Here is a 115343-nt window from a genome sequence, read left to right as displayed (position 1 = left end):
GAAAAAGCCCGCCGGAGCACCGGCACCATCGAATTTATGTCGCGCACCCGCAGCCACCCGGAGCTGCGCCACGAAGAAAAGTAACCGCATGACTCTTTCCGAACTCAATTCCCTGCCCGCGCCCACCCGGGCCGAAGCCCTGGCCAAGTGCTGCGGGGCCACGGCCTGGGTAGCGCAGCTGAACGCCGCCTTTCCCGTTGCCGACGCCGCCGCACTTTTCGCCCAAGCCCACGACATCTGGTACCGTTTATCGGAAGCCGACTGGCGCGAGGCCTTCACCCACCACCCCAAAATCGGGGACGTAAATTCACTTAAGGAGAAGTTTGCCAGCACCAGCCAGTGGGCCGAGGGGGAACAGGGCGCCGTGAAGCAAGCCTCTCAGGACACGCTCGAAGCCCTGGCCGCCGGCAATGAAACCTACGAGCGGAAGTTCGGCTACATCTTCATCGTGTGCGCCACGGGTAAGTCGGCCGACGAAATGCTGGCCTTGCTGCAAGCCCGGCTGCCCAACCCGCCCGAAGCGGAAATCCATATTGCCATGGCCGAGCAGGACAAAATTACCCGCATCCGCCTCGAAAAACTCTTAGCCGCATGAGCCAGATTACCACCCACATCCTGGACACTACGTTGGGCCGCCCGGCCCAAGGCGTCACCATTGCCCTTTCGGGTTTGCTGGAAAACGACACCTGGCAGGAGTTGGCCCGGGGCCAAACTAATAAGGACGGCCGCATCCCCGACTTGCTGCCCAAAGACCAGCCGCTGCCGCTGGGCACCTACAAAATGAAGTTTTTCACCCAGGACTACTTTGAGCAGCAGGGCACCACGGTTTTCTACCCCTTCGTGGAAATCGTCTTCAACGTGCTGGCCGCCGAGCACTACCACATTCCCCTGCTGCTCAACCCCTTCGGCTACAGCACCTACCGCGGCAGCTGAAACCACAAAACCAGGGATAAAAAGCTAGTTCCCCTCCTTATTTTCAAGGAGGGGTTAGGGGTGGTTACTCTTTGAACGACATAACAGAACGTCATGCTGAGCTTGCCGAAGCATCTCTACCGCAATAGTAATATTGAGTGCTTCGGCAACGAAGCGGTAGAGATGCTTCGGCAAGCTCAGCATGACAGCCTGAGTAAACAACGATTATCAACCACCCCTAACCCCTCCTCAGCTGAGGAGGGGAACTAGCTTTTAGCTCCGATTCTCACTTTAAAATTCCCGCCTTTTTCTCCCATATGAAACTCAGCTTACAAGACACCGACAAAAGCCAGCTGCTCGAGCAGCTCGGCGTGGCCAACCGCCAGTTCCAGCAAACCTACCCCGGCGACAAACCCGACCGGCAGCCGGTGCACACCGTCTACGGCGGGGCCAACCTGTTTAAGTCGGACACCTGCGTGCGCATGGGCGAAATTGCCCTGAACAACCTCAAAACCTACGCCCCCAACTTCACCGAGCTGGCCCGCGTGCTCCAGCTCAAGGGCCACGAGCATTTGCCCACGCTGGAAAAAGACATTCAGGCCCTGACCGAGCGCCTCGACGCCATGAGTGAGGCTGAGCGCAAGCAGGAGCACGCCTGGCTGGCGTATTCGGTCTACAACAAGATCATCAAGAAGCTGCAGCGCGAAGCCGTGGAGGATTTCCGGGTCGACTTCGAAGACGGCTTCGGCAACCGCCCCGACGCGGAAGAAGACGAAACAGCCGTGCGCGCCGCTCAGGAAGTGGCCAAAGGCATGCAGAACGGCACTTTGTCGCCCTTCATCGGCATCCGCATCAAGCCTTTCACCGAGGATCTGAAGGCCCGGGGCGTCCGCACGCTCGACATTTTCCTGACCACGCTGCTCGAAGCCACCGGCGGTAAGCTGCCCGACAACTTCGTGGTGATGCTACCCAAAGTGACCATTCCGGAGCAGATGACCACGATGGTGCGCCTGTTTGAGCTCATCGAGAAGGCCAACAACCTCGCGCCCGGCACCCTGAAGATGGAAACCATGGTGGAGGCCACCCAAATCATCATGGATGAGGAAGGCCGCAACCCACTCATGCGCATCATCCGGGCCAGTGAGGGCCGCTGCGTGGCCGCCCACTTCGGCACCTACGACTACACGGCCTCGGCCGGCATTACGGCCAAGTACCAGACCATGGCCCACCCCGTCTGCGACTTTGCCCACCACATGACCAAGGTGGCCCTGGGCGGCACCGGTATCTTCCTCTCCGACGGGGCTACCAACGTGATGCCCATCGGGCCCCACCGCGGCGACAACCTTAGCTTCGAGCAGCTCAAGGAAAACCGCGACTCGGTGCACAACGCCTGGCGCCAGGGCTTCCATCACACCACCCACTCGCTCATCAACGGCCTCTACCAGGGCTGGGATTTGAATCCGGCCCAGCTGCCGATGCGCTATGCGGCCACCTACAACTTCTTTCTCAGCAGCTACGACGACGCCCTGAACCGCCTGAAAACCTTCGTCGAGCGGGCCGCCATTTCCACCCTCACCGGCGACATCTTCGACGATGCCGCCACCGGTCAGGGCCTGCTCAACTTCTTCCTCAAGGCCATGAACTGCGGCGCCATCACCGAGGAAGAAGTGCTGGCCACCGGCCTGACGCTGGACGAAATTCACACCCGCTCTTTCTTCCGCATCCTGGAAGGCCGCCGGCAGCAGAAGGCGTAACCCCTACTCTCCGCTGCCTATAAAGCACCCCGCCAATCGTTTACAAACGGTTGGTAGGGTGCTTTTTTTATGGCAAAAGCAGAGTCACTGATAACTAAAACCCCTGCAGTGTTTCGGCAGAAATTACCGCTTGAACAAATAGTCTGCAAAAAGGCAGTTGCAGCTAATTAAAGGCTACTAATTCCAAATTAAAAGCCTTTCATACTGGAATATAAAAACAATTTAACAACCGTATTAGCTACTCATTCATAACACTCATTAAACCACATACCCCTTGTACACAATACAATAACTCTTGAATTTAATTCAAGTTAAAGGTTCGTTAAATTTGATTTTTGCCGCTATTTACCAAGTTGTTATAACAATTTTCTTTCATCAGTTTCTAATATATTTTTAACCAGAATCTAATAACCTTATAATATTCCTTTAATTCTGGCCCCGTACTAAGCCTATACCTTTGCAAGAGAAATTCTAACCACCTGGATTTGAAGTTCTTTTTATCGGCGCCGCTGATTAGAAACTCTAACTAGCCCTGTACCATCCGCAACCGGCGCCTCGTAGTCGGCTCTGCCTTCCGCTTTCTGCCTATTTCTTCCACTTCGCGGCTTTTGGGCCGCGCCGGAACTCTCATGTCTTTACCCAAGCCTATGTCTAGTGTAGCTGCCACGCCCAAAACCTGGGACTTTTCCTACTTCAGAAGTGACCTGCAAGGCGGCCTGGTGTCGTTTTTGGTGGCCGTGCCGCTGTGTCTGGGCATAGCCCTGGCCTCGGGGGCACCGCTGTTTTCGGGTATTATTGCCGGTATCGTCGGGGGCCTGGTGGTGGGGACGCTAAGCCGCTCGGCGGTGAGCATTTCGGGGCCCGAGGCCGGCCTGATTCTGGTCGTGGTTAGCAGTCTGGAAAGCCTGGGCTCGTTTCGGGCGTTGCAGCTGGCCTTGTGCGTGGCCGGCGGCCTGCAGCTGCTCATGGGCGTGCTGCGGGCGGGCATTATCAGCAACTTCTTTCCCTCCTCCGTTATCAAGGGCATGCTGGCGGCCATCGGCATCATCCTGATTCTAAAGCAGCTGCCCCACATTTTGGGCTACGACGCCGACGCGGTAGAGTCGCTGGCCCTGTTTTCCTGGAACGGCGGCAATTTGGAAGGCCTGCTCGAACACGCCCTGCGCGAATTCAACGCCACGGCCCTGGTTATTGCCCTGGTGAGCCTGGCCGTGCTCATTGCCTGGGAACAGCCTTTTTTTAAGCAGAACAAGGTCCTGTCGGCGGTGCCGGCGGCCCTGGTCGTCATCATCCTCGGCATCACGCTCAACACCCTGGCCGGCCTGCTCAGCCCGGCCTACTTGCTGGGCGGCACCCACCTGGTGCAGCTGCCCGTGCCCAAAAGCGCCGGGGAATTCCTTAACCTGTTTACCCTGCCCGACTTCTCCCAGCTTACCAACCCCAAAATCTACTCCGCGGCCTTCTCCATTGCCCTGGTGGCCAGTCTGGAGGCGTTGCTGGCCGTGGAAGCCACCGACGAGCTGGACCCGCTCAAGCGCAAAACGCCCACCAACCACGAGCTGAAGGCCCAGGGTGTGGGCAACTTCGTCAGCGGCCTGATGGGCGGCCTGCCCCTGACGTCGGTGATTGTGCGCAGCTCGGTGAGCATCAACGCCGGGGGGCGCACCAAGCTGGCGGCCCTGGTGCACGGCAGCCTGCTGGTGGTGAGCGTGGTGCTGTTTCCGGGCCTGTTGAACCTGATTCCCTGGGCCGCGCTGGCCGCTATTCTGCTCGTGACGGGCTACAAGCTGGCCCGCATCAGCATCTTCCGCCAGCATTTTCAGGCTGGCCTCACCGAGTTTTTGCCCTTCATCGTGACCATTGGGGCCATCCTGATGACCGACCTGCTCATTGGTATCGGCGTGGGCGCGGCGGTGGGCTTGTTCTTTGTGCTGCGCGAAACGTATAAGAATGCCCACTTCTTCCAGAGCTACACGGTGCAGGGCGAGGAGCATCTGCGCATCAGCCTGGGCGAGCATGTCTCGTTCCTGAACAAGGCCAGCATCATGACCGTGCTCAAGGACATTCCAGTGAATACCACCGTGGAAATCGATGGCACCAACTCGGCTTACATCGACCGGGACGTGCTCAGCGCCATCGAAAACTTCCGCGAAACGGCCCGGCAGCGCAACATTCAGCTCATTTTTCTGCGCAAAGGCGAGGACTACGCCCAAAACCTGGCCGGGCAGCCCCACGTGAGCAGCAAGGAAGCCGACTTCGAGGCCTACTACAAGCTCTTTGACAACAACCGCAACTGGGTGGCCGAAAAGCTGCGCCGCAACCCCCGCTTTTTCGAAGCCGCCGCCCAACAGACGCCCAAGTTCCTCTTCATCGGCTGCTCCGACAACCACGTGTCGGTGAGTGAGATGACCGGCACGGCGCCCGGGGAGGTCTTCGTGCACCGCAACGTGGCCAACCTGGTCGTCAGCACCGACTTAAACCTGGCCGCGGTGCTGGATTACGCGGTAAATCAGCTCCAGATTCAGCACATCATCGTGTGCGGGCACTACGGCTGCCGGGGCGTGCAAACGGCCATGCAGAATGAGGACGCCGGCGTGGTAACCAGCTGGCTCAGCACCGTGCGCGAGGTAATGCACCAGCACAACCACGAGCTGGGCGCCCTCGAAACCGAGGAGGAGCGCTACCGCCGCCTAGTGGAGCTCAACGTTATTGAGCAGGTGTATAATCTGCAGCAAAGCCCGACGGTACAGAACGCCACCAAGCCCCTGCACCTGCACGGCTGGGTGTACGACATTCATGGCGGCGTTATCCGCGACCTGGAAGTCGACGTGCGCCGCGACTTTGCCGAGTACGACACCATTTTCCGCTACCAAGTGGCCCCCGACGGGCTGCGCCGCCTGGCCGGCAACCTGCACCAGGCTCCGTCTATCTACTCGGTCAGCACCGGCGCGGGGCCCATCATTGCCATTCCCCCCTTCGACGCCGACGCGGCCCTGGGCGTGCCGTAGCCGCCAATCAGTTGCGCCGCCCACTTTCTGCCCCACCCGCTTTCCATCCCACCCGAAGTACCTTTTTTCAACCCGGTCAGGACTGCCGGCCGCCTTTCCTGGCGGCCGGTAGCCTAAGCTGACCACTGCTTACGCGCGGATGAATATTTTGCTGGTCGAAGACGACTTACTGGCCGCCGCTGGACTCAAGCACAGCCTGGAGCAGCAGGGCTTAGCGGTGGCCGTGGCCCTCAGCGCCCCTTCGGCCCAACAGATGCTGACCACGGCTTCTTACACGGCGGTGCTGCTCAAGGCCGACCTGCCCAACCAGAGCGGCTTTGGGCTCTGCCGCTTTATTCGCCAGCACCACGATAAGCTGTCGGTACTGATGTTTACGGCCAACCCGTCGACCGACTATAAGCTGCAGGGCTTCGAGGCGGGCACCGACGACTACCTGGTCCGGCCCTTCGAGTTTGGGGAGCTGCTGGCCCGGCTGCGGGCCCTGCACCGCCGCTACCCGGCCGCGGGCCCGGCGGAAAACGTGCTGAAAGTGGCCGACCTGGAGCTCTACGGTCGCAGCCGCATCGTGAAGCGCGGCGACAAGCGCATTGACCTCACGGGTCGGGAGCTGGCCCTGCTGGAGTACTTTATGCACAACCAGGGCCGGGCCGTAACCCGCCAGGAAATCGTGCAGCAGGTCTGGGATTTGGCCTTCGACACCGGTACCAACGTGGTGGACGTGTACGTGAACTACCTGCGCAAAAAGGTGGACAAGAACTTCACCCCCAAGTTGATTCACACCCTCAACGGCATCGGCTACATTCTCGAAGACCGCGCCGCCTGAGCTTAGATTAGCTTTATCAGACGTATAGTTAGTGACTTGTGACGCGGATTTTCAGCCCGTAGCTCACGCCGGGGTGCACTGCGGGGCTGCAAACCCGCTGGCGCCCACGCCGGGGCTACGGGCTGAGCTCGTTTGCGGCCCGCTTAGGGCCGTAAGCCAACTCACGACGAACCCCGATTAAGCCGCAAATACGCGGGGCCAGGCTCTTGGCTGAAGTATCGGCCGTTGTAGAAAGCCGCAGTTGTAAAATCAGCTTATCGGGGCCGTCATGGGCTGTTTTTGAGGCAAGAAGCGGCGGTTTGGCGCAGTTGGAAATCGTAGGGGCCGCCAAGTCCGGCGTGCCGGCTTCGGGTGGGGGAATATCTTGCCATTTCGGCCTGCCTCCACCGGCCGACGGACTCCCCACGACACCGATTTCCGATGAAACCCGATACCAGCGCGCAGGGTCTGTACCGCCCCGAATTTGAGCACGATGCCTGCGGCACCGGCTTTATTACCTTTCTCAACGGGCAGAAGTCGCACCAGATTATCGACGATGCCCTGACCATGCTGGAAAACATGGAGCACCGCGGGGCCTGCGGCTGCGACTCTGATTCCGGCGACGGGGCCGGCATCTTGCTGCAGCTCCCCCACTGGTTTTTCCTGGAAGAATGCACGGCCCTAAGCATTCGGCTGCCCGAGCCCGGCAGCTACGGCGTGGGCATGCTGTTTCTGCCCAAAAAGCACTCCACCAAGGAAGCCTGCCGTCAACTGATTCACGAGGCCGCCGCCCGGCTGGGCATGCCCGTGCTGGGCTTCCGGCCGGTGCCGGTGAATCCCGCCGGCATTGGGCCCACGGCCCTGGCCGCCGAGCCCGACATGGAGCAGGTGTTCTTTGGCCGGCCCGCCGGCATTGCTACCGCCGATGATTTTGAGCGGAAGCTCTACGTGCTGCGGCGCTACATCAGCAAGCTGGTGCTGGAAGCCAACCTCAAGGCCGGCGGCGACTTTTACTTCACGTCCCTGTCGTGTAAAACCATCGTGTACAAGGGCCAGCTCACGACCTACCAGGTGCGCGGCTACTTCCCCGACTTGACCGATGCGCGGGTCACTTCGGCCTTTGGCATGGTCCATTCGCGCTTTTCGACCAACACGTTTCCCTCGTGGAAGCTGGCCCAGCCCTTCCGGTTGCTGGCTCATAATGGCGAAATCAACACGCTGCGGGGCAATCTGAACTGGTTTTACGCCGGCATGCGCAGCTACGTGTCGCCGTACTTCTCCAGTGAGGAAATGGACATGCTGCTGCCCGTTATCGACGAAGGGCAGTCGGACTCGGCCTGCCTGGATAATATCGTGGAAATCCTGCTGCACTCGGGCCGCTCCTTGCCCCACGTGATGATGATGCTGGTGCCCGAAGCCTGGGATGGCAACACCCAGATGGACCCGTGGAAAAAGGCCTTTTATGAGTTTCACGCCACGTTTATGGCTCCCTGGGACGGTCCGGCGGCGCTGATTTTCACCGACGGGCAGAAAATCGGGGCCATGCTGGACCGGAACGGACTGCGGCCGTTGCGCTACGTGGTAACGGACGACGGCCGGGTGATGGTGGCTTCCGAAGCTGGTGTGCTGGGCATTCCCGAGTCGACCGTCATTCAGAAAGGCCGGTTGCAGCCGGGCAAGATGCTGCTCATCGACACCGTGGCCGGCCAGATTATCACCGACCAGGGCATCAAGGCCCAGGCGGCGGCCCAGCAGCCCTACGGCCAGTGGCTCACCGACTACCAGATTCGGCTGGAAGAGCTGCCTGAGCCCCGGCAGGTGTTTACCGACTTGGCCGCTGACTCGGTGTTCAAATACCACCAGGTATTCGGCTACACCCGGGAGGACATCGACACGATTATCACGCCCATGGCCCTGGAGGGCAAGGAACCCATCGGCTCGATGGGCGTGGACGTGCCCCTGGCTATCCTCTCCGACCAACCCCAGCATTTGAGCAGCTATTTCAAGCAGTTCTTTGCCCAGGTCACCAACCCGCCGATTGACCCGATTCGGGAGCGGCTGGTGATGAGTCTGGCCACGTTTATTGGCAACAACGGCAACATCCTCGACGAGGATAAGATGCACTGCCACTGCGTGGCGCTGCGCCAGCCCATTCTGACCAACCACGAGCTGGAAAAGCTGCGCAGCATCGATACGGGCATGTTCAATGCCAAAACGCTGCTTTCCTACTTCAAGGCCGACGGTAAGCCTGGCTCCTTGCAGGACGGCCTCTCGCGGCTGTGCCGCTACGCCGAGGACGCGGTGAAGGACGGCTTCGAGGTGCTGATTCTCTCGGACCGCGGCCTGGATTCCAAGCACGCCCCGATTCCGTCGCTCTTGGCCGTGTCGGCGGTGCACCACCATTTGATTCGCAAGGGCCACCGGGGCTCGGTGGGCTTGGTGGTCGAGGCCGGGGATATTTGGGAAGTGCACCACTTTGCCTGCCTGCTCTCTTTCGGGGCCACGGCCATCAACCCGTACTTGGCCCTGGCCACGATTCAGACCACGCAGCAGGGCGGCGGCTTCAACACCAGTCAGGACGCCGGGCAACTGGTGAAAAACTACGTGAAGGCCGTGTGCGACGGGCTGCTGAAGATCTTTTCCAAGATGGGCATCAGCACGCTGCAGAGCTACCACGGGGCCCAGGTATTCGAGATTCTGGGGCTGAATCAGGCAGTGGTGGACCACTACTTCACCGGCGCCGTGACCCGCATCGGCGGGCTGGGGCTGGATGAAATTGCCCGTGAAACCCTCTACAAGCACTTTCAGGGCTTCAAGAGCAGCACGCCCGAGGAGCAGCAGCTCTTGCCCGACGGCGGCGTGTACCAGTGGCGGCGCCGGGGTGAGGCTCACATGTTCAACCCCGAAACGGTGCATTTGCTGCAGCTGGCGACGCGCACCGGCAACTACGAAACCTACCAGCGCTACGCCAAGCTGGTCAATGAGCAGCCGGAGCGGATGTTTACGCTGCGCGGCCTGCTGGATTTCGCCCGCCACCGGCCTTCTATTTCGATTGACGAAGTGGAGCCGGCCGAAAGCATCATGAAGCGGTTTGCCACTGGGGCTATGTCGTTTGGTTCGATTTCGCACGAAGCCCACAGCACCCTGGCCATTGCCATGAACCGCATCGGCGGCAAAAGCAACACCGGCGAAGGCGGCGAGGACCCGATGCGCTACGAAAAGCTGCCCAACGGCGACTCTATGCGCTCGGCCATCAAGCAGATTGCTTCGGCCCGCTTCGGCGTCACGGCTCACTATCTGACCAACGCCGACGAGCTGCAGATCAAGATGGCCCAGGGCGCCAAACCGGGGGAAGGCGGGCAGCTGCCGGGCCACAAGGTGGACGCCTGGATTGCCAAAACCCGGCACGCCACGCCCGGCGTGGGCCTTATTTCGCCCCCACCCCACCACGACATCTACTCCATTGAGGACCTGGCCCAGCTTATCTTCGATTTGAAAAACGCCAACCGCGCGGCCCGCATCAACGTGAAGCTGGTGAGCAAGGCCGGCGTGGGCACCATTGCGGCGGGCGTGGCCAAGGCTCATGCCGACGTAATTCTGATTGCCGGCTACGACGGCGGCACCGGCGCTTCGCCCATCAGTTCCATCAAGCACGCTGGTCTGCCCTGGGAGCTGGGTTTGGCCGAAGCCCACCAGACCTTGCTGCGCAATCAGCTCCGCAGCCGGGTGGTGCTGCAAGCCGACGGGCAGATGAAAACCGGCCGGGACCTGGCCGTGGCGGCCTTGCTGGGCGCCGAGGAATGGGGCGTGGCCACGGCCGCGCTGGTAGCCGGCGGCTGCGTGATGATGCGCAAGTGCCACCTCAACACCTGCCCTGTGGGCGTGGCTACCCAAGACCCGGAGCTGCGCAAGCTTTTCAGCGGGCAGCCCGAGCACATTGTGAATCTGTTCCGCTTCCTGGCCGAGGAGTTGCGCGAAATCATGGCTGAGCTGGGCTTCCGCACCATCCACGAAATGGTGGGCCGCACCCAGTTTCTGAAAGTGCGCGAGGGAATTTCGCACTGGAAAGCCCGCCACCTCGATTTATCGGGCGTGCTCCAACCGGCTGCTAACCCCTCGGGCGGCACGCTCTACCACAGTGAAGCCCAGGACCACGGCCTGGACAATATTCTCGACTGGCAGCTGCTGCACCACGCCGCCCCGGCCCTGGAGGAGCGGATTCCGGTGTTTGCCGAGTTTCCGGTCCGCAACACCGACCGGACCATCGGCACGCTGCTTTCCAACGAAATTGCCAAGCGCTACCACGCCGCCGGCCTGCCCGAGAATACCGTCAACTACCGGTTCCAGGGCTCGGCGGGGCAAAGCTTCGGGGCCTTCAGCGTCAAGGGCTTGTCGTTTGCGCTGGAAGGCGAGGCCAATGACTACGTGGGCAAGGGCCTTTCCGGGGCCCAGCTGGCCATTTTCCCGGCCGCCGACGGCAAGTTTGTGCCCGAGCACAACATCATCATCGGCAACGTGGCCCTCTACGGCGCTACTTCCGGCGAGCTGTTCGTGCGCGGACAGGCCGGGGAGCGGTTTGCGGTGCGCAATTCCGGGGCCACGGCCGTGGTGGAGGGCGTCGGGGACCATGGCTGCGAGTACATGACCGGCGGCCGGGCCCTGATTCTGGGCCGCACGGGCCGCAACTTCGCCGCCGGCATGAGCGGGGGCATTGCCTGGGTCTACGACCCCGACGGCACGTTTCCCGACAACTGCAACCAGGAAATGGTGGAACTCGACCCGCTCGACGCCGACGACGAAGCCCAGATTCAGGCCCTGCTGCGCAAGCACCAGCAGCTCACCGGCAGTCAGCTGGCGGGCTACCTGCTGGGCAACTGGGGCGAGGAAGCCGGCCGCTTCGTGAAAGTTTTTCCTTCCGAATACAAAAAAGTACTGCAGCAGGCCCAGTACGCCACGGCCCGCTAGGCCATTTTATCATCAACACGAACGTCATGTGCAGGGCAGCGGAAACCTCCTTCGGGCGAAACTGAAGTTCTGGGCGCTGCTACGGCCAGAAAAGGCGGCGGTTTCCCTGCCCTCACATGACTACCACCGATAAGCAACATGGGACACGTTACCGGTTTCAAGGAATTTAGTCGGGAGCTGCCGCCCAAGGCCGCCCCCCAGGAGCGGGTGCAGCACAACAATGAGTTTGTGGGGCTCTACTCCGAGCCCCAGCTGCACCAGCAGGCCGCCCGCTGCATGGACTGCGGCATTCCGTTTTGCCACGCCGGCTGCCCGCTGGGCAATATCATCCCCGAATTCAACGACGCAGTGCATCAGCAGGACTGGCACGCGGCCTACCAGATTCTGTCCTCAACCAATAATTTCCCCGAATTCACCGGCCGCATCTGCCCCGCGCCCTGCGAGTCGGCCTGCGTGCTGAGCATTCATTCGGCCCCGGTGGCCATCGAGGAAATTGAGAAGCACATCATCGAAATTGCCTTCAGCAAGGGCTACGTGCAGCCCACGGCCCCGGTACTGAAGTCGGGCAAAACGGTGGCCGTGGTGGGCTCGGGCCCAGCCGGGCTGGCCGCGGCGGCCCAGCTCACCAAGGCCGGCCACAGCGTCACGGTCTTTGAGCGCGACGACCGGCCCGGCGGGCTGCTGCGCTACGGTATTCCCGATTTCAAGCTCGACAAATGGGTAATTGACCGCCGGATTCAGCTCTTGCAAGACGACGGCGTGGTGTTTCGCTGCAATACCGAAATCGGCAAAGACTTGCCCGCCGAGGAGCTGACCCGCAACTTCGACGCGGTGGTACTGGCCGGCGGGGCCACCGTCCCGCGCGACCTGACGATTCCGGGCCGGGAGTTACCGGGCATTCACTTCGCTATGGACTACCTCACCCAGCACAACCGCCGGGTGAGCAACCTGGAAGTAAGCGGCGAAGCCCTCTGGGCCGAGGGGCAGGACGTGGTGGTCATCGGCAGCGGCGACACGGGCTCCGACTGCGTGGGCACGGCCAACCGGCAGCGGGCCCGCTCCGTCACCCAGTTTGCCCTCATGCACCAACCCGGCACCGAGCGGCCCGCCCACACGCCCTGGCCCCAGGAGCCGGCCATTTTCCGGACCAGTACTTCCCACGAGGAAGGCTGCCAGCGCTACTGGGGCGTCAATACCAAGGCCTTTCTGGCCGACGAAAACGGGCAGCTGCGGGCTTTATTAGTCACCGACGTCACCTGGGAAACCGACGTGCTGGGTCGCCGCATCCGCTTCACCGAAATTGAGGGCTCGGCGCGGGAAATTCCCTGCACGCTGGTGCTGCTGGCCCTGGGCTTTGCCGCTCCGCAGTACGAAGGCCTGCTTCAGCAGCTAGGCGTGGCCCTCGACGACCGGGGCAACGTGCGGGCGGCCGAGGGCGACTTTTCAACCAGCCGGGCCGGGGTGTTCGTGGCCGGCGACATGCGCCGGGGCCAGTCGTTGGTGGTGTGGGCCATATCCGAAGGCCGGGAAGTGGCCCGCCGGGTGGATGCGCTGCTGAGTGGCAAAACGGCGCTGCCGAGCAAGGACGCAGTAGGAATGTTTGCCTAAACGGCGCGTTGGTCCCTACTATATAGCGCTTTGGTAACATTCCGTGCGGCATGTTCACCAAAGCGCTTTTCTTTGTAGCATGTTATTGCCCACTTCCGTTTCGTCCATTTATTTTCACAATGCCCTGTGCACCATTTCCTACGACAGCCAGGGCTACATTCTGCTGGTGTGGGCCAATGTGGCCTGCCAGGAGCAGGAACTGCAGGCCATCTATGAGCACACGCTGCAGGCCCTCAAGCACCACCGCACCGGCAAGCTGCTCACCGACCACCGCCTGCGCCAGCCTCTGCCGCTTTCGGCCCAGCACTGGATAGCCCAGCAGTGGATTCCGCGGGCCATGCAGGAAGCAGGGTACAGCCACTGCGCCATCGTAGAAAACCAGACGCCGCTGGGCCGACTGGCCGCCCGGGCCGTGGGCGACGCGCTGACTCAGCCCCTGGATTTTCGCTATTTCAATACCCTGGAAGCAGCCAGTGCCTGGCTGAGCAAAGCCTGAAGCAAGCTGCGAAAACGCCCCGCTTGTTTGTATCTTTGCGCCCCGTCAGGCTTTTCTTCCCAGGAATAAAGTTGCCACGCGTTGTGGTGTTTTGCGTGGTTTTACTGCGCCAAATCGACGTCTCAGCCAACGTTTCCGGCGGCTTAGTTGTTAAGCTTCTGGCCGCGCCGGCTGCTCATCTTATTGCTTAGTTCATGACCAATTCCATTTCTACCGATATCTGCATTATCGGGGCGGGCCCAGTGGGCTTATTTGCGGTGTTCGAAGCGGGCTTGCTCAAGCTACGCTGCCACGTGGTAGATGCCCTGCCCCAGGTGGGTGGGCAGCTTTCCGAAATTTACCCCAAGAAGCCGATTTACGACATTCCCGGCTTCCCCGACATCCTGGCCGGGGACTTGGTCCAGAACCTGATGCGGCAGATTGAGCCCTTCCACCCCACCTTCACGCTCGGCGAGCGGGTGGAGCGCCTGGCCAAGCTCGAAGACGGCACGTTCCAGCTCTTCACCACCGACGGTACCGAAATCTTCTGCAAAGCCATTGCCATTGCCGGTGGCCTGGGTTCGTTTGAGCCCCGCAAGCCCGCCGTGGAAAGCCTGGAAACCTACGAAGGCGGCCGCGGCGTGTACTACATGGTGCGCGACCCGGAAACCTTCCGCGACCGGCGCATCGTCATTGCCGGCGGCGGCGACTCGGCCCTCGACTGGACCATCTTCCTGGCCGACGTGGCCAAGGAAGTAACCCTGGTGCACCGCGGTACCACTTTCCGCGGCGCCGCCGACTCGGCCGAGAAGGTGCAGAAGCTGCACGAAGCCGGCCGGGCCCGCCTGGTCTTGTCGTCGAACGTGACCCACGTGCACGGGCAGGACAGCCTGGAAGCCGTGACCATCACGGCCAACGACGGCACCGCCGAAACGCTGCCCGTGGATGCCTTTATCCCGCTCTTCGGCCTCACGCCCAAGCTCGGCCCGATTGGCGACTGGGGCCTGGAGCTCGAAGACGACGCGGTGAAAGTCAACACCCTGGACTACTCGACCTCGGTGCCCGGCATCTTCGCCATCGGCGACATCAACACCTACCCCGGCAAGCTCAAGCTCATTCTCTGCGGCTTCCACGAGGCGGCCCTCATGGCCCAGGGTGCCTACAAGTACATGTTCCCCGACAAGCGCTACGTCCTCAAATACACCACCGTAAACGGGGTGCCCACGCTGTAGTTTTTGGTTGTTAGTTGTTGGTTGTCAGTTGTTAGGTTTTGGTTCTTAACTGCCGACACTAACAACTGACAACCAACAACTAACAATTAACCACCAAGAAGATGACCGACGAAGTACGCATATATGTAGAGGAAGCGCCCGGGCAGCGGCGCGAAGTAGTGGCCCCCACCGACATGGCCCTGAGCGTGATGGAAGTGCTCAAGGCCAGCGGCTACGATATTCAGGCCACTTGCGGCGGCATGGCCCTGTGCGGCACCTGCCACGTAGAAGTGCTGGCCGGTCCCGCCCTCGATGAGCCCGGCGACGACGAGCTGGCCATGCTCGAAAGCCTGCCCGTGATGACCCAGGGCAGCCGCCTTTCCTGCCAGATTCGCATCACCAACCGCCTCGACGGCCTGGTAGTGCGCCTTATGCCCCAGGGCACCTAGGCAGCGCCGCTTTTGACAACAAAAAAGGAGAACCACACTGGTTCTCCTTTTTTGTTGCCTTTCGGGGCGAAGTACGATTAGCGCCGCCGCTTTTTGGAGCTGCTGCTTTTCTTCTTGGTCGAGCTCTTTTTCTTGGTGGAGCTGGTCTTCTTTTTCGAGCCGCTTTTCTTGCGGCTGGCGCTGCTCTTCTTTTTCGAGGATGAGCGGCGGGCCGAGGAGCTGGACGAATGGTGCGTAGAGCGGCGCCGGTGGGTGGTGTGGGGCCGGGCAGCGGGCTTGGCGGCCGGGGCCGCGGCTTCCTCGGGCTTAGCTTCTTCCGGCCCAATAAAGTTACGGGCCGTCATTTCGGCGCTGGCGGCAGCCTGCTGGCTGGTGGCCTCTTCCTGAGCCGCCGCTTTGAGGGCCGCGGCCTGCTTGCGCCGCACGGGCATCAGGAAGTCGCGCTCGGCGCGCTCCTGGGCCGAGAGCTTTTCCTCGCCGGGCAGCGTGGCCGTCACGGGCAGCGCTACCTGGCCTTTATGGTCGGTCGAAACCGTTTTTTTTCCTCCTTGTGCAAAGGCTGGCGCGCTGAAAAACAGCAGGCCCGCCACAACATATAGTATCCGCATTGCTAACAGGTCAAAGGGCTTGGAAATGGCAAAATTACTATTGCCATTTTTTACTACCAAACCCTGTGCTCATTTAAACTCTGCCAAAGGCCTTTACACCTACCTGGAGCGACATTTCATCCTAAAAAATCCAATTTGTTCTACTTATCGCCAAGTGGCTCGACCCGCACCCGGGTGCCGGCCGAGTGCGCCGCAAACTCCGGCGCGTACAGGCACTGGAGCTGACTCAGCCCGCCCGAGAAATTGCCGCTCTGGGCCGCCCGCAGCCGGTATTCGAAGGTGTGGGTGCCCTTGGGAAAGTAGCTGATGAAAAAGTTGGTGGCCGCATCCCGCGGGCTCTCGTAGTAGCCCAGCCCGCCCTGGTAGCGGTAGCCCGAGGTTTGGGCCACGAGCTCCAGGCCCGCGGCGCGCTGGTCCTTCAGGTGCACATACTCCAGGTCCCGGTCGGCGCGTAGCACCAGGCGCACTACCAGCACGTCGCCCACCCGCAGGGGCGAGGCGGCCGTGAGGGGCTCCAGCACGGGGCCGCCGGCGGTGCGCTGCTCCCGGTAGAACTGGCGCTCCAGCTGCAGGCCAGCCGTGGCGGCCGTTACCTGGTCAATCTGCTCGAAATACTGCCAGTAGAGCGCCCCCCAGGCCACGCCCGCGTCGGTTTTACGCACAGTCACTTTGCCTTGCTCGGGCCGGATGCTGGCCGCGTCGAAGGTAGTGTTGAAGTAGCCGGTGCCGGCCTGCTGGGTTTTGGGCGCGGGAGCCGCTACGCCGCCGAGCGTGATTTGCAGGGGCTGAACGGGCTGGAGCCAGTCGGAGCCACGCAAGAGCAGGGCGTAGCAGGCGTCGGCGGTGGCGCGGGTGCTGGGCCAGTTCTGGGTTTGCTTCTGCTTGAGCAGCCAGAGCTTCATTTCATCCACGGCCCGCTGGTCGTTCTGCACCTCGTCGAAGGCTTCGATGAGCGTGGCCTGGGTTTCGGTCGGGGCCTCGCGCCAGTAGTAGCCGCCGCGCACTTCCTTCCAGTACATGCCCAGCTCGTCGGAGTGCAGGGCGTTTTGGGCCAGGGCCGTCAGAATGTCTTTTACGGCGGCGGGCTGCGCTTTCTGGCGGTGCAAAGCCAGGGCAATCTGGGCCTGGAGGTAGCGCGTCTGGTCGGGCCAGAACGCGGCGGCCTGCTGCTGGTAGTAAGCGTAGGCGGGCTGGTCGGCGCGGGCCAGGGCCGGCGCGGGCCAGAAGCTGCGGGCGTACAGGGCCTGAATCTGCAGGTCGTGGAGGTGATTCTGCTTCAAATCCACGCCTTTCTGGCGGCGCAGCTCGGCGTAGTCGTGCTGTAGCTGCTTGTCGAGGTAGCTCAACGCCCGGCTCAGAATCGGGCCGGCTTGGGCGTCCTGAGTGGCCGAGAAGGCGCCCAGGCGCTGCAATTTGCCGAAGCCGGCCACGATGAGCTGGGTGATGTAGCGGTCATCGGGCATCCGCTCAAACCAAGGGAAGGCCCCATTCGGACTCTGCATCTTGGCCAGCTTGGTCAAGGCCCGGCTGGTTTCGGTTTTGAGGCGGGTTTCGTCGAAGAGCTCCGTGAGGCGGCGCATCCGCTCGGTTTCCGATTGGGCGTCGCGCACCCAGGGCGTTTCCTGGAGCAGCAGGCTTTTCAGCTCCTGGTTTTGCTCCAGCTTGCTGGTCAGGGCAGCCTTGTCGCCGCTTTGAGCAGCCCGCTTCCACTCGTCCAGCACTGGCCGGATGCGGGGGTTGCTCTGCAGAATTTTGGCCGCCAGCAAGTTGGCATACAAACGACTAAAGACCTGCTCCGAGCATTCGTAGGGATACTCGGTCAGGTACGGCAGGGCCTGCACCGCGTACCAGGCCGGGTTCTGGGTCATTTCCAGCGTCAGGGAGTAGTTGCGGCGGGTGGCCGAAGTGGTGCTGGTCAGCTTTTTAAGCTCAAACTCCCGGGTGGCCGGCCCCACGATGGGCAAGGGCAGACTTTCGGTGATGAGAATCCGGTTGGGCAGCACCGGCAGGGTATTTTCCTCCCCGTCGGAGAAGACTGGCTGTTGGGTATTGGTTGTTGGTTTCTGGTTTTTGGTGCGCTTGGGCTTCTTCCCGATGGCAGTAGCTGTAGCCTGGCCCTGGGCCACGACGCGGTAGGTCAGGGCCTCCAGGGGCAGCTGGCCCTCGGCGGTTTCGGGAATAGTCAGCTCCCAACTGACGGAGGCACTTTGGTTGGCGGGCAGGGAAAACGGCAGTTGGGGGGCACTTTTCAGCACCCGGGCTTCCACTGGCTGCTGGGTGCGGGCATCGAAGAGAAAGAGCTGGGCCGTGCCGCTCAGGGGCTGGTCGGTGAGGTTGCTGAGCTTGGCCGAGAAGCGCAGCTGGTCGCCTTCCCGGAAAAAGCGCGGGGCGTTGGGCGTTACCTGCAGCTGTTTTTGCGTCACTAATTCCCGCTGTAGCAAGCCGCTGTGCAGCTGCTGGTCGTGGGCCAGGGCCAGCAGCTGCCAGCGGGTCACGGCTTCGGGCATCTGGAATTCGAGCACGGTTTCGCCCTGGGCGTTGGTGCGCAGGTCGGGCAGCCAGAAGGCCGTTTCGCGAAAGTCCTTGCGGGCCTGTACGGCCGATAGGTCAGGCTGAGGTGCAGCGCCAGCAGCAGGTGGTGAAGCTGGTGCCGGGGCACTGTTGCCGGCCATGGCCTGGGAGTCGGCCATCCGCATTACTTCGGCTTTCGCCGCCATCGGCGCAGCCCGTCGAGCACTACCAAACCGGTCTGGGGCATCTGTGTTACCTTTTACTGTTTGCGTGGCCACCACCTTATCCTCCAGTTCTTCCTGGTCGGGAATTTCCTCGTTTACCCCATTTTCCGTTTCAGCCAAGTAGCCCCACCAGTTGATACCCGGATACAGCCGCCAGAAGCCCGACCCATAGCCGGGGCTGCCGCCGAACAGGGTCGTCGATTCCTCCGTTCCAAAGCGCCCGTTCCAAGCCAAGGAGGCGGGATGATAAGTACCCGGAAACGCCAGCGGCAGCAAGGAATGAGGCCGGAAAACGTCCAGCGACTTGTCGTAGAGCGTGGCCAGCAGCTCGGCCGCGGCGGGCTTGCCGTCGGCTTGGTGAATGGTCACCCGCCAGGTTTCCTTCTGGCCCGGCTGGAGTTTGTCGCGAAACGTGGCTACGCTCAGCACCAGCGGGGCGGGCGGCGTGGCCACCTGCACCTGGGCCGTGTGCAGGTACAGGCGGTTGTCGCGCACCTGAGTGATATGCACATACAGCTGCTCCCCGTCTAGGGCCAGGGCCACTGGAATTTCGATTACGCGCTGCTCATTGGCAGCCAGCGTCAGCCACTCGCGGCGCAGGGTTTCGCCCTGGGCTTCAGCCTCCAGCAGGATGCGGGCCCCAGCCTCGGAGCTGCCCACCAGGAAGCGGGCAGGCTGGCCCGGCGCCACGCTGTCTTGCAGGGCCACAAACCAGTTGGGCGCCGGCAGCGGCAGCGTGGCCACCGTAGCCGAGTACAGCGTAAAGTAGTGCTCGGCTTTCACCGGCTCCTTGCCCGGGCTAGCCGTGGCTTCGAGTAGGTAGCGGCCCGGCGCTTGCTGGGCCAGTGCGGCGGGCAGCGTGGTCAGCAAGGGGCTTTTCTCAGTGTCAAATTCCTGGGACAGCACCAGCGTGCGGGCCCAGGTGCTGTCGTTGTCTTCCCGGCCGTAGGCGTCGAGCGAAAACTGGCGCTTAAACTCCTCCCGGCTCAGGGCTTCGCGCTCGGGCCGCGGCCAGGGGCGGGGGCGCCAGCCGGCGGCGGGCGGCGTGAGGCGGTAGAGGCGCAGCTGCCCGCGGGTCGGCTGCGGGGTGCCGGCCGCGTTGGTGCTGAGCAGGCGCAGGAGCGGCAGCTTTTCGCGGTTTATCAGCTCGGGCATTTCCAAGCGCAAACTCAGCGCGTCGGCCCCAATACTCACGCTCTGCTCCCCGGTGCGGGTTTCGCCAGCCGCGTCGGTTACGTCGGCCGTAATTTCGAAGCCGTAGCCGGGCTGCCAGGGGCCGCGCTTACCGGCGGGTAAGGCCTCGCCTTTGGCCACAAACTGCACCGTGAAGCCGCCCGCCGAATCGGTCTGGGTGGTTCCGCTCAGGATTTCCACTTGTCCCGGCCCGCGGGGGCCACCAAAGCCGCGGCCAAACAGGGGCCACAGCGTGCGGCGCACCACCCGGTACTGCACCGTAGCCCCGTCGATGGGCTGGCCGGCGTAGGCCGTGGCTTTGCCGCGCACGGTTACGGTCTGGCCCAGCACGGGCGTACCCGGCACGGGCTCGAAGGTGACCTGGAACGTGGGGCGCTTGTAGTCTTCCACGGCGAAGCTGGCGTTGCCCAAGTCGGTTTGCAGGCTCATTTCGCCGTTGAGCAAGCCCGTGGGCAGTACCAAAGAGCCGTGGAAGGAGCCGAAGTCAGAGCTGACAAAGGACAGGGTCTGGACGGCCTGCCCGTTCACGTCCCGCAGGTGCACCGTCACGGGCAGCTTGGTGAGCAAAACGGATTTGCCGGCCCGGGTTTCGGTAGCAATGCCCTTGAAGTAAAGCGTCTGTCCGGGCCGGTAGATGGCGCGGTCGGTGTAGAGGAAAACCTGGCGCTGTACCGTCTCGCCCAGCTGCTGGCGGTTGTAGCGCGGACTATAGCCGCCGTCTTCCCCGGTCAGCAGGGAGTCGGTGCCTTGGGTGAGCAGCACCGCCTGCAGCAGTAGGTTGTCACCCGTGGCCGGGCCCAGCCGGACCTGGCTCAGGCCGTCGGCGGTAGTCGTCTGGGCCGGGCCGCGGCGCCGCTTGTACTGGCGGGCTTTCTGGTCGTAGTACTGAAAGAAAGGCAACACCGTAACCCCGCTTCGGGGCTGGCCATTTTGCCGGTCCAGCACCAGCACTTCGGGCCCTTCCTGGGCGGAGCTCCGGCGGACCTGGCTCAGGGAGCTGGCCGTCAGCTCGGCGTAGGCGGTGCTGATGCCAGCCTGCTCTTTGGTAGCATTTTCCGCCGTGGTGCTGATTACTATTACGTAATGCCCAACCGGCAGCGCCGGGCCGGCGTGCTGCACCGAGTGGCGGCGGTAATCCGTGGGGCCGGCCAGGTCCAGGGGCCAGGCGGCGGCGGGTTTGGCCGCCAGGGCTCGGGCGTAGGTTTTGCGGAAGTCCAGGGCTTCCCCGTCGGTATCGTCGAAGCGGGTGCGCACCGCCTGGGCCGTGCTTACCCGGTAGGCTTTGGCATACAGCTGCGGGGCATTGCGCACGTCGAGCTTCAGCAGCCAGGGCTGGCCGGGCAACACCACTTCCTCGGTGGTAAAGTCTAGCTCCACGGCTTCCAGGCGCTGGCGCAGCGAAGCCGCCCGCCGCCCACCCACCGATTTGGGGAAGCGGTTTTCGGCCAGCAAAGCCAACTCGTGGGCTTTGGCCGGCTCGGTTTCTTCCAGGCTCAGGGCCTGCTCGGCCATAAACTCCGTCGAAATCGGCAGGCTCTGGTAGACCTCCGCCTCCCGGGCCAGGGCCGCGCGGTAGAGGGCGTCTTTGTCGGCCATTTGCGCGTGCTGGTGCACGAAGCGCAGCCGCTTCAGCGTCACGTCGGCCAGGGCGGCGGGGTTGGCCGCCTCGGTGAGGCGGAAAGCGGTAAGCTGCTGCAAGGCCTGCAGGGCGTGAAACTGGCCGTTGAGCGAGTCGGCGGCCGGCGCCGTCAAGGGCAGGCGGGCAAAGTCGGCGGCGGGCCCGAACAAGGCCGGGTCCTGAAGCTCAAACTGCGCGGCGGGCGTGGTAATATAGAACTCGTCGTTGCCCAGGCCCTCGATGGCGCGGTGGGCCAGCAGGTCGTAGAGCGTGGGGCGCAGTTGCCGGCTTTCAGTGGTGCCGCCCCGCACTGCGTAGCCCAGGGCTGCGAGCTGCAGCTTCTGCTGGCGCCGGGGCTCGTCGTGGAGCGAGGCCCGGTAGTGCTGCACCACGGCGCTGCCCAGGCGGGCTGCGTCCCAGGTCTGGATATCAGCCGCGCTGGCGTCGGCGGCATTGGGGGCCGTGGCCGTGCGGTTGTAGAGCTGGTAGCGGTGGGCGTCGTAATACTGGGCGTAGAGCTGGGCCAGCAAACTGTGCAGGATGGGCCGGGCCGGAAACTGAGCGGTTTTCACATCAGCTTCCACCAGCGCAATGCTCTTTACGTCGGCGTTTTCCTCCTTGGCTTCCAGCAGGCGCAGCTTGTAGAGCAGGGCCCGCAGGTACTCGGGCGTGTCCTGACGCTGGCGGGCAGCGCGGTAGAGCTCCTCTACCAGCTTAGCGGCCGAGGCCGTCTGGTCTTTTTTCAGCAGCTGGTCGACCTGCTGCCACTTTTTAGAGTTGGGCCCGCCGCTGCCGGGGGGAAGAGAACGGGAAGAACCACTGGAAAATAACATCAGCAGAGCCAGCAGGCTTAACAGGAATGGACGCATAGGATAAGCTAAGGATGGGGCAAGTTGGCAAAGTTTTGATGCCTAGTCGAGCTTTATTCCACACGCCCTAGCTCGAAAAATATTGCCAAACTCTACGGCAAGCCGGCTAAACACCCCTACTTCCGACTTGACTTCGGTAGCTGAGCAGCCGCTTTTGCTTATTGACTGAGCGGCCGGCATCACCAACCCTTATCTATTACTTATCAAGTATTTGCTTAGAAAAACCACGCTGAAGATCTTATAAACAGACTCCCCTGGCAACCGCAACGGTACCCGCAGTAAGGATTTGCGTTTTGCAAAACCCTCTCTGCTTTGCTCCCCAATATGGCATTAGCACTCAGTAGCGGGGCGGCCGAAAAAAGAATCGTCCGCATTTCGGGAAGCTTATCCCGAAATGCGGACGACACGTGCAGGAGTGTTACGCTACTTCTGACTGTTGTCGAGCACCCGCTCGGCCTGGGCCACGTGGCGCTGCAAGTGGGTCACAATGAACTCCAGCTGGTCGGTCAGGCGCAGGTAGAGCAGGGGAATAATCGGGTTGGGAATCCGCACGGCGTTGGCATTGATGCCCCGGGCCTGCTGCACAATATTGATGAGCTCGTCGAGCTGGCGGCCGAATACCTCCACCACCGTGCGGGGCAGGCGGCTGCCGCTGGGCGCGTACTGCTGCGGCGACTTCAGCGGCTTCTCACTGGCCGGTTGGCGCATGGCCTCAATCAGCTTACGGCCGAAGAAGCCCGATTTTACGGTATCCGACGGGCGGCTGCCCCGCTCCTGGGCCTGCTTAAGCTTGCGGTTGATGGTGGGCAGATAGTGCCCCCCCACAATGTTGAGGTGTTCCAGGCACTGGCCCACACTCCACTTGTCGGGGGCAGGCCGCCGGTTGAGCTGGTCGTCGGTCAGGGGCCGGAAGCGCCGGACGGTCGTTTCCCGCAACGCTTGCAGCTCAGCCGCCAGTTGGTCAAGGAAATCGGTGGTACGCGGGGCAGACTTACTCATGGCAGGCGGGGTCGAAATACGGGTAGCGGGCAACGGGCCGTAATATTACGTCCGAACGCCGGTTAATTGGCACTTACGCACCGCGGCCCGTTTCAGATACTGCTGTGGCCGCGGCGCCCCGCCCCAGTTTCGGCTGTCGAGCTTACGGGAGGCGGTGCGGCTTCTAACTTCCTAAAAATAACCGCTACTCCCCACATCGGCTCTGCGGTTATTTTTTTATTATGCGGCCGTTATTCTGCTATCCTTCGTGAAACATACCCCTACCCCACCTTCCGCCGCCGGCTGGCTGCGCCCCATTCGCCGCTATTTTAAATTTTCGCGCCGCGAAACCTCGGGCTTCGTGGGCCTCCTCCTGCTCATTCTGCTGTTTCTGGCCTTGCCCTGGCTGCTCTTGCCGGCCCTACCCCGCTACAGCCCCGCCCCCGACCAGCAAGAACTCGACCAGCTGGCCGCCGAGCTAGCAGCCCAGCGCCAGGTTCGCACTTTCCCGCCGCGTTATCCGCGGCGGAAATACCCGCGCTACCAGCCCGTGGCCCAGGTGCAATTAGCGCCTTTCGACCCGAATACCTTAACGGCGCCGGATTGGGAAGCCCGCGGCCTTTCGCACTTCCTGGCCCAGCGGGTGGTGCACTTTCGGGACGTTATCGGCGGGTTTAAAGCTAAAGAGCAGATTAAACGCACTTACGGCCTGCCCGACTCGGTCTACACCCGCCTAGCGCCCTACATCCAGCTGCCCGACCAGCTGCCGCCCCGGGAGAAAAAGCAGTTTGCCCACTCGTATAAGGATGGAGCCCCAGCCTTTGCCGACCGGCCCGCCGGCAAGTTTCCGCGCAAGCCCACCCACCTGGCCCCCTTCGACCTGAACACGGCCGACACCACCCAGCTCATGCAGATTCGCGGCATCGGGCGGGGCTTGTCTAGGCGGGTGGTGGAGTACCGCCAGCAGTTGGGCGGCTTTTTGCGCGAAGACCAGCTCGCCGAAATCTACAGCCTGCGCGACGCCCCCGACCTAGTGGATAGCCTGCGCAAGTACTCCTTTGTGGCCCCGGGCTTTGCACCCGCTTCGCTGGAAATCAACGCGGCCCCGTTTGAGGTGCTACAGGCTCACCCTTACGTAGGCAAGCGCCTGGCCCGGGTAATTGTGGCTTTCCGGCAGCAGCACCCACCCTTCCGCCAGCCCGACGATTTGCGCCAAATCCGGATTCTGGACGCCGAAACCCTGGACAAGCTCCGGCCCTACCTGCGGTTCTAGTTCCGGTTAGCGCCGAATAGTCAGGGCCAGGCCGGCGCCCCCACCCGGGGCGTAGGTCGGAATCAGCAGGCATTTCTGGGCCAGTTTGGCCGGCAGCAGCCGCGTCAGGGCCGGGTAGAGGCGCCACACCGCTTCGGCCGACAAAAACCCGATGCCGGCCCCGGCTACCACGTCGGTTACCCAGTGGCGGTTGTGCAGCACCCGCATGGTGCCCGTGGCCGTGGCCACTGCGTAGCCGCCCAAGCTGATCCAGGGGCTGGTTTTGCCGTACTGCTCGTGCAGCAGCGTGGCCGTCATAAAGGCCTCACTGGTGTGCGACGACGGAAACGAGCTGAAGTCGGTCGGGATGTCGGGGCGCTGTTCCCGGCACATATTCTTCAGGTTGCTGGTCACGCCCATATTGAGCTGGTGGGCCAGCAGGTAAATCAGGGTAAACGGCACCACGCCCCGCTCCCCTTTCACGCCGGCCAGCTGCAGGGCGTAGGCCGCCGCTACCGGCACGTGGCGGGTGTAGTCGTCGAGGCGGGTATCAAAGGTGGGAAAGGCCTCCCGGGTTTCTTCCTGAAGTTCCATTTTAGCCCGCCGCAGCGCGTTGTCCTGACTGCTCAGCGCCGCCACCCCAATCAGCGACAAAGGCACTACCACGCGCAGGGCAGCCGGCTGAATCAGGCGGCGCAAGGGCGAGGCCGGCGCGGCGGGCCGGAGCAGCAGCGGCGCCGGGCCCGGCGCCGGGGCCATAACGCTGGTATCAGGGGTGAGCAGGTAGGTGGGCGACTGGGCCGAGGCGCGGAGGCTGAGCAGGCTGCAGGCCAGCAACAGAACGTAACGAAAAACCATCAAGAAGGCGGAGTTGCGGAGTGTTTATCGTAGCAATATACTGTTAATCTGACGCTTGAAAAAACTTTCACTTGTACTTGACCGATATTTTTTACCGCCCAGGTGGCCCTTTCTCGGCTGGCCTGCGTATGGACCACAAGCCCTGACAGCCGTGCCAAGGCCTTATTTTTCCGCCAATCACCTTCCAAAATGCTGTTTTTACTGCGTGACAAGCTGTTTCCCGTTTTGGTATTTATCCAGTCCGTACTCTGTGGCTGCGCTAACGATAAGGACCGGGGCAACTTCGAGAAAGTAAGCCAGGCCTACGACGTGAAGCAGGTGGGCCGCCTGGCCAAAACGGAAGTGGTGGAAAGCTCGGGCCTGGAAATAGCCAACACCACCGGCGACCTGTGGACCCACGGCGACGGCGGCAACACGGCCAAGCTCTACCGCGTCACCCAGCAGGGCGACCTGCTCCAAACCCTGAGCCTGGACCCGCTGGCCAACAACGACTGGGAAGACCTGGCCCGCGACGAAGCCAACCGCATCTACATCGGCGACTTTGGCAACAACCAGAACAAGCGCCGCAACCTGGCCATTTACCGGCTCAGCGGCCCCACCCTGCAGGACATCGACACCATCCGCTTCCACTACCCCGACCAGCGCAAATTTCCCCCGAAAAAGCCCCAGCGCAACTTCGACTGCGAGGCCTTTTACTACCATCAGGATAGCCTGTACCTGTTCACCAAAAACCGCGGCGAGGGCAAGTGGGTGAAGGAATACGTGCTGCCCGCCCGCCCCGGCAACTACGCCGCCCGCCTCGTCGACAGTATCCAGATCAACACCTGGGTAACCAGCGCCGACATCAGCCCCAACGGCCGCCGGGTGGCCCTGCTCGGCTACGGCAAAGTGTACCTGATTGAGGTGGCTCCGGGCCGCAAGCTGTTCGACGGCGCCAAGAGCTGCCTGCCAATTCCCTCCAGCGGGCAAGCCGAAGCCCTGGTATTCATCAACGACCACGACTTCGTGTTCAGCAACGAGAAAGGCAAGATTTTTCGCGCCGTGCACCGCCAGTAACTGGTGAATTTTGGTCCGTACTCCGGGCTTCCTCCTCCTAACCCTTTTGCATCATGCCTAACACTATTCTGGTTACCGGCGCCACGGGCAACGTGGGCGCGGAGCTCATCAAAGCCCTGGCCAACCGCGGCCTGACCGTGCGCGCCGGGGTTCACTCCCTGATTAAGGGCGACCGGCTCAAGCACCTCAACCCCGAGGTGCAGCTGGTCGAAATCGACTACAGCAAGCCCGAAACCCTGCACGTGGCCCTAACCGGCGTGGAGCGTCTGTGCCTGATTACGCCCTTCACCGAAGACCAGGTAGAGCTAGCCAAGCGCACCATCGACGCGGCTAAGCAGGCCGGAGTGCAGTACGTTGTCCGGCTTTCGGCAGCCGGCGCCGATGCCGAGCCGGGCATTCAGCTGGGCCGCTGGCACCGCGAAATAGAGCGGTACCTGGAGCAGAGCGGCCTGGTATACACCATTCTGCGACCGGGCAGCTTCATGCAGAATTTCAGCAACTACAACGCGGATTCCATTTGCCAGGAAGGTAAAATCTACATGCCTCTCGGGGAAGGTAAAGTAAGCTACATCGACGTGCGCGACATTGCTGCCACGGCCGCCCACCTCCTCAGCACCGACCCTGCCCTCCACCAGGGCCAGGCCTACGAGCTAACCGGCCCGCAGGCCCTGAGCACCGCCGAAGTAGCCGCTGCCATCGGGGAAGCTACCGGCCGGCCCGTGCAGTACGTGGACGTGCCCGAGGAAGCCGCCCGCCAAAGCATGGCGCAGGCCCCGGCCTGGATGCGCGACGCCATGCTGGAACTCTACGGCCTGTCGAAGGCGGGCTACACGGCCGGCACTACCAACGCGGTAGAGGAAATTACCGGCTGCCCGCCCCGCACTTTTGCCCAGTTTGCCCACGACAACAGCGCCCGGTTCAAGCCCGCTTCGTAACGGCAGCCCCGGTATCGGAACCTCGCAATAAGGCGGCCTTGCCTCCCCGGAAAGGCCGCTGGCGCGTGGCGGAGTCTTAATTGCTTAAACTCTATATTTCGAAGCTGCTTAACAGGTTTAGCACCTTGTTTGGGCATGAAAAACAGCCTGATATCAACTGCTCTGAACGCCATTTACTGTTGAGAAAAGCCTTTACCAGCTAATCAGCCGGGTTTTTATTCTCATCGGGAGGTGTACTACAATTAAAAAATCCGCTTAGTTTTACTGCCACTTCAATAATCAACCTTTTACCACCACAACCAGGCCCTAGTTATGAAAACTGGCAAAGTGAAATTTTTTAATGAGTCCAAAGGCTTCGGTTTCATCGTTCAGGATGACACTAACCAGGATATTTTTGTCCACCAGACTGGCCTGATCCACGAAATCCGCGAGAATGACCGGGTTACCTTCGACGTTATTGAGGGCAAAAAGGGCCTGAACGCCGTAAAAGTAGAGCGTATCTAAGGTTCCTCTCCCCTGCTTTTCGCCGCTTTGAGCGGCCGCCACCCTGCTCCGGCACTGCCTGGGGCAGGGTGGTTTTTTTATTGGCCCGGCCGCCACGGCCCGCTCCCGCCCGTTGCGGCGCCGGCCCGGTGGCCGCCGATAACCCGGCCCAGGTTCGGGAAAGCCTTATTTGATTCGAAAAAAATCCTCTTACATTTACCTCATTCTTTCATCTCACCATCTTCCAGCATGAGTACCGGTATTATCAAATTTTTCAATGAAGCCAAGGGCTTTGGCTTCATCACGCCGGACGGCGGTGGTGAGGACATCTTCGTACACGCCACGGGTCTGAAGCAGCCCGTTCGTGACGCTGACCGTGTAGAATTCGAAGTTCAGCAGGGCAAAAAAGGCCTCAACGCCGTTAGCGTGCGTCTGGTCGACTAGTTTGCCTGTATGCGGGCGGCTTCTTTGAGGCCAACGGCATAAAAAAGACCTCCCCGGCTGCGGCCAGGGAGGTCTTTTTTATGTTTCCGACGGTAAGCCTACTCGGCTGCTTTGGCTACCCGCACGCCTACGGCCATAATGCCGGGCAGCTGATCCTGGCGCATGTACTGCTCCAGTACCACGCGGTAGGTGCCCGGCTGGGCAAACTTCTGCTGCCGCAAAGCCAGAAACTGGTGGTCGAAGATGTCACCGGAGCCCTGCCCGCGCGGTTCGCCGGTTTGGGGGTCCATCAGCAGCATCTGGTGCAGCAGCTGCGACATCCGCTTGCCGCTGGGGTCCAGCAGCGTGTGCTTCACGTACAGGTTGTAATACCCGTACATCGACTCGTTACGAATGTTGAAGTAGATATCGTAGCGCTGAGTGGTGTCCTGGATGTCGAACTCGAACGTGGGCTTTTCCTGCACCGTCCACACGGCTTTGTCGAGCTCCTGGTTCTTTTCGTACACCTGATTCGCGTCGCAGGCGGCCAGCCCGACCAACAAGGCCAGGCCCGCCACTAGGTTGAGTCCGTGCCGCATCCTACGAAGCACTAGCGGGAGCCGAACCAGAACCTGCCCCGTCAGAGCCGCCGCCGGGGCGGGGCGGGCGGGGTCCGCGGCGCGACGAACGGCCGCTGCGTCCACTACGCTCGGAGTTTTCCTCGCGCGGGGGCCGTGGCGTACCATCGGCGGGAGTGCTGCTGGAGTTGCGGGGCGGCCTACCTTCCCCCCGCGGGGGCCGGGCTTCCCCTTGGCCTTCAGGCCGCGGAGCCCGACCTTCGCGGGGCTCCCGACCTTCCCGACCTTCGGGTTTGGTGCCGCCTTCCGCCGGGCGGCTCCCTTCGCCACGGCCACCGCGGTTGTTGCGCCGGTTCAGCGGCCGGGCCGCGGCGCCACGGGGGCGCCGGGTTTCGCCGGAAGCATCCCCCGTCGAGTCGGCGGGCATGGGCGCGGGGGCTTTGGCAGCCCCATCCAGGCGGACGCCGGCGCGGGGCGCGGCTGGCGGGGAGGTCGAAGCCGGCGCTGCCGAAGCGCCGCCGTCCTTCTTCTTTTTGCGCTTAGGCCGCTTGCTGCCCTTGATTTTATCGTCGAGGCGGTCAAGGTTGCCTTCCACGTGGGCCGATACTTCCGGCTCCTTTTCGGCTTCCAGTACGGGCGCCAGTAGGTTTTCCGGCTTTTCGCCCCGCTTGTTCAGGTCCTGAATTTCGCGCACCCGCTCGGTAGGCAGCATCACCCAATTATTGTCGCCGCGGAAGGCAAACCACATGCGGCGCTTGAAGATGTCGGTTTTCTGCAGAAAGGCCTCCCCTTTCTCGGTTTGCAGGGGGCGCGACACCTGCGGAATGTCCTTCAGGGCATCTAGGTAGGTATCGAGCTCATAGTTGAGGCAGCACTTGAGGCGGCCGCACTGCCCCGACAGCTTGGCCGGGTTCAAACTCAGGTTCTGGTAGCGGGCCGCGGTGGTGCTGACGCTCTTAAAGTCGGTAAGCCAGGTGGAGCAGCACAGCTCCCGCCCGCAGGAGCCGATACCACCGAGGCGGCCGGCTTCGTGGCGCAAGGAAATCTGCCGCATTTCGACCCGTACCCGAAACTCGTCGGCCAGGCGCTTAATCAGGTCCCGGAAGTCAACCCGGTCGTCGGCCGAATAAAAGAACGTGGCGCGGGTCCGGTCGGCCTGGTACTCCACGTCGGAGAGCTTCATCTTCAAGCGCAGCTCTTCCACCACCGAACGGGCCCGGAACATGGTGCCGGTTTCCAGGTCGCGCACGGCTTCCCAGCGTTCGACGTCCTGGGGCGTGGCCACGCGCAGAATGCCCCGGATTTCCTTGGAATCGGTTGGCACCTTTTTCTTGCGCATTTGCAGGCGCACCAGCTCGCCCTTGAGCGAAACGTGCCCCAGATGCCAGCCATTGCCGGCCGCCTCAATCACGACGGCGTCGCCAGTGACCAGAGGCAGGCGGTTGGTGTTACGGAAAAACTCTTTGCGGCCGCCTTTGAAGCGGATTTCAACTATATCAAACTCTTTGAAGTCAACGGGTAGGTCCACGTCCTGCAGCCAGTCGAAGACGTTTAGGCGCGTGCAGCCACCAGAGCTGCAGCTGCCTTTGGAGCCGCAGCCCTTGGCAGACGACGTAGAGCAGCTCCCGGAGGAACAAGAAGTGCAAGCCACGGCTTGGGAAGTTATATCGTGAGGTGAATCCGAGGATTCACACGGAATCGGTTTTGAACAAAGATAAGGATTTCGGGCCGCTGCCTTGGTTTAGCCAAAACTCAGCCTTACGGGCCCGCAAACGAACTTTTCCGGGCCCGCTCCGACGAACACCGAATCGGGCCCAAAAGGTTTGGAGCCGGCCCAAACCGGTTCCTGATATCCGTTGGGCCCGGCAACAGCAGTGCTTGGCTAACCTGCTTTATCTCCTGCCGCACCCCCGTAGCTTTTGGGATTCCGATGCCGCACGATCCGGGAATAAAACCGCCCGCAGAGCCAAAAAACAGATATTTCTCCGCATTATTCAATAATAAGAATTAAGCACAAAAGCTGGGCTGTAGTTACATTAAGATCGGATTAAAGCGCAGTTATTTGCAATTATTTTAAAAATACGAGGCAAAATTATTGACATTGATAATTTTTATCCTCTATTTGGACCCATCATTCACCACATCCTCCACCAACCAAACCAAACCTTTCTCTTATGAAAATTACCAAAGTACTTTCCGCAGTAGCCATTTGCGCTTGCTCGGTCGCCGCCTTGTCGTCGTGCTCAAAAGAGTCGGAGCAGGTAACTGCTAAAAACGAAATTTCGGCCGATGCCATCAGCAAAATCCAGCAGCTGGGCTTCACCACCAAGGACGCTCAAAAAGTTGAAGGCGGCTACCTCGTGGAAGGTGACATTATGCTGAGCGACGACGCTCTGAATGCCAAGCCTGACTACAAAATGATGCGCGTAGGCGAAGACGAGCAGTACCGCACCAACAACCTGGTAACCGGCCTGCCCCGCACCATCACGATAGCCGTATCGAGCACGCTGCCTTCGGCTTACGTAACGGCTGCTGACGAGGCTATCCGCCGCTACAACGCCCTGGCCCTGCGCATCACGATGCGTCGCGTAACCTCGGGTGCCAACATTACCCTGACTAAGGCTCCTTCGGGCGCTGGCTACTTGGCTTCGGCTGGCTTCCCCTCGGGCGGTAACCCCTACAGCCAAGTTCTAGTGAACTCGACCTCGCTGGGTACGAGCTACGCTACGACGACCATTGCTTCGGTACTGGCCCACGAAATCGGTCACTGCATCGGCTTCCGCCACACCGACTACATGAGCCGTCAGTATAGCTGCGGTGGCTCGGCCGTAAACGAAGGTGCCAGCACCGTGGGCGCCATCCTGATTCCCGGCACTCCTTCGGGCGTAGATCCTAACTCGTGGATGCTGGCTTGCATCGGCTCGGGTCAGAACCGTCCGTTCAACACGAACGACAAAACGGCTTTGAACTACCTGTACTAGTCGCTCCCGCGACTTGCCTCAAAGGCCTGGCTTCTCCCGAAGCCAGGCCTTTTTGTTGTTTAGCAGCAAACCGTTTGGCCGTTTCCCCGGCAACAGTCGGACTTTTTGGTATCTGGATGTTGCCCGGTTGTCAGCCTGGTACCAAATTAAGTGGGCAGGGGGCAGGGGATACGAGCCAGGACTGCGCCTGCCCGGCGAATAGCCGCTTGGTGGCCAAGGAGCTTGAGTACCTGGAAAGCTTTCCTACCGCGCCGGCACTACCCTGCCTAACCCCAAGACCACACAAAACCCCGCCCCGACCGTGGGGCCAGAGCGGGGTAGATAATAGACCGGCATCCTGCCGCAACCAGGCTACAGCACCACCAGGCGGGTGGTCATAATGGTTCCGGTGGCGGTAATTACCTTGATGATATACATTCCCTTGGCCAGGCCATCCGTGGCCAGGACCTTGATGGCACCCGACTCCGTGCTTTGGCGGCGCAGGCGGCCAGTCATGTCGTAGAACTGCACCCGCACGTCGGCAGCCTCGGCCACGAGTAGCTGTAGGGGCTGGCCGGCCACGACGGGATTGGGATACGCCTGCACCTCATCGGGGCGGGTAAACTGCACTTCCTCGGTCTGGCTGTAAATAATGCGGCCATCAACAAGCTCCAGCCGCAGGCGGTACTCGTTGCGGCCCGGGTTGGGCGCCGCGTCCTGCAAGGTGAGCTGCCGGCTAGTCACGGGCGTAACCACCTGGATAACCTGAGCTCCACCGGCGCCCAGCCGCTCCAGGGTTAGGCTTTTCAGGCGGTACAAGGTGCCGACTTCCGCGTCGAACAAGACGGTGTCGGTGACGACGGTGCGGGGCAGGAAGTTTTTGACGTAGCAAGCCGTGCCCTGCTCGGTAAAGTCGATGGTGTTGCCCCGGTCGCCCAGGATTTTGCCAAAAACCGGCGCCACGGCGTAGGAACGCACCTGCATCTGGGCTTTGTCGAGTACCAAGGATGTGTCGGCCGTGCTCAGGTAAGGTTCCAGGTAATCCTGGCGCAGGCGGTAAATCTGGTAGCGCTGCGCCCCGGGAATTCGTTTCCAGAGCAGCAGGGCTTCGTCGTCGCAGGCGTAGCCAACGGTGGGCGTTTGGGGCGGGGCAATAGTAAACGTGTCGGAGAGAAATGCCGCGCTGCCGGTTATTAGCCGAACCCGGGCCAGGGTGGTCGTATCGGGCACAGCCCAGGTAAAGTTACCTTGCCCCAGCGGTACGGCCGCCTGCAGCACCCGCCACTTGCTTTGGCCCAGGGGCTGGTACTGCAGCTGCCCCGTGGTGGGCGGCCCGGCCCAGGACCAACGCAGAATGTTGGCCGCCCCCGGCCGCAGATTGGTGGCGGCGCCGGGCCGGATCCACTCGAAGCCCGGGGCAGTGTACTCGTAAGCCACGCCGAATTCCTGGGTACCCGTCACACTGAGGCCGCGCACCTGCACCACGTAGTCACCGGCCTCGGGCACCGTTAGGCTGACTTGCTCCACGTTGTTGAGGTGGTCGCCGCGGCGCTTGGGCAGCTGGGTCAGCGAGTCGGGGTGCGGATAAGAACTTAGTACCCAGGGCTGCCAGCGGCGCCCGGAGGCCACGTGCACCAGGGTCAGGTCCAGGTCGTTGAGCAGGGCCTGCGGGGCCGTCGGCGACGCTTCGGGGTCGGTCCAGGCCAGGGTTACTTTGAGCTCCTGCTGGCCCACCGGCACGGTTAGGGGAAACGAGCGGAGGCCGGCCGCCGCCGTGGAGCCCAGGAAAAAGTGTCGCGCCTGCACCGTTTGGATAGCGCCGGCGGCATCTACCTGCCCAAAGCCGCTGTCGAAATCGGGGCCGGGGCGGCCAGTGTCGTCGGCGCTGTTGAGCAGCACGGCCTTGACCAGTGCCGAAGCCGGCAATCCGCCCTGCTGGACTTGGTAAGCCTGCTGCACTAAGGCGCCCACGCCCGATACCAGGGCCGCCGATTCGGAAGTGCCGCCGGCGCCATAGGCTACCAGCTCGGGCTTGATGCGCCCATCGTAGGCCGGGCCGCGGGAACTGAGCGGCGCTACTTGCCCCAGCTCGTCGGTGGCACCTACGCAGAGCGTATTCTTGGATGTTTTGAACTGCCCGGTCAGGTTGGCCACCTTGGGTATCCCGGCGTACCGGCCCTCGGTGCTGGTTTGGGTGCCCACGTTGCCCGACGAAAATACGTGCAGCAAGCTCGGATACTGCCGGGTTTGCTGGTCGTACGCCTGGGATTCTAGCCCGTAGTAGTTTTCCACGGCGGCCACCCCGTAGGAATGGTTCTGCACCGACACGCCGGCCTGAGTCAAAGCCGCTCCGTCGTCGGGCAGCAGCACGCTGTAGCTGGAAGTAGCCAGCCGCGCCTGCCAGGCCACGCCCTGGCCCGAGGGAGCCGAGTTGCCGGCTCCGCCAATAAGGGTGGCAATAGCCGTGGCGTGGGGCGAAAAGGCGGTTTTAAACAGGTTGCTGGGCACTACGCGGCCCTTGAAGTCAATGTCGCTGGGGTCGAAGGAGTCTTCCTTGATGGAAATAGTCAGACCCAAACCGGTAAACTGCGGAAAGCGGGTGTGCACGGTCGTAATCCGGTTGACCGACATATCCGACTGATTGAGTTGCCGCTCGTCGTGGGCCCGGCGGTTGGGCACATCCACAAAGTTGACGTAGGGCGAAACGCTAAGCTGCTGCAGCTGGGCCTGGGTCAGGTTTTCCACCTGCAGCACAATCCCATTCCCTTGGGGCACGGCCTGCACGGAGTTGGCGGGTAGCGCCTGCCGGGCCCAGGCCAGAAAAGCCTCTTTCTGCCGGACGCTCACGCGCACGGTTTGTCCCCGACTCGGGGTGGCCCGGCGCAGAGCCGGGGCCATTTTCAGCTCGGCCGGCCGGTTTTGCTGGGCTCTTACCCCGCTAAAAGTGCCTAGCAGCGCAATAGTACCGAATATAAGAAAGCAGGAAAGGCGGGAAAACAGCTTCGTGGCGTGGGGCATCAAGCAAGCTAAAGGACGAAGGAAACGGGGCCGACTTTACGCAGGCAGCTTTGCTAAAGATAGAAAAAACGCCGGGAGCAGTCAGCTACTGTTAGCATATCTCATAATATTCAGGCACTTATTTTGATAATATTTCAACAGGTTTCCACCGATGGCCCAAAAAAGAACCTGCCGTTAAGGCAGGTTCTCAGGTAGCTTTTAGGAAGTATACGCTCCTTGTTTAGGGCTTGAGCACCACCTTCACGCAGTTATCCTTCTTGTTACGGAAGATGTCGTAGCCGTGGGCGGCGTCGGCCAGGGGCAAGCGGTGGGTGATGATGTCGTCGAGTACCACTTTGCCTTCCACCACGTACTGTAGCAGCTTATCAATGTGCTTCTGGGCCGGAGCCTGCCCGCCGCGCAGCGTAATGCCCTTGTCGAAGAACTGGTGAATGGGGAAGTTGTCGAACGGGGAGCTATAGACGCCCAGCACCGAGACGATACCGCCGCGGCGTACGGCGCTCATGCAGGCCTCCAGGACTTTGATGGAGCCTTTCTCGAAGTTGACCACGGCCTTGGCCCGGTCCAGCAAATCCCGGTCGGGCTCAAAGCCTACGGCTTCCACGCACACATCGGCCCCGCGGCCCCCGCTCAGGGCCCGTATCTGCTCCACGGTCGACTTGGCGTCTTCCCACAGAATCGTTTCCACGTTGGCCGAGGCTTTGGCTTTGTCGAGGCGGTAGGGCAGCGTATCGACGATGACCACGCGGGCCGCCCCGCGCAGCCAGGCCGACTTGGCCGCCATAATCCCGACCGGGCCGGCCCCGAAGATGGCCACGATTTCGCCGCCTTTTACCTCGCCCCAATCAATGCCGGAATAGCCGGTGGGAAAGATGTCGGTCAGAAACAGAGCCTGCTCGTCGGTGAGGCTGTCGGGAATCACGCGGGGGCCAAAGTCGGCGTAGGGCACGCGCACGTACTCAGCCTGCCCACCGTTGTAGCCCCCGTAGATATCGGTGTAACCAAACAGAGCCCCACCTTTTTCCGTTAGCAGGCCGCCTTCGGGGCCGTAGTGGTCGGGGTTGGAATTTTCGCAGTGCCCGGGCAGGTCATGGTTGCAGAAAAAGCAAGTTCCGCAGGCAATGGGAAACGGCACCACGACCCGGTCGCCGCGCTTGAGGTTGGTGATGCCCTTACCAACTTCCTCCACGATGCCCATAAACTCGTGACCTAATACCATAGGCCGCGGCTGCGGGATACTGCCGTTGTAAATGTGCAGGTCGGAGCCGCAGATGGCGGTGCTGGTCACGCGGATAATAGCGTCGCGGGATTCCTGAATTTCCGGGTCGTCGACGTTGTCAACGCGCACGTCTTTCATGCCGTGAAACACGAGGGCTTTCATAGAAATAGGGTTTGGTTGGGGAAGGTTAGGGTAACGGCCGGGCCTAAAGCCTGCTGCTTAAACCTAACGCGCAGCCCAACAGTCGGGTTGCTACGGCCGAGCTTACTCTTCCTGCTTCCTGCCTAACCGAACCGGCTGACCACCAGCCACCTGCTTCAATCCCCAACTGTTCCTAGAGCTTATACACCAGCACGCCGGCCGAAGTCAGCACGTAGGCAAACTGCTCGCCGAGCAGCACCTGCCGTACGTCAGCCGGGCCGGCTGGCAGCGGCAGCGTCCGGTCGGTGAGGTTGTAGAGGTGGAAGAAATGCACGGCATTATCGGCCAGGTAATACAGCTCGTCGTTGCGGAAGCCGATGGAGCTCAAACCCGGAAAAGGCAGCTTTTTCCGGTAGTTGCCCAGGTTGTCGAACACGTAAATGCCGCTGCTGCGGTCCACCAGGTACAGGTTGTTCTGGTACTGGCGCATAAATCGGAAGTCGGGCTTGGAGCGGCCAATCAGCAGGTCCATCTGGGTGGAAACGACCATGCGTTGCCCGGCCGGGTCGTACTGGCGTAGGGCCAGGTTGCTTTCGTCGAGCAGCCAGAGCCGGTCGTCGGGGGCCAGCGTGGCGGTGCGCACCAGGCCGTCGAGCATATCGGGCAGGCGAAACTGGGTGAGCGGGGCCATAAACCGGTCGAGGAGCAGAATTTGCTGCCGGTCGTCGTAAAACACGAGCACCTTGGCCGTGTTCCAGGCCTCAATCTGGGCGGTGTTGCCGGGCTGGGGCGGCGAGTAGGTATTCAGCGCCTGCCCGTCGGGGCCGAACTGCCGCACGTTGTTCTGGTTGTCGGCCACGTAGAGGTTGCCGCGCCGGTCCACCGACGCCGGGCCGGGCTGGGCCAGCGCAATGGTGCGGGTCAGGGTCCAGCCGTTGGCATCGGCTACGGGGGCCGTCTGGGCCGCGGCGTTTACCACGGGCGCCGGGGCCGAGGCAGCGGGCTTGCCGGCCGGCACCACCGAAGCCGCCGGCGGCACCGTGGTTTGGGCAAAAGTTAGAGCCGAGAAATTAGAACTTAGAACCAAGCCCAAAATCAGCGGCCGTAGCCAGTGGCCCAACTCTAGGTGCTGAGGGTTGGGTTCTGCGTACTTACCTCTGAGTTCTAAGCTCTCCATTCTGCTCGAAGTGCCGCAGTGCCAGTTCATTCCCATCATATACGGCGTAGGAGCAATAATTGACCCATTCGCCCAGATTCACGTAGCGGCTCTGGGGCGTCACGGGCACGTTCAGCGGCAGGTGGCGGTGGCCAAACACGTAGTAGTCGTGGTGGTGCTGCTGCTCCAGCTCCCGGCAGTACACCAGCAGCCACTCGTCGTCGCCGAAGTACTTCTCGTCGGCGGCGCCGTTCTGGATGCGGCTGTGCTGGCTCCACTTGTTGGCCAGGCCGATGCCGAAGTTGGGGTGGAGCCGCGCAAACAGCCACTGGGCAATGGGCGAGGCAAAAATCCGCTTCAGTACCTTATAGGTGTAGTCCTTGGGCCCGAGCCCGTCGCCGTGCCCGATGTGAAACTCCTGCCCGCCGATGCGCTGACTGACCGGGTGGCGCAGAATCGGGATGTTGAGCTCTTTGGTGAAGTAGTCGAACATCCACATATCGTGGTTGCCGGTAAAAAACGTCACCGGAATACCCGCGTCAGTCAGTTCGGCCAGCTTGCCCTGCAGCCGGATAAAGCCGCGGGGAATGGCGTGGCGGTACTCAAACCAGAAGTCGAAAATGTCGCCGACGAGGTAAATAGCCGCGGCATCGTGGGAAACCTGGTCGAGCCAGCGCACGATTTTCCGCTCCCGCTCGGCTGAGCGGGCCGCATCGGGAGCACCAAGGTGAAAATCGGAGGCAAAATATACTTTGCGGCCGGGGGGCAGGGCAAGGTCAGGTAGTTGCTTCGGGCGCGTCATCCAGTAAAAACAACACGATGCTGCGCGGGCCATGAGCACCGAGCACCAACGTTTTTTCAATATCAGCCGTGCGGCTGGGGCCCGTCGTGAGCGAAATCATGGAGGGCAGCTTATTGTCGTAGCCATCCTGCACCCGCTTCAGGGCGTCGCCAATGTCGGGCACAATCTGGGAGGCGCGGGCCAGCACCAGGTGTTGGTCGGGGTAAATGCTGAGGCGTCGCCCGCTGGCTGTAGCCCCGCTCACCAGCACGCTGCCGGTGCGGGCCACCAGGGCCTCGCAGGTCGTCAGGCCGGCGTCGGCCTTCTGCAGCCAATCGGTTTCGTCCCCAATAAAGCCGATGCCGCCGGCGTGGAGCAGCTTTTTCAGCTCCGGCTCCCACACGTAAAGGTTGTCGAGGGCCTTATCCTTTTTGTAGGTGAAGAGTTGGTCGAAGAAATGCTCTTCCGACACGCAGTAATAGAAAACGCCCCCGGCCCGCACGAAGCTTTCGGCAAACGTGACGGCCAGATCATCGGCCGGGGCTGGGTGCAGGGGCTGGGTGAAGTCGGGGGCGGCGGGCTGGGGCGCGGGCTGCTGCAACGATTCGCGGATGCAGCGCAGGATGATGTCGCGGGAGGATTCGGCCATAGGTTTCACCAAGTAAGATAGGTGAGGAAGTAGTCAAAGATAGAAAGTCGCGCCGACTGGCAACAGCTGAGCCGCGGCCCGCCTCCACCAACAACAAAAAAGCCAGTCCGAAACGGGCTGGCTTTTTTGAAGACATACAGTATTTTCTTACACGTCGAGCGAGACGGTGCTGCCCGTGGGAATGTCGTTGCCGGCTTCGCGCGGCCGATTATCCAGACCCGGCAGGTCGTTTTCGGGCAGGTCGTTGCTCAGCGGCACCGGGTGCTCCTGCTTCCGCTCACTCAGCGTCTCGCTCCGGTCGGTGCCGGCCATGTGGGCCTGGTACGAGGTCTGGTTGTCATAGGGGCGCTTGCCCACCAGACGCTCCAGGTCTTCCTGCAGCAGCACTTCTTTTTCCAGCAGCTCCTTGGCAATTACCTCCAGCTCGTGGCGGCGCTCGGTGAGCAGCTCCTTGGTGCGGGTATAGGCGTTGTCGATGATGGTACGCACTTCCTCATCAATCATTTGCGACGTAGCCTCCGAATACGGCTTCGAGAAACCGTACTCGTTCTGACCTTTCGAGTCGTAGTACGAGATGTTGCCCAGCTTGGCATTCATGCCGTACATCGTTACGATGCTGTAGGCCATCTTCGTAATTCGCTCCAGGTCCGACAAGGCACCGGTCGAAATTTTGCCGAACACCAGCTCCTCGGCGGCGCGGCCACCCAGGGCCATGCACATTTCGTCGGTCAGCTGCTCGGTGTTGTAGAGGAACTGCTCCCGGGGCAGATACTGGGCGTAACCCAGCGCCGCCACCCCGCGGGGCACGATGCTCACTTTCACCAGCGGGTCGGCGTGCTCCAGGAACCAGCCGGCAATGGCGTGGCCCGCTTCGTGGTAGGCCACAATCCGCTTCTCGTTGGGCGAAATAATCTTGTTCTTCTTCTCCAAGCCCCCGATAACCCGGTCAACGGCATCGGTGAAGTCTTGCATGGTCACCATCTTTTTGTCGCGGCGGGCGGCAATCAGGGCGGCTTCGTTGCAGACGTTGGCAATTTCGGCGCCGGCAAAACCAGGCGTCTGAGCAGCCAGCTTGCGGGCATCCACATCGGGGCCCAAAGTCAAGGGCTTCAGGTGCACGTCGAAAATCTGGGTGCGGCCGTTGATGTCAGGTTTGTCGATGCTGATCTGCCGGTCGAAACGGCCGGGCCGCAGCAGCGCTGAGTCGAGCGTGTCGGGGCGGTTGGTAGCGGCCAGGATAATCACCCCGGAGTCGGTACCGAAGCCGTCCATTTCCACGAGCAGGGAGTTCAGGGTGTTTTCGCGCTCATCGTTGCCGCCGGGCACGTTGCCCCGGCTGCGGCTGCGGCCAATGGCATCAATTTCGTCGATAAAAATGATGCAGGGCGCCTTGGCTTTGGCTTGCTTGAACAAGTCCCGCACCCGGGCCGCACCTACGCCCACAAACATTTCCACGAAGTCGGAACCCGACAGGGAGAAGAAGGGTACATCGGCTTCACCAGCTACGGCTTTGGCCATCAGAGTTTTGCCCGTACCGGGAGGACCTACCAGCAAGGCGCCTTTGGGAATCTTGCCACCCAGGACGGTGAACTTCGAGGGGTTCTTCAGGAACTCCACGATTTCCTCCACTTCCTCTTTAGCTTCCTCCAGGCCGGCCACGTCCTTGAACGTCACCTTCACTTTATCGCCGCCTTCGAAAAGGGCAGCGCGGCTTTTACCGATATTGAAGATTTGACCACCAGGGCCACCGGCTCCGCTCATGCGGCGCATCAGGAACCAGAAGCCCACGAGCAAGAGCAGAATCATGCCCCAGCTGGTAATGTATTCCCCGTAACCAGTCTTGGTTTCGATGTTCAGGCCTACCTGCTGGGTGTCCGGCAGGGTAGCCTGCATCTTATCCAGGTCTTCCTTGAAGGTTTTACCATCGACTACGCGGAAGCTGTACTGGGGGCCGTTATCCGATAAGGGGCCCCGCTGCCGCAGTTCCTGGCTGTACTTGGCATTGTTGGCTGCCTCCGGCTTCAGGGCTACTTCCACCACCCGGTCGTTGACCAGGGTCACGTCTTTCACGTCGCCGGCCACCAGCATTTGCTTGAACTTCTGCTGGTTGATTTCAATGGTTGAACTGCTGCGGTTGATGAAGAGCATCCCAAAGATGAACACCACCAGCCCAGCCAGCACCCACATCTGCATACTCGGCCGGGGAGCCGGCGAGGGCAGCATTGGTTTTTTCTTTTTAGGGGTTGTATCTGGCATGAAAAGGAATTCTAAACGAAAAACAAAGGCGGAACCGCCGCCCACGCTAATTGTTAAGACGTACCAAAGCCGGTTTTACTTTAAACGGCTTCGGCTTCTTCGGTGATATATTTTATTTCGGCATCACCCCAGAGTTCCTCCAGCGCGTAGAACTGCCGCCGGTCACGCAGGAAGATGTGCACTACCACGTCGACGTAGTCGAGCAGCACCCACTCCCGGTTCATGCGGCCTTCCGTCTGCCAGGGGTTCTGACCGGTAAGCTTTTCAACTTCTTCTTCCACGGAACGCGCAATGGCGTCCAGTTGGGTATCGGAGGAAGCAGAGCAAATGATGAAATAATCCGCTACTGCGTTTTTAAGGTCCTTCAGATTGAGCACCACGATATCGGCCGCTTTTTTCTCCTGCATGCCGCGTACTACTACGTCTGCCAATCTGTCTGAATCCTGCCGAACCAGGGTACTTTTCATAGGGTATTATTAGGTTTGAACGCACAAAGTAAGAAAATCAGGTGGAGGCACTATCCCCCCAAACCCTCTTCACGGGCCAACAAATTGTTTGGTTGCCCGAATGCGCCTCGACAAACACCGAGGCACAGGCTCTTATTGTCAAAAACAGCGCCACCGATGGATGTACGGTCATAACCGACAAACAGACCGCTGGCCGGGGCCAGCGCGGCAACCGCTGGGAAGCCAGCCCGGGCGAAAACCTGACATTATCGGTTATCTGGCAGCCTACTTTCCTGGCGCCCACCGACCAGTTTCAGCTCAGCCAAGCCGTGGCGCTGGGCGTGCTCGACTGGGCCAAAGGCCTGCTGGGCCCCGATGCCGCCCTGCGTCTGAAGTGGCCGAACGACATTTATTACGGCGCCCAGAAGCTGGGGGGCATCCTGATTGAAAACGCCATAAGCGGCTCCAAGATTCAATATAGCATCGTCGGAATTGGGATAAATGTCAACCAGCGGGAATTTGGCATGCCCACGGCCACTTCCCTGGCCTGGCTCACGGGCCGGGCCTACCCGCTCAAAACGCTTATCACCCGCCTGCTCGAATGCCTGGAGCGGCGCTACCTGATGCTGCGCGCCGGGCGGGTGGCCGCCCTGCGCTTCGACTACCTGCAGGCCCTTTACCGCTACCAGGAACCCCACGACTACGAGGTGGATGGCCAAGCCGTACGGGGCCAGATTGTGGGCGTCGACGAAACGGGCCGGCTAATGGTTGAAATCAACCAGGAACTCAGAAGTTTCGGGCTCCAGGAAATTAAATATATACATAAATAGTTTGTCAGGCGGGCAACCCTTTTGCGGGTTGCTGCGAGTAGCCAGCCGAAAAGCATCCGCTGCGGTATTAAACCCGCCACCTCCCGCGGACTCTAATGGACTGGTCGCGACAGTCTGCTGGAACCCGGGACCGGTGCGAAAAATAAGGCACGGTGCTTGTCTTTAATGGTGGCAGAACGACCCTCCGGCGTCGTGCTACTGACCACCACCCGGTTCAGCTGCTTAAACCCTGATAACGATGAAAACTTCTACCCGTCTCTTTTTACTACTTGCGCTTCTGCTGGCTCAGTTCACTGCCTGGGCCGCTACGGTCACCATTACCGTGAGTGATTTTTCGTACTCGCCTAAGGAAGTTACCATCCGCCCCGGCGACGTGGTGGTATGGGAATGGGAAAGCGGCAGCCACCCGACGGCTTCGGACAACAGTGCCTGGCCCACGTTCCAGATGAACCCGAGCAACATTTCTAAGTCGATTACCTTTAATAATTCGGGCACGTTCAGCTACCACTGCACGGCCCACGCCTTCTTCGACAGCGGCACCAGCAAGTGGCAGGGCATGGTGGGTTCCATTACCGTGAGCCCGGCCCTGGGCACCGAAGCCCGCCTGGCGGCGCCCACCCTGAACGTGTATCCGAACCCGAGCAAGGGCATGGTGATGGTAAACCTGGCCCAGAAAGCCGGCGAAACCTACAAGCTGCGCTTCAGCAACATCATCGGCCGGGAAGTGCGCCAGATTGCCCTGAAGCCCGAAACGGCCACCGATGGCCTGGCCGTAAACCTGTCGGATTTGCCCGCCGGCGTGTACTTCTACAGCCTACTGGTCAACGACAAGGTGGTAAGCACCAAACGGTTGGTTTTGCAGAACTGAACTTTCTGCCCGTCCGCTTTTTTCTTGCAAGCAGCCAGGATTCCTGGCTGCTTTTTTTATGTCTGAAGCCGAATATAGCCGCCGGCAGGTGTCTGCCGGCGGCGTGCGGCGTGGCCAGATTTATTGCCTACTTTTGGCCCTTCTCTGATTAAACCAGTATGCGGAGTTACAAAAGCCTGAATAACCTAGTTGGCTGGCTCGTGTTTGCCATTGCCACCCTTACCTACCTGCTCACCCTAGAACCCACGGCCAGCTTCTGGGACTGCGGCGAATTCATTGCCTGCTCCTACAAGCTGCTGGTACCCCACCCTCCGGGAGCCCCTACTTTCCTGCTGCTGGGCCGCCTGTTCTCGCTCTTCTCCTTCGGCGACGTCACCAAGGTGTCGGTGCTGATTAATACGCTTTCGGCCCTGAGCAGCTCGTTTACCGTGCTGTTCCTGTTCTGGACCATCACCATGCTGGCCAAAAAGCTCGTGGTAGGCCGGCCCGGCATGCACGACGACCGCCACGTGGAGCCCACCGGCGGCCAGACCCTGCTGATTCTGGGCGCCGGCGTGGTGGGCGCCCTGGCCTTCGCCTTCTCCGACTCATTCTGGTTTAACGCCGTGGAGGCCGAGGTGTACGCCATGTCGGCCCTGTGCACGGCGGCCGTGGTTTGGATTATGCTCAAGTGGGAAAACCGCGCCGACGAGGCCGATTCCGACAAGTGGCTGATCCTGATTGCCTACGTTATTGGCCTCAGCATTGGCGTCCACTTGCTCAACCTGCTGGCAATTCCGGCCCTGGGCTTTATCTACTACTACCGCCGCCACCAGAACCCGACCATGTGGGGCGGCATTTTCACCCTGGTTATCAGCAGCGTGATTGTAGGCCTGATTCTGGCCGGCATTATTCCCGGCCTGCCCACGCTGGCCGGCGCCTTTGAGGTGTTCTTCGTGAACAGCATCGGCCTGCCCTTCAGCTCGGGCCTGATTTTCTTCCTGCTGCTGTTCGTGGCCCTGATCTGGTTTGGCTTCCGCTACTCGTTCAAAGCCCACAACCGCCTGATCAACACGGCCATGCTGAGCTTCGTGTTTATCCTGATCGGCTACTCGTCGTATCTGGTGGTGCCGATTCGCTCCAGCTATTTGCCCACCATCAACGAAAACGCGCCGAAGGACGTGCTGTCGTTTGTGAGCTACCTCAAGCGCGAGCAGTACGGCGACCGGCCTTTGCTCTACGGCCCGCAGTTCAACGCCGAGCCCATCGACCAGAAAGAAGGCGCCCCGCGCTACGTGCGTAAGGGCGACAAGTACGTAATTGCCGAGCGCCGCCTTGAAACCATTTACCGCGACGAGGACAAGATGCTGATTCCGCGCATCTACAGCCCCGCCCCCGAGCACATCTACAACTACAAGAAGTGGGTCGACATTCAGGAAGGCGTGAAGCCGACTATGGGTCAGAACCTCTCGTTCCTGTTCCGCTACCAAATGGGCCACATGTACTGGCGCTATTTCCTGTGGAACTACGTGGGCCGCGACAGTGACATCCAGCAGGCCGGCGTGGTGTGGCCGACCAGTGCCGGCAAAGCCGGCTTGCCCGAGCGGATTGCCAGCAGCCCGGCCCGCAACAATTTCTTCGCCATTCCGCTGATTATGGGCCTGATCGGCCTGTTCTTCCACGTGCGGCGCGACGGGCGCAACGCCCTGGTCATCGGCCTGTTGTTTGTGTTTACGGGCTTGGCCATCGTGTTTTACCTCAACCAGCCCCCGATTGAGCCCCGGGAGCGGGACTACACCTTCACGGGTGCCACCTACGCCTTTGCCATCTGGATTGGCCTGGGCGTGCTGGGCCTGGCCGACTTGCTGAAAGCGGTGCTCAAAGCCGATGGCGCCCGCGCCATTGCCGCCACGCTCGTGGGCCTGCTGGCCCCCGGTTTGATGGTGGCCCAGGGCTGGGACGACCACGACCGGTCGGACCGCTACAACTCGGTGGACTCGGCTAAAAACCTGCTGAACTCCTGCGCCCCGAACGCCATTCTGTTTACCAACGGCGACAACGACACCTTCCCGCTCTGGTACGCCCAGGAAGTGGAAGGCGTGCGGACCGACGTGCGCGTGGCCGTACTGAGCTACCTGAACACCGACTGGTACATTGACCAGATGAAGCGCCGCTCGTACTTGTCGCAGCCGCTGCCCATCTCGATGAACAGCGACAATTACGCCCAGGGGACCAACGACTACCTGCCCTACGTGGAAAACCCGGCGGTGCAGGAAGTCAACCTGCGCGAGTTTATTGGCCTCGTGGATCAGAACAGCCCCCTGCTGCAGGTACAGACCCAAAGCGGCCGGCCCCTGCTGTCCTTCCCGACCCGCAAATTCTACCTGCCCGTGGATACTGCCGCCGTGGAGGCCCTGGGCATTATTCCCAAGGACCGTCGCAAGCAGTTAGTAAGCCGCATGGAGTGGGACATGGGCAAAGGCGCCATTGAAAAGAAAAACCTGGTGATTCTGGACATGCTGGCTACCAATAACTGGAAGCGGCCGGTGTACTTCTCCAGCACGGTCAACTCGGCCGACTTTATGAACCTGCAGCCTTACTTCCAGCTCGAAGGCATGGCCTACCGGATTCTGCCCGCCAAAGACCCCAACTACGACCCGCGCGGCAACGAGGGCTACGTGGCCAAGGACCTCATGTTTGAAAACATGATGAAGAAGTTTGCCTTCCGCAACCTGGACCGGGCCGACATCTTCTACGACGAAAACAACCTGCGCTTCCCGGCCAACTACCGCGACAAGTTCTCCCGCCTGGCCGAAGCCTACCTCGCCGCCGGCGACAAAGCCACGGCCAAGCAGGTGCTGGATAAATGCTTCCAGGTGATGCCCGACAAGAGCATCCGCTACGACTACTACGTGCCCCAGTTTGTGGTGCCACTGATGCAGGTGGGTGAAAAAGCCCGGGCCAACGAAATCATGGATACCATGACCAACCGGGCCCAACAGTCGTTGGCCTACTACAGCAGCCACAACAATTCCCTGTTCGACATGGAAGTCCAAACCAATCTGCTGGCTTTGCAGAGCGTGTACCGGGCCGCCGAGGAAGTAGGCGACCAGGCCCGGGCCAAAAAAGCCGTGGATTTGCTCAACCAGTATTATCCCCGTCAATAAGGTGCGAGCCTCTTGAGACATCAGCAAAACAGCCGCCCTGCCCCGGGGCGGCTGTTTTTGTTTCGGCGGGCCGGGGCGCCGTATGGGGTAGCAATGGCCGCGCGAATGGCCCCGGCCCGGTTTTTGGCCGATATTGTGCTTGGTCAACGTTTCTCGTCTATGCCTGCTTTCGTCCGTTGCTTTTCCGTTGGTCTGCTCCTGCTGCTGGGCTTGGCACTTCACCCGCTGCGGGCCCAGCGGCGCGACTTTACCGGCCAGTACCAGCCTTTGCGCCGCATCCAGGTTGATACCCGCCGGGAGGGCGACAGTCTGCGCCTGTACCTGTACTTTCCCGACGGCAGCGTGCTGCAGCGGGGGCCATTGCAGGTAGCAGCTTGGGAAAACTACCAGGCCAAACGCCCGCTCTGGCGCATGACGGTGCCGCACCTGGCCCGGCGCACGCGGCAGGTGGAGTCGGCGGCCTGGGTGGAGTTTTGCGTGGCGGCGGCGGCTTTGCAGCCCGGGCAGGTGCTAAGTGCCAGCTGCGCCCCCGAAAATGAGGCCGATGCTGGCGACGCCGCCTGGCTCAACCTTAGCAAAGAACGCCTAGCCCGCCCCTTCCTGCTCACCGACTCCCTCGGCGACCCGCTGCTGCGCCGCTACGTGCATCGCGGGGAGCCTTTTCTACTTGACTGCTACGGTCCTGACAAGTCCGTAACAGCCAAGCGCTACGACGCCAGCTTTGTGGCTGCCCTGCCGCCCATGTCGACGGCCGGCGCCCCGGCCCAGCCCCGCAGGCTGCCCGCCCGCGACTCGCTTTTTTTCCGGGCCGGGCAGCGGCTAGTGTTAAATCAGCCGGGCCTGTACGCTCTGCGCGCGCTGGGCACCGCCGCGCCGGTGGGCCTGCTGGTGACGGATGAGGACTTCCCAGAGCTCAACACCGCCGACGAGCTGATTCAGCCCCTGATTTACCTGACCACCTCCGCCGAGCGCCAGGCCTTGCTCGGTGCCGAACAGCCTAAGCGGGCCGTCGACCAGTTTTGGCTGAAAGTAGCCGGCGGTAACCAAACCCAGGCCCGGCAGCTGATCCGGACGTATTACGGCCGGGTGGCGGCGGCCAACCAGCTCTTTACCGCCCACAAAGCCGGCTGGATGACGGACCGCGGCCTGCTCTACATCGTGCTGGGTGCTCCCGAAACGGTATACCGCACCGCCACCGAGGAGCAGTGGGTGTACCGCGGCACCCAGTCTGGCAGCACCACGTACACGTTCCGGCACAAACCCAGTACCTTTGCCCCCGAACACTATGAATTGGTGCGCCGGCCGGAGTATGAAATGCTGTGGTATGCCGCCGTTGAGCAATGGAGAAAAGGAACGACGACCGCCCGGAGCGGCCGCTGAATGAGCGGCGCACGTATTATAACAGCGAAAACCGCCCGGTAAGCCGCGAAGAGCGGGGCGGCCCCGACCGCCGCGAGTCCCGCGGTGGCGGCGAAGGCCGCGACTCGCGCGGTGGTGACTCCCGCAGCAGTGGCGACTTCAAGCCGCGCTACCCCCACAAGCCCGCCGCCGACCGCAGCATCGACATGCTGTTCGGGTTGCGCCCCATTCTGGAAGCCCTGACGGCGGGCCGGACCCTGGAAAAGATTTTTCTGCTGCGCGGCACCAAAAACAGCGTAACTCAGGAAATTACGGAACTGGCCAAAGCCGCCAACGTGCCCATGTCGCTGGTGCCCATTGAGAAGCTCAACGACCTGACCCGCAAAAACCACCAGGGCGCCGTAGCCTTCGTGTCGCCCATCGATTACCAGCCCCTCGACAGCATCCTGGCCGGCTTGTACGAGGAAGGCAAAACGCCCCTGCTGTTGCTGCTCGACCGAATTACGGACGTGCGCAACTTCGGCTCCATTGCCCGCAACGCCGAGTGTATGGGCGTGCACGCCATTGTGGTACCCAGCCGCGGCGCCGCCCAGATCAACGGCGACGCGCTGAAAACCTCGGCCGGCGCCCTGAACCTGATTCCGGTGTGCCGGGAGCCTAACCTGAAGGAAACCATTACGTTCCTGCAGCAGTCGGGTGTTACTATCATTGCCTGCACCGAGAAGTCGGATGCCAGCCTGGAAGCCGAAACCGTGGACATGACCGGCCCGGTAGCCGTGCTCATGGGCAGCGAGGAAGACGGCATCTCGCCCGAGTACCTCAAGCTGGCCGACCACAAGCTGCGCATCCCGATGGCCGGGCAGATTGGCTCCCTCAACGTGTCGGTGGCCAGCGGCATCATGCTGTTTGAAGTACTGCGCCAGCGCCTCAAAAGCGGGCAGTAAGGTCTTGCCTTTTGTTTTAAAAGCCTGCGAAACAAGCTGTTTTGCAGGCTTTTTGGCTTTCAGAATCAGCTGTTGGTAGTCAAATGGGAATGGCCCTAGCTGCGGCTTGCAACTTCCCAGCTTAGCGCCGGCTCTTACTTGTAGTTATGGGCGCATAGCCCGCCATTTTGCCAACCATTTTATTCGCCATTTTCTCATGCTGAAATTAACGCTGACTACGGCCTTGTTGACCGGCGTTTCCCTGGCAACTTACGCCCAGGATGAGCCCCACCGCTTCGAGGTAGGCCTGGAGGTCGTCAATTATTCTCCCTTTGCCAAGCAAGTCTACAACTACGCCAGCAACCAGCTCAACGACAAGGCCCACTGGGCGTCCGGCGCCGTGTTTCGCTACAACCTCGGACGCTTTAGTCTGCGCTCCGGCGTCAGCTACAACACGGGCACGAACAACACTGAGCCCAACAACTGCGCCGACTGCGCCGTGGGCAGCTCGACGGGCAAAGACTTGCGGCTACGGCTGGGCGGACAGTACTCGCCCTTGGTCAAAGCCCCGTGGCTGTACGTGTTCAGCGACTTTTACTACCGCCGCTTCACGTCCGAAGGCCGCTTTACCGGCGGCTTTTGCGGCTGCCTCGATACAGACGTAGAGGTGACGTCTGACGGAGTGGGCAACAGCACCGGCCTGGGAGTTAAAATTCGTACTTGGAAGCACTTTTACCTCAATCCCGAGGTGTATTATGACGTATTGCGGGCTCCCAACCACGTCAGCAGCGCCGACCGTAACTCGGGCAACCACTTTCAATACGACACCCGTACCAAGCAGCAAGCCCCGGCCATCCGCGTCAACGCCATTATAGCCTTCTGATCAGGCTCACGCTACCGTTCTGTTATAAACTGCAAGGGGCCCGCTGCATACGATGCAGCGGGCCCCTTGCAGTCTGGTTGGGTGGCAGGCGGCTAGTTGTAGCCCGTGCCCTTTTTCGATTTTACGTCGGCCACAAATTCCTTGACCCGCTGCTCTTCCGTGCGCTTGCAGATCAGTAGCACGTTGTCGTACTCGGCAATGATGTAGCCGTCGAGGCCCTGCACCACGACCAGACGCTCCGATGGGGTTTTGATGACGCACTCCCGCGTATCGTAGAGCAGCGCGTCGCCGTCTACCACGTTGTTGTCGGCGTCGTGTTGGCCCATGCGGTGCAGCGAGTCCCAGGTGCCCAGGTCGCTCCAGCCGAAGTCGGCGGGCAGCACGTACACGTTGTCGGCCTTTTCCATCACCCCGTAGTCGATGCTGATATTGCGGCAGCGGGTGTAGGCCTGGGCAATGAAGTCGGCTTCCTGGGCCGTACCCAGCTCACTGATGCCCTCGTCGAACACCTCGGCAATATCGCCCAGGTACTGGTGGAAGGCGTGAATAATCACGTCGGCGCGCCACACAAACAGGCCGGAATTCCACAGGAAGTCGCCGCTTTCCACGAACATGCGGGCCAGCTCCAGATTCGGCTTCTCGGTAAAGGTCTTCACCTTTTTCACGCCCTGGGGCAAGCCGCTCTTGCTGTCCTCGTCGATATACTGAATGTAGCCGTACCCAGTATCGGGGCGGGAGGGCTGAATGCCGAGCGTGAGCAGCACGTCGTGGTTTTCGGCCACGTCCACCGCCTGCCGGATGATGGTCCGGAACTCCTCCTCGCGCAGCACGGCGTGGTCGGCCGGCGTCACGATGATGGTAGCCGTGGGGTTGCGCTTGGCAATGCAGTAGCTGGCGTAGGCAATGCAGGGCGCAGTATTGCGGCCAATCGGCTCCCCCAGAATCTGGTTGGCCGCCAGCTCGGGCAGGTGCTGCTGCACCAGGTCCATGTAGTCGCGGTTGGTGACCACAAATACGTTTTCGGGCGGACAGATTTCCTTGAACCGGTCTACGGTGAGCTGGAGCATGGACCGGCCCACGCCCATCACGTCGTGAAACTGCTTGGGCAGATGAGTGCGGCTAAAAGGCCAGAAGCGGCTGCCAATACCACCGGCCATCACGACGAGGAACGTATTCTGATTCATCAGAAGAAGCTGATTAAAGTTTTGATACTAGGTCTGGGAAAAACAAACATAGTATTTAATCACAAATAAATGTAACGATTTTACTACACCAAGCCTTCGCGCAGCAAATCGTGCAAGTGAATGAACCCACTAAATTGCCCATTTTCCGTGACAATCAGCTGAGTGATGTTGCGGTTCTGCATCCGGACCAGGGCCTCGGCCGCGAAGTCGTCCACGTCGATGCTCATGGGGTTGGGCGTCATAATGTCGCGGGCCCGCACAGCTTCCAGCGTGGTGAAGTTGGTGAGCATGCGGCGCAGGTCGCCGTCGGTGATAATGCCCAGCAGGTGGCCGTCGGCCAGGGCCAGCACGGCCGTGGCGCCCAGGCGCTTACCCGATATTTCGAGGATGATGTCCTTGAGCGGGGCATTTTCCAGAACCTGGGGCGTCTGGTTTTGCCGGCTCAGGTCGCCCACTTTCAGGTAGAGCTTCTTGCCCAGCGTACCACCCGGGTGCAGGCGGGCAAAGTCGGCGGAGGTGAACTCGCGCGACTCCAGCAAACACACGGCCAGCGCGTCGCCCAGGGCCAGGGCGGCGGTGGTGCTGGTGGTGGGCGCCAGGTTGTGGGGGCAGGCTTCGCGGGTGACGGGCGCGTGCAGCACGTAGTCGGCCTGCACGCCCAGGTAGGAGTCGGCATTGCTGACCAGGGCCGCCAGCGGCACGCCCTTGCGCTTGAGCAGCGGCACCAGCACTTTTATTTCGGGCGTGTCGCCGCTCTTGCTAATGGCAATGACAAAGTCCTCGGGCTGAATCATGCCCAGGTCGCCGTGAATGGCGTCGGCGGCGTGCATAAACAGCGCGGGCGTGCCCGTGGAGTTCAGGGTGGCCACCATCTTGCCCGCAATGTGGGCGCTCTTTCCGATGCCGGTAACTACCACCCGACCCCGTAAAGAGAGTATGGCGGCTACGCATTGTGCAAAATCCGGCGTCTGGGCTATGGCTTCGGCCACTCCCCGAACGGCGTCTGCTTCTTCGAGAAGCACTTTTTTTGCAATTGTGTTGGTGTCGTTCTGCTGTTTCAATCTAAATTTGTCTAGATTGAGTAACCAACACTAGTGGTGTCGGTGCTCAAGTCTGCAACTCAAAAGAGCAAGTGGAAATGTCGATGCCAGCGGTAAACCAAGCAGTCAAGCATGAGGCTGATCTGAAGGGCAAGTTAAAGGAAGTTTTTGGGTACGGTCAGTTTCGCGGCACCCAGGAAGCCATCATTCAGAACGTCATCGAGGGCAACAATACCTTCGTGATTATGCCCACCGGGGCCGGTAAGTCGCTGTGCTACCAGCTGCCCGCCCTGATTCTGCCCGGCACGGCCATCGTTATTTCCCCCCTGATTGCCCTGATGAAAAATCAGGTGGACCAGCTCAACGCCTTCGGCGTAAACGCGGCGTTTCTGAACTCGACCTTGTCGAAGTCGGAGATGAACCGGGTGAAAAAGGACGTCATCAGCGGCGAGGTGAAGCTGCTCTACGTGGCGCCCGAAAGCCTGACCAAGGACGAAACCATCGACTTCCTGCAGAAGGCCACCATCAGCTTCGTGGCTATTGACGAGGCTCACTGCATTTCGGAGTGGGGCCACGACTTCCGCCCCGAGTACCGCCGCATCCGGGGCATTATCGACAATATCGGGCAGGTGCCCATTATTGCCCTCACGGCCACGGCTACGCCCAAGGTGCAGCTCGACATCCAGAAGAACCTGCAGATGGACGAGGCCTCGGTGTTCAAGACTTCGTTTAACCGCACCAACCTCTACTACGAGGTGCGGCCCAAGCACAACACCAAGAAGCAGCTGATTCAGTACGTGAAGCAGCACAAGAACAAGGCCGGTATCGTGTACTGCCTGAGCCGGAAGAAGGTGGAGGAAATTGCCGAGCTGCTGCGCGTGAATGACGTGAAGGCCCTGCCCTACCACGCCGGCCTCGACCCGCACGTGCGCATGGCCAACCAGGACGCCTTCCTCAACGAGGAAGCCGACGTCATCGTGGCTACCATTGCCTTCGGCATGGGCATCGACAAGCCCGACGTGCGCTTCGTGATTCACTACGACACGCCCAAGAGCATTGAGGGCTACTACCAGGAAACCGGCCGCGGCGGCCGCGACGGACTGGAGGGCAACTGCCTGATGTTCTACAGCTACGACGACATCGTGAAGCTGGAGAAGTTCAACAAGGACAAGCCCGTGACCGAGCGCGACAACTCCAAGCTGCTGCTCCAGGAAATGGCCAACTACGCCGACTCGGCCGTGTGCCGGCGCAAGCAGCTGCTGCACTACTTCGGCGAGCATTTCGAGAAGGACTGCGGCTTCTGCGACAACTGCCGCCACCCCAAGGAGCGGTTTGAGGCCAAGGACGAGGTAGTTATGGCCCTCAAAGCCGTGGTGCAGACCGAGGAGCGCTTCGGCATCGAGCACATCGGGACCGTGCTCATGGGCATGAACAACGCCCACGTGGAAAGCTACGGCCACAACGCCCTGCCGATTTACGGCCAGGGCAAGGACCATGACGCGGCCTTCTGGCACTCGCTGCTGCGCCAGACCCTGCTCAACGGCTTCCTGGAGAAGGACATCGAGAACTTTGGCGTTGTGAAAATTTGTCCCAAAGGCTTAGATTTCATCGAGAATCCGCATTCCATCAAACTCACCAAGGACCACAACTACGAGGAAGAGGTGAAAGAAGAGCAAGAAAAAGAGGAAGTCCAGGAAGCCGCGGGCCACGACGCCGCGCTTTTTGAGATGCTGAAATCCTTGCGCAAGAAGATAGCCAAGGAGAAAAACCTGCCCCCCTACGTGCTGTTTCAGGACCCGAGCCTGAAGGAAATGGCCACTACCTTCCCCACCAAGATGGACGACCTCGCCCACGTGGGCGGCGTGGGCCAGGGCAAGGCCCAGAAGTTTGGGCAACCCTTCCTGGCCCTGATCCAGAAGTACGTCGAGGAAAACGACATCGTGACGGCCGCCGACGTGGTGGTGAAGTCGGCCGTCAACAAGTCGAAGATTAAGATTTACATCATCCAGCAGATCGACAAGAAGATGGATCTGGAGGAAATTGCTTCCTCCAAGGGCATCGACATGCGGGAGCTGATGGAGGAAATTGAGCACATCTGCTACTCCGGCACCAAGCTCAACCTGGATTACTACATCGACGGCGTGCTGGACCAGGACCGGCAGGAGGAAATCACCGACTACTTCCTGCAGGCCAGCACCGACAACATTGCCGTGGCCCTCAAGGAGCTCGGCCCCGATGAGTACACCGAGGAAGACCTGCGCCTGATGCGCATCAAGTTCCTGAGCGAGTACGCCAACTAAGGCGCGTTTACATGCCCGTCATGCTGAGCTTGCGAAGCATCTCTCCCGCAGGAGTACTTGATTTTAGCATTGCGGTAGAGATGCTTCGACTTCGCTCAGCATGACGCTCTGGATTTCGCGCTACTAGCTACCAAAAGCCGCTCCCGTCCGGGGCGGCTTTTTGCTTTAGCGAGAATTGGATTCTTTTCAGGCTAGGCGGGGGCCTGCATAAAACCCGCCGACGATTGGGCCAAGACATAGTAATGTCTGGAGCAAAACATAGTGATGTCCGGACTAAAACATCAGGAGGTTTTGCCCAAAACATAGGGACGTTTTGCGACGACCTTCGGGAAGGCCGTTTCCAGCCACTGAGGGCACTTTTGATGAAAGCTGGTTGTCATACCAAGCAGCCCGCAGGCCAAAACTGTGTAATTAGATTATTCCGTTGCCTGCTTATCTTCGGCACTGCATCCGCCTAACCCCAATTCGTATGTTCATTTTCTCCTCCCCGAGTGCCCGGCAGCTGGGCTTCGCGGTGCTGGCCAGCCTGGCCGCGCTGAGTAGCCCGGCGGCCGACAAGCCGGCCCCGCCCACCAACCCGCTGACGCCGGGCTTCAACCAGGTCATCGACTTCCGGCGCGCCACCAAGGCCGACGTGAAGCAGGCCACCGACATGGTCATCAGCGACACGAAGGCGTCGTTGCAGGCCATTTATAAGGTGCCGGCCACCAAGCGCACCTTCGCCAACACCATGCTGGCCCTCGATAATCTGGGCGACCATATCGGCAGCGTGGCCGGCCCGATCAGCATCTTGTTTAACGCCAGTCCCGACTCGGCCGTGCGCAACCAGGCCCAGCGCAGTATTGCCGTTATCAGCAAGTACGGCAACGAGCTGGAGCTCGATGAGCAGCTGTATAAGGCCGTGAAGGACTACTCCAAGACCAAGGAAGCCCAGAGCCTGACCGGAGCCCGCAAGAAGTACCTGACCGAAACGGTGGAGGACTACGAGCGCAACGGCTTTGCCCTCACGCCCGAGAAGCGCAAGGAATTGCAGGCCATCAACGACAAAATCGGGGATTTGAGCCTGGCCTTCGGGGCTAATATTGCCAAAGACCAGGGCTTTCTGCTGGTGAATGCGGCCGATATGAAGGGCCTGCCGGACGACTACATCAAGAGCCGCCCCAAAGCCGGCGACGCCTACCGCATCGGCCTCGACGGTCCGGCCTACGGCACGTTCATGAAGTACGCCGAGTCGGACGCCATGCGCAAGCAGCTCTACACCTTATATAACAACCGGGCGTCGGACAAGAACCTGGACGTGCTCAAGCAGCTGCTGGTAGAGCGCCAGAAAAAGGCCCAGCTCCTGGGCTACAAAACCTACGCCGCCTACCAAACCAGCTCGCGCATGGCCAAGACGCCCGAAACGGTGTGGGCCTTCGAAACCAAGCTCGTGGACCGCGTCAAGCAGAAAAGCCAGCAGGACTTGGAAGAGCTGCTCGTGGTGAAGCGGGCCTACACCAAGGACCCCGGCGCCAAGACCATTACGCCCTGGGAAAGCTCGTTCTACAACAACCTGTTGATGAAGGACAAGTACCAGCTCGACGCCGAGAAAATCAAGGAGTACTTTGAGGTGAGCAAAGTGGTGGATGGCCTGTTCCAAACCACCCAGAGCCTGTTTGCCCTGAAGTTCACGGAGGTAAAGGACCCGGCGGTGTGGCACAAGGATGCCCGCATGTTTGAGGTGCAGCGCGACGGGAAACTCATCGGCCGCTTCTATATTGACCTTTTCCCGCGGGACAACAAGTACACCCACGCCGCCTGCTTCGGCGTGACCAGCGGCAAGGCCACGGCCAAGGGCTACCAGCTGCCCCAGGCCGTGCTGCTCTGCAATTTCAACCCGCCGGCGGCCGGCAAGCCCGCCCTGATGAGCCACGGCCAGGTGGTGACCTTCTTCCACGAGTTCGGCCACGTGATGCACAACCTGCTGACCACGGCCGAGCTCAGCAGCCAGTCGGGCACCAGCGTGAAGCGCGACTTCGTGGAGGCGCCCTCCCAGATTCTGGAGAACTGGGCCTGGAACTACGACGCCCTGAAGACCTTCGCCAAGCACTACCAGACCGGCGAGGTGCTGCCCAAAGCCCTCTACGACAAGATGTGGGCCGCCCGCAACGTGGGCTCGGGCATCGGCGCTTCCCAGCAGATTCTGTACGGCACGCTCGACATGACCCTGCACGACAAGTTTGACCCCAACGGTACTGAAACTACCACCGACGTGGTGAAGCGCCTGCAAAATCAGATTACGCCCTTCGCCTACCTCGACGGCACCAACATGCAGGCCGCCTTCGGTCACCTGACGGGCTACGGCGCCGGCTACTACGGTTACATGTGGTCCAAGGTCTACGCCGAGGACATGTTCTCCGTCTTCGAGAAGAACGGCATCATGGACCAGAAGACCGGCCTGCGCTACCGGGACATGATCTTGGCCCGCGGCGGTACCGACGAGGAGTACAACCTGGTGAAGGCCTTCCTGGGTCGGGAGCCCAACCAGGACGCCTTCTTCAAGTCGCTGGGACTTTGATTTAGTTGTTCGTCGTTAGTTGTTCGTTGTCAGTTGTCAGGTTGTGCTGGCAGCTACTAACAAAAAGGCCCGAAGCTGATGCTTCGGGCCTTTTTGTTAGTAGCTGTACCTATCAGTGCGCTAAGGAAACGAACAACTGACAACGAACAACGAACAACTGAAACCTAGCAGTACTCCTCGAAGGCACCCTGCAGGTTGTCGACGATGCGCATCAGGTCGTTGCCTTCGATGTGGTGCCGCTCGATGACGTGCACCAGCTCGCCGTCCTTGAAGAGGGCAATGCTGGGCGAGGAGGGCGGGTAGGGCAGCATGTGCTCCCGGGCCTTGGCTACGGCTTCGGTTTCCATGCCGGCGAATACCGTCACGAGCTTGGCGGGCTTCTTCTCGGAGCTCGACACGGCCATTTTCAGGGCCGGGCGGGCTTTGGCGGCGGCGCAGCCGCACACCGAGTTGACGGCCAGCAGCACCGTGCCGCTTTGGGTGTTCAGAACCGAATCAACTTCTTCGGGGGTCATCAGTTGCTCGAAGCCGGCCGACGTGAGGTCTTGGCGGATGGGAGCTACCATGTATTCAGGATACGTTGCCATTGGTAAAGAATGGGCTGAAAGTGAGAATGAAAAAGCAACAGGAAGGCCCGGAGGCTCAGCAAAAATACGCAAACTCCGGGCGCCGCGCTTGCATAAACCGGCGGCGGCCCGAATGGTTAGCTTCCCAACAACGCCAGGTGTATTTCCTGTTCAATATATTCGCCCCATGACCTACGAATTCTTCGTTGCCAGCCTGGCGGGTGCCCAGCCCCCGGCCGGCGTTTCGGCCGTGCTGCGCGGGCTCTGGCACGCCGGCCGCCAGGAGTGGAATCTGGCCCACAACCTGGCACAGGCCAACGATACCGACCCACTGCACAACTGGCTGCACGCCTACCTGCACCGGCAGGAAGGCGACCCGGGCAACGCCGCTTACTGGTACCGCCGCGCCGCCCGCCCGGCCTACGCCGCGCCGCTGGCCCAGGAGTGGGAGGACATGGTGCGGGCCCAGCCGGGTATTGCGTCGTAACCGATACTGCCGAGTTAAGTTGCGTAACGCCAAAGTGCTATTCCCAAGAAAAGAACAGCATTGCTTGCCGCGTTAGGCCAAATAAAAGTACATTTAACGAGTCAGCTTACCCCATACTCCGGTTATGCAGAAAATCTTACTACTTGCCCTTGGTTTAAGCCTGTCGGCAGTGGCGGCTCAGGCCCAGGTAGATACCGTGCGGGCTTCCACCCTCCCCCCGGCCCAGCAGGCCGAAAAGCTCTACAACAGCGGCGTGGCCAAGTACAGCAGCAAGAGCTACCGGGCCGCCATCCAGGACTTTGACCGGGCCCTCACGCTGCGGCCCGACTTTGCCAAGGCCTACTACAACCGCGCCACCACCCGCTACGAGCTCAAGGAATACCAGCAGGCCGTGCAGGACTACGACCAGGCCATCAAGCTCGAAGCTACCGGCTTCAGCAACTACTTTGGCCGGGCCCAGGCCCAGGAGGCGCTGGGCAAACCCACCGAAGCCGAGCAGGACTACGGCAAAGCCGCCGAAATCAAGCCCGACTACGCGCCGTCGTGGTACTACCGCGGGGCCCTGCGCTTCGAAAAAGGCGACTTCAAGGCCGCCAAGGAAGACTTCGACCAGGCTATTAAGGTTGACCCCAACTACGCCTACGCCTACCACGACCGGGCCAGCACCCAGCGCAAGCTCAATAACTTCGAAGCCGCTATTCAGGACTACACCAAGGCCCTGAGCCTGCAGCCCGAGTTTCTGCCGGCCCTGCTGAACCGGGCCGCCACCAAGCGCCGCGCCAATGACCTGAAAGGCGCTCTGGCCGACTACAACGCCTATTTGAGCAAGAAGCAGGACAACGCCACGGCCTTTACCAACCGCGGCAGCACCCGCTACGACGCCGGCGACTACAAAGGCGCCGTGGAAGACTTCAGCAAGGCCATTGAGCTGGATGCCACTTACGCCTTTGCCTGGAACAACCGGGCCGCGGCCCACCTCAAGCTGGAAGACTACAAGAGTGCCGCCGCCGATGCCGCCAAGGCCATTGCCCTGAATGCCCAGTACGCCGAAGCCTACCTGAACCGGGGCCACGCCCGCGAGATGCTGCGCGACGCCGCCGGAGCCTGCCAGGACTGGAAAAAAGCCGCCGAGCTGGGCCTTGAAACCGGCTCGAGCTACGCCGCCAACTCCGGCTGCGGCGCCGAATAACCCCCCCTTTTCTCTTCCTATTTCCGCTAATAGTTCAGCGTCAAATTCGCCCTTATGTCCAGAATTCTGCTGATTGCGCTGGTGCTGCTGGCGCAGGTAGCCACCGCCCAGAACGTTGAGTTTGATAAAGACAACTTCAAATCCAACAAGGACGGCCTCAAAGAAGCCCAGAAGGAAATCAAAACCGGCGACGAGTGGTACGACATGGACCCGCCCCGCTACGAGCTGGCCCTGCCCCACTACCTCGAAGCCCAGAAGTTCAACCCCAACAACGCCCGCCTCAACCTGCGCATCGGCGACTGTTACCTGCACTCGGGCTACAAGCCCCGGGCTCTGGCCTACGTGCAGAAAGCCTACCAGCTCAACCCCGACATTGACCCCGGCATTCACTACCTGCTGGGCCGCAGCCTGCACCTGAACGCCAAGTGGGCGGAGGCTATTGCCGAGTATAAAGCCGCCCAGCCCGCCGCAACGGGCAAAAACACGGCGACGGTCATGGCGGCTATCAGCAAGAAAATTCAGGAGTGTGAGAATGGCCGCAAGCTGGAGCAGAAGCCTTCCCGGGTCTTTATCGACAACGCCGGCCCGTCCGTTAACTCCCCCTACGCCGACTACGGCCCGGTGATTTCGGCCGATGAGTCGGTAATCCTCTTCACTTCCCGCCGCGACAATTCCACGGGCAAGGAACGGGACCCCGAAACCGGCGGCTTCTTCGAAGACATTTACCAGAGCACCCGCACGGCCTCGGGCTGGTCGCCGGCCCGCAACCTGGGCAAGCCCGTCAACAATGAGGGCCACGACGCTACGGTGGGCCTCTCGCCCGACGGGCAGCGCATGCTGGTGTACCTGGAAGACAACGGCGGCGACCTGAACGAATCGGAGCTGCGCGGAGCGGCCTGGCGCAAGCCCGAGAAGATGGGCTCCCGCATCAACAGCCGCGCCCACGAGTCGTCGGCGGCCTACACCCCCGATGGCCGCAGCCTGTATTTCGTGAGTGACAAACCCGGCGGCCTGGGCAGCCGGGATATTTATAAGGTGGAAATTGAGGGCCGCGGCCCGGCCGTCAACCTAGGCCCCACCATTAACACGCCCTACGGCGAGGAAGGCGTATTCCTGCACCCCGACGGCAAAACGATGTACTTCAGCTCGGAGGGTCACAACTCGATGGGCGGCTACGACATCTTTAAGTCGGTGTTCGAGAACGGCAAGTGGAGCCAGCCCGAAAACCTGGGCTGGCCCATCAACACCCCCGACGACGACGTGTTCTTCGTGATTTCCGCCTCGGGCCGCCACGGCTACTACTCGTCCTTCCGCGACGACGGCCTGGGTAGCAAAGACATCTACCAGATTACGTTTCTGGGGGCCGAAAAGCCGCCGGTATTGTCGCAGGAAGACCAGCTGCTGGCCTCCCGCGCCCAGCCCGTGAAAGAAGCCTCGTTGGCCCCGCCGGTTCCCATTGCCACGGCCCAGGTAACCATTCTCAAGGGCGTCGTGACGGATGAAGCTACCAAGCAGCCCCTGGAAGCCACCATCGACGTGGTCGACAACTCCCGCAACGAGCTCATTGCCTCGTTCCGGGCCAATGCCCAGTCGGGCCGCTACCTGGTGTCGCTGCCTTCGGGCGTCAACTACGGCATCGTAGTGCGGCAGCAAGGCTACCTGTTCCACTCCGAAAACTTTGATTTGCCGGCCGGGGCCGCCTACTCGGAAGTGGTGAAGGATATTGCCCTCAAGAAGCTGGACGTGGGCGTGAAAGTAGTGCTCAACAATATCTTCTTCGACTTCGACAAGGCCACGCTGCGCAAGGAAAGCACCGCCGAGCTGGAGCGCCTGCAGAAGCTTATGGTCGAAACCCCGGCCCTGCGCCTGGAAATTTCGGGCCACACCGACAACGTGGGCAAGGCCGAATACAACAAGGACCTCTCCCAGCGCCGCGCCAAAGCCGTGGTAGATTACCTTGTGGGCAAAGGTGTAGACAAAGGCCGCCTGACCTTTGCCGGCTACGGCGACTCCCAGCCCGTGGCAACCAACGCCACTAAGGCTGGCCGCCAGCTCAACCGCCGCACCGAGTTTAAAGTAACCGGCAAGTAGCCCGCTATTTTTCCTGTATGTCTGCTTCCTCCAGTCTGTTACTACCCTTCGACCCCGGCCTGCGCGTGCTCGTTGCCGACGATAATGAGCTCAACCAGCTCGTGGTGTGCCGGGCGCTGGAGGAATGGAACATAGTGGCTACTACCGCCGAGAATGGGCGGCAGGCCGTGGAGCTGGCCAGCACCCAGCCCTTCGACGCGGTGCTGATGGATATTCAAATGCCCGAAATGGACGGCTACGAAGCCACCCGGCGGCTGCGGCGGCATCAGCACCTGAAGCAACTGCCCATTATTGGCCTCACCGCCTCCTTTTCGCCCACCGATCAGGCTCGGGCTCTGGCGGCGGGCATGAACGAAACCCTGCCCAAGCCCTTCGAGCCTACCCTGCTGCACGCCAGCCTAGTGCGCCATACCGCCCGGATCCGTCCCAGCGTTACGGTCCGCCCGCCCGCCGCAGCTCCCGACCCTACCGATATTGGCACCATTCGGCCCGAGTGGCACTTGCTGGATGAACTGGCCGCCGGCAACGAAGCGTTTATTGCCCAAATTATTACCACCTTTCTGCAGCAAACTCCCTCTCTCTACCAGCAACTGGCTACTGCCGACCGTCAGGATCTGGCCCGGATGGCACATAAGCTGAAAGGGCAAATCGTGTATTTTGGCGTGCCGGCTATTCAGCAATGCCTCGAAAAGCTCGAACGGCCCCTTTCTCCCGCCGATGCCGAGGCTGCCCCACACCTGGTAGCCATGGTAGGTCATCAGCTGGCCGCGCTATACCCTCACCTGGAGCTTCGGCTGCAGAATCAGCTCCGCCGGTAAGCCGGCAAAACTGCGCTTCTCTTTCTCCCGTCTTCTTATACCTTTGGCGTTATGCCAGCACCCTCCTCTCCCCTGCGTTGCCTCGTTGTAGATGACGATCCGCTATCCGTTCAAATCGTTATTAATTGCATCAACAATACTCCTTTCCTAACCGCCATTGGTAGCTACGACAGCGCTATGGCGGCGGCCGAAGTACTGCGGACCCAACCCGTCGATTTGCTGTTTCTGGATGTCGAAATGCCGCTGATGTCGGGCATTGATCTGCTCAATACCCTGCAGAACCCGCCCCTGGTTATTCTCATTACCAGTAGCAAGCACTACGCCGTCGAAGCCTTCGAGCACGATGTAGTGGATTACCTGGTGAAGCCCATCAGCTACGCTCGGTTTCTGAAAGCAGCCCAGAAAGCTCTTGAACTTTCCGATACGAGCCTAACGCCCCCCGCAGCCGCCAGCGCGATACCAACCAGCACCGACCCCGACTTTACCTTTGTCAAGGTCGATACCAAGCTGGTCAAAGTTCTGTTCAACGATGTCAGCTACGTCGAAGCCCTGGGCGACTATGTCCACATCGTTATGCCCCACAGCAAGCTTATTGTGTACAGCACTATGAAGGCGGTGGAAGAAAAATTCCCGACTTCTATTTTCGTGCGGGCTCACCGTTCCTTTATTGTCAACCTAAAGCGGGTGCAAGCAATTGAAGACAATACAATTACCATCGAAAACAAGCAGATTCCCATAGGACAGACCTACCTGCGCGAAGTCCTGCAACGGCTGAACAAATTCTAAGCCGACCAGGCAGCACTCATCCTCCCTGCTTGAAATACAACCAGTTACAGCAGCCCGGCCCACCCATTGCACTTTCACGAGTAGCGGGGTTGGTCGGGCTGCTGCACGTTATTAACTTACTCCAGCTGCCGATTACTGGCTTTCTAAAATGCTCAAGCACGAGTTATAATATTGATTCTTGACATATTGCAATATATTTTTAATCATGATGTATTATATCAATATTATTTTGTTTCTTTGTGACATCACCTATCCGCTACACTGTCTCTTCTCATGAAGAAAATCTGCTTTTCCGCGCTGTTTGCTACTCTGTTTACTATCAGTGCCGCCCAAGCCCAGCAGGCTCCCGATCTGCGCGCTCAAGCTATGAACAATACCCGGACACTAGCCCAGCACATTGCCCTGGATGATGCCCGCACGCAGCAAGTCAAGCGCTTTACCTACGAGCGTCTGGTGCAGGAAAACGAAATCAAGCAGATGTACAGCATTGATCCGGCAATGCTGCAAAGCAAGATGGCAGTTGTGGAAAAGGAGTACGCCGAGAAATTAAAGGGCGTGCTGTCGGAGGCGCAGTACCAGCGCTACGAGAACTACGTTGCTGCCCTGACGGCTCCGCTAGCTCCTGCTACCGCTGCGGCTCCCGTTGTTACTACTCCTTTGGTTGCATCTGCCCCGGCAGCACCCAAGCCCGCGCCAGCCCCTGCCGCGCCTAAAGCCCAACCCACCAAAGTGGTGAAGCAGCTTCCCAAAGCCAAACCAGCCCCTAGCCTACCCGCCAAGAAAGCGGCGCCCGCCACCCACGCCGGCACGGTGGCTAGCCGCCCCTAGGCCACCCGGGCCCGGCGGGCCTGTTCGGCCGCCTTATCTTCTGCTAAGTTGGCCCGCAAAATATCCAGCGTGATGCCCCACAACGCCTCGTAAGGAATAATTTCGATTTCGGCGTAGGCCTCCCCCGGCTGCGGCGCCTCATGCAGCCGATGCAGCAACGGTTGCCCCTTCTTTTCGCAAGCTTCCGGATCGAAATTCTCCTTTACAGTCAGCACCAGCAGCCGGAAAAACAATTGACTCCGCAGCGTGGCCGACTCTCGTAAGTGGCGCTGTTCGTATTTGCGCAGGCTTTCCAAGCGGGCCAGTAGGTTTTCCACATCCTGACGACGCAGGAAGTTTAGATACTGTAAAATCAGAATGGCCACGTTGTAGCCCTGCTTGTCCCGACTGTAGTCAGGCACTGTTTGCACAAACTGGTTAAAGTGCCGCAGTGTCAGTGGGGAATTCTCTGGTTGTAAAAAGTAGATATAAGCCTTATACAGGTCCCACCGCTGCCGGGCCGCGGCCCGCTGTTTACGGAAGTAAGGATTTTTATGGGCCATTTCCAGCAGTTGCTGCGCCTGGCTGTACTGCCCCGCGTGCAAGGCCAGCAACACGTAGTTCTCCATAAAGAAGAACCAGTTGCCCGACGAGGGATGAAAGTCTTTCAGATAGCCCTCAGAAAGTCTTAAACCAATGGATGCCTGCTTGTTATGCAAGTACGCATAGGCCGTCATGTAATTATTGAAGCGACTGTCAAAGCGGCGGCGGTTGATTTTGCCTTTCGCCCAGAGCTTTTCCGTAGCCGTGGTAATCTTGATAATTTCCTCATAATTACCCGTAAACTCGAGCAGGGTTAGTTGAATCAGGTAGAGGTAGTTGAATGTGGTATAGCTGCGGGCTTTTTCGTGCAGCTGCTGCAGTTGAGCTAGGTAGCCGGGTAAGTCGTTGAGCAAGGCTCGCCGGGCCCGCACCGTATGCGCCTGAGCCATCTTGCTACTCCAATAAATCTGGCCCGCCTCATCCTCTAGCGCCATAAGCTCCTGCAATTTCTGGAGCTGCTTACTGGCTGCCCGATAACGAGCCGGCTGTCGCAGATCAACGTAGAGCTTGCCCAGCAGGCGAGTGGCCAATACAGCATACTCCGTAAACTCTCCTTCCAAAGCTTGCCGCAGGCATTTGCGCAGCAGTTGCTCGGCCAGCAAGTACTCTCCCTCCCCGTACAGAATTGTCACTTGATGATATAACCCTATACATTGCAACTCGTATCTTCTGGATACCAAATGGCGCGGGTCCGACTGCTCCAAGAAGTAGAGGTGGTTCAGCAACTTCTGCTGTACCCGCGACTTCAATTTCCGGAATGAGGTGTTGCTAGTAGCTGAAACCCTTCCGTATAGGGCCTTGGTCAGTTGCAACTGGGTGCTGTCGGGTGCTTCTTCGAGTAGCCGAATAAGTTTTAAATCTTTGTGTGCCGACTTCTTAGCGGAAAAGTCGAACAGGGGAGATTCTTTCACTCGGCGGTCTGTCACAATCCGCGCAAGATTGCTTAGTTTTTCCATGGGCAAATTGTGGCTTTGGAGGCGATTGAGGACTTTGCAAGATGAAGAAAAGCCGATAAAGCCTGTCACAAATATTTCAAATATTTCCTTTATTAGTTGGCAAATCGTTCTGCACCTTTGTGCTTGGGTAATTTTACCCTTACTAAAATCAAAAAGTCACATTTTCCCAAAACTAGAAGTGCATATTCGTTTTGACAGCTGGTTAATTACTTAGCTGTATGCTGTCTAACCTTATCTACTTTCATAAAAAGCTAATATTTATTCATAAAATCCAAGTCACTTTTACAGAATATCTTTCCTTTCCGTCAGCCTAGTTGTGCAGCAAATTTGTGTCATTCAAACTCTCGAACGACTCAACCTCCTAAAGCGCCATGTTAGAACTTATCGCCATTGCCCTGCTTCAACTCTCCAGCTTGACAGCTTCTACTGAGCCCAAGGCGTCTTCGAATGCCAATAACTCTAATGTCATCATCGTTGCGCCCACACCTTCCGAATCGGAACAAGGTGGCGGTGGCTGGGGCGGCGGAATGATTTAAAGCTTCATCGCCTGCTTGGCGCTCTGCTTCCTGTCGAATGTTAGTTAACTTGCCCGGACCCTGTTCCGAGCAATAACCTCTTCATGAAGCATCTTTTGTTTGGTTTTCTGGTCGTGGTGAGCGGCGCTTTCAGCGCCTGCTCTACCCACCGGGAGGACTCTTCCGCCGCGATACGAATTCGCTGGGAAAGAGACCCGGAAAACCTAGATCCCCTTGTTCTTCCCAATGAGAATTCGCTGGAAGCGGCTAACATGCTGTATTCCAGCTTACTATTTGTCGACCCTAGTCGACAGCAATTTACCCCTTGCCTTGCGGAGGCACTACCGACAGTTGAGCATACCGACTCTCTGACCCTACTCACCTACCGTATCCGGCCCGAGGCCGTATGGGATAATGGGCAGCCTATCTTAGCCAAGGATGTGGCATTCACGCTCAAAGTGATGAATTGCCCGGGTCTACCCATTGAATCGAATCAGGCACAGTGGGGTTTCATCCGGGATATCCGTTTTGATCCGGTTGATCCACGACGGTTTACCCTGGTCTGCGCGGGCCATTCACCCGAGTATCAGCACTCCTCCGGCGACTACGTTATCCTACCCGAATACCCCCTGGACCCTCAGGGCCAGTTGCGCCCCATTTCTCTGGCCTCGCTACGCGCGGATACTGCCGCTGACTCGCACAATCCGGCGGTGCGGGCTTTCGTAGAGCGCTACAAACAAGCTCAGTTGGCTCACCATCCAGAGCATCTGCCCGGCAGTGGGCCCTACACGCTGGCAAAATGGGAGCCGGGACGCTTTCTGACGTTTAAGCGCAAGTCCCACTGGTGGGCCGACACGCTCCGCTCCGACCTGCTGCCCCTGCAGGCCCATCCTCAGCAACTCGACTATCAGATTATTCCCGATGAAGCAACGGCCCTACTGGCGCTGCGACGCGGGGATATTGATGTTTTTCCGATGATGCCCGCTAAGGAATTTCAGCGGCTGAAGCAAGACCCGGATAACAAAGCGGCACTGCAGTTTTTCACTGCTGATTCCTACAAAATGATAACGGCTTGCTTTAATACCAGGCAGCCCGCACTGCAGGACAAGTTTACGCGGCAAGCACTAGCTCACTTATTTGATATTCCGGCTTTGATTAAGGCCACTCAACTGGGAATGGCCTATCCCAGTGTCGGGCTGATTAATCCTAACTCAGGCCCGGTTTATAACGATAGTTTGCCTCTGCCCACGTACTCCCCTCAAACGGCTATGCGGCTCCTACGCAAAGCGGGCTGGCAGCGGCAGCCCGCCGGAGAATGGACACGCCGGAGCCCGGATGGTACAACTCAGCGGCTGGCTCTTACGCTGAGTTACCGCACCGGCGACCCTGCTTTTGAAACTATAGCGCTGCAATTACGGGCCGCCGCAGGCAAACTCGGAATTGCCTTGCAGCCCCAACCGTTAGAAGCATCCTTGTTCTGGGAAAAGCTCCGGGCTGGCTCGGTAGATCTGTACCTCTTCACTATTACCGGCAATCCGTTTGTATACAACTTTGCTCCCATCCTGCACTCCAATAGCATAGGATCAGGTAATTACACCGGCTTTGGCAATGCCGCCAGTGACCAGTTGATTGAAGCCATTGCCAGTGAGGAAAATGAGAACCGACAAACGGTGCTGCTACGGCGGTTTCAACGGATGCTGCACGAAGAAAAGCCCCTGATGGTTCTGTTCTTTCTCCGTTCCCGGCTAGCGGCCTCGCAGCGGCTTACCAATCTGCAAGTGACGGGGCTACGCCCGGGCTACACTGCTACTGCTATTCAACTTGCACCGAGCCGAACAAAGTAAATAATGGGGCGCTTTTTGTTTTCCCGACTGCTGCGTACCCTGCCCGCGGCTTGGGGAATTCTCTCTATTATTTTCCTACTAAGCCGGCTTTTAGCCAGTAACCAGCTACGGTTGGCCGAACTGCAGACCAGCAGCATAACCGGCCACGTAGCCACCGCAGCCCAGTTGCGCGCGGCCGAGTTTCGCCTGCAGCAGCGTTTGGGCCTTGACTTACCACTTTTTTATCTGACTCCTACCTTGGCCCCGCAACGGGGCTGGGGGCTGCGGTGGCAGTGGAATGGGTGGCACAACCAGTATCATGTGTGGCTGCGCGGCCTAGCCCAGGGTGATTTGGGGCAGTCCTTTCGGGACGACCAGCCCGTAGCAAATTTGCTAAGCCAGGCCCTGGTTTCGACGCTCACCTTGACGACGGGCGCCTTTGTATTGACTCTCGCAGCGGCGTATGGGGTAGCACTAGGGCTGAGCCGTTACCGGCGGTGGCGCACATTGGTGCTGGCTGGCCTGCACCTGCTGCAGGGGCTACCTGTTTTCGTAGTGGCGGTGCTTTTGTTGCTGTTTTTGGCTAATCCCGACGTACTGATGCTGTTCCCAGCGTATGGCCTAGCCCGCCCCGACTTCCCCCCGCAGCCCTGGGCGTACCAGCTGCTGGCAACCGGGTACCACCTGATTTTGCCCTGGCTGAGCCTAGTGTTAGTCAGTTTTCCAGCCTTAGCGGTACAGCTCGATACAGCCCTTCAACACGAGTTGTGGCAGCAATATATTGTAACGGCCCGGGCCAAGGGGTTGGCAAGCCGGTACGTTGTCAACCGGCACGCGCTACGTAATGCCCTATTGCCTACCATTGCCCAAGTAGCGGATCTGCTACCGGCGCTGGTAGCTGGGGCCGTGGTGGTGGAGCTGATCTTCGCGCTGCCCGGCATGGGCCGCACAATGGCTGAAGCAGCGGCAGCCCGGGATTTTCCCGTGCTACTGGGAGCGGTATTGCTGGTAGCCCTGGTGCGGTTATTGGGCCAAATCCTGGCGGATTGGCTGTATTACCTGGCAGATCCTCGCATTAGACTGGAAGCGTGAGGCAACGGGCACTACGGAACTCCTGGGCGGGATGGCTGGCAGCGGGGTGGCTGGCCATAGTGCTGACGGCCGCTGCCAGTACTCTGGTGCTGCCCGCAGCTTGGGCTCCCGATATTCCAGACTTGCAGGCACTTGCTCAACCTCCTGGGCAGAAGGCGCACTGGCTGGGCACGGATCCTCAGGGCCGGGATGTGCTAGCCGGCCTGCTCTACGGCGCCAGCACGGTTTGCCTCGTCAGTGTACCAGCCGCCATAGCCGCCACTCTGCTGGGCAGCTTCCTAGGTAGTCTGGCAGGCTACTATGGAAACCGTCGACTCACTATTCCGGCGGGGCCGGTGCTCGTGCTGGCTGCCGCGGGTCTTTTCCTGTTTTTTTTCCGGATCACGCTTACGGGTCTGTTGCTTGCACTTTTTGGTGGCGTTGGCGCTTGGTTAGTAGCCCGGCGGGGGCTGGCGGCGGGGGCGCGTGCTGCCCAGTGGCCGGTTCCGGTGGATAAGGGTGTTCTGCTCCTCATTGCGCTATTGACCTCAATACCCCGGCTCGTGTTGGTGCTGGCTATTGCCGCCGTGCAGCAGCCGTCGATATTCGCGATGCTGTGCATACTCTCACTCACCTACTGGCCGGTTTCGGCCCAGCTCGTGCGGGCCGAGATGCTGCGAATTCGGCAGCTCCCTTACATCGAGGCCGCTCAGGCGCTGGGAGTGCCGTCCTGGCAAATTCTGGTTCGACACGCCTTTCCCGCCTTACGTAATACAATTGGGGGCCTGTTGCCACTCAGCGTAGCCGCGCTCATCGGCCTTGAGACGACACTTTCTTTCTTGGGTGTTGGCTTGCCACCCCAAATTGCCAGTTGGGGCCGGCTCCTGGCCACATCCCGGCAAGACTTTACGGCTTGGTGGCTCATCCTTTTTCCGGCTTCTGCTATTCTGCTCACCGTTCTGGCTTTGCGGCAACTGTTATTTTCTTTCTCAAAGCAGACCACGCGCCAGTAATTGATCCGTCACAATTACCAGGATTATTTCCACCCGCTCCCACCTCTATACTGGCAGTCAAAACGCCTGAAATGCTGCACCATACCCTATTTTTGGTTACTAAGGCTGTTCCTCTGACCTTGACCAGTATCAATCTGTTCTATCTTGGTTCCAAAAAAGACCATCTTAACTATGTCACAATTAGAAATAAATCATCCTTTACACCGGGGCTTTCTTGCCCTAATATTGTCATAAGAAACAGCCAGCCAAGTGAGCCAGCCAGTTTCCTCAGACTGCTCGCAGGCCTGCAAAACGAAAATGTTCCGCCAGTAAAATGGTGAAAAAATAAAGAATACGGGCTACCCGCTGCTCTGCTCGCAGCGGCAAAACCCAAAGGTTGTTGCAATAGGTGTGTAAAAAAACCGCTGGCTTTGCCAACGGTTTTTTTGCGTTTACAGCGGTTTGGCTGTGCAGATTCAGCTCCTCATTGGGCTGTTTGCCTGGCTAGTAGGGCAATGCCTTCCTGGAATGTATGCGGTGCGTACCCTAGCTCGCGCTGCGCCTTGGTAATGATAAAGCCCGTGCGTAGAGGACGCTTGGCCGGCTGGGAAAACGTGCTTGCGTCGACTTTGACAATCAGGCTTTTGTCAAGCTGAAAGTAGTCGGCAACCTGCAGGGCCATTTGGTAGGGCGTGAGTAGCTCGCTGCTGCTGATGTGGTACACGCCGGTGGCCTCGTGCTTGACAACTAGCCAGCAGCCCTGGGCTAAATCCTCGGCCAGCGTGGGGGTGCGGAACTGGTCATTCACCACATTGATCTGCTTGCCCGCCCGCAGCGAGTCGCGGACCCAGAGCACGATGTTGGTACGGCCGTATTCGTGGGCAATGCCATACACGAGCACCGTGCGCACAATGGCCCAGCGGCCGGAGCTGGCCCGCACGGCCTTCTCGGCCGCCAGCTTACTTTCCCCGTAAAAATTGACCGGCCCAGGCGTGGCTTCCTCCGCGAGCGGGCCGGCTGCACCGCTGAAGACAAAGTCGGTGCTGACGTGCGTGAGGTGGATGCCGAGCTGCTCGCAGGCTTCGACGAGGTGCTCCACGGCCGTGACATTTTGCAACCAGCACGGCTCGCGGTTCAGCTCACACTCGTCGACGTTGGTCATGGCGGCGGTGTGAATCAGGTGGGTGGGGTGTTCGGCCCGGAGCACTTGCTGCACCTGGGCGCGGTCGGTTACGTCCAGAGGCACGAAGCGTAGGTCGGGATACAGGTCCGCCAGCTTGTTAGCGCCGCGGGAAGAGGCAATAAGCTCTACGCCTGGCTGCTGACGAAGGAGCGCCACCAGTTTCTGGCCCAGCAAGCCATTCGAACCGGTCACCAGAATACGTTTGGTCATAACGGGGCGGCGCTATTCGTACTTGTAGCCGTAGAGCTCGGTGATTTTTTTCTTTTTCAGCTTTTCTACTTTCACCGTCATTTTGATGTCGGTAGTGGGCCGGTCGCGCATGTCCTTGGGTTGAGCGGCAATTTTGTCAACTACATCCAGGCCGCTGATAACCTGCCCGAAGACGGTGTAGCCGCCGTTGAGGTGGGGCGTGCCGTTGTGGTTCTGCACGATGTAAAACTGGGAGCTGCTGCTGGCTTTGGTGGGGTTTACCATGTCGCCCTGCCGGGCGGCGGCTACGGCTCCAAACTTGTGCGAAAACTCGGGGCGAATTTCGGCCGGAATGGTTTTATCGTTCTGCGGGCCCATGCCATCGTTGCTGGGGTCGGCGTCCTTGGAGTTGCCGTCGCCGCCCTGAATCATGAAGTTTTGGATGATGCGGTGAAACGTGGTGCCGTTATAAAACCCGCTCTGGGCCAGCTTCAGAAAGTTTTCCTTGTGCAGGGGCGTCTCGTCAAACAGAATCAGCCGGATGTCGCCCTGGGGCGTACTGATGGTTACGACCTGGTCCTTCTTGCTTTTTTTGGGGGCTTTGGCAGCGTGCAGGGCCGGGGCCGTGAGCAGACAAAGCAGGAGCCAGCACAGCGCCGTAGCGCGGGAAATGAGCTTCATAGCGGAGAGGTAAGTGAAAGGATGTAAGGCAAAACTACGGGGTTTCGGGTGGCGGCGCTACAAATTCCGTGCGCGGCCGGCCGAACGGCCCAGCCAATCAGAACCGGCTTTTTACGTGTAACGCCGCCGAAACTGCAAAATATCCGTATTGTGCGCCAAGCTCGTCTTTACTTTCCGCCTCGTATGCCTGCTCCCCGCTCGGCCACGCCCCCACCCCACTGGTTTCCTAAGCTGCTGTTGCTGGCTTACCTTATCCTCTTTGCCGTGTTGGCCATCAACCCGGCCGAGCGGGGCACCTGGGTAGCCGAAAATACGCCTATTGTGGCCATTGCCGCGGCGCTGGTGGTGCTGTATGTGCGCGGCGTGCGGTTCTCCAACCTGGCGTATCTGCTCATGAGCGTGCTGCTGTTTATGCACACCATCGGCGGCTACTACACTTTTGAGAAAGTACCGTTCGCCTGGTTTAACAACCTCTTTGGCTTCAAGCGCAACATGTACGACCGGGTGGCCCACGTCAGCGTCGGGTTCTACGCCTTTGCCATCCTGGAGCTCATCGACCGGTACCAGGTTATCCGCAACCGGGCCGTGGCCTACCTGTTTCCACTCTGCGTCATCGGTACGGTGGCCATGAGCTATGAGCTGATTGAGTGGGTGTACGCCGAAACGGCCGGGGGTGACGCCGGAGCCGCGTTTCTGGGCAGCCAGGGCGACATCTGGGACGCCCAAAAGGACATGCTGGCCGACACCAGCGGGGCTGTTTTCGCCCTGCTGCTCTACTGGCTGCGCGACAAGCTGGACCGCCGGCCCCAGCCGCCAGAACCGGTGCTACACGCATAAAAAAGGAAAAAGGCCGGAAGTCATTTCCGGCCTTTTTGTTTTACGTCATATCCTCTTTAGCTCACGGCCCGCTGGCTGCGGATATCGTCCAGAATCTGGCGGCCACCGCGGCGCAGGACCCGCTCGGCCAGCTCCGTGCCCAGAGCTTCGACCTGGCTCAGGTCGGCAGTGGTCAGAATTTCCTCCAGGTATTGCTGCCCGTCGAGGCTAATGAGGCCACCGTGGAGCTGCAAAGTGCCGGTTTCGGTGAGCGTAGCTAAGGCGAAGGAAGGAATGCTGCAGCCACCTTCCATGGTGCGCAGAAAGGCCCGCTCGGCCAGCAGGCAGGTGTGGGTAGCTTTGTGGTCGAGGGCGCGCTGCAGCTCGGCTTTGAGGGCCGGCTCCAGGCTGCGGGCACACTCCACGGCCACGCTGCCCTGCCCGGTGGCGGGCACAAACTGCGTTTCGGGCAGCACGTGGCGAATCAGCGAGTCGTACTCCATGCGGTGCACGCCGGCGTAGGCCAGCACCAGGGCGTGGTATTGGCCTTCTTCGAGCTTGCGCAGGCGGGTTTGCAGGTTGCCACGGGCTTCGGCGGTGGTGGCGTGCGGGTAGTGGCGGCGCAGCATGGCCTTACGGCGCGTGCTGCTCGTGCCCAGCACCAGGTCGGGCCGGCTCAGGTCGAGGTTGGGGTCGTAGCTGACGATGACGTCGTTGACTTTTTCGCGCTCCATAAAGGCCAGCAGCTCCAGATCCTCGGGAATGGTGCTTTGCACGTCTTTGGCGCTGTGCACGGCAATGTCGATGGCGCCCGAGCGCAGGCTTTCTTCCAGCTCCTCGGTGAACACGCCCTTGGCCCCGATTTTATCCAGGGAGCGGTCCAGCACGACGTCGCCTTTGGTGGTGATGATGACAATTTCGGTGGTCAGCTGGGCCAGCTCCAGACAGGCCGCTACGTGGTGGGCCTGCCACAACGCCAGCCGGCTGCCGCGGGTACCGATACGAATGGGACGATTCAAAACCATAGGAAGAAAAGTGGTAATCAGAGGCGACACCGAACGGAGCCAAAAAGTTTTCTTTTGCTTTCCGAAAGCCGGGCGCTTACTTGGCGCTGCAAAGGTAACCGACCGGCTTGCCACATTTGCCTATAGGCTTTTTAGCGGCTACTATAGCAGATTACCAAACTGTATTTTCCGCGTTTCTAGCGTTTAGGCAGGCATTTTCAGCAGCTCGGCGATGCGCAGCGACATATCCACGAAGACCATCCGCGGGTTGGCGTTGCGCTCAATGTGGTAGTGGGCCTCGTTGAATTCCTGGGCCAGGGCGTCGGCGTTGGCGCGGTGCACGAAGCGGCTAAAGCCCGTGACGAACTGCTGCTCACTGGCCGGCAGGTGGGGCACAAACTGCGCATCAACGCCGTAGAGCAGCACCTTGCGCAGGACGCCCAGGCCGAACTGCAGAAACTCCTTCTGGTTTTCGCGGCCCATTTTCTGAAACTCGTCGGTCTTGGTCAGAATCAGGTCCACCTTGTAGCCGTAGCACTGCCGCATCCACTCCACGAAGAAGGCGAAATAGTCGTTGTCGGTGCTGGCCTCGCGGGCGGCCAGGGCGGCGCCGAGGTTGCCTTCCACGAGCTGGGCAATCTGCCGGGCCTTGGCCTCGGGCACCTGGTGCTGCTGGTGCAGAAAGCTGGCGACATCGGCCTCGGAGTAGGGCCGCACCACCACCGGCTGCACCCGGCTGATGATGGTGGGCAGCAGCTGCTCGGGCGAGAAGCTCACCAGCAGAAAAATGGTGGCCGGTGGCGGCTCTTCCAGCAGCTTGAGCACGGCGTTGGCCGCGGCCGGGTGCATGAGCTCGGGCAGCCAGATAACGACGATTTTAAACTGCCCCTCGAAGGCTTTGAGCGAAACCAGCTTGAGCAGCTGCAGACTTTCCTCCTTGGAAATGCTGCCCTGCTTGTTGTCGGCCCCGATGTGCTGCATCCAGTCGTTGAGGCCCTGGTAGGGGTTTTCGAGCACGAAGCTGCGCCAGTCGGCGGCAAACTTGCTGCTAACGGCGTCCTTGGCCACGGCCTTGGTGGTGGTAACCGGCAGGATGAAATTCAGATCGGGGTGAATCAGCTTGTCGTTTTTCTGACAGGCCGGGCACTGCCCGCAGGAATCCTGGGCGGCGGGGCCACGCTGCTCACAGTTCAGAAACGTGGCGTAGGCCAAAGCCAGGGCCAGGGCGGCCGAGCCTTCGGCTCCGCGAAACAGCTGGGCGTGGGCCACGTGCTGCCGGTGCACGGTTTGCACCAGCACGCGCTTCACGTCCGCTTGGCCAGGAATTTCAGAAAAGCGCATGAGGTTAATTGTCGCTCGTTAGTAGTGGATTCTGGCGGCTTTTGTGCTGCCACAGCAGTTTCAAGGATTGCGAGTAATCATCGTTGAAAAAAATCAGCCGGATTTCGCCGAAGACAAAGGGCAACTCGTCTTCCTCCCGGGCCATAACCGAGGCATTCGGGTCCAAGGTATCCAACCAGAAATGCACCAGGTCGGCCTCGTTCAGCCAGCCAAAATACGCGCTGGTTTCCTCTTCCATAAAGTGCACCAGCCCATACTGCTCCTCCGTCCAGCGCAACAGGGAAGACGTATCGGAAAACCTGAAGTCGGGCGGCAGAACCTGCTGCACGCCTTTAAGGCGCAGGATCTGCTCAGTCTGCTGCTGCCCTTTTTGCGGCTTACGGCTCACAATGTGCTGCTTGGCCAGGAGCACGAAGCCATCCACCACGTAGTCAACCGGAATGTAGCGCAGCAACAGCCAGTCCTCATTCTCGGCCAGCCACAACCCGGTTATATCTACTTCCCAGCCCCGCAGCTGCACATATTCTACCCGGTACGGCCGCATAGCAGTCTGTTTATTTACTCGGCCGCCGGGGCCGGAGCGTCTTTGCTGACGGCCTTTTCCCAAATCCGGTCCTTGGCCGTCTGGTCGAAAACGTGCTGCATGAGGGCCTGCTCGGTGGCGTCGTACTCGAGGTGGCGGCGGGCCATAACCCGCTCGGCTACTTCGGCTACTTTGGGCATCTTGAAGGTTTCGAAGCCCGCGGACCCGCCCCAGCTGAACGACGGAATAAACGTGCGCGGGAAACCGGCCCCGAAGATATTGGCCCCCACGCCCACCACCGTGCCAGTGTTGAACATCGTGTTGATGCCGCACTTGCTATGGTCGCCCATCATCAGGCCGCAGAACTGCTGCCCGGTATTCACGAAACGGCCCGCGCTGTGGCTCCAGATTTTCACCGGGGCGTAGTTATTCTTCAGGTTCGACGTGTTGGTATCGGCGCCCAGGTTGCACCACTCCCCGATAACCGAGTTGCCCAGGTACCCATCGTGGCCCTTGTTGGAATAGCCCAGCAAAATGGAGTTGCCGACTTCCCCGCCGACTTTGCTAAAGGGGCCCACGGTGTTGTCGCCGCGCATTTTAGCCCCGACGTTGATGTGGGAACCTTCGCACAACGCCAGCGGACCTTTGATAATGGCTCCTTCGTGAACCTGGGAGTTTTTGCCCAGGTAAATCGGGCCGTCTTCGGCATTCAGAATAGCCGCCCGAATCTTGACGCCTTCCTCGATAAAGATGTTTTCGGGCGCGTACACAATGGTGTGCGCGTCGCCGATGGGCTGGGACTGGCGGCCGTGGGTGAGCAGGGCAAAGTCGCGGCGGATTTCGGCGCCGTTGTGCAGAAACAGATGCCATACCTCCCGCAGGGCCAGCACCGGCTCGGCCACCTCCCGGGTGTTGGCAAAGCCGTCCTGAATCAGCTCGGCCACGTTGGCAGCATCCGTGAGGTGAGCGGCCACCAGCAGGTCGCCATCCATCAGGGCTTCGCCGGGCTGCAGGGCCTGCACCTGCTTGGCCAGCAGCTCATCGGGGCACACGGCGCCGTTTATTACCAGGGCCGGGCCGCCGACGGGGCCGGCGGGGTACTTGGCCTGCAGGTACTGCTCGGTGAGGTAGTGCACGGGCTGAGCAAGGCGGTGCTCCCACTTTTCGGCCACCGTCAGGATGCCGCAGCGCAGGGCCGCTACCGGGCGGGTGAAGGTAAACGGCAGCAGTTTGGGCCGGATGGCAGGGTCGTCGAAGAGCAGAACAGTCATGCGAAGCAAAAGGTAAGAAGCGGAAAAACCGGGCGGAGAATTTGTGCCGCAAGTTAGGGCCTTGGGCGAAGAACCGCTTGCGGCGGCAGCAATTTTGCGCGGCGCAAAGCCCGGTTTAGCAAGCCAGCCGGCAACAAAAAACTCCTTCCGGCCGGGCCGGAAGGAGTTTTGTATACTCTAGTAAGCTGCAGGCATCCGCTTGCGGCCACTGACCAGAACTAGGCTTTCTTCTGGTAGCGGTTGCGGAATTTCTCAACGCGGCCAGCGGTGTCGATAAACACGTTTTTGCCGGTGTAGAAAGGGTGCGAGGCGCTGCTAACTTCCACCTTGATGACGGGATACGTCTTACCGTCCTCCATCGTGATGGTCTCGTTGGAGTTCATCGTCGAGCGGGTGATGAATTTAAAGTCGCTGGACGTGTCCTGAAACACAACTTCGCGATACTCGGGGTGGATGTCTTTTTTCATGGTCGTGATGCCGTTATAAACCTTCTGGCCCTGCCGATTTTGCGGAAGGGACTGCAAAAGTACACGTTAGCTCTGTATTTTAAAAACGTCAACTGTCTTTTCTACTTTTAACAGGATTGTTAGCCGACAGAACAGGAAAATGTTTATTTTTGGTTTCGCCCTAACTATTGCCGCCGCCCTCCCCTATTAGCTTCTCTATGATTCGTACTGCTACTCTATTCGTTACTATCTGCCTGTTACTGGGCACGTTGGCCTACGGAGCCACCGTTACGCTGTTTCAGGCCAGCTTCGATGGCACCAACGTGCGCGTGGAGTGGGAAATTACCAACGAAGCCGGCGTGCAGGGCTACGACCTCTGGCGCAAGGCCAACAACGAGCCCGCCTTTGCCCACATGGCCACCCAAGCGCCCAGCAGCCAGCGTCGCTACCAGTTTCTGGATACCAATATGTACCGCGGCACAGCCGGTACCAACGGCGGGGGGCCCTTCACCTACCGCCTAACGGTGCACACCACCACCGGCGACCAAAACTACACCACCGTCCTCAGCACCACGCCCAGCGCCGTGCAACGCTCCTGGGGCAGCATCAAGTCTATGTTTCGCTAAAGGACAGATGGTGAAACGGCGGAATAGTGAATTGGTGAGTTAACCCAGCCGGTGCGGAGCCGGTTTTTTTGTGCGCGTATCTTTGGCCTGTCTCCAAGCTGCTCCCTCCCACCTGCTTTAGGGGCACCTCGGCACTTTGCCTCAAACTCACCAGTTCACCCTCTCCCTATTTCACTGCATGCGGATTTGTTTTGCTACCAATAATGAGCACAAGCTCACCGAAGTCCGGGCCCTGCTGCCGGCCAGCATCGAGCTGGTGAGCCTGCGCGACATTGGCTGCCACGAGGAGCTGCCCGAAACCCAGGACACCCTGGAAGGCAACGCCCGCCAAAAGGCCGAATACGTGTGGGACAACTACCAGACCAGCTGCTTTGCCGACGACACCGGCCTGGAAGTAGCCGCCCTGCACGGTGAACCCGGCGTGTACTCGGCGCGCTACGCCGGTCCCCAGCGCTCCGCCGCCGACAACGTGGCCAAGCTGCTGCACGAGTTGCAGGGCCAGCCGAACCGGGCGGCCCAGTTCCGGACCGTGGTGGCCCTGGTGCTGCCCGACGGCACGGTGCACGAATTTGCCGGCGCCGTCGCCGGCTCCATCACCGAGCAGGTGAAGGGCGCGGACGGCTTTGGCTACGACCCAATTTTCCGGCCTCAGGGCCACGCCGTAACCTTTGCCGAAATGAGCCTGGCCGAGAAAAACACGCTCAGCCACCGGGCACGGGCCGTGCAGCAGCTGGTGGCCTTTTTGGAGGCGCAGATGGCTAAAAAGTAGTTCGACCAGAAATATTCGCCTCTGGTTCGGCCCGAAAATACGTCGACACAAGGCATTTTGCTACTTTTGCAGGGTTGGCCCTGTCGGTACGGGCCCATTCCCACCCCATGCAACATCCTTTCATCGTCGGTATTACGGGCGGCAGCGCCTCGGGCAAAACCACCTTTCTGCGCCGCCTGCTGGCCTCGTTCCCGGAAGAAGACATCTGCCTGATTTCGCAGGACAACTACTACCACCCCCGCGAAAATCAGTCGATTGATGTCAACGGCGTCACCAATTTCGACCTGCCTTCTTCCATCGACTCGGCGGCCTATGCCGCCGACGTGCTGCAAATCAGCCAGGGCAAGGAAGTGCGCCGCCAGGAGTATACCTTCAACAACCCCAACGTCGAACCTACCGAGCTGGTGTTCCGGCCCGCGCCCATCGTGGTGGTAGAAGGCATCTTCGTCTTTTACTTCGAGGAAGTAGCCAAGCTGCTCGACCTGAAGGTCTACATCGACGCCCGGGAGCATGTGAAGCTGCAGCGCCGCATCGTGCGCGACCGGGACGAGCGGGGCTACGACCTGGAGGATGTGCTCTACCGCTACACCAACCACGTGGCGCCCACTTACGAGAAATACATTAAGCCCTTTAAGCAGGACGCCGACATTGTGATTCCCAACAACCGGCACTTCGACCGGGGCCTGGAAGTACTCGTGTCGTTTTTGCGCAATAAAGTAGTGGAAGGCAAGCAGTAGTTTTTCCGCCGACCTCCCCAAAAGCCCCGCCTAGCTCATCCTTAATAGAGCTGGGCGGGGCTTTTTAGTGGACTTAAGTCCGCTGCAACGCCGCAGTGCCCAACGGAGCGTAAGGCACCGCGGCGAGCCGTCAGCCCCGGATTTTAAGAACGTTTGTTAGCTTTTTCGGGGGTTATCTGCCGGTTGGCCCTTGCCCGCGCTGTGGGGTTTGGCTATATTTGTAGCCATTGCCCTCCAGAATGCCGCACTTTATCTCCCACTTTTTGCCTCGCCTGCGCTTCACGCTGCTCACAGCTACCCTGCTGTTTGTGCTGTCGTTGAACCACCAGGCCGTTGCCACCTACCGGCTGCCGGTGGGCAAGGAAACGCGCGTGGGTGCGGGGCCCAAAGCGGCTCTGGTCAAGAAGAAAGTACTGCTGGAAGCCACGACGCCGCTGGGGTTGTGGCTGGCCCCGGCCACTGACGCCTGGACGCCCGGCTTCGAGCCATTGGTCTGGCCGCTGCTGGCCCAGCGCGCCGCCGTATTGCGGCCCCGGCCCAGCGCCGTGCCCGATTTGTTTCGCTCCCGGCTGCTGGTAGCGGCCCTGTCGCCGCACGCTCCCTAGCCGAGCCGGCCCCGTTGCACGACTCCTAATTTTAGCAGAGCCGTTGTGTTGTTGCACGTGCAGTTGACGCGTGGCGGGCCTGAGCCCGCCGCCCGATCCGGATTGCTTTCCCCGAATTCATTTTAGTTTCTCTCAATGCGTAATAAAGGACTTATTATCGCGCTGACGGCCGTTGTCACGGCTTTATGCGCGTATTTTCTCTTCTTCACCTTCATTTCCCGTGGGGTGCAGAAGGATGCCGTAGCCTACGCCTCCAAGGGCGGTAAGCTCGACGAGCGGCAGCGGCAGCACTACCTCGACTCGGTGTGGCGCGCCCCCGTATTTGGCCCCTACACCTACCGCGACGTGCGCGCCTCGGAGCTGGGCCTCGGCCTCGACCTGAAGGGCGGCATGCACGTGACGCTGGAAGTCTCGCCGGTGGAAATCGTGCGGGCTATGTCGGGCAACTCCAAGGACGTGAACTTCAACAAGGCCCTGACCCAGGCCCAGGAGCTGCAGCGGACCAACCCCTCGACGCCTTTCACGGCCCTGTTTGCTCAGGCTTACCGTAATATCGCGCCCAACGACCGGCTGGCCCGCATCTTTGCTAACACGACCAACAAGAGCCGCGGCATCGACATCAACTCGACCAACGAGAAGGTAATTGCCGCCATCGACAAGGAGGAAGAAGAAGCCATTGACCGCTCCTTCAACATCCTGCGCACCCGCGTCGACAAGTTCGGCGTAAACCAGCCCAACATTCAGCGCGTGAAAGGCACGGGCCGCATCCAGATTGAGCTGCCCGGCGTGGACAACCCGGACCGTGTGCGCAAGCTGCTGCAGGGCCAGGCCAAGCTGGAGTTCTGGGAAGTGTGGCGCACCGACGAGTTCGGCCCCTACTTCAACCAGCTCAACGAAGTGCTGAGCGCTAAAGAAGCCGCTGAGAAACTCAACGGCACTGCCGCTGCCACCCCGGCCGCTGCTGCGACCGATACCACCACTACGGCTGCCACCGCGGCCGCCGGCGACTCTTCGTCGCTGGCCAGCCAGCTGGCCAAAAAGAAGCCGAACACCGCTGCTAAAGCCGACTCGGCCAACCCCCAGCAGAGCAGCGCCCTGGCCAAGCTCTTCACCATGCCCGGTGCCCTGGGCTCGAACGTGCGCGACACCGCCCGCGTGAATGCCCTGATGAAGAGCCCCGAGGTTCGCAACGTGCTGCCCGCCAACCTGACCTTCCTGTGGGGTGTGAAGCCCGACGTAATCGAGGGCCAGGAGTACCTGCAGCTCTACGCCATCCGCAAGTCGCGGGAGGCTACCGCCCCGCTTGGTGGCGAAGTAGTATCGGATGCCCGCCAGGATTACGACCAGGGCGGCCGGCCGGAAGTTTCGATGCAGATGAACCCTTCGGGCGCCAAGAAGTGGCAGCGCTTGACGGCCGCCAACATTGGCCGCCAGGTAGCCATTGTGCTCGACGACTACGTGTACTCGGCTCCCGTGGTACAGGCTGAAATTGCCGGCGGCAACTCCAGCATCTCGGGCAACTTCTCGATTGAAGAAGCCCAGGACTTGGCCAACGTACTGAAGGCCGGTAAGCTGCCCGCTCCTACCCGCATCGTGGAAGAGGCCGTTGTGGGTCCTTCGCTCGGTCAGGAAGCCATCAACCAGGGTCTGTACTCGTCGTTGGCGGGCCTGGTGCTGATTATGATTTTCATGGCCGTGTACTACGGCAAGGCCGGCTTGGTAGCTGATGCCGCCCTGCTCTTCAACGGCTTCCTGATTCTGGGCGTTCTGGCCCAGTTCGGCACCGCCCTCACCCTGCCCGGTATTGCCGGTCTGGTGCTGACCTTCGGCATGGCCGTGGATGCCAACGTACTGATCTTCGAACGGATTCGCGAGGAACTTGACCACGGCCTGACCGTGAAAGACGCCATCAACAAAGGCTACGCCCGCGCTTTCTCGGCCATCTTCGACTCCAACGTAACGACGATGCTGATTGCCGTTATCCTGGGCTTCTTCGGGACGGGTCCGGTGCAGAACTTCGCCATTACCCTGGGTATCGGCGTTCTGACCTCGTTCCTGTCGGCCGTGTTCGTGTCGCGCCTCATCATTGAGTGGCTGACCCGTGGCAAGGAAACGACCAGCATCACCTTCAGCACGCCTTTGTCGCGCCACCTGTTCAAGGGTCTGAACTTCGACATCGTGGGCAAGCGCAAGATTGCCTACATCGCCTCGACCATCGTTATCGTCACGGGCTTCGTGCTGATGGCCGTGCAGGGTGGTCCCAACCTGGGCGTTGACTTCCGCGGCGGCCGCAGCTACATCGTGGATTTCCCCAAGGCGGAAGTTGCTTCCGACGTTCGCGAGGTAGTAACCAAATCCTTCCAGGGTGCCGGCACCGAAGTAAAAACCTTCGGCAGCCCGACCCGCCTGCGCATCACGACCAGCTACATGGCTGACGACGAAAGCGTGGCCGCCGACCAGAAAGTGGAAACGGCCCTGCTGCAAGGCTTGAAGCAATACGGCGTAACGAAAGCCAACATTCCCAACACGGCTAAAATCGGCGCTACCATTGCCGACGACATCAAGAAGACCTCGGTGCTGAGCCTGGGCCTGACCCTGCTGGGTATCTTCGTCTACGTATTGTTCCGCTTCGAGAAGTGGCAGTACTCGATGGCCGCCGTAGTGGCCCTGTTCCACGACGCCCTGCTCGTTATTGCCGCCTACCCCATTGCCCGTCTGTTCGGCCTGAACTACGAAATGGACCAGATCTTCGTGGCCGCCGTGCTGACCATTATCGGCTTCTCGATGAACGACACGGTGGTTATCTACGACCGAATCCGGGAATACCTGCGCGAAAACCCGCACCTCACGTTTGCCCAGGTGGTCAACCCGGCTCTGAACAGCACCTTCTCCCGCACGATGATTACGTTTACCACGGTCTTCCTGGTGGTAATCGTGCTTTACATCTTCGGTGGTGAGACGCTGCGCTCGTTCTCCTTCGCCATGATTGTGGGTATCATCTTCGGTACGTACTCGTCGCTGTTCATCGCCACGCCGATTATCCTCGACACCTACGGCCGCAAGGAAGCCCGTGAGCGGGGCACGTCCACTTCGACGGTTATCACCGACGCCGACGCGCCCAAGCTCTCGACCACGGTGCAGTAACCACCCCGGATTCGTCCGGACTTTTCGGATGAGCCGGATTTCGTGGACGATTAAAAAAAGCCTGACCTTGCCGGTCAGGCTTTTTTTTGTTGCTGCTTTTGCCGCGGTTAGCGCAGGTTTTCACTAAATTTTCTGCGGACAGGCAACCTTTTCGGCGGGGCCTGCGAGTCGCCAGATATAACCCCCGCAGCCGTGCCCCAACCCGACCACGACCCCGAGATGCTCCTTGCCCTGCTGGCTGGCTGCCGGCGGGCGGAGCGCGACGCGCAGCGGCGACTGTACGGGCTCTACTACAGCTTTGCGCTGAGCGTGTGTTTGCGCTACACCCGCACCCGGGACGCGGCCATGGAAGCCGTCAACGACGGGTTTATGAAAGTATTCCGCGACGTGGGCCGTTTCGACGTGGCCCGGCACGAGGTCAGCGGCTCGTTTCGGGGCTGGCTCAAGCGCATCATGATTCACACGGCCATCGACCACTACCGCAGCCAGGAAAAGCACCAGCACCAGCAGGAGCTCAATGACGCGGCCTTCGCCGAGGCCGACCCCGGCCACTCCGCCCTCGACACCCTGTCGTACGAGGAGCTGCTGCACCTGATTCAGCAGCTTTCCCCGGCCTACCGCACGGTGTTCAACCTCTACGTCATCGACGGCTTTACCCACGAGGAAGTAAGCGCCCAGCTGGGCATTTCCGTGGGAGCTTCCAAGTCTAACCTATCCAAGGCGCGCGCCCACCTCAAGCACCTACTTAAACAAACCAACCACCATGCGTACGCCGGATATGTCGGATGAGGAACTCGACGCGCTGTTTCAGCGGAGCGCCGAGAACTATCCCGACGAACATAACCTCAGCGCCTGGCTGCAGATGGAGCGGAAGCTGGACGAAGCCGCCGCCGGGCAGCTCGTGCGCCAGCGGGTGTTGCGCATCTTCCTGCTCGAAGCCGTGGTGGTGCTGGTAGCGTTGCTGGGCTGGCTGGGCTACAGCCACTACACCACGCCAGAGACAACCGCCGGCCCAACGGGCGCCCCGCCGGCCGTAACCGCCACTGCCGAGGCAGCCCGCTCCCTGGCGCAGCCAACAGCTCCAACGGTAGCCCCCGCGCCGGCCGTTGCTGCCGCCCGGCCGCAGTTGGCTACGCCGCCGGAAGCGTTGGCCGCACGGGTTGCGCTGCCCGCTTCTACCGAACCAGCCACGGCAGCTTCACCAACCCTGGCCACCCCGGCTACCGCCAACCCTTCCCCGGCTACCCGCTTTACGCGGCCCGGCCGCCGGGCATTGATTGGGTCGGTGGTACTAACACCGACGCGCCCACGCCAGCCCATTATTCGGCCCGCCGCGGAAACCAGTGCGGCAGTTACGACTGGGCAGTTGAGCTTAGCCGCCGCTGCCCGGCGGGAAACAACACTTGCTCCCTCGCCAAAGGCAGCCAGCCCGGACGCCGAACAAGCCCCGCCGACTTCCGCTTCCCCGGCCGCCGGGACGGTTACAGTCTCGGTCCGGCCGCCGGTTTCTGGCTCTTCAAGCCCAGGCTCCGACTCCGAACCCACCGGGACGGCCGCATCGGTGGCTCCTGGAACAGCTGTTGCAGCAGCTACGCAGCCGGGTAGTGAGCCCCTGCCCAGCCGCCCTTCAGGAGCCACCCTGCCCACCGACTCCGCCGCTGCCGTTGCGCCGGTGGTGGAGCCTTCCGCCGCGCCGGCCCCGCTGGCTGCTCCCGCCGATTCGGCCAAGCAGCCCGAGAAGCCGGCCCGCGTGAAGCCCGCCTACCGCCTCAGCATTGGCGGACTGTATGCCCCGGAGCTGAGCACCGTGGGCTGGACCAAAACAACTTCGCCGGGCAGCAACCTGGGCGTGGTGGTGGAGTACCGCTTTACCGACCGGCTGCGGCTGAACGTGGCTGCCATTCGCTCGGTGAAGCGCTACGTGGCCCGGGGCAGCGACTACACCGTGCCCGCCGGTACCTGGAGCGGCAACTACACCATCGACGACGTGGGGGCCGTGTGCCGCATTACCGACGTGCCCATCAACCTGCGCTACGACGTGCTGCACCGCCCGCAGGCCGCCCTGTTCGTGTCGGCGGGCCTGACCTCCCTGCTCATGCGCGACGAGCAGTACACCTACAACTACCAGTACTACGGCAAGTACTACTCCCGCGACTGGCAGGTAAAGAACGGCTCCAACCACTGGCTGAGCGTGGTCAACCTCTCGGCGGGCTACGAGCGGAGCTTGGCCAGCCGCTGGTCGGTGCAGGCCGAGCCCTACGTGAAAGTGCCCCTGGGCGGCGTGGGCTTCGGGCAGGTAAAGCTCAGCAGCGCCGGCGTATTCTTTAGCCTTAAATACCACTTGCTGCCGACTACGCCCTAGGCGGCCCGGCTTTCTTCCTCATCCTTTCCTGTTTTATATGCTACGCCCAGTACTTTTTCTGGTTGGCGGACTGGCTATGCTCAGCAGTTGCGCCTACGATAACGCCGAGGAGCTTTTTGCCAGCCAGCCCCCGGTGGAGTGCGACGTGGCCAGCACCACCTACAGCGCCACAATTTCGCCGATTCTGGATCAGAACTGCCGCTCCTGCCACAACGCCCGCCTGCCCAGCGGCAACGTGAACCTGGAAGGCTACGCCCAGGTGAAAAGATTCGCCGACAATGGCCTGCTGGTGGGCGTCACGAGCCACGCTCCCGGCTTCACGCCCATGCCCCAGGGCCTGCCCAAGCTTTCCGACTGCGACTTGGCCCGCATCAAGAAATGGGTCGAGGACCAGGCCCCCAACAACTAACCCCGCTTTGCTATGAAACACTGGTTACTACTCGGGCTTGGCCTGCTGCTACTGCTGCCGCCGGCCCGGGCGCAGGGCAAATACTCGACCCGCGCGGGCCTGATCCGCTTTTTCTCCGGCACGCCCATCGAGGACATTGAGGGCCGCAGCACCCAGGCGGCCGGCATGCTGGACCTGACCACGGGCAAAGTGGCCTTTAGCGTGCCCATGAAGTCGTTCGTCTTTAAGCGCACCCTGATGCAGGAGCACTTCAACGAGAACTACGTGGAGTCGGACAAGTACCCCAAAGCCACGTTTGCGGGCGCGGTGGTAGACTTTCAGCCGGGTCAGCTGCCGGGTGCCGGCCCCCAGCGCGTGCAGGTGGAAGGCGACCTGACCATTCACGGGGTGAAGCGCCGGGTGAAAGTGCCCGGTACGCTGGAGCTCAAAGACAACCACCTGCTGGTCACCTCGAAGTTTAACGTGGCCCCGGCCGACTACAACATCGAAATTCCGGCCCTGGTCCGCGACAATATTGCCAAGAGCATGGAAGTCACCCTGGCCTTCAGCTGCGACCTTACCCCCACTTCCCAAACTGCCGTTGCCCGATGAGTTTTCTGCGTTTATCCCGGCTCCGCTGCCTGCTCGGTGGCTTGCTGCTGCTCCTGCTGGGCACCGTACCGGCCCGGGCCCAAGACGATGACCTGCTCAAGGAGCTGGAAGCCAAAGTGGCCGACAGCACCCGGGTTCGGGCCCCCGACTTCACCCAGGCTACTTTCAAGGGCACGCATATCATCAACTCCCAGTCGATAGAAACGCCGGGGGAAGGCACGCTGCTGTTCCTGATTCAGCACCGCTTCGGCACGCTCAACAGCGGGGCCTACAACTTCTTCGGCCTCGACCAGGCCGTGCTGCGCCTGAGCTTCGAATATGGCCTCACCGATAGGCTGGCCGTGGGCGTGGGCCGCAGCTCCCAGGAAAAAACCTTCGACGGATTCGTCAAATACAAGGCTCTGCGCCAAAGCACCGGCGCCCACGCCATGCCCGTGTCGGTGACCTTACTGGCCAGCTCGGCCCTGACGACGCTCAAGTTCCGGGAGTCGGAGCGGACCCTGAAAACCCGCATGGCCTACACCTACCAGGCCCTGATTGCGCGCAAATTTAGCCCTTCGTTGTCGGTGCAGCTCATGCCTACGCTCGTGCACCGCAACTTCGTGGATACCCGGCGCGACCAGAACGACGTGTACGCCCTGGGCGCGGCCTTCCGCCAGAAGCTCACCAAGCGCCTGGCCCTCACGGCCGACTACTTCTACCTGCTGCCCGGCGCCACCGCCACCGACCTGCGCAACGCCCTGGGCCTGGGCGTGGACATCGAAACCGGGGGCCACGTGTTTCAGCTGCACTTCACCAACGCCCAGGGCATGATGGAAAGCCTGTTTGTGCCCCACACCACCGGCAACTTCTTCGACGGCGACATCTACTTCGGCTTCAACGTGAGCCGGGCCTTCACTGTGAAAAGCCGCTAGGATTCAAAGCCTAACCTCAGCGCCAGACTTTGGAGGGAATCAAAAATAAAATTTCACATTCCCTCCAAGCTTGGAGGGAATGTGAAATTTTATTTTTGATTCCCTCCAGATTTGCTGTCCCACAAAAAAGCCCGGCTGAATGATCCAGCCGGGCTTTTTCTAGTGGTTTCAGGCAGTACTTACACCGTAATGCCTTCGGCCACTACTTCGGTTACTTCGGGGACCATGCGCTTGAGCAGGTTCTCGATGCCCGATTTGAGCGTAACGGTAGCCGAGGGGCAGCCCGAGCACGAGCCCTGCAGGTTCACCGTTACCACGCCCTTGTTGTAGGAGCGGAAGGTGATATTGCCGCCATCCTGCTCGACGGCGGGGCGCACGTAGTTTTCGAGCAGGTCGATAACCTTCTGGCTGATCTGCTGGTCCTGCTCGGAGGCGTCGCCGGTGGCTACGGCCTCGTGGGCGGCCTTCTGCTCGGCCACGGGGTCCACGGTGAAGATGGGGCCGCCGGCTTCCACGTACGACTTGAGGAAGGTGCGCAGCTCGGGAATCAGGTGGGTCCAGGTCAGGTCCGAGGCCTTGGTGATGGTCACGAAGTTGGCCGCAATAAACACCCGGCTCACGTAGTCGAAGTTGAACAGCTCCTGGGCCAGCGGCGAGTTGGCGGCGGCCTCCAGGTTGGGATAATCCACGCTCACCCCGTCGCTAAGCAGCTGGGTGTTGAGCACGAACTTCATGGATTCGGGGTTGGGGCTGGCTTCGGCGTAAATGGAAACCGGCGCAGCGGGGGAAGTGAGGGTATCAGCCATGTTTGAAAGACTTGGAGACGATAGAGAAAACGCAGGAAGCTGCGCTGAAGTAGTAAACAGCAGTGGCGGTAAAACCGTGCCACGCGCTATATGTTGCGAAGGTACGCAAGTAGTGGCAGTTTGCTAGGTTCTGGCCCCGCCAGAACGGCCGACAGCGGGCCAACGAGCCGCAGAAGCTCAGCTACTTGCCGGTCAGTTACGCTTTATTGGCCCGGGCCCGCAGCAGCATGTCGGCCACCACCAGGTTGGTCATGGCATCCACGATGGGCACGGCCCGGGGCAGCACGCAGGGGTCGTGGCGGCCCTTGCCGGCCAGGGTAATTTCTTCGCCCTGGTCGTTGATGGTCGTTTGGGGCTGCAGAATGGTGGCCACGGGCTTAAAGGCGACGCGGAAGTAAATATCCTGCCCGTTGCTGATACCGCCCTGAATGCCGCCCGAGTGGTTGGTGCGGGTGCGCACCTGGCCCTGCTCGTCGGTGTAAAAGGCGTCGTTGTGCTCGGAGCCAAACAGCAGCGTACCCGCGAAACCGGAGCCGTACTCGAAGCCCTTCACGGCGTTGATGCTCAGCATGGCCTTGCCCAGCTCGGCGTGGAGCTTGTCGAATACCGGCTCGCCCAGGCCGGCCGGTACGCCCAGCACCACGCCCGTCACCAGCCCACCCACGGTGTCGTGCCGGTCCCGGACCTGGCGGATGAGCTCGGTCATCTGTTCGGCCGTTTCGGGGTGGGGGCAGCGCACCATGTTGGAGTCAATCAAGCCCAGATCCAGCTGCTCGTAGCCCACGGGGACGGCCACGGCCCCCACCTGCGACACGTAGCTCAGGGCCCGGATGCCGTGCTGGGCCAGAAACTCGCCGGCTACGGCCCCGGCCGCCACCCGGGCCGCCGTTTCGCGGGCCGAGCTGCGGCCCCCGCCCCGGTAGTCGCGCTGCCCGTACTTCTGGTCGTAGGTGTAGTCGGCGTGGGATGGGCGGTAGGCGTGCTCGATGTGGGAGTAGTCGTGGCTGGCCTGGTCCTGGTTGCGAATCAGCAGGCCGATGGGCGTGCCGGTCGTTTGCCCGTTGAACACCCCCGACAGCACCTCCACCTGGTCGGCCTCCTTGCGCGGGGTCGTCAGCTCCGACTGCCCGGGCCGGCGCCGGTCCAGGGCGGCCTGAATCGTGGCCACTTCCAACGGAATGCCGGCCGGGCACCCGTCGATAACAACGCCAATGCCGGGCCCGTGCGACTCGCCGAAGGTGGTAATGCGGAATAAGGTACCGAAGCTATTCATGGGCAAGGATTCTGTTCGGCCGCAAAGGAACTGCTAAAACTTGAGTTCGGGAACCTGCTCCTGAGGAGCGGACAAAAATTGTCCGTGCGGTAAAGACGCGCATTTGCGGCGGAACCGGTGCCGGCGTTGGCGGAATTGCCCAATACTGGGTGCTCTACCGGAAGACGCAACCAGGCGTCTCTACATGCTCCGCCGCCCGCTCCGCCACCAGCCCACCACGGCCAGCACGCCCAGCACCAGCAGGATGTAGTTGGCGTAGCGCCGCACCTCGCTGTAAGCATCCCGCGCCTGCAGCGTGTTGTCGGCCGACTCCAGCACGTCCTGGTAGAACGGGTCGTCGGGGCGGGCACTGAATGTACCCACCGTCTTCTCGGCCCCTTTCAGCTCGGGCTTTACCTCGGCCCGCAGCGTGTCGTAGCGCCCGGTGCTGGGGTTGAACACGACCATACTAAATAGGCTGTCGAGGGCCAGCGGGCCGGGGCGGCGGGCAATGAGGCGGTAAGTGAAGCGTTTGGCGCCGCCCACCCGGCCGCCCTGTCGGGTCACGCCCAGCTCGGTATCGGGGCCATACACTTCCACGCCGGCCGGCAGCGGGGGCAGCACCGGAGCCGCCAGCGCGGCCAAGTTGCCCTCCCCTTCCACCGTAAACGAGTAGGTAAAAGCCTTGCCCGTGCGGAACGTGGTGCGGTCAATGGCCTCGCGCAGGCGGTAGTCGCCCACGGGCACCTGGTCGCGCAGGGGGTGGGGCGGCAGGGGCTTCACGGTAATGGTGCGGGCCGCTGTCCGGTAGATTTTAAAGCCTTCCATGCGGTTGTCGAGGCCGGCTTCGGGCTTCTTGGCCACCCGGTACTTGACCATCTGCAGCGGAATCTCCGGAAACGTGAGCGGCTGGGTGTTCAGCGGGTAGTATTCGGCTTCGTAGAGGCGGTAGCGCAGGTAGGTTTTGCCCCCGGCCACCACGGTTTCGGGCACGATTTCCTGCTCGTTGAAGGGCTCTTCCCAGGCCGTGCGCTGCCGCAGCAACCGCAGAATCTCGGGCAGCTGCCCGCCAAAGTTGTAGAAGCTCAGCAGGCCCTGGTCGGCGGGCGTGAGGTAGAAGTACAGCCCCACGTGCACACCCTCCCCCACAAAAACCGTGGCTTTGTCGGGTACCAGGGCCATAAAGGCGTTGTCGTGGGGCTCCACGTATTCCTGGGGCTTGGGCTTGCCAAAGAGCTTGTCGAGCAAGCCCAGGCCCTGCACGGCCCCGCCGGCCGGCGGCGGGGGCACCGCCGCCTGCTGGGCCAGCACCTGCAGCTTGCCGCCCGCCGACTGCACCACCTGCCCGTTGATGGTCATCGAGAAGGGCTTGAGCTCAAACTCGCCCTCGTTGTAGGCCGCGTAGCGCTGGGTGATGGTCAGCTCAGTGGAGGTTTGCCCGCCCACGATGCGCGTGGTCGTGGTGCTCGATTTGCTGCTTTTCTTGAACCCTTCGATGTCGGGAAACGGGGAGTAGCGCTCCAGCGGCGCCCCACGCAGCCGGAAGCTGATGGTGAAGTAGTCATTGACCGGAAAGCTGGTGCGGCCCAGCACGATGTCGGCCTGCCCGGCTTTAGACTGCGCGCGCACTGCCCCGTCCACCCCAGGCAGGAGTAGGAGCAGCAAAAAAAATACGCGCAGTGAGGCCGCCATTCGAGAGCTGAAAAAAGGAGGGCGCAAAGCTACATAAAAACGTCTCTACCAGGCCCAATGCGGGTAAACAGCCCGTTACGGAGTGTCTATATAGCCTCTTTCCGATACATAAAAAGCTCGACAATTGCAATCCGTTTTTGAGGCAGGGCCGTAAATGGTTTCAAATCTCAACAGCATCTGGGTTTTATCCTGCAAAAAACGACTGTAAAAGTCGTCCTGGCAGCGCTTTGCCCACACTTTCCTTTCACCCTTACAATTTCCTCCCATGTCGAAAATCATCACTTCCGGTGGAGACGAGGCCGATTTCACCAAGCCTCTCTACGTTCCGATTAAAAGACGCTCCTTCTTCATGTACGCCGGCGCCACGGCCGGTGCTACGGCCCTGCTGCTTTCCGGCTGCGACGACGATGACGACGTTGTAAGCACTCCGGGTACCGTCAATCTGGGTGCCGGCGACGTGGGAGTACTCAACTTCGCCTACGCCCTGGAGCAGCTCGAAGCCGCTTTCTACGACCGGGTGAAAACCAGCCCCGCCAGTGACTTTACGTCCGCGGAGAAAGACTATTTCACGCAGGTAGCTGCCCACGAAGCCATTCACCGCGACTTTTTCAAGGCCGCCATCAACCGCGACGCCCCGGGTAAGATCATTGCCAATTTGACTCCCAACTTCGATTCCATCGACTTCACCAAGCGGGCTACCGTGCTGGCCGCCGCCCGAACCTTCGAAGACCTCGGTGTGCAGGCCTACAACGGCGCGGGTAAATACCTCAAGACGCCCGCCTACCTGGTTATTGCCGGGCAGATTGTATCGGTAGAAGCCCGCCACGCGGCCTACGTGCGCGACTTGATTTCGAACGGAAGCTTCGCCGACGACTCTATCGTGGACCCGCTTACGGGCTTGGATAAAGCCCTGGAGCCCGTCGACGTCATTGCCGCGGCCCAAGGCTTCATCAAAGAAAAGCTCGACGCTTCCAACGTTGGCAAGTAATTCCTCCCTCTAACGACTCCTTATCATGAATATATTTCGCATCATTGAGCAACTGTCGGAGGTAGATTCTGACGTGCTGGGCCGCTTCGATTCCCGTCGGGCCGTTTTCAAAACCCTGGGCGACACCGCCAAGAAGGGTGCTCTGGCCGCCGCCCCGGTTTTCGTGGCCTCCTTGTTCCAGAAAGCCTACGGCCAGACCACGGCGCCTTCGGTCATCGACGTGCTCAACTACGCCCTGACGCTGGAGCTGCTGGAAGAAGACTTCTACACCAAGATGATTGCCGCCGGGCAAGTGCCCACCGGAGCTCCCGCTGCCGCCATTGCCCTGATCAAAAAGCACGAATCGGCCCACGTAACGCTGCTGACCAACACGGTTAAGGCGCTGAACGGTACGCCCGTAACGGGTAAGAAATTCGACCCGGCCAAGTTCCCCGCCGACTACACCACGCAGCTGGCGTTTGCCCAGGCTCTGGAAGATACCGGCGTGCGGGCCTACAAAGGTCAGGCCGGCAACCTGATGGGCAAAACGGCTGGCTCGACCAACCTGCTCCAGGTAGCCCTGCAGATTCACTCCGTGGAAGCCCGCCACGCTGCCCACATCCGGACCATGCGGGCCCAAGCGCCCTGGATTCCGGCGGCCGACTCCAACCTGCCGGCTCCGCTGGGCCCCGTGTACACGGGCGCCATTCCGGAAAGCAACGTGACGCAGTCGGGGGTAAACCTGACTTCGCAGCTGGGCGCTACGTACTCTGCCAACGACGCCGCGGCTTCGTTTGACGAAATCCTGACGATGGCCGAGGTGCTGGATGCTTCCCGCGCCGGGGGCCTGGTAGTATAGCCCCGCGCAGCCTCCCAACTGGGGCCGCTACACGAAAGAGCGGCCGACTTCTTCCCGGAGTCGGCCGCTCTTTTGCTTTTCCGGAGTATACGCAACCTTTCCCTTGGCTCGTTACTCCTCTCATTGGCGCATCCCGGTTTATCGGAGTACCTTTGTAAGGGCTGCTTGCGCTCTGAGGGCAGCCAATTCTTTCTGCCGCGTATTTTTAGCTAATGTCTGAGTCTGCTTCTTCTTCCCTTCTGGCCCGTAGCATGCGGCGCCGCTCCTTTTTTCGGGTAGCCGGGGCTACCGTGGCCGCCTCCACCCTGGTGCTGGCCGGCTGCGTCAAAGACCCCGTTGAGCCCACCGATACGCAGGTCACTACCCTGAATTTGGGCGAAGGTGACACGGGTCTGCTCAACTACCTGCTGCTGCTGGAACAACTGGAAGCGGCCTTCTACCAGAAGGTCGTAACTACGCCGCCCACCGACTTGCAAGCCGGGGAACTGGCCGCGCTAACCGATCTGCGCGACCATGAGGTGGTGCACCGCGAGTTTTTCCGCCAGCTTTTGGGCAGCAACGCCCAGCCGACTATCGAGTTCAACTTCTCGACTATCAACTTTTCCTCCCGGGCTAGCGTGCTGGCCGCGGCTCGCACGTTCGAAGACCTCGGGGTAGCGGCGTATAACGGTGCGGCCAAGCTCTTCACATCGCGGGAGATCCTGGCCCTGGTCAGCAAAATTGCTTCCGTAGAAGCCCGCCACGCGGCTTTTATCCGCGACCTGATTCAGCCCACCGATCCGTTTGGGGGGGTAGTAGAGGGCAGTGGCGCCTACAGCGGCCTGGGCACCGTCCTGACGCCCCCGCAGGTAATTGCCGCCGCCACCAGCTTTTTCCCTTATACCATCGTCGTTTCCGGGTTGCCAACGGCCTAACTAGCGGCGCTCCTGCTTCCTTTTTACAATGAATATTCTTCAACTGCTCGCCGATCTTGACGCCGTCGACCCCGAGGCCTACCAGCGTCTTAGTGGCCGCCGCGGCGCCCTAACGGGCCTGGGCCAAGCGGGCCGCCGCGCCGTGGCCGCCGCTGTTCCCCTGGCCTTTGGCACCATGCTCACCAAGGCCTACGGCCGCCGCCCCAACACGGTGCTGGACGTCTTCACGCTGGCCCTGACCCTGGAATACCTGGAAAGTGAGTTTTACAAGCAGGCCCTGGCGTCGACCTTGGCTTTCCCCGGCAATTCCAAGGCCGTGTTCCAGCAGATTTATAAGCACGAGCAGGACCACGTGGCCTTCCTGGAGCAAACCCTGCGCCTGTCCGGGGCAGTTCTTCCCGACAAGCCCCGGTTCGACTTCACGGGCAGCAAGAACGGCACCCAGGCGGCGCTGTTCCCCACCGTGTTCCAAGACTTTGGGACCTTCCTCAAAGTAGCCCAGCTGCTAGAAGACACCGGGGTGCGGGCCTATAAAGGCCAGGTGGGCACGCTCATTACCGACAACGACCTGCTCGAAGCCGCCGTGCGCATTCATGCCGTAGAGGCCCGGCACGCAGCCCACATCCGCGGCCTGCGCCGCGCCCTGGGTGCCAACGTGCGCGACTGGGTAAGCCCCGCTGATGAGGTAATCACCACCAAGGGCGTTACCGACGCCGTGTACGCCGGTGAAGAGCTAACCCGGCAGCAGCTGCCCGTCGTGGACCAGAAGATTCCCTTCTTCCCCACCGAAACCACCCAGATTGTTACTTCTACGCCGGCCAAAGCGCAGATCAGCTTGGGAGAGGCTTTTGATGAGCCCATGAGCGACGTAACGGCCAGTGCTATTGCCGCACTCTTCATCTACGGCTAGCCGAACAAAGCTCTTAGTGGAGTACTTATTCAGAACGGCTTCGGCCGTTCTTTTTTTGTATTAACAAAGGGTTAAAAAGGACAGCTGAGCTTGCACTATCAAAACTTATTCTTGTATCTTTCCATAAACATCATCCGTATCAGCCTCCCAGCCGCAGCTTTTTTCGTGGCTCTCGTATAACTCTCCTGCCCGCTCCCCTACAACCTACCCAACCTACCCAAAACAACCTTGACCGATGCTGGAATACGTAAAAACCATCCTGCTAAAAGTCAGCTTCGACAAAATCCTATTTGAGAAAGAGCTGCGCAAAGGTTTCCGCATGCTCGTCCCGACGGAATTAGCCGAGTTGAAAGCCTGGTGCTATCAACAGTTTGCTAAAATCTACCGAGGCATTCTAAACCGAGTTTTTGCTTCGGCCGTCTAGCTACCCCTCTTATTCTTTCACCCCATCAGCGCATCCGGTTCGTTTGTCACGAACCGGATGTTTCGTGTCAGGCCCGCGTAGCCGGTCCGCTTCACGGCCGACTGCCGGAACAGCTCCGTGAACAGCTCGTGGGTAATTTCCCGCCAGTCGTTGGCCTTCAGATGGGGCAGCTGGGCATGGGGCCGAAACTGCGGCTCCTGGTGGGGCTTGGCAAACCGGTTCCACGGGCACACGTCCTGGCAGATGTCGCAGCCGAAGACCCAGTTGCCGAACTTGCCCGCTACTTCCTGCGGAATCTGGTCCTTGAGCTCGATGGTGAAGTAGCTAATGCACTTGCTGCCGTCCACTACGTAGGGGTTGGTTATGGCGTCGGTGGGGCAGGCGTCTACGCACTTGGTGCAGGTGCCGCAGTAGTCCTTGATGGGCCCGTCGTAGTCCAGCTCCACGTCCACGATGAGCTCGGCAATGAAGTAGAAGCTGCCCACGCCGGGCGTAATCAGGTTGGAGTTTTTGCCCACCCAGCCCAGGCCGCTCTTCTTGGCCCACACCTTGTCCATCACCGGCGCCGAATCGACGAAGACCCGGCCGCCCACCTCCCCTATTTCCGTCTGCATGTCGGCCAGCAGCTCCTTCAGCTTGTCCTTGATGACGAAGTGGTAGTCGCGGCCGTAGGCGTACTTGCTGATCTTGAGTGTCTCCTCATCGGCGGCCTGCTGGTCTTCGGGCGCCGGGTAATAGTTCAGCAGCAGGGAAATGACCGACTTGGCCCCATCCACGAGCAGGCGCGGGTCGAGGCGCTTGTCGAAGTGGTTGGCCATGTAGCTCATCTTGCCGTTCATGTTCTGGTTGAGCCAGCTTTCCAGCCGCGGCGCTTCCTCTTCCAGAAAGTCAGCCTTGGAAATACCACAGTACATAAAGCCCAGCTCCGCCGCGCGGCGCTTGATAAAAGCAGTGTACTGGGCAGTGGGCAGCATGAAATTAGGAGTTGATTGTCGGCAGCTGATTGTTGCTTTATAAAACCGGTCTATTGACAATACAGCTGGCACAACGGTTCACTACTAGCAAAGGTCGGGCATTATTGCCCAGCCCCGGAGACTTTTCTTCCAGGCAGCTCACTCACCGGCCTGCTCCCAACGCTGCGAATAAGCTTGAACGTGATGCGGAAATTCTTCCTCATAAGCGGGGTATGGCACCCCTATTAGGCAGATTTCGAACTCGTCTGAGTCCATACCGCTCACTGTGCAGGCCAGCCCTTTTATTTCAACTCCACCCTCAGCAATAACCATCAGACCCGGAATACCCTGGGTCGAAATACACCTTTCTTCCGGTATGTCATCGAATACCACGCCTTTCCCGAGGCAGTAGCTCTTGAAAAACGCATAGCCCGATTTGATGGCTACAAAGTCAATCTTCCCAAAGACCACGCCCATCGGCGCATCGGCTTTCTCCAGAAGCGTTGTCCCCAGTGTATTGCCTTCCAGGAGCACCGTATACAGCTTATTGCTATTCATGTAAGGGCAGTAGAAATGGACAGTACTAGGAGGCAAGGTTGCTATAAACGACAAAACTTTCGCACACTGCCTAAATAAGACACTGTGCGAAAGTTTACTGGCTGGTTAGCCTGCCGATGCCTACTCCTCCGACGGAGCCCCGAACAAGTCCCCGGGCGAGTTGCCGCGCAGGTGCTGGGGCATGAGCTTGCCCAGGTGCTTGTAGGCCGCTTCAGTAGCCTCACGGCCCCGGGAGGTGCGCTTGATGTAGCCTTCCTGAATCAGGAACGGCTCGTACACTTCCTCGATGGTTTCGGCTTCCTCACCGCAGGCCGTGGCAATGGTGCTGATACCGACCGGGCCACCCTTGAACTTGTCGATGATGGTGTTCAGGATGCGCTTGTCCATGTCGTCGAGGCCGCGGGCATCCACGTCGAGGGCGTTGAGGGCAAACTGCGCAATATCGACGGTGATGGTGCCGGTGCCTTTGATCTGGGCAAAGTCGCGGGTGCGGCGCAGCAGGTTGTTGGCAATCCGGGGCGTACCGCGCGAGCGGCGGGCAATTTCGAAGGCCGCATCCTCGTGAATGGGCGTCGCCAGGATTTCGGCCGAGCGCATCACGATGTCGGTGAGCAGCTTGGCGTCGTAGTACTCCAGGCGGGAGCTGATGCCGAAGCGGGCCCGCAGCGGCGAGGTGAGCATACCCGAGCGGGTAGTAGCCCCGATGAGCGTGAAGGGCGAGAGCGAAATCTGCACCGAGCGGGCATTCGGGCCCGAGTCGAGCAGAATGTCGATGCGGTAGTCTTCCATGGCCGAGTACAGGTACTCTTCCACCACCGGATTCAGCCGGTGAATCTCGTCGATGAACAGCACGTCGTGCGGGTCCAGGTTGGTGAGCAGGCCCGCCAGGTCGCTGGGCTTGTCGAGCACCGGGCCCGAGGTCATCTTGATGCCCGCCCCCAGCTCGTTGGCAATGATGTGGGAAAGCGTGGTCTTGCCCAGGCCGGGAGGCCCGTGCAGCAGCACGTGGTCCAGGGCCTCGCCGCGCTGCTTGGCCGCGCCCACGAAGATCTGCAGGTTGTCGACTACTTTGGCCTGGCCCGTGAAGTCGGCGAAGCTCAGGGGCCGCAGGGCCTTGTCAATCTCTTTTTCGCCGGAGTCCATGTGGTCAGTGCCACCGGTCATGAATGGTTCGCGCATAGCGGGGCTATATTCAGGTATTGCGTTGAATAAAGGTAACGCTTTCGACGCCCAAAATGCTCCCGGTTTTTAGTAAAATTTAGCAATTACCGCGCTTTATCTACTAGCCTAATTAGCAAAGCAAGAGTTTCGAAGGTTTAGGTGCCTGGAAATAAGGCTTTCTTCCCTTCTTTGCGGCCTTATTGGCCGTGCTCATGAATTTCTCCCTCTCCGATACCTGGATTACCCACCTGCCCGCCGACATCTACGAGCAGCTGGCCCACTGCCTGTCCCTGCACGGCATGGTGTGCGCCGAGCTCTTCAGCCGGCCCGACTCGGCCCTGGTGCAGCAGCTCATGCTGCTCACGCCCGTGACGGCCGCCACGGTGGCCGCCCTCAACGGGGTGCAGAGCCAGGAGCAGCTCATTGCGGCCCTGCGCCAGGAGCCCGGCCACGTCTACGACCTGCTCCTGCTGGGCCGCCTGAGCCTGGATACTTCCCTGGCCGAGCCCGTGCTGCGCTTCGTGCGCCAGCAGATGTACGTCTCGGAAGAGCAGCTGGTGGCCATCAAAGTGTACTGCGTAGAGCTGAGCGAGGCCTTCCTGGCCTCGGTAGAGCAGCACCTGGCCGAAACCGACCGGGCCGTGGCCGGCCGCCTGGGCCAGCACCGCCTCCAGATTGAGGAAGCATTTTATACCCACAGCCAGTCGGTGAGCGAGGAGGCCGAGCCCCTGCCCTCGGTGGCCAACGTGCGCTTCAACGACCCCCAGCTCCAGATGGTGCGCCTGGCCGTGCTGCTGGTCCACAGCCTGCCCACCGACTCCGAAGTAGCGTTTGTGCAGGCCGTAGCCCAGATTCCGGCCCTGCAGCCCCACAACCTGGAGGCCCTGACCGAGCGCCTGGGCGCCTTGCAGGCCGGGGAGCAAATCACCCTGAGCATGCCCGAGCTGGTACAGATTTACCAAGCCATGCAGGTCTGCGGGCTGGTATTCGTCTCGGATGTGATGGTACAGCTGGGCCTGGAAGACTTCATGTCGGGCCCGCCGGAGGCCCTGGAGCCCACCGCCGAAGCCGACGCCCCGGCCCGCGGCCCCATGAGCAGCCGGCAGGCCGTGGGCGAAATGGTCAGCGGCTTCACCGAGTGGGTGCAGACCAACTTCGCCGACGACCCCGAAGTAGTGCAGGCCCGGGAGGAAATAGCCGCCCTGACCGACCTGATTTAAGCCTTCAGAACCTCAGAACCTACGCCAGCGTACCGGCCGGCAGCAGCACTTCAATTTCAATGTGCAGCCAGTCGTCTTCCCAGGCCTTGTGCACGAGGCGGGCCCCGAGGGTATAGCCCGCGTCGAGCAGGCGGGCCACGGTTTCGTTGCGCACTTCGGGCAGGTAGCCCAGCCAAATGCCGCCCTCGGCCGCCGTGGTCAGTACTTTTACGGCCCAGTCGTCGTACTTGCTGTCGGCCTCCCGAACCAGCTCCAGGGCCTGGCCCACGTAGAGCTGGGGCTCGTGCTGCTTGAGTTTCTCACGATGGGTAGTGCCGGCCACCAGGCATTCGAGCAGAATCAGGTCGGCGGCGGAAGATGCGGAAGCGGTAGTCATGGGCCCAAGTTACGAGACTCGCCCCATGTTTTCAGCACTTGGGCCCAATCGGTAAGCCCCCGCCGCCCCCCGCCGCCATTTCCCCGGCCCTGCCACCCCACTTTGGATACAGAGACGCCCGCTTTGTATGCACAGAAAGCGCACTTCTATTGACAGATTTTGCACTTCTATGCACCGAGACCGTACTTCTATGCATCGACAATAAGCTTCGGTGCATCGATAACGAGCTTCTATGCATCGATAACGAGCTTCGATGCACCGAGACCGTACTTCTATGCATCGACAACGAGTTTCTATGCACCGATAAGAAGTTCCGATGCATCGTAGCTACCTTTCAATGCAAGTCAGGAAAGTTTCTATACCTTCCTGCGGGGTCCTGCCCGAAGGACCTAAACCTTATCGTATTCATTTCGCCCGTAGCCGCATGCCAGAAGCCGCCCCCGCCCCCGAAGAAAGCTCGTTTGTCGAACGCTTTGCCCAGCGGGTGGCCCGGCGCGACCAGCCCCCGCCCCGCCCCGATTACGGTCCCGGCCAAGCGGGGGTCGAAGCCTGCCTGGCCGCCGCCCTGCCGGCCCGCTTCCACTACCTCCACCCCCGGCGGGCCCGCACCTTCGCCCAGGTCTGCTACGCCCTGATGGAGGCGCCCCGCCTGAACCTCAAGGCCCTGGCGGACGCTACCGGCAAATCCCGGCTGGCGCTCTACAAGGCCCTGCCCGAGCTCGAAGCCACGGGCCTGGTAGCCAGCGAGCGGGTCGGCGGCCGGCACGACTACTTCCTGACCCGCCCCGGCGAAGACTGGCTCCTGGCCGTTACCAGCTAACTTTTCCTTCTCTCCCGCATGTATAGCAAAACGGAAGCGGCCCAGCTGCGCCAGGCTTTCTGGACCACGTTTGGGCAGTATATGGCCCCCGTGCCCTCGGCCGAAGGCCTGCCCACCAACTGGATTAACTACAAAACCGGCCTCAAGCACGTGTACTTCCGCATGCGGGCCGACGTGCGCCAGGCCAGCATCAGCATCGACCTTACCCACCCCGACGCCGGTATCCGGGAGCTGTTCTTCGCGCAGTTTCAGGAGCTCAAAACCATGCTGGAGGAAAGCCTGGGCGAGTCCTGGACCTGGGAAGCTGATTTCGTGGACGAAAACGGGCAATCCGTGAGCCGCATCTACCGGGAGCTGCGCCCCGTGAATATGTTCAACCGCGACGACTGGCCCCAGCTGATTTCCTTCTTCAAGCCCCGCATCATCGCCCTCGACGAGTTCTGGAGCGGCGCCCAATACGCCTTCGACGACCTAAGGTGAGCCAGCCTACCTGAGAAGGAAGCCACCAGCCCGCCCTGTCGAACGCAGTGTGATATCTCACGTGCAATAACATATGTTGTCATGCTTGATCTGGCGTCCGCTTGTCGTTTATCAACTATCAACAACATCAGCACGCAACTAGCCCCCGGTCGTCGACAGGACGGATTAGTATGCCAATCCACTTGCTGTCCAATTAGCCTAACATAGGTATATTGCTTACTTACTTTATTCCCGGATATGTCGACTATCTTTTCCGACGAAGGCTTGCCTACGAATGCCGCCTTTCTGGCCGAAGCCGTGCCCATCGGCCTGAGCCTGGCCCACGTCACGACCTCCCTGCTCGTGCTCAATGCCCACGACCCGCTGCCCCGCGTCCTGGCCACCGACTTTGGCTTTACCCAGAAAGAGCAGGAACGCTGCCGGGCCATCCGCGAAATTCCCGAGCTGCTGCAGGAGCTGCGCGCCGACCTGCCGGCCATGCACCGCTACGTGGCCGTGGCCCGGCTGGCGCTGGAAAGCCCGCCCATCTGGGCTACGCTGTCCTCTTCTTTTCAAGCCGAGGATACCCCGGAAGAGCGGCGCGCCGCCCTGGAGGTGAAGTACCGCAACAGCTGCCAATGCATGGAGGCCGCCCTGCACCTGATCCGGCGCGTAACGGCCGAAGCCGATACGCTGCGCGAAGAGCTGCACCTGCAACAGCTGGCCCTGCAGAGCTTATTTGCCCGCCTGGGCCATACCATCCGCGCCGGCATCGCGCCCTACGACACCCCCGACGCCTCCGAAGGAACGCCCTTCGGACTGGTTTCGCCCGAGCAGGCCCAGCTCCTGCTGCTCGCCGTCAGCCTGATTGACCACCTCCCGCTCATTTCCGACCACGCCTTCATTCATGGCCTGTCTTTGCTAAGCTTCGTGCAGGCCAGTATCCGCCTGCCCTTGTACAAACGCCTGATTGAGCTGCCACCCGCTACGGAACTCCACCTCTCCGAAGTCGAGGCCCTGACGCTATACCAGGCCGCCCAGGTTACCCAGCTGGCCCTGCTCGTCGAGCTGACTCCCGAAGGCACCTGGGCCGACTGGGTAGCATCCCAGATTCTGACGCCCGACCCGCCCCAGCCCTACATGTCTACCTACGACCAGGAGCAGCTCGACCGGGTTAATACCACCGGCCCCGCCGAGCTGCAGGCGTATTGTGAGCGGGTGCGGAAGTACTTCGGGCCCGACCACCCCGATTTAGCCCGCGCCGACGCCGAAATCCGCGCCCTTACCGAGCAGCTCTAATCCGCATTTCTTTGTCCAGCCCGCACTATGGACCTGGACGGGCTCAGCAGCGCGGGCCCCAACCAAAAAGGCTGCCCCCAACCGGGAGCAGCCTTTTTTGGCTCTCTACACCATGTACTTTAGGACTGGTTGCCGCTCTTGCTGCCCTGGCTCTGGCTTTCGCCGCCCTCACTCTGGGGGCCTTTGCTGGTATGGGAGGTTTGGGCGCTGGGCGTGCGCAGCTGGGGTTCCCGGCTCTGGCCCGCGCCGGGCGTGCCGCCCTGGTCAGCGTTGGGGCTGCTGTTGTTTACTTCGTCGAGGCTGTGGTAGCGGCCGCCGTTGTTGGCGCCGCTGCCGGCAATGGTTTTGGCAATGCCGTCGGTGGAGCCGGTTTCGGCCTGGCTGTCGGGCATAAACTTCCCGTCGCCGGTGCGGCTGCGGGCGTGGTGGGGCAGGTTGGGGTCGGGGCCCTCCTGGCCCATTTCGATACCCTCTTTGCGGTACTGCTCCTTGTCGTGCTCCCGGCGCTCCTGCCGCCGCGACTCGGCGTTGCTGTGCTCGTTATTAGTATCCATAGCGTTGAGGTTAGTGGTGGAAATCAACTGTTTATACGCTCCGGCGCGGTGCCTCGCCACTGAATGACCAAATTTTGCAAGCCTGTAGTCGGGCTTGGGGCTTATATAGCGTCAGCCCGGTATTTGGCTTGATTTCTGCGCCAGCCCAACCGTAGAACGGCAGGTGCGGCGCGGTTTATCTTTCCATCCTAACCCCATTGTTCCATGTACAAGATTACCTGCTTGCTGGGCCTGCTGCTGACGTCCAGCCTGGCCTTCGCCCAAAACCAACCAGCCGTTCCGGCCACCGCGCGCTATCTGATGCTGGTGCGCGGTATCGACACGTACGAGTCGGTAAATGGTCACATTTCCCTGACCGTTATTCAGCCCGATGGCACCATCCGAACCGAGGAGCTGCAAAAGTTCGAGGCCAATACCGTGGGCAAGAAAGCGGCCAACGCCAGCATTTCCCGCTTCGCCCCCGACTCGACCAGTAGCTATACCCGCCGGCAGCGCTACGCCCAGAACACGGTGTATCAGGCCGAAGTAAAGAAGCTCAATGAGCTCAGCGCCCAGGGCTGGCAGCTGGTGAGCACCACCCAGGAAGGGCCCACGGTGCGCTACCTGTTTCGCCAGGGTTTGGTAGCCGGTCAGTAACTGTCCTCTTCAATACCTCCCACCAGTTTATTCCTACTACTATGAAAAGAATTCTTGTTGCCCCCATCCTGCTGGCCGTTGCCCTGGGCAGCTGGGCCTTTTATCCGAAAACCGCCGCGGCCCCGGAGTACATGGAGCTGTCGATGTCCAGCGACGGAGGCAAGCCCACGTTGGTCATGATTTCGCCCACGGGAGAAGTCACCGAGCAAAAACTGACCACCAAAGCCAAGGGCGACTACCGGTACCGGGCCCTGCTGCTGGTCAAGCTCAATGAGCTGCGCGCTCAGGGCTGGACGGTGGCCCAGATGCAGCAAACCAAAACCAGCACCCCCGATTTGCAGCATCCCCTGCTCGGCCCCGACGTGGTAAGCACGGCTACCTACCTGCTGGAGCGGCGCTGAACGGTCGTGCCACCCTCAAGACACGCAAGCCGCTCCGGAATCCGGGGCGGCTTTGCTGTTACCGCTCAAGCCGGGGGAGGTTTTATTTTGTTGGTCTTCTCACCAACTCGTTTGACCTAATCTGAACCACTGCGTCAAAACGGTTGGCGCCTGGTCAACTCGCCCCAAACAGGCATTGGGGTGGCCATTAATGAAATGATTTACGTGCTGAAGTAGGCTGGTTTTACTTACTACCGGGCCAGCTTTCGGTACTTCTGCTGCCGGGCGGTGTCGCCTAATTTTCCGGCTCGCTCAGCAATGCCCGCCGCAATATCCTTGCGGGACGACTCAATGCCGTAAGCCAGAAACAAAATGTTCAGCCCGAATTCCTTAAATCCAGTAGCCTTTGCAGCCTCACCCTGTACAGCGTAGGTTTCGCCGTATGCAAAGGCCTTGCAGCCCATATTATACAGGTCGTCGGCGGTTATGCGCTTGGTTTCGGCGGCCCGGCCAGTACCGCTAAGGCTATCCAGGCGAAAGGCGGTTTGCAAATCATTCCACCCTTCTTCCGTTCTGTTGAGAGCAATTTTGCAGATACCCAGTTCCCGGTAAGCGGCCACTGAAGCTGTGTCAATTCGGTTGCTGGCTTCAAACCACTGCACCGCGTTTTTATAGTCATCGAGCAGGTAGTAGCTATGGCCCATTGCCGCCCGGACCATGCCATGCGTCGAGTCGAGGGCCAGGGTCTGTTCGTACTTCGCAATTGCCCGCCGCTCCAAGGCGGCGGCTTTGGCAGCATCGGTTTCGTTGATGGCGTCCAGAGAAAACGCCACGCCTTCGTTGAATACGTCAAAGGCCGTTGGTTGGGAAGCAGGCTTGCTGCATGAAAAAATAGCGGCGCTACAGAAGACTAAATAGATTGATTTTGTCCGCATCAGGGAAAGGATATCAGCACTACAAACCGAGGCATTTAAGGACAGTGTTTAGCTAATCCACCGCTCCAGCTTTTGGACAAGAACCCAACGCCTATTCTCACGGTGTAGCACCAGTGTGGCTCCGGACCCTTCCAACATTCCCAACCACAAACAATTATTGATGTCAAGAATAACCGTTTGCAGGTCGCGGGAGAATACAGGCAGGCTAAGATAGGATACCCTGGTAAACGAGGTGGTATCTATATCATACTTAGCGGCGAGTAACTTGAAGGCACTTCTTTGTCTGCCACTTTTACGATTTTGCAGGCGCTGCCTGATTGCCCACAAAGTGTCCATTGAAAGAATGCGGTAGGCAGTCAACATCTCCGGGCGGAGCCGAAAGCTGGTAGAAGTGAGCAGTTGGTGGTTCATGAACACCGTATCGTCGGCCGAAAGCAGCTTGCTCCCAACCAACTTGCGCAAAAGGCCATCAGCCAGGGTTGGACCTTTACAGGTTAAGTAACCGAGCCCGTACTGCGTATCAGATAATCCCGGCCAGCATGGCATGGGGTCCGTATCAAACAAGGTCGTTTCAATCCAGAAGCTGGTTAGGGTATCCGGCAGATGCATGTCGTTCTTACGCTGAGCCAGCAGGCTGCGCACCAGGCGGTGGATAGTGGTATCGGGTACCGCCGGCCGGGGCGCCGACCACTCCCGCGGGAAGTGCCGCCGGTTCGCCAGTGGGATTTCCGTGTTGCTCCACCAACTCGCAGTAGGCTCGCCCAAATAAGAACAGCCAGTGAGCAGTAGAAAGCAGAGAAAACCCAGGCCGCAGAACTTCATTTAGACTCAGAAAAGAAAAAGGGCACCTTACGAGTGTAAGATGCCCTTTTTCCGGCAGTAGCCGAAATTCTCTACTTAAACGCCTGAATCCCGGTAATGTCGGCGCCGGTGATGAGCAGGTGAATGTCGTGGGTGCCTTCGTAGGTGATGACCGACTCCAGGTTCATCATGTGGCGCATGATGGGATACTCGCCCGTAATGCCCATGCCACCGTGAATCTGGCGGGCTTCGCGGGCTACCTGCAGGGCCATGTCCACGGAGTTGCGCTTGGCCATGCTGATCTGGGCGCTGGTGGCTTTGCCCTCATTCTTGAGCATGCCCAGGCGCCACACCATCAGCTGGGCCTTGGTGATTTCGGTAATCATTTCGGCCAGCTTCTTCTGCTGGAGCTGGAAGGCGGCAATCGGCTTGCCGAACTGCTCGCGCTCCAGGGAATACTTCAGGGCCGACTCGTAGCAGTCGATGGCCACGCCGATGGCGCCCCAGGCAATGCCGTAGCGGGCCGAGTCGAGGCAGCCGAGCGGGCCGCGCAGACCTTCCACGTTGGGCAGCAGGTTTTCCTTGGGCACCTTCACGTTGTCGAACACCAGCTCGCCGGTGCAGGAGGCGCGCAGGCTCCACTTGTTGTGAATTTCGGGGGTGGTAAAGCCTTCCATGCCGCGCTCCACAATCAGGCCCTTGATGCGGCCCTGCTCGTTTTTGGCCCACACCACGGCTACTTGCGCCTCGGGCGAGTTACTGATCCAGAGCTTGGCGCCGTTGAGCAGGTAGTAGTCGCCCATATCCTTGATATTGGTGACCATACCGCCGGGGTTGGAGCCGTGGTCGGGCTCGGTGAGGCCGAAGCAGCCCAGCCACTCGCCCGAGGCCAGCTTGGGCAGGTACTTCTTGCGCTGCTCCTCCGAGCCGTAGGCGTAAATCGGGTACATCACCAACGAGCCCTGCACCGAGGCCGTGGAGCGCATGCCGGAGTCGCCGCGCTCAATTTCCTGCATGATCAGGCCGTAGCTGATGTAGTCGAGGCCGCCGCCGCCGTACTCGGTCGGGATGGTGGGCCCGAAAGCGCCCACGTCGCCGAACTTCTTGACGATTTCGGAGGGAAAATGATTGTCCTGGGCCCACTTCTCGATGCTGGGGCTGATTTCCTTCTTGACAAAGTCGCGGATGCTCTGGCGAATGAGCTTGTGCTCCTCGGTCAGCAGGCCGTCGATGTCGTAGTAATCGGTGAAGCCGGCGGCGTTCAACGAGCCGCTGCGGTGCTCGGCTTTAGCCTTGGGCGAGAGGACGTCGGATTGGGATGACATAACTGGGGGTTGGGTGGGAATCAGCCTCAAAGATAGAAGTTTCAGAATGCAGAACAGGCCTTGGGCGGGCTTGGTTCGGGCGGGCCGCGGTGGCGGGGAAGTTTGTGTTATCCTGTAATCTTGCGGCCGGCCCGCCCTACTGAATCTGGAATATTGAGTTTTTATATTCAAAACTGCCGATTCTCCCGTAGAGGGCACATTCCCCTCCGCCCTATCCTTCCACCCTTCTGCATATGAGTCACGAAAAGAAACTAAACGAGCTCGAAGCCACGGCCATCTGCGGCAACGACATTTCCTCCTCGTGCCTGTACGTCTCGGCCCTGGCCATAGCCTACGCCGGCCAATACGCCTGGATTGCCCTGCTCATTGTGGGCGCGGTGCTGTATCTGTTCCGCACGATTTACGGCGAAGTCGTCGGCGCTTTGCCCCTCAACGGCGGGGCCTACAACGTGCTGCTCAACACGACCAGTAAGCGCAATGCCGCCTTGGCCGCCTGCCTGACCATTCTGTCCTACATGGCCACGGCCGTTATTTCGGCTTCGGAGGCCATGCACTACCTGCATACGCTCTGGCACGGGCTGCCCATCATCGGGGCCACGCTGGGGCTGCTGGGCCTGTTTCTGGTGCTCACCATTCTGGGTATTTCCGAGTCGGCGAAGGTGGCGGTGGCTATTTTCCTGGTCCACCTGGTGTCGCTGCTGCTGCTGGTGGGCTGCACCGTCTGGTACTTGTTTACCCACGGCTTCGACAACCTGCACCTGAACTTTTCGCTGCCCGTGAAGGGCGGCAGCGTGCTGACGGCGCTGTTTTACGGCTTCAGCGCGGCCATGCTGGGCATTTCGGGCTTCGAAAGCTCGGCCAACTTCGTGGAGGAGCAGGCCCGGGGCGTGTTTCCCAAAACCCTGCGCAACATGTGGGTGGTGGTCAGCTTTTTCAACCCCGTCATTGCCTTCCTGGTGGTGGCGGCCATGCCCCTGAGCGAAGTCGGGCAGCACACCGAGACGCTGCTCTCGTACCTGGGTACTACCACCGGCGGCCGGTGGCTGGGCATGCTCATTTCGGTGGATGCGGTGGCCGTGCTCAGCGGGGCCGTGCTAACCTCGTTCGTGGGCGTGAGCGGGCTGATGCAGCGCATGACCCTGGACCGGATTCTGCCCCAGTTTTTTCTCAAGGCCAACAAAGCCGGCAGCAACTACCTCATCCTGATTACCTTTTTCCTGCTCTGCGTATCGGTGCTGCTCATTACCAACGGGGAGCTGGGGCCCCTGTCGGGGGTGTATACCATTTCGTTTTTGTCGGTCATGGCCTTTTTCGCGCTGGGCAACTTCCTGCTCAAGAGCAAGCGGCCCAAGCTCCCCCGGCCGGTGTACGCGGGTATTCTCACGGTGGTGCTGGCCCTGGTGGGCATCCTGGTGGCTTTGTACGGCAACATCAAGATTCACCCCGACTACCTGATTGTGTTCCTGCAGTACTTCCTGCCCACCATGGCCCTGGTCTACATCATGCTCAACCGCACGGCCATTCTGAACCTGCTGCTGGCGGCGGTGGAGTCGGCGGCCAAGCACTCCCCGCGGTTTTCGCGCCTGGGCCGGCTGTTTGTGAAGCGGCAGCTAAAGGAGCTCCACAAGCAGGAATTCGTGTTTTTCACCAAGGGCGACAATGTCTCGAACCTCAACAAGGTGATGGCCTACGTGGTGGAGAATGAGTTTACCAACCGCCTCAAAATCGTGACCCTGCTCAAGCCGGGCGAGCAGTACCCGCAGGAGCTGCTCACCGACATCGGGGTGCTGGACCGCGCCTACGAGCAGATTGAGGTGGATTTCGTCACCATCGACGGCAAGTTCGGCCCCGAGCTGATTGACCGGCTCTCCACGGAGTGGAATATTCCCAAGAACTTCATGTTCATCGGCTCCCCCGGCAACCAGTTTCCCTACCACATTTCCGAGCTGGGCGGCGTGCGGCTCATTATTTAATGTGGGGAATGTGGTTTGAATGGGCTGATGTGCTAATGCAGAAAGGCCGTGGTACGCGCGTACCACGGCCTTTCTGCTCCCCAGATGGGCGCAGTACGCACGTGTTGGGGCCAAACTGATGGCTCGGAGGCCATAGTACGCGCGTACTGCGCCCTTCCAAACAGCTCGGAGGCCGTAGTACGCGCGTACTGCGCCCTTCCAAGGAGCTTGGAGGCCTCGGTACGCGCGTGTTACGCCCTTCCCGGCAGCTCGGAGGCCTTGGGACGTACGTGCAATGCCCTCCAAGGTACCGTGAAGGCCTTGGGACGTACGTGCAATGCCCTTCCGGACAGCTCGGAGGCCTTGGGACGTACGTCCCGAGGCCTCCCGGACGGCTTGGAGCCCGTGGGACGTACGTCCCACGGGCAAAATGGCAACGGGAAGGCCGGCGCACGGGCGTGCCAGGCTACGGGAGGCGGTAGTGCATGCAAAAGCCCTTTCCCGTTGTTAACAGGAAAGGGCTTTCTGGTAAAAGGATGGGCTGTGCTGCGCAGAGGACGGATGGCTTCGGCGGCGCCTCGCAAGGACACGCCTTTTGCCTTAGCACATCAGCACAGTCCCCACGGTAGCATATTAAAACTTCACGCCGACCGAGGCCAGGAAGTTGCGGGTGGCCTGGGGGAAGTAGAAGTTGAAAATCTGCTGGCGGCCGTCGGCGCCGGGGTAGCCGTAGGTGTAGCCGTTGGCCACGTACTCGCGGTTCAGCACGTTATTCACCAGCAGGCCCAGCTCGATTTCCTTCACGAACACCGGCCGGATGCTGTAGCGCACCCGGAAGTCGAGCACCTGATAGGGCGCAATGCGCTTGGCGGCGCTGGCCGTGTTGTCGAGAAACTGCTCACTGACGGTTTTGTAGAGCAAAGCCAGGCGCAGGCCTTTCACGGGTTGCCCCTCCAGCGTGTGGGCCGAAACGACACTGGGCGAATACGAAATGGTAGTCGTGCGGGCCTCGGTGGCCTGGACGGGCTCATAATCGGCGTTGTAGATTACCTCCCGGAAGCCCAGAATCCGGTTGCGGCTCAGCGTCAGCGTGGAGCTCAGGCTGAGTTTGTCGTTCAGGCCGGCAAAGCCGGTCAGCTCCACGCCCGTGCGGTAGCTGCGGTCCACGTTGGTGCGCAGGGCATTGCCCACCGAGTCGAGGCGGCCGGTGGCTACCAGCTGGTTGCGGTACTGCATGTAGAAGTAGTTGGCCTCCAGGTGCAGGGCCGTGTTGGGACCCAACAAGTCCGTATTCGGGCGGTTGAGGCGGTAGCCGCCCTCAAAGTCGTTGAGCCGCTCGGCCCGGGCCTTGGGCTGCCCGGCGGGCCGGTCGGTGAAGTCGGAGCGCACCGGCTCCCGCTGCCCGCGGGCAAAGCTGGCGTAGAGCTGCTGGCCCTCGGCCACGGTGAAGGTCGCGCCGGCCTTGGGGTTAACGAACAGGTACTTTTCCCGGGTCGTCACGTCGCGGTTTTGCCCCTCCACCCCGTCGATGTCGTACCGGATGCGCCGCACCTGCAAGTCGCCGTACAAGCTCAGCTGGGGCAGCACCAGGTAGGTGGCGCGGGCGTAGGCGTTGTAGTCGGTTTTGAGGGCGTCGTTGAAGTAGTAGCGGTGGCGAATGTTGCCCGTGGAGGCGTATTGGGCCCAGATTACCTCGCCGTAGTGGTCGTTGGTAAACTGGTTCCAGGCCCCGCCCAGGGTGGCTTGCAGCTTGTCGTTGGCGCGGGGCTGGTAGTTGAGGGCAAAGGTGCCGCCGTAGAAGTAGTTGTCGAGCCACTTGCGGTCCACCAGGTTGGTGCGCTTAATGGTTTCGGAGCCGATAACCACGTTGGGCAGGTTGTAGTCCACCAGCTTGCGGTTGGCCCTATAGCTTTCGTAGTAGCCAAAGCCGCGGGTCAGGTGCAGGGCCGCGCCGATGTTCCAGTCCGGGCCCAGCCCCTGCGCCAGGTGGAGCTGGTAGTGGTTCTGCTGGTAGTTGTCGGTCTGGTTATCGTAGGTGTAGTAGCTGTAGCGCCGGCCTTCCTGCAGGCCCCGGGCGGCGTCGGCCTCGCTCAGCTCCCCGTTGTCGATGAACTGCTGGAGCAGCTGCCGGTTGCCGGTAATAAGGGGCTCGGGCACGCCGTTCCAGGCCTGGTAGGTTTTCTCGCGGCCCGAGAAGGTAATGAACTTGACCAGCGTATTCTTGGCCTGGAAGCCCGCCGAGAGGTAGTACGACTTCAGATCCGACGCCGCCCGGTTCATGTAGCCGTCGGTGGCGATGCGCGAGAGGCGGCCATCCACGGTAAAGTGCCGGCCCAGCAGACCAGTGCCAAACTGCACGGTATTTTTCCAGGTGTTGAAGGAACCCGCGCTGTTCTGGGTTTCGCCGTAGGCCTCGGTCCGGTTTTCCAGGGTCGAGACGTTGATGCTGGCCCCGAAAGCGGCCCCGCCGTTCTGGCTGGTACCCACCCCGCGCTGCACCTGCAGGCTGCTGATGGACGAAGCCAGGTCGGGCAAATTCACCAGGAACGAGCCGTGCGACTCCGCATCGTTCAGCGGCACCCCGTTGATGGTCATGTTGATGCCCGTGTTGCTGGTGCCCCGGATGCGGATATCGGTGTAGCCCACGCCCGCCCCGGCGTCGGAGTTGACGACCACCGAGGGCGTCTGGTCGAGCAGGTAGGGAATGTCCTGGCCGAAATTGCGCCGGGCCAGCTCCTCTTTGCTCACGTTGGTGTAGGCTGTGGCGGTCCGGTCGTTGGCCCGCGAGGCCGTGACCAGGGCCTCCCCGGTCAGGATGCCGCCCGAGCGCAGCCCGAGCGTGAGGCGCTGCTCAGCGGCCTGGCCCTGCAGGGGCTGGCGCAAGGCGTCGTAGCCCAGAAAGGTGATGCGCAGCTCGTGGGCGCCGGCCGGTACGGCGGGCACCGCAAATGCCCCCGTAGCATCCGTAGCCCCCACGACGGCGCCATCGAGCAGAACTGTGGCGCCGGGCAGGGCGGTGCCGGTGCGGGCATCCGTCACGGTGCCGGCCACGGGGCCCTGGGCCCAGGCAGCCTGGGGCGTCAGGAAGGGCAACGCCAGGGCGGCGCTTCCCAAAACCAATAAATTTTTCAAGGAGTGAAAAAAGAAAAAGTGGAACGGGCCCGGCGCCAGGGGTCGGCGCAGCAGGTTTTCACGTTCGTGGATCGTTTGTTCCCTTCGCCGGCATTACCCGGGCAGGTTCAATGGGTATGATCTCAGCCCCACGGCAGCAAGCCGCTGGTGGGGCACCCCTAAAACTAAGCTGCAAAGCTAGAGCCCCGGCAAGGGAGTTCCAAATCAACGGCCTTTCCCTTTACTTTCGCCTGACAATCAACTATATTAGAACAGCTAATGACCGGGCCAGAAAAATTACGGCTTCCGAAAACATCCGCCCCGCCCGCTTCGTTAGCCAGATACAGCCTGCCGGCTCTGCTTTGTTCGCGTCGTCTTTTTTACCAGTTGCGGCCATGATCAGTCTCATCTACACGCTCGTGGTATTTGCCATTTTGGCTTACTTCATCGTGGCTCCGCGCCACCGCTACCAGCACCCGCCCTACACCGACGGCGACGACGACGGGGGCGAGCCGCTCGACGACGGCCTGCCCGACCTCGACCTGCCGCCGGGCATTTCCCGGCCCATCAACGACTGGGAGCCCGACTACGGCCGCCCCAGCACCCCGGTGCGGCCCCTGGAAACAATTACGCTCTAGCGCCGCTTATACAAAGCAAAGCGGCCTTTCTGCCCTGCTGCTCCCGGTTCATCGTGGCTGATACCGGAAGCAACCGGGTGAAAAGGCCGCTTTTTCGTGCTTTTGGTAGCGGCAGCTTCGCGCTACTTCGGCTACAGCCCGACGCGCATGCGCTGGTAAGGAATGTCGCCTTTGTAAAATACCGGCCCTTCGCCCACCATGCCAAAGCGCTGGTAAAAGGCCGCAGCATCTTGGCGGGCGTCGCACCACAGCTGGCCGGCGCCCAGCTGCCGGGCCTCCTGCATGACGCGCTCCAGCAACCGGGAGCCAATGCCCTGCTTTTGCCACTCGGGCGCGGTGGCAAACTTGCGGAAGCGGGCCTGCCCGGCATCCACGAACAGGGAAATAACGGCTACCAGCTCCTCGCCCAGAAAAGCGCCGAAATGGTAGCCAGCTCCGTCATTTTCGACCTGCACATACTCCCGAGGCTTATCGGGCCAGAGTACCGCGTGGCGCAGCGGGTAGGTCTGCTCGGGGGTAATGGGGCGAATGGCAACTGAGGGCGTAGTCATTGGGGCGGCTGGTTAAACTACGGCAATGGAATACTCCGCCGCGTAGGTTTGGCCGGGCCGCAGCGTCAGGATGCCTTCTTTGTCGGCCAGCTCTACCGGGCCGCCCACCGCGCCGGCTATGCCCTGCCAGGGCTCCACGCACACGAAGGGCGCGCCTTTTTCTTTTGTCCAGAGGCCCAGGAAGGGAAAGCCGTCGAAGCGCAGGCGCACGGCCCGGTCGGAGGCGAAGCTGCGCAGGGTGAGGTGGGTAAAGTCGAAGTGCTTAAACACCAGCGCATCCTGGGCAAACAGCTCGTAGGTCAGGGGCATTTCGGTTTCCTCGTGCAATACGGGCGCCGTTTGGCCCGTGAGCAGGCCGCCCTGCAGCAAGTGGCGCTCCAACGTCACGGGGTGGTCGAAGTGGAAAAAGTAGTCCTCGAACTTCTCCTCCGGCATCAGCGGGCAGCGGAACGCCGGGTGGGCCCCGATGCTGAACAGTAGCTCCTCGGCGGCGGCGGGGTTGGTTACTTCCCACTTCACGGTGAGCTGCAAGCCGCGCAGCTGGTAGCGGATGCGCAGCACGAACTCGAACGGGTACGCGGCCCGGCTGGCTTCGTCGGCCTGCAGCTCGAAGGTCAGCGCCTCTTCGGTTTGCTCGACCAGGGCAAACTCCCGGTCCCGGGCAAAGCCGTGCTGGGACAATGTGTATTCCTGGCCCTGGTGCAGATAAGTGTCGTTGGGCAGGCGGCCCACGATGGGAAACAGCACCGGGGCGTGGCGGCCCCACACGGCCGGGTCGGCGGGCCAGATATATTCCAGGTCGGCTATTTCGGGCAGGTCTTTGCGCACTAAGCTGCTCAGCTCGGCGCCGTGGCGGTTCACTACCACGCGGCACTGGTCGTTTTCGAGCGTGTACTTCATGAATGGGCTAACTACATCGGGTTTTACACTAACCCAGTACGAGCCGCGGCGGGTTTGGTATCAGCCAGCAGGGCATCCACGAAAAAGCAGGCCTGCTCCAGCCGCTGCTCCGGCGTGCCGCTGATTTCGGCGTAGTTGGACATCAGGCTGCTGAGCTCGGCCTGGTAAATGGAGTAGAAATACTGGCGGTGGTGGGGGTGCTCCCGCAGCGGGTCGGCCTCCCAGGGAATGTCTACGCCCAGCAGCAGCACCAAATCGTAGTGCTGCTGCTCGATGCGCTGCTTGACCCACTCCGGGCACTGTCCAAAGGCGTGTTCGGCCCAGACCTTGATAACGAGCAGGTCGGTGTCGCAGAACACGACGCGGTGGGCCCGGGCCGCGGCTTCTTCCTCGGCCGCCACCTGCCCGCGGGCAATGACGTTTAGGTCGTCGAGGGTGTAGCTGGGCCCGTGGGTTTCCAGGTAGCTGCGGGCGTATTCCGGGGCCCAGGTGGTCTGGTAATGTTCGGCCAGCTGGCGGCTGAGCGTGGTTTTGCCCGTCGATTCGGGGCCGGTAAGAGCTACGCGCAGCATCAGGCAACGGGGGTTTCGGTGGAGGCTGCCGCCGCGCGGGCGGCCCGGCGCCACTCCACGTAGCCGTAGGCGGCCAGAATCAGGTACACGGCGTACAGCCCGCTGGTCGGATAGAGCTGCTTATACCAGAGGATGGGCACGTAAATCAGGTCGACCACCAGCCAGATCAGCCAGTTTTCGAGCCGCTTGCGGGTAAGCAAATACTGGGCGCCCAGGCTGGCGGCGGTGGTAAAACTGTCCCAGTGCGGCAGGGCCGCATCGGTGTAGTGCTGCAAGTAATAGCCGAAGCCCAGGGTAAACACCGTCACGCCGACGATAACCACCGCCCACTCCCGGGGCCGGGTGCGCGTCACGAGCAGGGCCGTGTTGCGGGTGCCGCCGTAGAGCCATTCGTACCAGCCGTACACGCTCATCAGGATGAAGAAACCCTGCAGGATACTGTCGGAGTAGAGCTGGCTGCGGAAATACACCACCGCAAACAGGGCGCAGCTGAAAATGGCCACCGGGAAATTCCAGAGCGACTCGCGGGCCGCCAGCCACACGCAGGCAAAACCGGTAATGACGGCCACCCATTCCAGCGGGGAGTTGCCCGCGGCGGAAGTCCAGAACTCGTACAGGGAATGTAGCAACGGCAGCGGCGTTTGGCGGCAAATTCGGGTTTAATCCGGACCCGCAAGCCCGGCAAAGGCCAAAGCTAACCAGTCACCCGCTAATTTTACGGACTCTGCTCACTTTTGCCCGCCCCGCGCTATGCTCCCCGAAATAACTCCCGAAGACCTGCACGCCCGCCTCCAACAGGGTGAGGCCCTGCACCTGCTCGACGTGCGGGAGCCCATGGAATTCGATTATTGCCAGCTTTCGGGCAGCCAGCTGATTCCCCTGGGCGAAATTGCCCGGCGCTGGGAAGAAGTGCCCACCGACCAGCCCGTGGTTCTGATTTGCCACCACGGCGTCCGTTCGGCCCAGGCCCTGTCGTTTTTGCAGCACCGCCACGGCCTGACGAATTTGCTCAACCTGCGCGGCGGCATCCACGCCTGGTCGGTGCGCGTCGACCCCACGGTGCCGGTCTATTGATTCTAGTGAAATAGGTAGACGGTGAAATGGGGAGGGCCGTCCACGATACCAGAACGTCAAACTCCCCATCTCACCATTTCACTAGTTCACCGTTTGCGCCTGCCCGACCTCCCGATATGCGCCGCTCTGCCCGAGCTGCTGACCACGCTGGCCGCCACCAACTGCGCCGTGCTGCAAGCCCCGCCCGGGGCCGGCAAAACGACCGTGGTACCCCTGGCTTTGCTGGAAGCCGATTGGATGCCGCCCACCGGCCGTATTATCGTGCTGGAGCCGCGCCGCCTGGCCGCCCGCGCCGCCGCGGCCCGCATGGCCAGTATTCTGGGTGAGCCGGTGGGCCAAACCGTGGGCTACCGGGTGCGCCTGGAAAGCCGGGTATCGGCCCAAACGCGCATTGAAGTAGCCACCGAGGTGATTCTGACCCGGATGCTGCAGGACGACCCCG

The 115343-nt window shown here is 60.7% G+C and carries 101 protein-coding genes and 1 riboswitch (2 of these 102 only partly in view); of the genes, 61 read left to right on the top strand and 40 right to left on the bottom strand.

Annotated elements, in window-relative coordinates; translation table 11 throughout:
* From CLV45_RS16100 to CLV45_RS16050, 11 genes are all read left to right on the top strand, one after another.
* Positions 1-84 carry the end of a hypothetical protein gene (locus tag CLV45_RS16100; RefSeq protein WP_100337481.1) on the top strand. It extends 177 nt beyond the left edge of the window, so 84 of the gene's 261 nt are visible here — the last part of the coding sequence; its start codon lies beyond the left edge, outside the window; its stop codon occupies positions 82-84.
* Positions 85-88: 4 nt separating this feature from the next.
* The gene (gene uraD, locus CLV45_RS16095) at positions 89-595 is read left to right on the top strand and encodes a 2-oxo-4-hydroxy-4-carboxy-5-ureidoimidazoline decarboxylase (protein WP_100337480.1); all 507 of its coding nucleotides are present in this window, start codon (positions 89-91) and stop codon (positions 593-595) included.
* Complete coding sequence (gene uraH / locus CLV45_RS16090) at positions 592-933, top strand: hydroxyisourate hydrolase (protein WP_100337479.1); 342 nt, start codon at positions 592-594, stop codon at positions 931-933. The genes uraD and uraH overlap by 4 nt, the downstream gene beginning before the upstream one ends.
* A gap of 296 nt (positions 934-1229) precedes the next feature.
* The gene (locus tag CLV45_RS16085; RefSeq protein ID WP_100337478.1) at positions 1230-2666 is read left to right on the top strand and encodes a DUF6986 family protein; all 1437 of its coding nucleotides are present in this window, start codon (positions 1230-1232) and stop codon (positions 2664-2666) included.
* A gap of 647 nt (positions 2667-3313) precedes the next feature.
* Entirely contained in the window at positions 3314-5674 is a 2361-nt protein-coding gene (locus tag CLV45_RS16080) for a SulP family inorganic anion transporter (protein ID WP_211289952.1), read from the top strand.
* Between the two features lie 139 nt (positions 5675-5813).
* Positions 5814-6497 (top strand): response regulator transcription factor, encoded by a 684-nt coding sequence (locus CLV45_RS16075; RefSeq protein WP_100337476.1) that lies wholly within the window; start codon positions 5814-5816, stop codon positions 6495-6497.
* Between the two features lie 420 nt (positions 6498-6917).
* Entirely contained in the window at positions 6918-11441 is a 4524-nt protein-coding gene (gltB, locus tag CLV45_RS16070; RefSeq protein ID WP_100337475.1) for a glutamate synthase large subunit, read from the top strand.
* Between the two features lie 138 nt (positions 11442-11579).
* Positions 11580-13049, top strand: a complete 1470-nt coding sequence (locus CLV45_RS16065) for a glutamate synthase subunit beta (RefSeq protein ID WP_100337474.1) — start codon at positions 11580-11582, stop codon at positions 13047-13049.
* Between the two features lie 79 nt (positions 13050-13128).
* The gene (locus CLV45_RS16060; protein WP_100337473.1) at positions 13129-13545 is read left to right on the top strand and encodes a SpoIIAA family protein; all 417 of its coding nucleotides are present in this window, start codon (positions 13129-13131) and stop codon (positions 13543-13545) included.
* A 194-nt stretch (positions 13546-13739) separates the two neighbouring features.
* Positions 13740-14756 carry an NAD(P)/FAD-dependent oxidoreductase gene (locus CLV45_RS16055; protein WP_100337472.1) on the top strand — a complete coding sequence of 339 codons (1017 nt, stop codon included), beginning with the start codon at positions 13740-13742 and terminating at the stop codon, positions 14754-14756.
* A gap of 101 nt (positions 14757-14857) precedes the next feature.
* Complete coding sequence (locus CLV45_RS16050) at positions 14858-15184, top strand: 2Fe-2S iron-sulfur cluster-binding protein (RefSeq protein ID WP_100337471.1); 327 nt, start codon at positions 14858-14860, stop codon at positions 15182-15184.
* Positions 15185-15261: 77 nt separating this feature from the next.
* Here the strand turns inward: CLV45_RS16050 and CLV45_RS16045 are convergent, their stop codons facing one another.
* The 3 genes from CLV45_RS16045 to CLV45_RS16035 form a co-directional block, all read right to left on the bottom strand.
* Complete coding sequence (locus tag CLV45_RS16045; protein WP_157807577.1) at positions 15262-15792, bottom strand: hypothetical protein; 531 nt, start codon at positions 15790-15792, stop codon at positions 15262-15264.
* 140 nt (positions 15793-15932) lie between these two features.
* Entirely contained in the window at positions 15933-22208 is a 6276-nt protein-coding gene (locus CLV45_RS16040) for an alpha-2-macroglobulin family protein (protein ID WP_100337469.1), read from the bottom strand.
* A 423-nt stretch (positions 22209-22631) separates the two neighbouring features.
* Positions 22632-23207, bottom strand: a complete 576-nt coding sequence (locus CLV45_RS16035) for a DinB family protein (RefSeq protein WP_100337468.1) — start codon at positions 23205-23207, stop codon at positions 22632-22634.
* 247 nt (positions 23208-23454) lie between these two features.
* Here CLV45_RS16035 and CLV45_RS16030 point away from each other — a divergent pair, with 247 nt between their 5' ends.
* Entirely contained in the window at positions 23455-24459 is a 1005-nt protein-coding gene (locus CLV45_RS16030) for a ComEA family DNA-binding protein (RefSeq protein ID WP_100337467.1), read from the top strand.
* 6 nt (positions 24460-24465) lie between these two features.
* On the opposite strand, the gene CLV45_RS16025 is transcribed toward CLV45_RS16030, so the two are convergent.
* Positions 24466-25296 (bottom strand): phosphatase PAP2 family protein, encoded by an 831-nt coding sequence (locus CLV45_RS16025; RefSeq protein WP_100337466.1) that lies wholly within the window; start codon positions 25294-25296, stop codon positions 24466-24468.
* A 189-nt stretch (positions 25297-25485) separates the two neighbouring features.
* On the opposite strand from CLV45_RS16025, the gene CLV45_RS16020 reads away from it, so the two are divergent.
* The 4 genes from CLV45_RS16020 to CLV45_RS16005 all read left to right on the top strand — a co-directional run bounded on the left by CLV45_RS16020 (position 25486) and on the right by CLV45_RS16005 (position 28214).
* Entirely contained in the window at positions 25486-26352 is an 867-nt protein-coding gene (locus tag CLV45_RS16020) for a hypothetical protein (RefSeq protein WP_100337465.1), read from the top strand.
* Positions 26353-26405: 53 nt separating this feature from the next.
* Positions 26406-27287 (top strand): SDR family oxidoreductase, encoded by an 882-nt coding sequence (locus tag CLV45_RS16015; RefSeq protein WP_100337464.1) that lies wholly within the window; start codon positions 26406-26408, stop codon positions 27285-27287.
* A 312-nt stretch (positions 27288-27599) separates the two neighbouring features.
* The gene (locus tag CLV45_RS16010) at positions 27600-27791 is read left to right on the top strand and encodes a cold-shock protein (RefSeq protein ID WP_100337463.1); all 192 of its coding nucleotides are present in this window, start codon (positions 27600-27602) and stop codon (positions 27789-27791) included.
* Between the two features lie 228 nt (positions 27792-28019).
* The gene (locus CLV45_RS16005; protein ID WP_100337462.1) at positions 28020-28214 is read left to right on the top strand and encodes a cold-shock protein; all 195 of its coding nucleotides are present in this window, start codon (positions 28020-28022) and stop codon (positions 28212-28214) included.
* Between the two features lie 98 nt (positions 28215-28312).
* Here the strand turns inward: CLV45_RS16005 and CLV45_RS16000 are convergent, their stop codons facing one another.
* Together CLV45_RS16000 and ricT are read right to left on the bottom strand one after the other, a co-directional pair.
* Entirely contained in the window at positions 28313-28792 is a 480-nt protein-coding gene (locus CLV45_RS16000; protein WP_100337461.1) for a gliding motility lipoprotein GldH, read from the bottom strand.
* A 1-nt stretch (position 28793) separates the two neighbouring features.
* Positions 28794-30422: a PSP1 domain-containing protein gene (ricT, locus tag CLV45_RS15995; RefSeq protein WP_100337460.1), complete on the bottom strand. Its 1629-nt coding sequence runs from the start codon at positions 30420-30422 to the stop codon at positions 28794-28796.
* Between the two features lie 523 nt (positions 30423-30945).
* On the opposite strand from ricT, the gene CLV45_RS15990 reads away from it, so the two are divergent.
* Complete coding sequence (locus tag CLV45_RS15990) at positions 30946-31752, top strand: M57 family metalloprotease (RefSeq protein WP_100337459.1); 807 nt, start codon at positions 30946-30948, stop codon at positions 31750-31752.
* Positions 31753-32103: 351 nt separating this feature from the next.
* On the opposite strand, the gene CLV45_RS15985 is transcribed toward CLV45_RS15990, so the two are convergent.
* The 7 genes from CLV45_RS15985 to rsfS all read right to left on the bottom strand — a co-directional run bounded on the left by CLV45_RS15985 (position 32104) and on the right by rsfS (position 41418).
* Positions 32104-34749 carry a S8 family serine peptidase gene (locus tag CLV45_RS15985; protein ID WP_100337458.1) on the bottom strand — a complete coding sequence of 882 codons (2646 nt, stop codon included), beginning with the start codon at positions 34747-34749 and terminating at the stop codon, positions 32104-32106.
* A gap of 220 nt (positions 34750-34969) precedes the next feature.
* The gene (locus CLV45_RS15980) at positions 34970-36130 is read right to left on the bottom strand and encodes a zinc-dependent alcohol dehydrogenase (RefSeq protein WP_100337457.1); all 1161 of its coding nucleotides are present in this window, start codon (positions 36128-36130) and stop codon (positions 34970-34972) included.
* A 172-nt stretch (positions 36131-36302) separates the two neighbouring features.
* On the bottom strand, positions 36303-37148 hold the full coding sequence (locus tag CLV45_RS15975) for an NHL repeat-containing protein (RefSeq protein ID WP_100337456.1): 846 nt from the start codon (positions 37146-37148) through the stop codon (positions 36303-36305).
* A gap of 112 nt (positions 37149-37260) precedes the next feature.
* Entirely contained in the window at positions 37261-38067 is an 807-nt protein-coding gene (locus tag CLV45_RS15970; RefSeq protein WP_100337455.1) for a UDP-2,3-diacylglucosamine diphosphatase, read from the bottom strand.
* Positions 38042-38695: a LutC/YkgG family protein gene (locus CLV45_RS15965; RefSeq protein ID WP_100337454.1), complete on the bottom strand. Its 654-nt coding sequence runs from the start codon at positions 38693-38695 to the stop codon at positions 38042-38044. Before CLV45_RS15965 ends, CLV45_RS15970 begins: the two co-directional genes overlap by 26 nt.
* A 147-nt stretch (positions 38696-38842) precedes the next feature.
* Positions 38843-40951, bottom strand: a complete 2109-nt coding sequence (ftsH, locus tag CLV45_RS15960) for an ATP-dependent zinc metalloprotease FtsH (protein WP_100337453.1) — start codon at positions 40949-40951, stop codon at positions 38843-38845.
* Between the two features lie 80 nt (positions 40952-41031).
* Positions 41032-41418 carry a ribosome silencing factor gene (rsfS, locus tag CLV45_RS15955; RefSeq protein WP_100337452.1) on the bottom strand — a complete coding sequence of 129 codons (387 nt, stop codon included), beginning with the start codon at positions 41416-41418 and terminating at the stop codon, positions 41032-41034.
* A gap of 92 nt (positions 41419-41510) precedes the next feature.
* Between rsfS and CLV45_RS15950 the strand changes: the two genes are divergently transcribed.
* The 6 genes from CLV45_RS15950 (at position 41511) to CLV45_RS15925 (ending at position 49406) form a co-directional block, all read left to right on the top strand.
* Positions 41511-42227 (top strand): biotin--[acetyl-CoA-carboxylase] ligase, encoded by a 717-nt coding sequence (locus CLV45_RS15950; RefSeq protein ID WP_245882890.1) that lies wholly within the window; start codon positions 41511-41513, stop codon positions 42225-42227.
* 238 nt (positions 42228-42465) lie between these two features.
* Positions 42466-43095 (top strand): T9SS type A sorting domain-containing protein, encoded by a 630-nt coding sequence (locus tag CLV45_RS15945; protein WP_100337450.1) that lies wholly within the window; start codon positions 42466-42468, stop codon positions 43093-43095.
* 158 nt (positions 43096-43253) lie between these two features.
* Positions 43254-46241: a glycosyltransferase family 117 protein gene (locus tag CLV45_RS15940; RefSeq protein ID WP_100337449.1), complete on the top strand. Its 2988-nt coding sequence runs from the start codon at positions 43254-43256 to the stop codon at positions 46239-46241.
* A 159-nt stretch (positions 46242-46400) separates the two neighbouring features.
* On the top strand, positions 46401-47621 hold the full coding sequence (locus tag CLV45_RS15935; protein WP_100337448.1) for a GWxTD domain-containing protein: 1221 nt from the start codon (positions 46401-46403) through the stop codon (positions 47619-47621).
* Positions 47582-48544 carry a 23S rRNA (guanosine(2251)-2'-O)-methyltransferase RlmB gene (gene rlmB, locus CLV45_RS15930; protein ID WP_317045113.1) on the top strand — a complete coding sequence of 321 codons (963 nt, stop codon included), beginning with the start codon at positions 47582-47584 and terminating at the stop codon, positions 48542-48544. The genes CLV45_RS15935 and rlmB overlap by 40 nt, the downstream gene beginning before the upstream one ends.
* 196 nt (positions 48545-48740) lie before the next feature.
* Positions 48741-49406 carry an outer membrane beta-barrel protein gene (locus tag CLV45_RS15925; RefSeq protein ID WP_100337447.1) on the top strand — a complete coding sequence of 222 codons (666 nt, stop codon included), beginning with the start codon at positions 48741-48743 and terminating at the stop codon, positions 49404-49406.
* A 92-nt stretch (positions 49407-49498) separates the two neighbouring features.
* Here the strand turns inward: CLV45_RS15925 and CLV45_RS15920 are convergent, their stop codons facing one another.
* Together CLV45_RS15920 and CLV45_RS15915 are read right to left on the bottom strand one after the other, a co-directional pair.
* Positions 49499-50590: a mannose-1-phosphate guanylyltransferase gene (locus CLV45_RS15920; protein WP_100337446.1), complete on the bottom strand. Its 1092-nt coding sequence runs from the start codon at positions 50588-50590 to the stop codon at positions 49499-49501.
* An 83-nt stretch (positions 50591-50673) separates the two neighbouring features.
* Entirely contained in the window at positions 50674-51651 is a 978-nt protein-coding gene (locus tag CLV45_RS15915) for a KpsF/GutQ family sugar-phosphate isomerase (RefSeq protein WP_170061875.1), read from the bottom strand.
* Between the two features lie 83 nt (positions 51652-51734).
* Between CLV45_RS15915 and recQ the strand changes: the two genes are divergently transcribed.
* Positions 51735-53930 (top strand): DNA helicase RecQ, encoded by a 2196-nt coding sequence (gene recQ / locus CLV45_RS15910; RefSeq protein WP_100337445.1) that lies wholly within the window; start codon positions 51735-51737, stop codon positions 53928-53930.
* 469 nt (positions 53931-54399) lie between these two features.
* Positions 54400-56487: a M3 family metallopeptidase gene (locus CLV45_RS15905; RefSeq protein ID WP_100337444.1), complete on the top strand. Its 2088-nt coding sequence runs from the start codon at positions 54400-54402 to the stop codon at positions 56485-56487.
* A gap of 164 nt (positions 56488-56651) precedes the next feature.
* On the opposite strand, the gene CLV45_RS15900 is transcribed toward CLV45_RS15905, so the two are convergent.
* Positions 56652-57074, bottom strand: a complete 423-nt coding sequence (locus tag CLV45_RS15900; protein WP_100337443.1) for a BrxA/BrxB family bacilliredoxin — start codon at positions 57072-57074, stop codon at positions 56652-56654.
* 166 nt (positions 57075-57240) lie between these two features.
* Here CLV45_RS15900 and CLV45_RS15895 point away from each other — a divergent pair, with 166 nt between their 5' ends.
* The 6 genes from CLV45_RS15895 to CLV45_RS15870 all read left to right on the top strand — a co-directional run bounded on the left by CLV45_RS15895 (position 57241) and on the right by CLV45_RS15870 (position 63252).
* Positions 57241-57540 carry a hypothetical protein gene (locus CLV45_RS15895; protein WP_100337442.1) on the top strand — a complete coding sequence of 100 codons (300 nt, stop codon included), beginning with the start codon at positions 57241-57243 and terminating at the stop codon, positions 57538-57540.
* Positions 57541-57664: 124 nt separating this feature from the next.
* Entirely contained in the window at positions 57665-58729 is a 1065-nt protein-coding gene (locus tag CLV45_RS15890; RefSeq protein WP_100337441.1) for a tetratricopeptide repeat protein, read from the top strand.
* A gap of 54 nt (positions 58730-58783) precedes the next feature.
* The gene (locus CLV45_RS15885; protein WP_100337440.1) at positions 58784-60820 is read left to right on the top strand and encodes an OmpA family protein; all 2037 of its coding nucleotides are present in this window, start codon (positions 58784-58786) and stop codon (positions 60818-60820) included.
* 17 nt (positions 60821-60837) lie between these two features.
* Positions 60838-61638 carry a response regulator gene (locus CLV45_RS15880; RefSeq protein ID WP_100337439.1) on the top strand — a complete coding sequence of 267 codons (801 nt, stop codon included), beginning with the start codon at positions 60838-60840 and terminating at the stop codon, positions 61636-61638.
* A 51-nt stretch (positions 61639-61689) separates the two neighbouring features.
* Positions 61690-62424: a LytR/AlgR family response regulator transcription factor gene (locus CLV45_RS15875; protein WP_100337438.1), complete on the top strand. Its 735-nt coding sequence runs from the start codon at positions 61690-61692 to the stop codon at positions 62422-62424.
* Between the two features lie 273 nt (positions 62425-62697).
* Entirely contained in the window at positions 62698-63252 is a 555-nt protein-coding gene (locus CLV45_RS15870) for a hypothetical protein (protein ID WP_100337437.1), read from the top strand.
* Here CLV45_RS15870 and CLV45_RS15865 read toward each other — a convergent pair.
* Positions 63249-64790: a hypothetical protein gene (locus tag CLV45_RS15865; RefSeq protein ID WP_100337436.1), complete on the bottom strand. Its 1542-nt coding sequence runs from the start codon at positions 64788-64790 to the stop codon at positions 63249-63251. The two genes, CLV45_RS15870 and CLV45_RS15865, sit on opposite strands and share 4 nt — an antisense overlap.
* Positions 64791-65161: 371 nt before the next feature.
* On the opposite strand from CLV45_RS15865, the gene CLV45_RS25010 reads away from it, so the two are divergent.
* The 4 genes from CLV45_RS25010 to CLV45_RS15850 all read left to right on the top strand — a co-directional run bounded on the left by CLV45_RS25010 (position 65162) and on the right by CLV45_RS15850 (position 69212).
* Positions 65162-65326, top strand: a complete 165-nt coding sequence (locus tag CLV45_RS25010) for a hypothetical protein (protein WP_157807573.1) — start codon at positions 65162-65164, stop codon at positions 65324-65326.
* 83 nt (positions 65327-65409) lie between these two features.
* Positions 65410-67149: an ABC transporter substrate-binding protein gene (locus tag CLV45_RS15860; RefSeq protein WP_100337435.1), complete on the top strand. Its 1740-nt coding sequence runs from the start codon at positions 65410-65412 to the stop codon at positions 67147-67149.
* 111 nt (positions 67150-67260) lie between these two features.
* Entirely contained in the window at positions 67261-68220 is a 960-nt protein-coding gene (locus tag CLV45_RS15855; protein WP_157807571.1) for an ABC transporter permease, read from the top strand.
* Positions 68221-68342: 122 nt separating this feature from the next.
* Positions 68343-69212 (top strand): ABC transporter permease, encoded by an 870-nt coding sequence (locus tag CLV45_RS15850; RefSeq protein ID WP_157807569.1) that lies wholly within the window; start codon positions 68343-68345, stop codon positions 69210-69212.
* A 463-nt stretch (positions 69213-69675) separates the two neighbouring features.
* Here the strand turns inward: CLV45_RS15850 and CLV45_RS15845 are convergent, their stop codons facing one another.
* Both CLV45_RS15845 and CLV45_RS15840 read right to left on the bottom strand, forming a co-directional pair.
* The gene (locus tag CLV45_RS15845; protein WP_100337432.1) at positions 69676-70584 is read right to left on the bottom strand and encodes an SDR family oxidoreductase; all 909 of its coding nucleotides are present in this window, start codon (positions 70582-70584) and stop codon (positions 69676-69678) included.
* A 12-nt stretch (positions 70585-70596) separates the two neighbouring features.
* On the bottom strand, positions 70597-71244 hold the full coding sequence (locus CLV45_RS15840; RefSeq protein ID WP_100337431.1) for a peptidylprolyl isomerase: 648 nt from the start codon (positions 71242-71244) through the stop codon (positions 70597-70599).
* Between the two features lie 183 nt (positions 71245-71427).
* Between CLV45_RS15840 and CLV45_RS15835 the strand changes: the two genes are divergently transcribed.
* Positions 71428-72081 carry a DUF2238 domain-containing protein gene (locus tag CLV45_RS15835; RefSeq protein ID WP_100337430.1) on the top strand — a complete coding sequence of 218 codons (654 nt, stop codon included), beginning with the start codon at positions 71428-71430 and terminating at the stop codon, positions 72079-72081.
* Positions 72082-72137: 56 nt separating this feature from the next.
* Here the strand turns inward: CLV45_RS15835 and hemC are convergent, their stop codons facing one another.
* The 5 genes from hemC to CLV45_RS15810 all read right to left on the bottom strand — a co-directional run bounded on the left by hemC (position 72138) and on the right by CLV45_RS15810 (position 76666).
* Positions 72138-73079: a hydroxymethylbilane synthase gene (gene hemC, locus CLV45_RS15830; protein ID WP_245882888.1), complete on the bottom strand. Its 942-nt coding sequence runs from the start codon at positions 73077-73079 to the stop codon at positions 72138-72140.
* Positions 73080-73268: 189 nt separating this feature from the next.
* Entirely contained in the window at positions 73269-74405 is a 1137-nt protein-coding gene (locus CLV45_RS15825) for a DNA polymerase III subunit (RefSeq protein ID WP_100337428.1), read from the bottom strand.
* A 4-nt stretch (positions 74406-74409) separates the two neighbouring features.
* The gene (locus tag CLV45_RS15820; protein WP_100337427.1) at positions 74410-74949 is read right to left on the bottom strand and encodes a hypothetical protein; all 540 of its coding nucleotides are present in this window, start codon (positions 74947-74949) and stop codon (positions 74410-74412) included.
* A gap of 14 nt (positions 74950-74963) precedes the next feature.
* A complete protein-coding gene (locus tag CLV45_RS15815; RefSeq protein ID WP_100337426.1) occupies positions 74964-76199 on the bottom strand; it encodes a GlmU family protein in 1236 nt (411 codons plus the stop codon).
* A gap of 218 nt (positions 76200-76417) precedes the next feature.
* Positions 76418-76666, bottom strand: coding sequence for a type B 50S ribosomal protein L31 (locus CLV45_RS15810; protein WP_100337676.1), 249 nt, complete (start codon positions 76664-76666; stop codon positions 76418-76420).
* A gap of 197 nt (positions 76667-76863) precedes the next feature.
* Here CLV45_RS15810 and CLV45_RS15805 point away from each other — a divergent pair, with 197 nt between their 5' ends.
* The 10 genes from CLV45_RS15805 to CLV45_RS15760 all read left to right on the top strand — a co-directional run bounded on the left by CLV45_RS15805 (position 76864) and on the right by CLV45_RS15760 (position 86802).
* Positions 76864-77271, top strand: coding sequence for a hypothetical protein (locus CLV45_RS15805; protein WP_157807567.1), 408 nt, complete (start codon positions 76864-76866; stop codon positions 77269-77271).
* Between the two features lie 178 nt (positions 77272-77449).
* Complete coding sequence (locus tag CLV45_RS15800) at positions 77450-78040, top strand: non-canonical purine NTP diphosphatase (protein ID WP_100337424.1); 591 nt, start codon at positions 77450-77452, stop codon at positions 78038-78040.
* A gap of 107 nt (positions 78041-78147) precedes the next feature.
* Positions 78148-78777: a uridine kinase family protein gene (locus CLV45_RS15795; RefSeq protein ID WP_100337675.1), complete on the top strand. Its 630-nt coding sequence runs from the start codon at positions 78148-78150 to the stop codon at positions 78775-78777.
* A gap of 239 nt (positions 78778-79016) precedes the next feature.
* Positions 79017-79382: a hypothetical protein gene (locus tag CLV45_RS15790; RefSeq protein WP_100337423.1), complete on the top strand. Its 366-nt coding sequence runs from the start codon at positions 79017-79019 to the stop codon at positions 79380-79382.
* 135 nt (positions 79383-79517) lie between these two features.
* Positions 79518-82526: a protein translocase subunit SecDF gene (gene secDF / locus CLV45_RS15785; protein ID WP_100337422.1), complete on the top strand. Its 3009-nt coding sequence runs from the start codon at positions 79518-79520 to the stop codon at positions 82524-82526.
* A gap of 192 nt (positions 82527-82718) precedes the next feature.
* Complete coding sequence (locus CLV45_RS15780) at positions 82719-83315, top strand: RNA polymerase sigma factor (RefSeq protein WP_245882887.1); 597 nt, start codon at positions 82719-82721, stop codon at positions 83313-83315.
* Positions 83290-84888: a hypothetical protein gene (locus tag CLV45_RS15775; protein WP_157807565.1), complete on the top strand. Its 1599-nt coding sequence runs from the start codon at positions 83290-83292 to the stop codon at positions 84886-84888. Before CLV45_RS15780 ends, CLV45_RS15775 begins: the two co-directional genes overlap by 26 nt.
* Positions 84889-84925: 37 nt before the next feature.
* Positions 84926-85297, top strand: coding sequence for a hypothetical protein (locus CLV45_RS15770; RefSeq protein ID WP_157807563.1), 372 nt, complete (start codon positions 84926-84928; stop codon positions 85295-85297).
* Between the two features lie 12 nt (positions 85298-85309).
* Complete coding sequence (locus CLV45_RS15765; protein ID WP_100337419.1) at positions 85310-85888, top strand: YceI family protein; 579 nt, start codon at positions 85310-85312, stop codon at positions 85886-85888.
* Positions 85885-86802 (top strand): DUF5777 family beta-barrel protein, encoded by a 918-nt coding sequence (locus tag CLV45_RS15760; protein ID WP_100337418.1) that lies wholly within the window; start codon positions 85885-85887, stop codon positions 86800-86802. The genes CLV45_RS15765 and CLV45_RS15760 overlap by 4 nt, the downstream gene beginning before the upstream one ends.
* Positions 86803-86981: 179 nt before the next feature.
* Here CLV45_RS15760 and CLV45_RS15755 read toward each other — a convergent pair whose 3' ends face one another.
* The 3 genes from CLV45_RS15755 to CLV45_RS15745 all read right to left on the bottom strand — a co-directional run bounded on the left by CLV45_RS15755 (position 86982) and on the right by CLV45_RS15745 (position 90525).
* Positions 86982-87608, bottom strand: coding sequence for a NifU family protein (locus CLV45_RS15755; protein ID WP_100337417.1), 627 nt, complete (start codon positions 87606-87608; stop codon positions 86982-86984).
* A 196-nt stretch (positions 87609-87804) separates the two neighbouring features.
* A complete protein-coding gene (gene aroC, locus CLV45_RS15750; RefSeq protein ID WP_100337416.1) occupies positions 87805-88881 on the bottom strand; it encodes a chorismate synthase in 1077 nt (358 codons plus the stop codon).
* 180 nt (positions 88882-89061) lie between these two features.
* Positions 89062-90525, bottom strand: a complete 1464-nt coding sequence (locus tag CLV45_RS15745; protein WP_157807561.1) for a BatD family protein — start codon at positions 90523-90525, stop codon at positions 89062-89064.
* Positions 90526-90817: 292 nt separating this feature from the next.
* On the opposite strand from CLV45_RS15745, the gene CLV45_RS15740 reads away from it, so the two are divergent.
* The 5 genes from CLV45_RS15740 to CLV45_RS25385 all read left to right on the top strand — a co-directional run bounded on the left by CLV45_RS15740 (position 90818) and on the right by CLV45_RS25385 (position 94626).
* Positions 90818-91540, top strand: coding sequence for a ferritin-like domain-containing protein (locus CLV45_RS15740; protein ID WP_100337414.1), 723 nt, complete (start codon positions 90818-90820; stop codon positions 91538-91540).
* 25 nt (positions 91541-91565) lie between these two features.
* On the top strand, positions 91566-92378 hold the full coding sequence (locus tag CLV45_RS15735) for a ferritin-like domain-containing protein (RefSeq protein WP_100337413.1): 813 nt from the start codon (positions 91566-91568) through the stop codon (positions 92376-92378).
* Positions 92379-92590: 212 nt separating this feature from the next.
* Positions 92591-93292, top strand: a complete 702-nt coding sequence (locus CLV45_RS15730; RefSeq protein ID WP_100337412.1) for a ferritin-like domain-containing protein — start codon at positions 92591-92593, stop codon at positions 93290-93292.
* 28 nt (positions 93293-93320) lie between these two features.
* Complete coding sequence (locus CLV45_RS15725) at positions 93321-94202, top strand: ferritin-like domain-containing protein (RefSeq protein WP_100337411.1); 882 nt, start codon at positions 93321-93323, stop codon at positions 94200-94202.
* Between the two features lie 235 nt (positions 94203-94437).
* Positions 94438-94626 carry a hypothetical protein gene (locus tag CLV45_RS25385; protein WP_100337410.1) on the top strand — a complete coding sequence of 63 codons (189 nt, stop codon included), beginning with the start codon at positions 94438-94440 and terminating at the stop codon, positions 94624-94626.
* A 17-nt stretch (positions 94627-94643) separates the two neighbouring features.
* On the opposite strand, the gene queG is transcribed toward CLV45_RS25385, so the two are convergent.
* From queG to ruvB, 3 genes are all read right to left on the bottom strand, one after another.
* A complete protein-coding gene (queG, locus tag CLV45_RS15715) occupies positions 94644-95600 on the bottom strand; it encodes a tRNA epoxyqueuosine(34) reductase QueG (RefSeq protein ID WP_100337409.1) in 957 nt (318 codons plus the stop codon).
* A 138-nt stretch (positions 95601-95738) separates the two neighbouring features.
* The gene (locus CLV45_RS15710) at positions 95739-96137 is read right to left on the bottom strand and encodes a hypothetical protein (protein ID WP_100337408.1); all 399 of its coding nucleotides are present in this window, start codon (positions 96135-96137) and stop codon (positions 95739-95741) included.
* 120 nt (positions 96138-96257) lie between these two features.
* Positions 96258-97316, bottom strand: coding sequence for a Holliday junction branch migration DNA helicase RuvB (gene ruvB, locus CLV45_RS15705; protein WP_100337407.1), 1059 nt, complete (start codon positions 97314-97316; stop codon positions 96258-96260).
* A gap of 194 nt (positions 97317-97510) precedes the next feature.
* Here ruvB and CLV45_RS15700 point away from each other — a divergent pair, with 194 nt between their 5' ends.
* Positions 97511-98518 (top strand): hypothetical protein, encoded by a 1008-nt coding sequence (locus tag CLV45_RS15700; protein WP_157807559.1) that lies wholly within the window; start codon positions 97511-97513, stop codon positions 98516-98518.
* Between the two features lie 19 nt (positions 98519-98537).
* Here CLV45_RS15700 and CLV45_RS15695 read toward each other — a convergent pair whose 3' ends face one another.
* The gene (locus CLV45_RS15695) at positions 98538-98894 is read right to left on the bottom strand and encodes an HIRAN domain-containing protein (protein ID WP_100337405.1); all 357 of its coding nucleotides are present in this window, start codon (positions 98892-98894) and stop codon (positions 98538-98540) included.
* A 424-nt stretch (positions 98895-99318) separates the two neighbouring features.
* On the opposite strand from CLV45_RS15695, the gene CLV45_RS15690 reads away from it, so the two are divergent.
* The 3 genes from CLV45_RS15690 to CLV45_RS15680 all read left to right on the top strand — a co-directional run bounded on the left by CLV45_RS15690 (position 99319) and on the right by CLV45_RS15680 (position 101472).
* On the top strand, positions 99319-99714 hold the full coding sequence (locus CLV45_RS15690; RefSeq protein WP_100337404.1) for a helix-turn-helix domain-containing protein: 396 nt from the start codon (positions 99319-99321) through the stop codon (positions 99712-99714).
* Positions 99715-99732: 18 nt separating this feature from the next.
* Entirely contained in the window at positions 99733-100194 is a 462-nt protein-coding gene (locus tag CLV45_RS15685) for a DUF4268 domain-containing protein (protein WP_100337403.1), read from the top strand.
* Between the two features lie 237 nt (positions 100195-100431).
* Positions 100432-101472 carry a hypothetical protein gene (locus CLV45_RS15680; protein WP_100337402.1) on the top strand — a complete coding sequence of 347 codons (1041 nt, stop codon included), beginning with the start codon at positions 100432-100434 and terminating at the stop codon, positions 101470-101472.
* A 119-nt stretch (positions 101473-101591) separates the two neighbouring features.
* Here CLV45_RS15680 and CLV45_RS15675 read toward each other — a convergent pair whose 3' ends face one another.
* On the bottom strand, positions 101592-102026 hold the full coding sequence (locus tag CLV45_RS15675; RefSeq protein ID WP_100337401.1) for a hypothetical protein: 435 nt from the start codon (positions 102024-102026) through the stop codon (positions 101592-101594).
* Between the two features lie 204 nt (positions 102027-102230).
* On the opposite strand from CLV45_RS15675, the gene CLV45_RS15670 reads away from it, so the two are divergent.
* Together CLV45_RS15670 and CLV45_RS15665 are read left to right on the top strand one after the other, a co-directional pair.
* Positions 102231-102662, top strand: a complete 432-nt coding sequence (locus tag CLV45_RS15670; RefSeq protein WP_100337400.1) for a hypothetical protein — start codon at positions 102231-102233, stop codon at positions 102660-102662.
* A 41-nt stretch (positions 102663-102703) separates the two neighbouring features.
* Positions 102704-103063 (top strand): hypothetical protein, encoded by a 360-nt coding sequence (locus CLV45_RS15665; protein WP_100337399.1) that lies wholly within the window; start codon positions 102704-102706, stop codon positions 103061-103063.
* A gap of 230 nt (positions 103064-103293) precedes the next feature.
* On the opposite strand, the gene CLV45_RS15660 is transcribed toward CLV45_RS15665, so the two are convergent.
* The 3 genes from CLV45_RS15660 to CLV45_RS15650 form a co-directional block, all read right to left on the bottom strand.
* Complete coding sequence (locus CLV45_RS15660; protein ID WP_100337398.1) at positions 103294-103875, bottom strand: hypothetical protein; 582 nt, start codon at positions 103873-103875, stop codon at positions 103294-103296.
* A 150-nt stretch (positions 103876-104025) separates the two neighbouring features.
* Positions 104026-104799, bottom strand: coding sequence for a hypothetical protein (locus CLV45_RS15655; protein WP_100337397.1), 774 nt, complete (start codon positions 104797-104799; stop codon positions 104026-104028).
* Positions 104800-104870: 71 nt separating this feature from the next.
* A complete protein-coding gene (locus tag CLV45_RS15650; protein WP_245882886.1) occupies positions 104871-106103 on the bottom strand; it encodes an acyl-CoA dehydrogenase family protein in 1233 nt (410 codons plus the stop codon).
* Positions 106104-106336: 233 nt separating this feature from the next.
* Here CLV45_RS15650 and CLV45_RS15645 point away from each other — a divergent pair, with 233 nt between their 5' ends.
* Positions 106337-108076 (top strand): APC family permease, encoded by a 1740-nt coding sequence (locus CLV45_RS15645; RefSeq protein ID WP_100337396.1) that lies wholly within the window; start codon positions 106337-106339, stop codon positions 108074-108076.
* Positions 108077-108688: 612 nt separating this feature from the next.
* Here the strand turns inward: CLV45_RS15645 and CLV45_RS15640 are convergent.
* Positions 108689-111187: a TonB-dependent receptor gene (locus CLV45_RS15640; protein WP_245882885.1), complete on the bottom strand. Its 2499-nt coding sequence runs from the start codon at positions 111185-111187 to the stop codon at positions 108689-108691.
* Between the two features lie 61 nt (positions 111188-111248).
* Positions 111249-111357, bottom strand: a riboswitch (TPP riboswitch).
* A 204-nt stretch (positions 111358-111561) separates the two neighbouring features.
* Here CLV45_RS15640 and CLV45_RS15635 point away from each other — a divergent pair.
* Positions 111562-111804 (top strand): hypothetical protein, encoded by a 243-nt coding sequence (locus CLV45_RS15635; protein WP_100337394.1) that lies wholly within the window; start codon positions 111562-111564, stop codon positions 111802-111804.
* A gap of 131 nt (positions 111805-111935) precedes the next feature.
* Here CLV45_RS15635 and CLV45_RS15630 read toward each other — a convergent pair whose 3' ends face one another.
* Genes CLV45_RS15630 through pnuC form a run of 4 tightly spaced genes read right to left on the bottom strand, consistent with a single transcriptional unit; the run spans position 111936 to position 114456 of the window.
* On the bottom strand, positions 111936-112355 hold the full coding sequence (locus tag CLV45_RS15630; protein ID WP_100337393.1) for a GNAT family N-acetyltransferase: 420 nt from the start codon (positions 112353-112355) through the stop codon (positions 111936-111938).
* Between the two features lie 12 nt (positions 112356-112367).
* Positions 112368-113255, bottom strand: a complete 888-nt coding sequence (locus CLV45_RS15625; RefSeq protein ID WP_100337392.1) for an aldose 1-epimerase family protein — start codon at positions 113253-113255, stop codon at positions 112368-112370.
* Between the two features lie 23 nt (positions 113256-113278).
* On the bottom strand, positions 113279-113827 hold the full coding sequence (locus CLV45_RS15620) for an AAA family ATPase (RefSeq protein ID WP_100337391.1): 549 nt from the start codon (positions 113825-113827) through the stop codon (positions 113279-113281).
* Entirely contained in the window at positions 113827-114456 is a 630-nt protein-coding gene (gene pnuC, locus CLV45_RS15615; protein ID WP_157807557.1) for a nicotinamide riboside transporter PnuC, read from the bottom strand. Before pnuC ends, CLV45_RS15620 begins: the two co-directional genes overlap by 1 nt.
* 121 nt (positions 114457-114577) lie before the next feature.
* On the opposite strand from pnuC, the gene CLV45_RS15610 reads away from it, so the two are divergent.
* Positions 114578-114901, top strand: coding sequence for a rhodanese-like domain-containing protein (locus CLV45_RS15610; RefSeq protein ID WP_100337389.1), 324 nt, complete (start codon positions 114578-114580; stop codon positions 114899-114901).
* A 93-nt stretch (positions 114902-114994) separates the two neighbouring features.
* Positions 114995-115343, top strand: partial view of an ATP-dependent helicase HrpB gene (gene hrpB, locus CLV45_RS15605; RefSeq protein ID WP_100337388.1) — the 5' portion only. Its footprint extends 2186 nt past the window's final position; only the first 349 of its 2535 coding nucleotides appear in the window; the start codon lies at positions 114995-114997; the stop codon falls past the right edge of the window.

The sequence above is a fragment of the Hymenobacter chitinivorans DSM 11115 genome (genome assembly GCF_002797555.1).
GTDB classification, from domain to species: domain Bacteria; phylum Bacteroidota; class Bacteroidia; order Cytophagales; family Hymenobacteraceae; genus Hymenobacter; species Hymenobacter chitinivorans.
Note: the sequence above shows the minus strand (reverse complement) of the source record. Positions and strands in the feature narration are given on the sequence as shown.

Coding starts and splice junctions, on each gene's coding strand:
- uraD (WP_100337480.1), top strand. CDS start 89: ATGACTCTTTCCGAACTCAATTCCCTGCCCGCGCCCACCCGGGCCGAA.
- uraH (WP_100337479.1), top strand. CDS start 592: ATGAGCCAGATTACCACCCACATCCTGGACACTACGTTGGGCCGCCCG.
- CLV45_RS16085 (WP_100337478.1), top strand. CDS start 1,230: ATGAAACTCAGCTTACAAGACACCGACAAAAGCCAGCTGCTCGAGCAG.
- CLV45_RS16080 (WP_211289952.1), top strand. CDS start 3,314: ATGTCTAGTGTAGCTGCCACGCCCAAAACCTGGGACTTTTCCTACTTC.
- CLV45_RS16075 (WP_100337476.1), top strand. CDS start 5,814: ATGAATATTTTGCTGGTCGAAGACGACTTACTGGCCGCCGCTGGACTC.
- gltB (WP_100337475.1), top strand. CDS start 6,918: ATGAAACCCGATACCAGCGCGCAGGGTCTGTACCGCCCCGAATTTGAG.
- CLV45_RS16065 (WP_100337474.1), top strand. CDS start 11,580: ATGGGACACGTTACCGGTTTCAAGGAATTTAGTCGGGAGCTGCCGCCC.
- CLV45_RS16060 (WP_100337473.1), top strand. CDS start 13,129: ATGTTATTGCCCACTTCCGTTTCGTCCATTTATTTTCACAATGCCCTG.
- CLV45_RS16055 (WP_100337472.1), top strand. CDS start 13,740: ATGACCAATTCCATTTCTACCGATATCTGCATTATCGGGGCGGGCCCA.
- CLV45_RS16050 (WP_100337471.1), top strand. CDS start 14,858: ATGACCGACGAAGTACGCATATATGTAGAGGAAGCGCCCGGGCAGCGG.
- CLV45_RS16045 (WP_157807577.1), bottom strand. CDS start 15,792: ATGCGGATACTATATGTTGTGGCGGGCCTGCTGTTTTTCAGCGCGCCA.
- CLV45_RS16040 (WP_100337469.1), bottom strand. CDS start 22,208: ATGCGTCCATTCCTGTTAAGCCTGCTGGCTCTGCTGATGTTATTTTCC.
- CLV45_RS16035 (WP_100337468.1), bottom strand. CDS start 23,207: ATGAGTAAGTCTGCCCCGCGTACCACCGATTTCCTTGACCAACTGGCG.
- CLV45_RS16025 (WP_100337466.1), bottom strand. CDS start 25,296: ATGGTTTTTCGTTACGTTCTGTTGCTGGCCTGCAGCCTGCTCAGCCTC.
- CLV45_RS16020 (WP_100337465.1), top strand. CDS start 25,486: ATGCTGTTTTTACTGCGTGACAAGCTGTTTCCCGTTTTGGTATTTATC.
- CLV45_RS16015 (WP_100337464.1), top strand. CDS start 26,406: ATGCCTAACACTATTCTGGTTACCGGCGCCACGGGCAACGTGGGCGCG.
- CLV45_RS16010 (WP_100337463.1), top strand. CDS start 27,600: ATGAAAACTGGCAAAGTGAAATTTTTTAATGAGTCCAAAGGCTTCGGT.
- CLV45_RS16005 (WP_100337462.1), top strand. CDS start 28,020: ATGAGTACCGGTATTATCAAATTTTTCAATGAAGCCAAGGGCTTTGGC.
- CLV45_RS16000 (WP_100337461.1), bottom strand. CDS start 28,792: ATGCGGCACGGACTCAACCTAGTGGCGGGCCTGGCCTTGTTGGTCGGG.
- CLV45_RS15990 (WP_100337459.1), top strand. CDS start 30,946: ATGAAAATTACCAAAGTACTTTCCGCAGTAGCCATTTGCGCTTGCTCG.
- CLV45_RS15985 (WP_100337458.1), bottom strand. CDS start 34,749: ATGCCCCACGCCACGAAGCTGTTTTCCCGCCTTTCCTGCTTTCTTATA.
- CLV45_RS15980 (WP_100337457.1), bottom strand. CDS start 36,130: ATGAAAGCCCTCGTGTTTCACGGCATGAAAGACGTGCGCGTTGACAAC.
- CLV45_RS15970 (WP_100337455.1), bottom strand. CDS start 38,067: ATGACGCGCCCGAAGCAACTACCTGACCTTGCCCTGCCCCCCGGCCGC.
- CLV45_RS15965 (WP_100337454.1), bottom strand. CDS start 38,695: ATGGCCGAATCCTCCCGCGACATCATCCTGCGCTGCATCCGCGAATCG.
- ftsH (WP_100337453.1), bottom strand. CDS start 40,951: ATGCCAGATACAACCCCTAAAAAGAAAAAACCAATGCTGCCCTCGCCG.
- rsfS (WP_100337452.1), bottom strand. CDS start 41,418: ATGAAAAGTACCCTGGTTCGGCAGGATTCAGACAGATTGGCAGACGTA.
- CLV45_RS15945 (WP_100337450.1), top strand. CDS start 42,466: ATGAAAACTTCTACCCGTCTCTTTTTACTACTTGCGCTTCTGCTGGCT.
- CLV45_RS15940 (WP_100337449.1), top strand. CDS start 43,254: ATGCGGAGTTACAAAAGCCTGAATAACCTAGTTGGCTGGCTCGTGTTT.
- CLV45_RS15935 (WP_100337448.1), top strand. CDS start 46,401: ATGCCTGCTTTCGTCCGTTGCTTTTCCGTTGGTCTGCTCCTGCTGCTG.
- rlmB (WP_317045113.1), top strand. CDS start 47,582: ATGGAGAAAAGGAACGACGACCGCCCGGAGCGGCCGCTGAATGAGCGG.
- CLV45_RS15925 (WP_100337447.1), top strand. CDS start 48,741: ATGCTGAAATTAACGCTGACTACGGCCTTGTTGACCGGCGTTTCCCTG.
- CLV45_RS15920 (WP_100337446.1), bottom strand. CDS start 50,590: ATGAATCAGAATACGTTCCTCGTCGTGATGGCCGGTGGTATTGGCAGC.
- recQ (WP_100337445.1), top strand. CDS start 51,735: ATGCCAGCGGTAAACCAAGCAGTCAAGCATGAGGCTGATCTGAAGGGC.
- CLV45_RS15905 (WP_100337444.1), top strand. CDS start 54,400: ATGTTCATTTTCTCCTCCCCGAGTGCCCGGCAGCTGGGCTTCGCGGTG.
- CLV45_RS15900 (WP_100337443.1), bottom strand. CDS start 57,074: ATGGCAACGTATCCTGAATACATGGTAGCTCCCATCCGCCAAGACCTC.
- CLV45_RS15895 (WP_100337442.1), top strand. CDS start 57,241: ATGACCTACGAATTCTTCGTTGCCAGCCTGGCGGGTGCCCAGCCCCCG.
- CLV45_RS15890 (WP_100337441.1), top strand. CDS start 57,665: ATGCAGAAAATCTTACTACTTGCCCTTGGTTTAAGCCTGTCGGCAGTG.
- CLV45_RS15885 (WP_100337440.1), top strand. CDS start 58,784: ATGTCCAGAATTCTGCTGATTGCGCTGGTGCTGCTGGCGCAGGTAGCC.
- CLV45_RS15880 (WP_100337439.1), top strand. CDS start 60,838: ATGTCTGCTTCCTCCAGTCTGTTACTACCCTTCGACCCCGGCCTGCGC.
- CLV45_RS15875 (WP_100337438.1), top strand. CDS start 61,690: ATGCCAGCACCCTCCTCTCCCCTGCGTTGCCTCGTTGTAGATGACGAT.
- CLV45_RS15870 (WP_100337437.1), top strand. CDS start 62,698: ATGAAGAAAATCTGCTTTTCCGCGCTGTTTGCTACTCTGTTTACTATC.
- CLV45_RS15865 (WP_100337436.1), bottom strand. CDS start 64,790: ATGGAAAAACTAAGCAATCTTGCGCGGATTGTGACAGACCGCCGAGTG.
- CLV45_RS25010 (WP_157807573.1), top strand. CDS start 65,162: ATGTTAGAACTTATCGCCATTGCCCTGCTTCAACTCTCCAGCTTGACA.
- CLV45_RS15860 (WP_100337435.1), top strand. CDS start 65,410: ATGAAGCATCTTTTGTTTGGTTTTCTGGTCGTGGTGAGCGGCGCTTTC.
- CLV45_RS15845 (WP_100337432.1), bottom strand. CDS start 70,584: ATGACCAAACGTATTCTGGTGACCGGTTCGAATGGCTTGCTGGGCCAG.
- CLV45_RS15840 (WP_100337431.1), bottom strand. CDS start 71,244: ATGAAGCTCATTTCCCGCGCTACGGCGCTGTGCTGGCTCCTGCTTTGT.
- CLV45_RS15835 (WP_100337430.1), top strand. CDS start 71,428: ATGCCTGCTCCCCGCTCGGCCACGCCCCCACCCCACTGGTTTCCTAAG.
- CLV45_RS15825 (WP_100337428.1), bottom strand. CDS start 74,405: ATGCGCTTTTCTGAAATTCCTGGCCAAGCGGACGTGAAGCGCGTGCTG.
- CLV45_RS15820 (WP_100337427.1), bottom strand. CDS start 74,949: ATGCGGCCGTACCGGGTAGAATATGTGCAGCTGCGGGGCTGGGAAGTA.
- CLV45_RS15815 (WP_100337426.1), bottom strand. CDS start 76,199: ATGACTGTTCTGCTCTTCGACGACCCTGCCATCCGGCCCAAACTGCTG.
- CLV45_RS15810 (WP_100337676.1), bottom strand. CDS start 76,666: ATGAAAAAAGACATCCACCCCGAGTATCGCGAAGTTGTGTTTCAGGAC.
- CLV45_RS15805 (WP_157807567.1), top strand. CDS start 76,864: ATGATTCGTACTGCTACTCTATTCGTTACTATCTGCCTGTTACTGGGC.
- CLV45_RS15800 (WP_100337424.1), top strand. CDS start 77,450: ATGCGGATTTGTTTTGCTACCAATAATGAGCACAAGCTCACCGAAGTC.
- CLV45_RS15795 (WP_100337675.1), top strand. CDS start 78,148: ATGCAACATCCTTTCATCGTCGGTATTACGGGCGGCAGCGCCTCGGGC.
- CLV45_RS15790 (WP_100337423.1), top strand. CDS start 79,017: ATGCCGCACTTTATCTCCCACTTTTTGCCTCGCCTGCGCTTCACGCTG.
- secDF (WP_100337422.1), top strand. CDS start 79,518: ATGCGTAATAAAGGACTTATTATCGCGCTGACGGCCGTTGTCACGGCT.
- CLV45_RS15775 (WP_157807565.1), top strand. CDS start 83,290: ATGCGTACGCCGGATATGTCGGATGAGGAACTCGACGCGCTGTTTCAG.
- CLV45_RS15770 (WP_157807563.1), top strand. CDS start 84,926: ATGCTACGCCCAGTACTTTTTCTGGTTGGCGGACTGGCTATGCTCAGC.
- CLV45_RS15765 (WP_100337419.1), top strand. CDS start 85,310: ATGAAACACTGGTTACTACTCGGGCTTGGCCTGCTGCTACTGCTGCCG.
- CLV45_RS15760 (WP_100337418.1), top strand. CDS start 85,885: ATGAGTTTTCTGCGTTTATCCCGGCTCCGCTGCCTGCTCGGTGGCTTG.
- CLV45_RS15755 (WP_100337417.1), bottom strand. CDS start 87,608: ATGGCTGATACCCTCACTTCCCCCGCTGCGCCGGTTTCCATTTACGCC.
- aroC (WP_100337416.1), bottom strand. CDS start 88,881: ATGAATAGCTTCGGTACCTTATTCCGCATTACCACCTTCGGCGAGTCG.
- CLV45_RS15740 (WP_100337414.1), top strand. CDS start 90,818: ATGTCGAAAATCATCACTTCCGGTGGAGACGAGGCCGATTTCACCAAG.
- CLV45_RS15735 (WP_100337413.1), top strand. CDS start 91,566: ATGAATATATTTCGCATCATTGAGCAACTGTCGGAGGTAGATTCTGAC.
- CLV45_RS15730 (WP_100337412.1), top strand. CDS start 92,591: ATGTCTGAGTCTGCTTCTTCTTCCCTTCTGGCCCGTAGCATGCGGCGC.
- CLV45_RS15725 (WP_100337411.1), top strand. CDS start 93,321: ATGAATATTCTTCAACTGCTCGCCGATCTTGACGCCGTCGACCCCGAG.
- CLV45_RS25385 (WP_100337410.1), top strand. CDS start 94,438: ATGCTGGAATACGTAAAAACCATCCTGCTAAAAGTCAGCTTCGACAAA.
- queG (WP_100337409.1), bottom strand. CDS start 95,600: ATGCTGCCCACTGCCCAGTACACTGCTTTTATCAAGCGCCGCGCGGCG.
- CLV45_RS15710 (WP_100337408.1), bottom strand. CDS start 96,137: ATGAATAGCAATAAGCTGTATACGGTGCTCCTGGAAGGCAATACACTG.
- ruvB (WP_100337407.1), bottom strand. CDS start 97,316: ATGCGCGAACCATTCATGACCGGTGGCACTGACCACATGGACTCCGGC.
- CLV45_RS15700 (WP_157807559.1), top strand. CDS start 97,511: ATGAATTTCTCCCTCTCCGATACCTGGATTACCCACCTGCCCGCCGAC.
- CLV45_RS15695 (WP_100337405.1), bottom strand. CDS start 98,894: ATGACTACCGCTTCCGCATCTTCCGCCGCCGACCTGATTCTGCTCGAA.
- CLV45_RS15690 (WP_100337404.1), top strand. CDS start 99,319: ATGCCAGAAGCCGCCCCCGCCCCCGAAGAAAGCTCGTTTGTCGAACGC.
- CLV45_RS15685 (WP_100337403.1), top strand. CDS start 99,733: ATGTATAGCAAAACGGAAGCGGCCCAGCTGCGCCAGGCTTTCTGGACC.
- CLV45_RS15680 (WP_100337402.1), top strand. CDS start 100,432: ATGTCGACTATCTTTTCCGACGAAGGCTTGCCTACGAATGCCGCCTTT.
- CLV45_RS15675 (WP_100337401.1), bottom strand. CDS start 102,026: ATGGATACTAATAACGAGCACAGCAACGCCGAGTCGCGGCGGCAGGAG.
- CLV45_RS15670 (WP_100337400.1), top strand. CDS start 102,231: ATGTACAAGATTACCTGCTTGCTGGGCCTGCTGCTGACGTCCAGCCTG.
- CLV45_RS15665 (WP_100337399.1), top strand. CDS start 102,704: ATGAAAAGAATTCTTGTTGCCCCCATCCTGCTGGCCGTTGCCCTGGGC.
- CLV45_RS15655 (WP_100337397.1), bottom strand. CDS start 104,799: ATGAAGTTCTGCGGCCTGGGTTTTCTCTGCTTTCTACTGCTCACTGGC.
- CLV45_RS15650 (WP_245882886.1), bottom strand. CDS start 106,103: ATGTCATCCCAATCCGACGTCCTCTCGCCCAAGGCTAAAGCCGAGCAC.
- CLV45_RS15645 (WP_100337396.1), top strand. CDS start 106,337: ATGAGTCACGAAAAGAAACTAAACGAGCTCGAAGCCACGGCCATCTGC.
- CLV45_RS15635 (WP_100337394.1), top strand. CDS start 111,562: ATGATCAGTCTCATCTACACGCTCGTGGTATTTGCCATTTTGGCTTAC.
- CLV45_RS15630 (WP_100337393.1), bottom strand. CDS start 112,355: ATGACTACGCCCTCAGTTGCCATTCGCCCCATTACCCCCGAGCAGACC.
- CLV45_RS15625 (WP_100337392.1), bottom strand. CDS start 113,255: ATGAAGTACACGCTCGAAAACGACCAGTGCCGCGTGGTAGTGAACCGC.
- CLV45_RS15620 (WP_100337391.1), bottom strand. CDS start 113,827: ATGCTGCGCGTAGCTCTTACCGGCCCCGAATCGACGGGCAAAACCACG.
- CLV45_RS15610 (WP_100337389.1), top strand. CDS start 114,578: ATGCTCCCCGAAATAACTCCCGAAGACCTGCACGCCCGCCTCCAACAG.